Here is a 108,869-nt window from a genome sequence, read left to right on the forward strand (position 1 = left end):
GCAAAGTCCCATCTTGATTGACGCTGGAATTCCACGTTGATCGTCGCGCGGCACCGAACCTAACAGGAGGTTCGGCTTCCTGGAAACGATGCCCAAGCATGTCGGTTTCACGCTCAACTCCGATACGCCCTATGGCGGCATGGTCCTCGATCTCAGGGACGGACCCTTGGTCATAGAGCTTCCCGCCGGGCCTTTGCTCGGCGCGGCGCTCGACATAAACCAGCGCTGGATAATGGACATGGGCCTGCCTGGGCCAGACGCCGGGAAAGGTGGAAAGCACCTCTTGCTGCCGCCCGGATACGATGGGACTCCTCCCGAAGGATATTACATCGGCCGCGCGACGTCCTATCGCGTCATAGCAGGGCTGCGGGCCATTCCCGCAGAGGGCGACGTCAAGGGCGCGGTAGAACGGCTCAAGACGATCAAGGTCCAGCCGCTTGATCTTCCGGCGGACTGGGTAGCACCCGTCTGGTATGACCAAACGCCCGAGCCCCAGAACCAAACGCCGACCGGATGGGAGGCGACCCTCAAATTCTGGGAGACGCTGCACAAGGTCATCGACAGCGAACCGCCACTTGCGGACTCGCGCACACATTACGGCGACCTCGCAGAGCTTGGGATCGTCAAGGGCCAGCCGTTCGCGCCGGACGACCGCCTCAAGGCGATTCTGGAACGTGCGGCCAGCATGGGGTCTGCACAGATGCGCGTTGAGGCCCTCGCCGATCGTCGTCCCGACCGCGTTGTCTGGAAGGACCGACATTGGGAATGGGCGGCATTGCGTTTTGAGAACGGAACGTTCGATACCAAAGATTACAGGGACACTTCTGCGCTAGACAAATGGTTCTACCAGGCGATTGCGTCCTCGCCCGCCATGTTCCGGCGCGATCCGGCTGCGGGATCACTTTACTGGCTGGGCCTCAAGGACAAAGACGGCTCCTATCTCGATGGCGGCAAGACCTACAAGCTAACAGTGCCGCTTCCGGTACCCGACAGGCTGTTTTGGTCGGTTACGGTCTACGACGCTGAAACGCGCAGCCAAATTCAAACCACACAGGACATGGCCGCTCTGCGCTCGCTGTTTGAGCTGAAGGACGTGTCCGGGGAAACGGTCGATCTCTATTTCGGCCCCGAGCAGCCACCCGGCGGTGACGGCCGCTGGATCAAGACGATTCCGGCTAAAGGATGGTTCGTCTATTTCCGCATCTATGGTCCGCAAGCGCCGGCTTTCGACGGAAGCTGGAAACCCGGCGACTTCGAGGAAGTGCGGCACTAGAGGACTTCCAAGACCTTCGCAGGAGAAAATCATGGCTGACGGTGCACGGTTCGTGAAATGGGGGTCTCGGCCTCTTCGTCTTCGGAGTCTTCCTGACCTTCGGGATCATCGCCCACTATTGCAGCGGATCACGCTGGCCGACTGGCGAGCTTTTTCTGCAGAACATCACACTGTTGGTGGGCGTGCCCGTGGACGTTGTCCGTCGCGGCCATCCAGGCCGGGGGTCTCGGCATGGTTTCTTTCGGCGTCACAATGCTGGTCACTGATCGTGTCCAGCCTGGCAGCCTCCGCCTTTCGATGAGCGGCGCGTCGCTCTGGCTTTGCGTGCTTGGCCTCATCGGGGTCTTCGCGGTGGGGTATCTTGGCCACTTCATCTTCGACGCCATTTGGCCCGGCTTTTATTATGCGCCGGTTGCCGATGGAAAGAATGCCTGGCTGATAGGCCAAGGGCTATGTTCGAAGGAACGGCGGCAGCTATCTGTTTCCGAGCCGCCGGAAGCCGTGGAGATTGACTATCTCTATTCGCAACGCTGACGTCCGCTAAGGTGAAGGTTTTTCGATGCGGGCCGCGGCGCAACGGTGGCGGCTGGGCCGTGGCCCGCGTTGAAAAACCTCCCAAGGAGGAGGCCGCGGGGGCTGGGTGGAGCGCCTATGGGGAAAGCGTGCGGCTGCGGTTGCTCAAGGTGGCCATCGGTGGGAGCGTCAGGCGCAGAAGGGTAACGCCGAAGGCTTGCAATAAGACGATCGGGATCGGGATCGCAGGTCTTTCGTCGGCTGGCCTCGGCGGTTTTGCGGGGGGCCGGCTTGCCTGACGCAGACCGGCGCCACCCCGGAACGCATCGCAGATCCCGGCCGGCCTTGGCTGATGTGACATGCGTTTCGTCATGCGGCGTCCTTTCGGGGTGGCGCGCGGGATCTGGGTTGCTGGCCACGGCGGAATATCTCGACGATGCGCATCGGGCCGCCGCAGTGCGGGCATGGCTCTCTCAGCGTGAGCGGGGTTCTCTCGGTGTTTGGCGCGTCGTCCTGGAACGGCGCGTCCACCCCGAGCAGTGTCCTGATCTTTGCGACGTTGGCCTTGCGGCCTGCACCGGCGAGCAGGCCGTAATGGCGGATGCGGTGGAAGCCGTCGGGCAGCACGTGGATCAGGAAGCGCCGGATGAACTCGTCGGTGGCCAACCGCATCACCTTGTGCCGGTCACCGGTCTTGATGCGGTAATCCTTCCAGCGGAATGAGACCGTCTCGGCATCTGCGCTGATCAGGCGGCTGTTTGAGATGGCGACGCGATGGGTGTAGCGGCTGAGATAGGCCAGCACGGCCTCGGGGCCGCCGAACGGTGGCTTGGCGTAGACGACCCAGTCTGATTTGCGCAAGGGGGCAAGCCAAGCGGCGAAGGCATCCGTCTCCGCGAGCCCCGCCAGATCCCCGAAGAAGGCGAGGTCGCCGGATTGATACAGTGCCATCAATCCTCCGACAAACAGCCGCCGGAACAGACGCGACAGGACCTTTACGGGCAGAAAGAAGCCGGGGCGGCATGAGATCCAACGCGTGCCATCCGGCGACAGCCCACCGCCGGGCACGATGATGTGCACATGCGGGTGATGAGTCAGTGCCGATCCCCAGGTGTGTAGCACGCTGGTCATGCCGATGCGCGCGCCGAGGCGCTTGGGATCGGCGGCGATGGTGGTCAGCGTCTCCGCCGACGCCCGAAACAGCAGGTCATAGACCGCCTTCTTGTTCCAGTAGGCGATTTGCGCGATCTCGGCCGGCAGGGTGAAAACCACGTGGAAATACTCGACGGGCAGCAGGTCTTCGGCACGGGCGGCCATCCAGTCCCGCGCCGCGGGCCCCTGACACTTGGGGCAGTGCCGGTTCTTGCAGGAATTGTAGGCGATGTGGTTATGGCCGCACTTCGCGCAAGCCGCCACATGCCCGCCGAGCGCCTCGGTTCGGCAGGCTTCGATCGCTGCCATGACCTTGAGCTGGGTCAGGCTGACATGCCCGACATTGGCCCGCCGCCACGCCGGGCCATAGGCGCGGAAGATGTCGGCGATCTCCAGACTTGGCCGGATCACCGCACCGGCTACTCCAGTCCGCGTCGGAGCGTTTGGTCCTGCAGCTTCTTCAGGGTCTCGAACGGGCTGACGGTGTCGCGGATCGTCTTCGTGGCGACATGGGTGTAGCGGGCGGTGGTCGTCAGCTTGGCGTGTCCGAGAAGGACCTGGATCACCCGCACATCGGTGTTCGCCTCCAAAAGGTGGGTGGCAAAGCAGTGGCGCAGGGTGTGCAGCGTCGCGGGCTTGGCGATCCCGGCCAGGCTCTTGGCGGCGGTGAAAGCCCGGTTGAGCTGCCGGGGCGAGATCGGACTGATCTTCGGCTTGCCGGGAAACAGCCAGCCCTGCGGCCGCGCCTCGCGCCAATAGTCGCGCAAGAGTTCGAGCAGCGCGGGCGACAGCATGACCTTGCGATCCTTCTGCCCCTTGCCCTGTTCGACATGGATCAGCATCCGGTCGCTGTCGATGTCGCTGATCTTCAGGTTGCAGACCTCGGAGGCGCGCAGTCCGGCGCCATAGGAGATGCTGAGCGCCGCGCGGTACTTCAGACCCGGCCCCGGAGCGGCCATCAGCAGGTCGGAAACCTCCTCGACGCTCAAGACCACGGGCAACGTCCGCGGCTGCCGCCGGAACTGCATGTGCCGCTTCATCTCCTCGCGGCCGCAGGTGGTGGCGAAAAAGAACCGCAGCGCGACGATGCGGGCGTTGAAGGTCGTCGGCGTGACGCCGGCATTGGTCATGTGCAGTTGGTAGGCGCGCAGGTCATCGGCTGTCGCCGTATCCGGTGATCGCTTCAGAAACCCGGCGAAATCCTTGATCGCCCGAATATGCGCCTGCTGGGCTTTGTCGCCCAGCCCACGGATGCGCATGTCTTCGATCATCCGCTCGCGCAGCGGGGTGGTCCTCTCCTCCGTCATGGCAACCTCCTGTCTGAAGATTGAGAACACCCAATCGTCAGCCAGGACGGCAAAGCTGCAAATGCACGGCGTTCAGATCATTACTGCACCCTCACCACGGGCACCAGTGCCGCGCGAGCGGCTTCGTCCTTGGGCCAATATCGGCCAACGGTCTCCGCCCATTTTCTGCTCACCCCGCCCCTCCCGCCATGCTCCCCACGCAACGCTGACCAGCGGTTGTGGCGTTGGTAAAGCGTGGGGTCTCGTCTTATATTGCTGCAGTGCAATATGAGAGAGAAAGAAAACGACCATGTTTGACTCAGTCCGCAAATTCGCCCGCGCCTTCCGGGTCCCGACCACTCAGGATCGTGAAATCGCCTATCTGAACGAAGCCAAGGACCGGATCGACCTCGAATACCGGATGCGCCAGATCGACCGCGGCATGTTCCGCAAGTCCGGCTTCTGATATCCTGACCCGTTTCCGCCGCGCGGAAAGATGTCGCGCGGTTGTGCAAGGCTCCACGGGCCGCAATGTGCGGCCAAGGAGCGGACTTCTTCTGCGGAAATTGCTCTCCGGAGTGAGCCGGGCCAATTTTCGCCATCATCGTCGGCTTGGGCTAGGGCCGTATATCCGATGAAGAAGAGAGCCCTGTGGCCGGTTGAAAAAGTCCGCGCCGCTGAACCAGATAAGCCCCATGCCGTTTCGCCGCCGCACCCCGCTTGGATTTCGTGAGAGACTGCGCCGCGCCATCCTGCCGTCCAGGGGTTTTCGCCGCAGCCTCGATTATTATCGCCTGAAGGTGATGCGGGTCGGCGGATCTCCGCATGCGGTGGCGGCTGGCATCGCGGTCGGCGTCGTCAGCGCCTGGACCCCGTTCCTCGGCTTCCACATTCTCTTCGCAATCCCGGTCGCCTATCTTCTTGGCGGCAGCGTGGTGGCGGCAGCCCTCGGCACCGCCTTCGCCAACCCGCTGACCTGTCCGCTCATCTGGCCGATCACCTGGAAGATCGGCGAGGTGATGCTGGGACATAGCGCCGCCGGCCATGACCGTATCGACCTTGGCGCGCTCTTCCACCATCTCGATATTTCCCAGCTCTGGCGGCCGATCCTGGAACCGATGCTGATCGGCTCCATTCCGCCCGGGCTTCTTTGCGGCCTTCTGTTCTATGCCGTCACCTATTTGGGAGTGCGCAGTTTCCGCAATCGCCGCCGCGAACGCTTGACGGCGCGGGCCGGAGCGCTCAAGTCAGTGTGACACTGACGGGCACAGGAAAGGAACCGCATGATCATCGGCATGGGCAGCGACCTGATCGATATTCGCCGGGTGGAAAAATCCATCGAACGCTTCGGTGAGCGTTTCACGCACCGCTGTTTCACCGAGGTCGAGCGGGCGAAGTCCGATCGCCGCAAGAACCGTGCCGCCTCCTATGCCAAGCGGTTCGCTGCCAAGGAGGCCTGTTCCAAGGCGCTCGGCACCGGCCTGGCGAACGGCGTGTTCTGGAAGGATATGGGCGTCGTCAACCTGCCCGGCGGCAAGCCGACCATGGTCCTGACCGGAGGCGCCGCCGAGAGGCTGTGCGAACTGATGCCGGCGGGTCACGAACCGGTGATCCACATCACCATTACCGACGAATATCCTTACGCGCAGGCCTTTGTGGTGATCGAGGCAAGGCCGGTCCCGGCCTGATCATTTGCCCCGTGGCCCGATGAGCCATTGCCGCGGCTCTGCGAAGGGTTTAGAAAGCGGCACTTCGCTGGAAAGAGAAAGAATTCAGACGTGTCCGAAAACGCCGAGACCAAATCGCAGAACAGCCTTTGGGAAAACATCAAGGTCATCATTCAGGCATTGCTGTTGGCGATGGTGATCCGCACGGTTCTCTTCCAGCCCTTCACCATTCCCTCCGGCTCGATGATGCCGACGCTGCTCGTGGGCGATTATATCTTCGTCAACAAGTTCGCCTACGGTTATTCGAAATATTCGCTGCCGTTCTCTCCGAACCTGTTTTCCGGCCGCATTCTCGAGTTCAGCGAGCCAAAGCGCGGCGATATCATCGTCTTCCGCCTGCCGAGCCATCCGGATGTCGATTACATCAAGCGCCTGATCGGCCTGCCGGGCGACCGCATCCAGGTGACGAACGGGGTGCTCCTCGTCAACGGCCAGCCGGTACCGAAGCAGGCAGACGGGACGTTTGCGTCCGACTACAGCCTGGATCCGGGTGACCATATCCCCGTCTTCCGCGAGACGCTCGATACCGGCGTTTCCTATGACACGCTCGACCAGTCGAACGTTTCGCGCGGCGACAACACCCAGGAATTCGTCGTTCCCGAGGACCATTATTTCTTCATGGGCGATAACCGCGACAACTCGCTCGACAGCCGTTTCGACGTTGGTTACGTGCCCGCCGAAAATCTCGTCGGCCGTGCCAGCATCATCTTCTTCTCGCTCGGCAACGATACCTCCTTCCGCGAGGTCTGGAAGTGGCCGACCAACATGCGCTGGGATAGGATTTTCAAGGTCGTCGAGTGATGAGGGCAAAAGCGCTTTCGGCGGAGGAGCACGGCCAGCTTGAAAAGGCCGTCGGCCATGAATTCGCCGACAAGCAATGGCTCGACCGGGCGCTGACGCATGCCAGCACCGGTTCGTCCAAGGGGGCCAATTACGAGCGGCTGGAGTTTCTGGGCGACCGTGTGCTCGGGCTCTGCGTCGCGGAACTCCTGTTCACGACTTTCCGCACCGCTGCCGAGGGGGAGCTTTCCGTTCGCCTGAACCAGCTTGTCAGCGCCGAGAGCTGCGCGACCGTTGCCGACGAACTGGAATTGCACCGTTTCATCCGCACCGGCGCCGACGTGAAGAAGCTGACGGGCAAGCGCATGATGAATGTGCGCGCCGACGTGGTGGAAAGTCTGATTGCCGCGCTCTATCTCGATGGGGGGCTGGAAGCCGCCCGCGCTTTCATCCTGAAGCATTGGGAAAATCGCGCCACCCGAGCCGATGGCGCAAGGCGCGATGCGAAGACCGAGCTGCAGGAATGGGCGCATGCGAAATTCGGACTGACGCCCTCCTACAGGGTCGATGACCGCAGTGGGCCGGATCATGATCCGCGTTTCACGGTGACGGTGGAGATTCCGGGCGTTGCGCCGGAAACCGGCGTCGACCGTTCCAAACGCGCCGCCGAACAGGTGGCGGCAACCAGGATACTCGAACGCGAAGGCGTGTGGCAGAGACCTTCTGCCGAACAATGAATTGGACAAGATGACAGAAAACGAACACATCGGTGGTGACGAGAAGGAAACCGGCGCGACCCGCTCCGGTTTCGTGGCTCTGATCGGCCCGACCAATGCCGGCAAGTCGACGCTGATGAACCGCCTCGTCGGCGCCAAGGTCTCGATCGTCAGCCACAAGGTGCAGACGACGCGCGCCATCGTGCGGGGCATCGCCATCCACGACAACGCGCAGATCGTCTTCATGGATACGCCCGGCATCTTCAAGCCGCGCCGCAGGCTCGATCGCGCCATGGTGACGTCCGCCTGGGGCGGGGCGAAGGACGCCGACCTCATCATGTTGCTGATCGACAGCGAGCGCGGCCTGCGCGGCGACGCGGAAGCGATCCTGGAGGGCCTGAAAGAGGTCCGTCAGCCGAAGATCCTTGCTTTGAACAAGATCGACCAGGTGAAGCGCGAGGATCTTCTGAAGCTCGCGGCGGCTGCCAACGAGCTTGTGCCCTTCGAGCGCACCTTCATGATCTCGGCCACCACCGGCTCCGGCTGCGACGACCTGATGGACTATCTGGCACAAACCCTGCCCGAAGGCCCGTGGTATTATCCCGAGGACCAGATCTCCGACCTGCCGATGCGCCAGCTCGCCGCCGAGATCACCAGGGAGAAGCTGTTCCTCCGCCTGCATCAGGAGCTTCCCTATTCCTCGCATGTCGAGACCGAGAAGTGGGAAGAGCGCAAGGACGGCTCTGTCCGCATCGAGCAGGTGATCTACGTGGAGCGCGAGAGCCAGAAGAAGATCACGCTCGGCAAGGGCGGCGAGGCGATCAAGGCGATCTCCACCGCCTCCCGCAAGGAGCTCTCCGAAATCCTGGAACAGCCCGTGCACCTCTTCCTCTTCGTCAAGGTGCGCGAGAACTGGGGTGATGACCCGGAGCGTTTCCGCGAAATGGGCCTGGAATTCCCGAGACATTAAGGCGCCGCCGCGTAGCGGCAGGCTTCCATTTCCTGCTTTCCTGTTCGCACCGGCCTCGCGGCATGGTTATTGCAACGTTGCTAATGTGGCAGCGAGGCAAGGGCAGAACGTCATGAAACGGGACAAGTTGCACCAGTTTCAGCCGGTTGGATTGGCTATGCATGAGACGGGCCGATACAGCGTGGTACATTCGGTCGAGGAAGCTGCAGATGTGCTCTTGCGCGGATGGCCGACGGATGACGGCGAGGAATTTTGCGAGGCGGTGAAGGTGTGCTTCGAGGGCATGCATGATCGGGCGAGCCCCGAAGACGTGCGCGCTGCGCTGATCAGGGCAGCGCGCGAGGCGCACGTGATGGTGATCGAGTAGGGGCTGCTCCGCAGCAATCGCATGGTGCCCGCGCAGCGGTGTCCTTGATCCAGTGTCGGTCAGGCGCCTATTTCTTCTGCCGATCCATCAGCGCTTTGACCTCCTGATAGCGCCTGCGGTTTTCCTGGTCCTGCTCGTTCGGTCCGTAGCAGGTTTCCGAAATGCAGAAGCGCAACAGGTTGAAGGGAGCCGTGGCCTTGTCGAACTCGCATTCGATCTCGTTGTTGAAATCGGTCGGCTTTGCATCCTCGCGGGTGGAGTAGGTGAGCCGTGCCCCTGGCGGATCGAGTTCCGGAAAGGATTGCACGATGCCGGTCTTGATCGACGGCACCAGCAGGAAATTTTTCGCGACCGTGATGCAGGCCTGTTCAAGCGGCTGCGACTGGGCGGCTGCGGGCGAAGCGAGGAAAATGGCCGCAGGCATGGCGGCAAGTGCTGCGACGAGAAGGGCGTGTTTCATAAGGGCTCCCAAGCGGGTTGTCTGGCGTCGTGAATTCTCCGCACAGGAATCCAAATGGAGCCATATTTGTTCCAGGCAAGCCGGTAGATGCTCGCATCCGGCTGAAGATGGGCGATGCCAAAAAGCGATTCAGTCTGAACTCCTTATGGGGTAGTGTTGAATCGGCATGCAGGAGGCTTGAACCGACATATGCAGTGGCAGGACGAAGGCATCATCATCGGCGTCAAGCGCCACGGCGAGACGAGCGTCATCGCCGAGCTGATGACCCGTGAGCGCGGCCGGCATTTGGGTCTCGTCCGCTCCGGCCGCTCGCGCACCATGCAGCCGGTCCTGCAGCCGGGAAATCGCGTGGAGGCAGTCTGGCGCGCCCGTCTCGACGAGCATCTCGGCGAATTCCGTCTTGAACCGCTCCAACTGCGCGCGGCAAGGCTGATGGAGACTGCGACCGCCGTCTACGGCGTGCAGGCCATGGGCGCACTGCTCCGGCTGCTTCCCGAGCGCGATCCGCACCCGCATCTCTTCGAAGCGCTCGACATCATCCTCGATGCACTGGACAACCCGGCCGATGCCGGCGAACTGTTCGTGCGTTTCGAGCTTGCGGTGCTGAACGACCTGGGCTTCGGGCTCGACCTCTCCGAATGCGCTGCGACCGGCTTGCGGGAGGAACTCATCTACGTCTCGCCGAAGAGCGGCCGCGCCGTCTCCCGCGAGGCAGGCGCCCCCTACGCCGACCGCATGCTGGCTCTTCCGGCTTTCCTGGGGGAGGGGGCGGTCGCTGCTGCCGATTGCGACAGCCTTGCCACCGCCTTCCGGCTCACTGCCTTTTTCCTGCACCGGCATGTCTATGAACCTCGGGGGCTGACGGAACAGGCCGCCCGCGAGGGTTTTGTGCAGGCGGCGTTGAAGGCGTTGTCCCAACGGCCTCAGGGGAACGGCGAGGCGGAGCGTCAGGCGAGCTGAAGGAAGAGGAGAGGGATGGAGCGGATAGCCACCTGCGCCTGCGGCAAGCTCCGGGCGATCTGCGAAGGCGAGCCTGCCAAGGTTTCGCTGTGCCACTGCCTGGAATGCCAGAGGCGCACCGGCAGCACCTATGGCATCGCCGCCTTCTTCGATCGCCGCCGGGTTCGCATCGAGGGCGCGAGCAAGACCTATGCTCGTCCGTCGGACAGCGGCTTTCCCGTCAATCTTCACTTCTGCCTGGATTGCGGCTCGACGGTGTTCTGGGAGCCGCAGCGCAAGCCGGACGCCATCGCAATCGGCGTCGGTTCCTTTGCGGACCCGCACTTCCCGGCACCGTCGCAGGCGGTCTACTATCAGCATAGGCACCCTTGGGTGCCGCCGCTTCAGGCCGATTGACCGTCATTCCGCCGGCTGGGCGGCGAGCGCCGGCCGGTCGACCGGCTTCTCCTGGATCGGCCAATGCACGATCGCCGCGAAGATGCCGAGCGCCACGCCGAGCCACCAGACGGGATCATAGGAGCCGAAGCGGTCGTAGAGGAAGCCGCCCATCCAGACGCCCAGGAACGAACCCACCTGATGCGACAGGAAGACGATGCCGCCCAGAAGTCCAAGATGCCGCGTGCCGAACATGATGGCGACGAGCCCGTTGGTCGGCGGCACGGTGGAAAGCCAAAGGAGGCCCATGACGATCGCGAACACGATCACCGAGAGCGGCGTCTGCGGCAGGATGAGGAAGGCCGCTACCGCGACCGAGCGGGCGAGATAGATATAGGCGAGGAAATAGGGCTTCGAGTAGCGCTGCCCGATCATGCCGGCGCCGAACGAGCCGATGATGTTGAAGAAGCCGATCAGCGCCATGGCGATCACGGCATAGCGGGCGTCGATGCCGATATCGCCGAGATAGGCCGGGAAATGCGCGGTGATGAAGGCGACCTGGAAACCGCAGACGAAAAACCCCGAGGTGAGCAGCAGATAGCTCTGGTGCCCGAAAGCTTCGCGCAGCGCCTGACCGACAGTCTGGTCGATTTCGTTTCTGGATTGCGTGCCGGACTTGGCATTGCCGCGCAGCGGATAGGCCAGCACGGGCACGAGCAGCATCATCAGCCCCATGATGACGAGGCTGTCCGACCAGCCATAGGTGGTGATCAGCGCCTGGCTGAGCGGAGCGAAGAGGAACATGCCGGCGGAGCCTGCCGCCGTGCCGATGCCGAAGGCGAGCGAGCGCTGTTCCGGCGTCACGTTGCGGGCGAAGGCGGAGAGGATGGTCCCGAAGGAGCCGGCGCCGACCGCAAGCCCGACCATGACGCCGCCGGAGAGATGCAGGATCGCGATCGAATGGGCGGTGGACATCAGGATGAGGCCGGCGGCGTAAAGGAGGCCGGAGAGCGTCAGTACGCGGCCGGTACCGTATTTGTCGGCAAGCGCGCCGAAGAAGGGCTGGCCGAGACCCCAGGCGAGGTTCTGGATCGCCATGGCCAGCCCGAACGTGGAACGGTCCCAGCCCGTATCGGCGAGCATGGGGAGCTGGAAGAAACCCATGGCGGAACGCGGGCCGAAGGTCAGCATGGCGATCAATGCGCCGGCGGTGATGATCAGCCAGGGCATGGACGCTCGGGCAGACTGGATCATGGATTTCCTCCTCGCTGCGGATGGAAAATCATACCGCGTGCGGCCTCCTTCTTAAAACAACTTTTGCTCAATCAATCCATCACCGTATTTGATGCGGCACTTGGGATTTTGCCCCTGACCTAACCCTCTCCCCGCTTGCGGGGAGAGGGGACGTGCCATACGCAGCACCGAGCGTTAAGAAGCCGATGCGGCATATGTCCTTCTCCCCGTATGCGGGGAGAAGGTGCCCGGCAGGGCGGATGAGGGGCATCCCTACAGGCACATTTCTTCAAGGCGTGCCGGGCGGGTCGATCGCCGCCGGCGCCAAGCGTCCCAGCCGGGCTTCCCGCCAGATGGTGAAGATGCCGGCGGCAATCACGATCGCGCCGCCGGCGATCATGTTAAAGGTCATGACCTCGCCGAAGACGAAGACGCCGATGAGGCAGACCAGCACGGTCTGGATGTAGGACATGGGCTGCACGACGACCGCATCGAGCAGGCCGAAGGCGCGGATCAGGAGATAGTGACCGCTCATGCCGGTGATGCAGAGCACCAGCATCCAGAACCAGTCGGTGAAGGTGATATGCGTCCAGTAGAAAGGTCCGACGAGGGTGATCGCCGCCGCCCCCGCCACGCCGGTGTAGAAGAAGGCGGTGTCGGCCGCGTCGGTTCGGCTCGCAAGCCGGGTCATCACGGAGTAGAGGGCGAACATCAGCGTGGCGATGATCGGAATGATGATCTTCGTATCGAACGTGGCGTGCAGCGGATTGACGATCAGGAGAATGCCGACGAAGCCGATACCGATGGCCGTCCAGCGCCGCCAGCCGACCTTTTCTCCAAGCAGCGGCACGGAAAGACAGGCGACGACGAGCGGCGTTGCGGCGAAGATCGTGTGGCTCGCCGCAAGTCCGACCCGCGAAAAGGAGAAGATCGATATGACGATCTGGACCGCCAGGAGAACGCCGCGGGCGATCTGCAGCCACAGCCGGTTGGCGGAGACCGCGCCTTTCAAGCCGACCGGCGAGCGGCTGGCGAGCAGCAGGGCGAAGCCTGCAAAGGCCCAGTAGCGGATCATGGTGATGAAGATCGGCGGATAGGCCGTGCCGAGATGTTTGGAGATGCCGTCCTGCACCGAAAAGATGGTCACGGCCGAAAGCGCGCAAAGGAGGCCGGTGGACCGAGGTGTCATGGGGGCAGTCTCTTTCGGGGCGCCGCCGGCTGCAGGCGCGCCGACGCAGAGGGATGAGCAGGGCAGGGCAGATTATGCTTCCGTTTTGACTTTTCACAAGCCGAACGGACAACCTGCCTTTTGCGAATGGCTGCCATGCATTCAGCGGGTGAGTCGCGGAGGCGAAGCGTGTCGTATCAATCATTGATGGCGGTGATCTTGACCGCCATGTGCTTTTCGTCTTTCCCCGTTTCGGCGAACCAGACTTCGCCCTCGCCGATCATCACGCCCTGCCAGTTGGCGAACAGCGTCGGATAGGTCTGTTTGGCGACGGCGCCCTTCACCTTTGTGGTAACGATCTTGTCGTAATCGGCGACGAAATGCTTGGCATCGTTGATCTTGACGGCCTTGCCGCCAATGCGTGCCTGGAAAGGATAATCGACCATTCCGGCCACGGCTTGCTTGTCACCGGAACCCACGGCAGTCTGCAGCTTGGAGAAGAAGTCCGCATAGGGCTGGTGGTGGCCGAACAGGTCGTCGAGCGATTTGTTCGTATCGGCGGAGGTCTGGGCCAGGGCCGTCCCGGACATGGCCAGAAGGCCGGAGACCAGCAAAATCATTGCCTTTTTCATGACTTTCTCCTCTCTCAGAAAAATCGGGTCGCGACCTCAATTGGCGCTGTCCGGATCATCGACCAGGCACCCGGTGCCATGGCATCCCTGATAGTTGCCATGCACATCGAAGTTGGGATTGCCCTGTCTGTCGAACTGAGGCCTGGTATCGATGGCCTGGTCGGGATTGTCGACCTTGCATCCGATGCCATGGCATCCGTTGTATCCGCCGCCGTCGTGATGGTTGCTGGTATGATGGCGGTGTTTTTTCTCGCCTTCATCGGCTAGTCCCTCAAGGATGGCGCCGAGCACCGCGCCGGCCACCGCTCCTCCGATGTCATGGCCGCGATGATCGTACATTCTCGCATTCTGGTCGAAACCGTCGCCGCGTCCATGATGATAGCCGCCGACATCGGCAAAGACCCCGGAGCAGCCTTGAGCGACCCAGATATACCGGCTTCTCGGGTTGTATCCCCATGACCGGTTCAGAATGCATGAACTGCCGGAGATTTGGTGGATGAGCTGTGGCTGTCTCAGCGGCCCGGCGAAGCACTCGTCATACTGATAGTCTCTGGAATGGCATTCGACCGTTGCCTGGGCGTTGGCCTGCGGCGCGAGCCATAGGATGGCGAGAACGGCAAAAACGGACAAAGCGAAGCGATTCATGGTGATATCCCCTGTTGAGTTTCGCCAGACTTCCGTGATCTTTAAAGGGCCTGCGACTTGTAGCACCGAGGGAAAACGTTCCCGCCCCGACCGACAAGGGTAGGTTCATGACGCTTTTTCTCAAGTGCAGGTGATCCGGTATGGTTACCCTGAATTGATCCGGTCGCCGTGATAGCGTCTCAAATCAGCACAGCAATGAAGGAGGGCCCTGATCGGTCAGCGGCTGTTGCCGAAATATTTCTGTCTCAGGTTTTCGAGCGCCCCCGCCTCCTGCAGCGCCAGGAGCCGCAATGTGATTTCATGGCTGAGCGTATCGCCGTGCCTGAAGCCAAAGCCGTATTTGTCCGGATGGAAGATCGGCCCGACGACGGAGAAAGGTGGCTTCGTATGGGTATGCGCGTAATATTCCAGCACGGGCGCGTCGCCGATGAGAGCGGCGGAACTGCCGGAGACGAGGCCTTCCACCGCGCTGTCGATATCGGGATATGACGTCGTCGAAAGCCGCAATTCGTTTGAGTAAGCCTCCGCCACGCTACCGCGGAACACACCGACCGTTCGCCCGGGCAGATCAGCAAGCGAATTGATCTGGTGCGTCAGCGTCAGCGCCGTCATGACGCTGGTGACGGATGAGGTGACGTAGGCAATCACCGCCACTCCGCAAACCATCCAGATGCCGCCGGAAATCCTTCCCACCCAGCCGAGCGCGTTGGGACGGGTGACCTTGCCGGACGTCGCGACCGACATGACTTCGTAGAAGCTCTCGGCCACGCCCTCGTGCCAGCTTCGCGGAAAGCTCTTGTCGAAGCGGCGATAAAACAGCACGAGAATGAGTGTGGCAATGAGGACGATGAAAACGAGCCATGCCATGGCGCGGAGGTGCCCGGCGCGCTCCAGTCCGCCGATGACCTGCCAGAAGCCTGCATCCTCGCTATCGGCCACCATGATGCGCAAGCCGGCATCGTACCAGGGCTGCGAAAAGGTGATGCGCTCAACCCGGTCCTTGGTGATCGTCAGGTTGGTGACCGCCACATCGATCTCGCCGCGTTCCGTCGCCGCGACGAGGGCGTCGGGACTCGGATAGTCACGGTAGCTGTAAATGAGGTTCAGCGGCCTGGCTGTCGCCTCCCACAGCTCGATCGCCATTCCGGAATAGAGTGCGCCATCCTTCATCACGAAAGGCTGGCTCACATAGACCCCCACTGTCAGCGGCCGGGAAGAGCCGCTCTCGTTCTGAGCTTGCGATGGCTGGGTCCAGACAAAGACTGCAATCAGCGCAAAAATCAAAATCGGCAAGCGGAAATATCCCATTAGCCTCTCCTTGATTCCGGGGCTTCTGGTTTTCGATCTCAAACTATCGGCATTGCTTGCGGCAGTGCAAATCGTTTTGGCATCCCCGGCAAAACCGAATGCCGTCTCACGCCCCCGCCTTCTCCTTCAACAATCCCGAGACCATCACCAAAAACGCACCGACCGCCTTCTTCGACACGGCCTGGGGGGCTTCTGCGCTGGCGATCCAGAGTGCGGCGCTCAAGGTCGCACCATTGACGAGCCGTGCGGTCGCCTCCGCATCCACATCGCGGATCGTACCCTCGTCCATCAGCTTCTGGATGCTGGCGGTCATGGTGCGGATGCAGGCGTTCTGGTTCGGCCAGCTGGAAGGATCGCCAAGCACTGCCGGCCCGTCGAGCAGCATGATGCGCTGTATCTCGGGTTCCAGGGCCATCTCGATATAGGCGATGTTTTCGTCGACGAAGCCCTGCCAGGCGGTTTGCGCCTTGCTGGAAATGGCGCAGAGCCGGTCGGACATTTCCGCGTCTATCTCGGCGATGACCGCCTGGAACAGGCCCTTCTTGTCGCCGAAATGATGGTAGAGCGCGCCGCGCGTCAGCCCTGCCTCGGCAGTGAAGTCGTCCATCGAGGCTTCGGCGTAACCTCGCGTCGCAAATGCGCGACGGGCGGCGGCGATCAGCTTGCCCTTCGTTTCGGCGATCATTTCCTTGCGAGGCTTATGCCCTATTTTCTGCGCCATACGGACTCCGAAAATTATTCGCATACGCAGCGTATGTGAATTGACATGCGCAACGTATGTGATTATCTAGCTCACATACGCGGCGTATGTAAGTGGTCATTCAAGATACCCCAAGGATTCCGATATGCCCAATCCCTATCGCGAAATATTCCGAAGGCCGGGGACGAAAGGTTTTGCAGCGGCCGCTTTCGTGGCCCGCCTGCCGCTGCCGATGACGACGATCGGCCTCGTCGCCATGCTTTCCCAGACCCATGGCGAATACTGGATCGCCGGCGCGGTCTCGGCCACCTTCGCGCTGGCCAATGCCTTCATCGCGCCTCAGGTCTCTCGCTGGGTGGACAACAAGGGCCAGTCGGCTGTGTTGGTGCCGACGACGATTGTCACGGTCGCCGCACTCGTGGCACTTGCCGCCGCAGCTTGGGCGCGCTGGCCGAACTGGACGCTCTTCGTCTTCGCCGTGGTCGCCGGGGTCATGCCGAGCATGATGGCGCTGGTGCGCGCCCGCTGGACGGAGATCTACCGCGACCGGCCGGAGCTCCATACCGCGTTCGCCTTCGAGTCGGTGATGGACGAGGTCGTCTATATCTGTGGCCCGATCTTCGGTATCGGCTTGAGCGTCTCTCTCTTCCCGGAAGCGGGCGTGCTGGCCTCCGCCGCCTTCCTGGCCGCCGGCACGGCATTGTTCGTCGCCCAGAAATCCACCGAACCGAAGGTCGATCCGCATCGGATCAGGAATGGCGGCTCGGTCATGCGGCTTCTTCCCATGTGGTTCGTCGTGACGGTCTTTGCCGGCATGGGCGCGATCTTCGGGACGGCGGAAGTGTCGGTGGTCGCCTTCGCGGAAGCCATGGGTCACAAGGGTGCGGCAAGCTATATCCTGGCCGCCTATGCCGCAGGTTCCTTCATCGTCGGCCTCGTGATCGGCGCGATCGAGTTCAAGACGCCGCTTGCCCGCCGGCTGGTCCTTGCGAGCTTCATTGCCGCCGTCACGACGCTGCCCATGCCCTTCGTCGGCAATCTCTGGGCGCTGACGTTGGTCGTGTTTCTCGCCGGTGCGGCGATCTCGCCGACCTTCATCACCGGCATGAGCCTGATCGAACGGATCGTGCCCGCGTCGCAGCTCACCGAGGGTATTACCTATGCCATGACCGGCGTCGGCATCGGCTTTGCCGCCGGCTCCTCGCTTGCCGGCTGGACGATCGATGCCTATGGCGCGTCGAACGGCTTCTGGGTGGCAGTCGCCGGCGGCGCGGTGGCGTTTGCGACCATGCTCATCGGTTATGGCCGGTTGAGCAATCCGGCGGGGCAGGTGGCGGCGAGCTCTGCCGCTCTCAATCCGGCGGAATAGGCGATCGCACACAGCCCCGGACGATACATCCACCGGCAGATCTGATCAGACCCTTTGGTACTTGGACCGCCCGTAGTAGATTACTGCGGGCGGACTTTCGTTAAAGCCATGGAGCCTCACGGCTCCTCGCACATATAGGAGAGTGTCATGCCTAAAACCGCGACTGCAACGAGGGAAGGAGCCCAAATCCGCGAGCGTCTCGACGCATTGGCACAAGCGCTGCGCGCCAAGGACATCGATGCCTTGATGGCGCATTATGCGCCAGACACCGTCGTATTCGACATCAGGCCACCGCTGCAGGTCCAAGGCGTAGAGGCCTATCGAAAGAATTTCGAGGCGTGGTTCGCCTCGGTGGACGGTACGATCGACTATGAGATGCGCGAGTTGCGCATCGCGGTCGGAGATGACGTCGCAGTCTGCCACAGCCTGAGCCACGTCAAGAGTAAAAGGACGAATGGCGAAAAGGCTGACTACTGGGTGCGCGTGAGTTCGGGTCTACGGAAGATCGACGGTCGGTGGCTGATCGCCCATGAGCATATCTCGATGCCGATCGATCTCCAGACCATGCAGGCACAACCGAACATTCAGCCATAACGGATCGACGGTGTCACCCCCGCCGCTTGATAGCCCAGGCATCGCGCTCCGCAATGACCGTCGCCACGTCTCCCACCCTGATCCGCCCGGTGTCGCGCGGCACGGCGTTCCAGCCGAACAGGGGCCCCGGTACGCGCCGGTCGGCCGACATGCGGATGCGGCCCATGGCCGGTATCGGGCTCGGCGCCTCGCGCGATCCGCTCGTCTGATCCTGCGTGGTCATGATGCAGCGGGCGCAGGGTTTGACGAAATCGAAGCGGATGCCGGAAATCTCGATGCCTTCCCAATTGTCCTCGGCCCAGGCCTCCTCGTGATCGAGCACGATGTTCGGCCGGAAACGTTCCATGCCGACCGAGCCTTCGCCATTTCTCTGCATATCGGCATTGAGCGCCGCGAGCGATCCGGTCGTCGTCACGAGCACCTGGTATCCGTCTGCGAAGGTCACCGGCGTGTCCGGACCGGCCCATTCGGCGCTCGCCGTGCGTTTTGCCTGATCGTCGAAAAAGACGAGCTGGACATCGCGCCCCAGCCATCCGGACAGCGTCTCGTTGACCGCGTCATCCGCCACCGCCGCATTGACGATCGATTTCCAGACGGCGACATCCATGCGCCGGTCTTTCGGCGGCTGGCCCGCGAAAATCTCGCCCTTGCCGTCGATCGCGAAGCGGAAGCCGCCGTCCCCGGGTGTGACTTGAAGCTGCGCCAGCGCCTGCAATTCCCGCTGGGTGACGAAATGGCCGGAGGGATCAGTCACCATCATCCGCCGGTCGCCGGGAATGCCTTCCGCCGCGATCTCGGCCTCATCGAGCGAAATGCCGCGGCCGCTTTTCAGGGGATAGAAATTGAGTTGGCTGACGCGCATGGAAAATAGTCCTCAGATTTCGTCGATGAAGAGGTCGAGCACCTGCTTGAGGCGCACATGCCGTTCGGCGGCGAGCGCCCGGCCGGCTGCGGTCCGGAATCCCTCGGCGAGCCTGAAGAGCTTCACTTCGAAATGATCGATCGCGAATGCCTTGTCGTCGAGCGGCCGTTCCCTGCCGAGCGGGTCGGCGGGGTCGTAGAGGCCGGAGCCCATCCGTCCGGCGATGTAGAAGCAGCGCGCCGCGCCCACCATGCCGATCGCATCCAGCCTGTCGGCATCCTGCAATATCTTCGCCTCCAGCGTCTCGGGCGGAATATTAGCCGAAAAACTGTGGGCCGCGACCGCATGGGCGACAGAGGCGATATCCTCTCCGCTCCAGCCCATCCCGGCCAGAATGCCCGCCGCCTTTTCCGCCGCCAGCCGCGAGGCCTGTGAACGTAGCGGCGAATTCTTTTCCACCGCCACGCAATCATGCAGCAGCACGGCTGCCGCCAGCACGCGCCCGTCGCCGCCTTCCTTGGCGTGGATGCGCATGGCGTTCTTGAAGACGCGCAGGATGTGGGCGATGTCATGACTGCCGTCGTCGCCCTCCGTCGCGTGCGGGATGAGCGTTTCGGCCAGCGCCTCGAAGGGCTGGAAGGCGGCGGCAAGCGATGCGGTCACGATGTGGTTCCCTGGGAATCGGCCGGAGAATCAGCAGGAGCGGGGTTCGCACTCCTGTTGACCAGAATGCGCTGGTAGAAAAGCCCGATGCCGATCAGCACCGCGCCGAGGCCGATGAAGGAAAGCGCCCTGAGGATCCCTTCGAGGTTCGACATGTCGATGAGGAACACTTTCACGACTGCGATCAAGACGAGGCCGGCCGAGGCAAGCCGAAGGCTCTTGGCGTCGAGCTTCGAGCCGAGCGCCAGCAGCGCGACCCCGATCAAGAGCCACACGACCGAATAGGTATAGGTTTCGCCCTGCAGGAAACCCTTCCAGTCGGCGATATTGTCGCCCTGCCAGAAGCGGCGTACCGAAAGCGTCGCCCAGAGGAAGCCGAGCACCGCGCCGGCCACTGCAAGCATCGCCACATAGGGCATTGGCCGGCGGCCGCGCGCATAGAAGGCGACGAGGCCGTAGGCCAGCGCCGGCAGCAGATAACCGATCAAAAGCAGGTTGAAGAAGGGCCAGCGGCCGGTATTTTCGCCGCTGAAATAGGGGTTGAGCGCGAAGAGATGCAGCGATAGCACGTTGATCGTCGCAATCACTCCGGCGATCATCGAGCCGAAGCGGAAGACGGGGCTTGGGCGTTGGAGGTCGAGCGTCATCAGGATGCCCGAGAAACCGACGGTGACCAGCGTGTAGATCGACTGCTCGCCGAGGGTGGGCACCCGGCTGTCCAGCACGCCCCCGTTCATCGCGTGGCGCACCAGAACGGCGATCGTCATCAGTGCTGCGAGCGACGCGAGCGCCTGCATGAGGTTGCGGACCCGGAAGTCAGGCGAATCCCTGAGAAGCCAGGCGGAGACGATCGCAAGCAGCGTCGGGATGCCGTAGCCGGGCAGCAGTGCATTGAAGAACGGCGTGGTGCCGAGGCTGTTCGGGCCGATCAGCGTCGGCTCCCAGGCGATCCGGCCGAAGACGATCAGGGTTGCCGCGGCCATCATCCAGGGCAGCGCCGGCCAGGGTTTTGCGCGCATCGCCAGAAGATAGGCAAAGCCCAGCACGGAGACGAGTATGGTCGTCACGATGCCGTTGGTCAGCGCATGCAGGCAGAGCGTGAAGCCCGCGAACGAACCGGCCACCAGAAGATTGGCGGGCCAGTCGACGGACGGGCCGGTCCCGTCCTCCGCTGTGTCTCCGCCTCGCCGGAAGAGCCAGTCGGCCGCGCCGAGAAGCACCAGCCCGAGGCCAAGCCCGTAAAGCCCATGCGTCCAGTCGCGCCCGAGGTTGCCGAAATTCAGGAAGCTGATGAAGGCAAGCGCCACCGGCACGGCCGGCATGAGGAAGGCCCAGACGATCGAAAATTCCGGCTGTTGTCTGCGGAAGCGCTTGAGGAAGGCGAAGCCCAGAAGCGTGAAGATCGCGCCGAGCAGGAGATAGACGGTGATTTCGTTGGTGAAGGTCAGTGCTTGCGCCGGCTGGCCGTCAGCCGGAGCGGGAAGCACCGACTGCGGCACATAATCGAACCAGATCAGGGCGGTGATGGTAATGCCCAGGATGGAGCCTGCCGCAGCGATTATCGCCGGCCAGACTGCATGGATGCGGCTTGCGCCGAGCGCTGCAAGCGTGGCCATGATGGCAGCAAAGCCGAAGAGCACCATTCCTGCGCCTTCCGCATGGCGCAACACCATCACGAGCGCCGGCAGCATGGTCATGATCGCGATCGAAAGCATGATCTTCAGCGGTGGCCGGAGAAGAAGTGCGCGCCACCCCGTTCTGGCCGACGCGCCGGCTTCGTAGCGCGAACCGGGCCAGAAGAAGCCGGTGCCGGCGATCATCACGATCAGCGCTAGCGCCGGCGGTAAGGGATCGAAGGCGTCGGAGCCGGCCACATAGGCGACGGCCCACAGCCCGACGCCGATATTCGCAAGCATCGGCACGACCGTCCACTGGCGGAAGCGCGAGGCGGCATTTACAGCGAGCCAGGTGAGGCCAAGGAAGATGAACAGCGCGTTGGCGTTCGGCTCTTCGGTCGCGACGAGGCCCGGCGTCAGGAGCGAGGCAAGCAGGCCGAGGCCGGCAAGCGCCTGCCCGTGCAGCAGCGATAGCGCGATCGTCGCGAACGAGACGAGCGCCAGCAGGACGAAGGCCGAGGCCGGGCCGATGAACTCGTAGATGCCGTAGGCCGCATAGATCGCGCCGAGCAGCGTCACCGCGCCGGCCGCCGTCAGCGCGCCTGGAATCATGGCATTGCTGAAGCGTTCGGACATCTGCGGCATGGCGCGGCGGCGGACGATCTCGCCGGCGGCAAGCAGCAGGAGCCCGAAAATGCCGGCAAGCGTAAGCCGTGCGGCCGGTCCCAGCAGTCCCGCTTCGATTGAATAGCGCACCAGGAAGATGCCGCCGAAGGCGAGTGCGACACCGCCTACCCATACGGGCCAGCGGGCGCCGAGATAGCTTTCCAGGTTTTCGCTGGTCTTCGCCTGCGCCGCCGGCTTGAGGACCGGGCCGGGCACCACGGTTTCGTGGCCGGTGCCGACATCCTCCGAAACAGCGGCGACCGGCGCCTCCGCCTCCGCGGCCTCGCGGGCCGCAAGCTCGACCGGCGAGGCAGGTCGGTCCTGGAGCGCGTCCGCCGCTGTCCCGGTCGAAACCGCCTCCGCCGGAGAGGGCAGGGTGATCGCCTGCTGCCTGAGCGCCGCCTTGATCGCCTCCAGCTCGCTTTCGAGCGCGGCCACCCGTTTTCCGGTTCTGCTGTTGAGGCCCACCATGACGATGACCAGGATAAGGAGCAGGAGTTCGATCATCGGCATTCTCGCAAGCGGGTGGAATGATCCGGAGGTTATACAATTGCCGGACGAAGGAAGGGAAGAGCCAGCCTCCTGCTGAAAATCGCGCCACGATATTGCGCAGGAGATCGGCGAATGCATATAAATTGATCTATACTGAAATATGATGACTTTATGTGCAATTTCGGCTTGCGCGAAGGCTGAAGAAGCGCTTGGATGTGGGCTCATCCGAACAAAAGAAACCTTTGAGGGGACCCATTTTCATGATCTCGCGCAGACTGTTTTCCAAACTTTCGGCCGCTGCGGCGCTGGCGTTTGCCGCCGGCTTTTCCGCGCCTGCCGCGCCGGCGCTGGCCGAGACGCCGGTCAAGTTCACGCTCGACTGGAAATTCGAAGGCCCGGCTGCCGGTTTCCTGCTCGCTCAGGACAAGGGTTACTTCAAGGCCGAAGGGCTGGATGTCACGATCGATACCGGCAACGGCTCGGTCGAGGCGATCCCGCGCGTGGCGACCGGCGCCTACCAGATGGGCTTCGGCGACATCAACTCGCTGATCAAGTTCCTTGACGAAGATCCGTCGCAGAAGATCAAGGCGGTGATGATGATCTATGAGCGCCCGACCTTTGCCGTCGTCGGTCGCAAGTCGCTCGGGGTCACGGACGATCCGAAGTCGCTGGAGGGCAAGAAGCTCGGCGCGCCGCCGCCGGACGGCGCCTTTGCCCAGTGGAAGGCCTTCAAGCAGGCCGCCAAGATCGATGACAGCAAGATCACCATCGAATCGATCGGCTTCCCGGTTCGCGAGCCGATGCTCGCCAAGGGCGATGTCGATGCCGTTTTCGGCTTCGCCTTCTCGGTGATCCTGAACCTGAAGGCGCAGGGCATCAAGGACGAGGATATCGCCACCATCCTGATGGCCGAGCACGGCCTCAACCTTTATGGCAATGCCGTTCTGGTCAATGCCGATTTTGCTGAGAAAAATCCGGATGCCGTGAAGGGTTTCCTGAAGGCGCTCGCCAGGGGCTTTGCCGATGCCGTTGCCAATCCGGAAGAGGGCGCCGCCGCCGTCCTGAAGCGCAATGAGACGCTCAACAAGGATATCGAGGTCGAGCGCCTGACCATGGCGAATTCCATGAATATCAAGACGCCCTATGTCGTGGAAAACGGTTTCGGCGGCGTCGATCCGGCGCGTCTTTCCGCCTCGATCGACACGCTCAAGGTCTCCATGGGCCTGAAGGGCAATGTGAAGGCGGAGCAGGTGTTCGACGCCAGCTATCTGCCGCCCAAGGCGGAACGGATGCTGCCGTAGTATCCCCTCACTTGCGATTTCTAACACTTAGCTTTCAGCTAAGGTGTTGAAATCGCTTTCTCTCCCACAAGGGGAGAGATGGAGGTGCCGCGGCGCCGCAGCCCTACCTCCCCCTCGGTGGGGGAGGAAGAAAAATCAGCATCTTAGCTGAAAGCTAAGTGCTAGATTTTTCAGGTGAGGGGGTGCCCATCCCGATTGCCCAAGCAGAGAAAACCAAATGCCTCACCTCGTTTCCATTGACAATGTCGACATGCGCTATGGCGGCGCAAACGGCACGCTTGCGGTTGCCGGCCTCTCGATGAAGGTGGACAAGGGAGAGTTCGCCGCCGTCGTCGGTCCGTCCGGCTGCGGCAAGTCGACCCTGATGAAACTTGTCACCGGGCTGCACATCCCGCAGAGCGGCGTGGTGATCGTCGCGGGCAGCCAGGTGACCGAGCCTGTCTCGATCGTCGGCATGGCCTTCCAGAACCCGACCATGCTGCCCTGGCGCACCACGCTCGACAACATCCTGCTGCCGCTGGAAATCGTCGAAAAGCACCGCCACCGGCTTCGTGCCCATAAAAAGGAATATGTCGAGAAGGCAGAACATCTTCTGGAAACCGTCGGTCTCAAGGGCTTCGGTACGAAATTTCCCTGGCAGCTTTCCGGCGGCATGCAGCAGCGTGCCAATCTCTGCCGTGCGCTGATCCACGAGCCGGAACTTCTGATGCTCGACGAGCCCTTCGGCGCGCTCGACGCCTTCACTCGCGAGGAGCTCTGGTGCGTCATCCGCGACCTGCATGCCGCGCAGGGCGTCACCATCATCCTTGTCACCCACGACCTGCGCGAGGCGACCTTCCTCGCCGACCGCATCTTCGTGATGAGCGCGCGTCCCGGCCGGGTGTTGAAGGAGCATGTCGTGCCCTTCGCCAGGCCTCGCGATCTCGACGTCATGTACGAAAAAGGCTTCAACGACATGGTGCATGAACTGCACGGCGAGATTGCCAGCGCGAGGGTGGTCGCATGAGCGCAGTATCGGACAACGCTTCCGCGCCGGCGTCTGCCAGGCCGCTCCTGGCCCGCGTCAACTGGAGGAGTCTCGCGCCCTGGCTTTACACGCTCGGCCTTTTCGTCCTCTGGGAACTGCTGGTGATGGTGCTCGACATGCCGCCCACCATCCTGCCGGCGCCGACCCGCGTCTTTGAGGCGATCCTGCAATACTGGTCGCCGATCTGGAAGAACTCGCTGCAGACTCTCTATACGACCACCGTGGGCTTTGCGATCGCTGTGGTGGCGGGGCTCGGGCTCGGCCTCTTCGTCGGCTGGTCCAAGACCATCTATGCCGGGCTCTATCCGCTGATGATCGGCTTCAACGCGATCCCGAAAGTGGCGCTCGTGCCGATCCTGGTCATCTGGTTCGGCATCGGCGCCGTTCCGGCGGTGCTGACCGCCTTCCTGATTTCCTTCTTCCCGATCGTCGTCAACGTCGCGACGGGACTGGCGACGATCGAGCCGGAAACCGAAGATGTCTTGCGCGCGCTCGGCGCGAAGAAGATGGACATCATGCTGAAGGTCGGCATTCCGCGCTCCATGCCCTACTTTTTCGGTTCGCTGAAGATCGCGATCACGCTCGCCTTCGTCGGTTCCGTCGTGTCCGAAACGGTCGCCTCGAATTACGGGCTCGGCTACATGATGAGCTCGGCGCAGAGCCAGTTCAACGTGCCTCTCGTCTTCGCAGGCCTCCTGGCGCTCGCGGTCGAAGGCATCGCCATGTACGCGCTGATGGCCTGGATCGAGATGCGCATGACCGGCTGGGCGCACCGTTCGTCCATGTCGCATTGAGGTGCGCATCGGGTCCGGCTCCTCGTAAAGCCGGACCCGATGCATCCTTTCCTTCAGGCCCGCGCCATCGCCGGCTCGTCCGCTCCTTGAGGAGCCGGAGGTCCGCTCTTACCGGAAATGCTGCGGGAAGCTACCTGAGGGTCTGGAATCTCTTCCCGGTATCTGGCTCGGCGGTATTTGGCGCAGAACGCAGCGAGGTCAAGATAAAAAACGAGCTTTTCGGCCTCAGGCTAACCAATTATGAAAATTCAACTTTTGGCTTCATTGCGGGGGCTTAGTGCAAGCACGAAGGATGCCCTGCCATCCGTCTCCGCGCCGCGCCCGATGCCCTTGATGGCGGCGATCAGCCGGCCGCCGCGGTTCAGCATCCGGTCGCCGATCTCGATCAGTCGGGGATTCGGTGTCGCATGCGGCGCCGCTTCACGCAGCCGTCTGGCGAGCGTGAAATCGTCCTCTTCGGGGTGGAGCGAAAGGGCGGCGATTACCGCCGCGGCCGGCGAGCGGGAAACGCCCATCCAGCAATGGATGATGATCGGTGCCGACTGGTCCCAGTTCCGCACGAAGCCGATCAGGCTTTCCACGTGCTTGTCGCTCGGCGCCACCAGGTCGCCCGTCCCGGCAAAGCCGATATCGTTCATCGCAAGCTTCAGGTGGCGGTTCGCCGAAATGACGCCCGGCCGATGGAAGTCCTGCTTCTCGGCGATCAGGCTCACCATTTCCCGGGCGCGGTGCCGGACCGCCATTTGGGCGATGCTTGCAAGCGGGCACACGACGATCCCCGTCATGAGGCTTTACTCGCTCTCTTGTCTGCCGCTCGCTCCGCCTCGATCTCGTGGAAGCGATCGAGAAAGCGCTGCTGCGCTTCGGTTGCCGGCATGGGCTCGATCGGCAGCATGTCGCAGGTAATGCCGCGCGGCTGGCCGAAGAATTTCCGCGCTTCGGCAACGGAAAAGCCGGCAAGCTCGGTCGCCTCGAAAAAGGCGGCGATCGTATCGGCCTTCTTGATCAGTGCCTTGAGTTCGCGGGAGGGATGCGGCGGCAGGCCGAAGCGCAGGTGGACGGCCGCTTCGAGCCTCTGCTCGACGGCCTTGTAGTCGCCGCCGACAACCGATTTGAACGGCGAAATCATGTCGCCGATGACATATTCCGGCGCATCGTGCAGCAGCGTCATCTGCAGCGCCTCCGCCGTGCAGGGTTCATTGCAGCGGCGAAAAATCTCCTCCACCACGAGGCAGTGCTGGGCGACGGAAAAGGCATGATCGCCGCGTGTCTGGCCGTTCCAGCGGGCGACGCGGGCAAGCCCATGGGCGATGTCGGAGATTTCGACGTCGAGCGGAGAGGGGTCGAGCAGGTCGAGCCGTCGCCCCGACAGCATGCGCTGCCAGGCGCGGGCCGCACGGGTGGAAATCGAGCCAGGAGTCTTGGCCGCTGTCACGGTTCGGCCTCTTCCGCCTCGACGGGGAAGGAAAGTCCCGTCCATTCCGGCAACGTCAGCGTCACCTGCACATCGCCGGCGATCAGCGGCAGGCCACGCGCCAGGGCATCGCCAACGCGGTCGATGCGGACGATTGCAAGCCCCTTGTTGCCGGCAACCGAGCCGAGGGTGCCGACGGTCTTGCCACCGGCGATGATCTCCGTGCCGGAGCGAGGCAACTGCTCATCGCCTGAAACCAGCGCTACGCGTCGCCGCGCCGAGCCGCGATGCTGCATGCGGGAGACGACTTCCTGGCCGACATAGCAGCCCTTGCGGAAGGAAAGCCCGCCCGCAAGGTCAAGCAGGACGTCATGCGGAAAGGCGTCCTGCAATGCGTAATCATGGCCGGAGAGCGTGAGACCTGCGTCGACGCGGAGCGCATGATAGGCCTCTTCCTGTCCCCCGGCCTGTTTGCCCGGCACGCGGACAAGCGCGATTCCGGCTTTCTCGAAGGCGGCGTCCTTTACGCCTCCCTTGTCCGCGTCGTCGCCCCAGAAGACCGTGACGCCTTCCGCGGCATCGGGCGCGATGTCGACCGCCGCGCGCAGCTTGTACATGGTGAGCCGCCGGACGAGTGCTTCCCGCTGGTCGGCATCGGTTTCGATCACGAAACCGTCGCCATCCCGCCAGACGATGAAGTCGAAGAGGATCTTGCCTTGCGGGGTTAAAAGCGCGCCCGGCCGCGCCTCGTTTTCGGGCAGTCCATCGATATCGGTGGTGATCAGCCCCTGCAGGAAATCCTGTGCATCCTTGCCGGAAAGGCGGATCAGGCTTCGCGTTGGAAGATAGGCGGCGGACATGGCATGGGAATCCGGTTGTTCTGAAACTGAGAGTTAAGTCTTTCGCGGGGCGGGGACAAGTCGTGCCGCTGGCTGAATCAACGGAGCGAAGACGCAGATTCCGTGAGCGATCGTGGCAATCCCGATCTTGAGCCGCAGCTCAGTCGTAGATGTTGTTGGTGAGGGGGCGGCTGAAAAGAGCAACCGCTCTGCGAGCCCCCAATCTCTCAATCGCCGCCGGAGAAGAATTTCCATTTGCCGTCCGGCGTGATGCCGACGCGGAAGAAGTTGTAGTTGCCGTTCTCTTCCATGCCCGCGAGATCGCCGGCCGTGACGATACGGAGCAGGTCGACACGCTCCGGCGGGGTCAGCGTGGCAAGCGACTTGCCGGTGAAATAGGGCCAGACATAGGTCTCGTCCGGCGTGCCGGTATCAAAATGGGCAGCACTCGTCGAAAGGATGTCGAGCAGGATCGCCAGGATTTCCTGACCGTCCGGATCACCAGAGAAGCCTTTCAGCGTCTCGATCGGATCGTCGCTTTCGCCGTTCATCACCTGGGTCTGGTCGGCTCCGGTTCCGATCAGCGAGCGCAACCGCTCGATATCGCCGGAGGCGGCAGCTTCGACGATCTGCTCGCGCATCTGTTTGACCGGCGCCGGCAGGGTCGACATGTCGTGAATGATTTCAAGCGGCGTGTTGTCGTCGGGTGCGGTCTTGCCGGCATCGGTATCGGGCGCCGCGGTCGATTTCTCGTCGACCTGTGCCGATCGATCGATTGCCGGGCCTGGCTGGGGCAGCGTCGTACCCTCGAAGGCTTCGAGGTTTTCCACCTTTTGGGAGCGCTGGGGCTCTCGAGGAGATTCGACACCCGGTGAGAGTTCGGAAAAGGCAAAGGTGTGACTGCCGGCCGCCGTGCCGCCAACGGCAAACAGCACCGCCATGGAAAGGCGAATGAGGATTTGGGGCATGGTCGTTTCCGCTGCGCCGCGCATGGGAAACCTCGATTGTTTACTGGACCGTGCGCTCGGGGGAGAACTCGCCTGCAAGCATGCGGGTCCGAAGCGATTCAAGCATGGCTTCGGCACCGGTCTCGCCATGGATTCGGATGGTTTCCCGCATGGCAAGCACCAGGGCTGCGTCGGCGATGATCTCTGTTTCGATACCGTCAGCCCGGCCGTCAGCCCAGGCTTCGCTCTGATATTCCAAGGCAGCCTGCATCTTCTCATGCACAATCATGTCGTCGATGTCATTGCGGCCTGCTTGCATTCTCTCGTCCTCGGTGCCCGTTTGATTACTAGCCCGTTAAAAACTTTATCAGCCTTTTATCAAAACGACACGGCCTCCTGTGAAAAGAGGTAAATAATCCTCTAATTTCCGAAGCGCGTGGCAATTTCTGTGGCAAGTGTTGCGCCTTCGTTACGGTATCGCTCCTCCGCGATCCTTGCCGCGTCCGTGCAGGAAGTGTGGACGGCAGCAAAGGAACGATAGCCACGGTTAAAGGCGGCGGTCAGTTTCTCGCGACGCTTGGGTTCGTTCGCCGTATCGGCATCCAGAAGTTGCTGCATGGCGGCGCGCCAGTCGGAGCCCGGTGCGCCGCAGAGCGCCCTGAGGTATTGGATCGATCCCAGAACCTCTGCAAGGCGGGTGAGTTGCGCTTCATAAGGCGCCGGTTTTTCCTCCGCCGGTGGTTGTGGGAGAGGAAGAGTTGACTGCGGTTTCGCCGCCGGCTGCTTGGTTGTCTGGGCGGCGAGAGGCGCCGCTACCAGAACCGGCAACAGGAGAGTGAGGGCGAATCGCAAACTGTGCTTCATGAACGAGTCCCGGCGTATCGGCATCTCTTACCGGGCATTCAGCTCCGCCGCCAGCCTTTCGACGCATTCAAGCACGCTTGGCGGCACCGGAAGCAGGCGGATTTCTTCGACCGTATACCAGCCGGGATCGGCGGCATCGTCGGCGGCTATCGCCTCGGTGTCGGCATCCGCCTCGACGCGAAAGACCGAGAGGAAGAAATGTCTGCCGTCGTCTTTGCCGCCCCTGATGTCGTAGGTCGCGAACAGAATGGGATTGCGGGCCGCAATGCCGGTCTCCTCGAAGAATTCCCTGAGTGCCGTCTGGTCCGGCATTTCGCCGGGCTCGGCGCGCCCGCCCGGAAAGGCGAACAGATCGGCGGATGGCGGATTGATCCGCCGGATCAACAGGAACCGGCCTTCCCGTCCGAGAATGGCGGAGGATGCAGGTTGCGGAGGGATGCTATCGTCTCTCATCGGTCGCGAAGCTTTGCTTCATGCCGCATTCAGTGTCGGAATGTTGCTGACATCCACCTCGCGCTCCGCATGCCAGGCATCATAAGCAGCCTGCATGCGCAGCCAGATGGCCGCGCCGTCGCCGAACATCTTGCCGAGCCGGGCGGCGACGTTCGGCGAAACAGGTTTACGCTCCCGCAGAATATCGTAGAGTTGCTGGCGCGAGATGCCCAGCAGTTCGGCAATCTCCACCTTCGTCTTTCCCGTTGCCGGGATAATCTCTCCGAGCAGCGCGCCGGGATGGGACGGGCAGCGCTGAATGGGCCTTTTCGCTTCATACTCAGCCATGGTTATTGATCCCGGATCCCGCCCTCAGTGATACTGCTCGAAATCGACGCGGGCGGCATCCTTGCCGTCGAACTCGAATGTCATGCACCATGGTCCGTTGACATGGATAGTATAGCGTGTCGGGTTGAAGCCCTGCAGGGCATGAAAATCAAATCCCGGCAAATTCATATCCTCCGGGCGTTCCGCCGCTTCGAGGCGGTCCAAACGCACAAGGATGCGTTTGTGCATCTTTGCGTCGATCTTACCCGTTTTGCCCGTCTCGAACAGGGCAGCGAGTGCCTTGTTCCTGAATGACTTGATCATGAGATATGTAAGTATCTAGCTTACATTCCGTCAATGGGTGTAAGCAAGAAATTTACATCGAATCGAATGAACCTGTTGCGCTGGGATTTTATATACCGATATTGTAAAAGTATTGTAATTTACCGTATGCTTCAAGCGAAGGAGCAGACGATGGCACGTGCGAAAACATTCTCTCTTGGAGATACCTATGACGGAATCCTGTCCGATCTGGTGAGGAGCGGCCGTTTCGGGACGGAGACGGAAGCCGTCCGGGCCGGCATTCGGATGCTTGCGGATTACGAGATGCGGATGCAATCGCTAAGGCAAGCAATTCATGCCGCGGACGCGGAAATCGAAGCAGGCCTCGGCAAGGAATATGCATCGAGCGCCGATCTGCTCGCCGACGTCATGAATGAAGGCGACAATCATTAGCGGCCCGAAACGCCTTATCGTTGCCCCCCTGGCGCGTCAGGACCTGCGCGATATCCGCCGCTATATTGCGGAAAGCAGCTTTTATTATGCGCGGGAATTTATGGCCGACATAACGGCCAAGATCGCTTGGATTGCAGAAGTGGATTTCACCGGTTCTCCGCGTGATTACATCTCGCCCGGGCTTCGCAGCTTTCCCTATCGGCAGCGCTGCATCTACTATCGATCCTATCCCGACCGAATCGTGATCCTTCGTGTCATGCACATGGCACAGGACGTGAAGCCCCGCGACTTCGAATAGGAACATCATGAAAACCTACGCCCTCTACGCCTTAGCTGCCCTTGCCGAGATCGCCGGCTGCTTTGCCTTCTGGGCCTGGCTCCGGCTTGGAAAGCCCGTCTGGTGGCTGGCGCCGGGCATGGTGTCGCTTGTCCTCTTCGCCTGGGTGCTGGCACTGGTGCCGAGCGAGGCGGCGGGACGCACCTACGCGGCCTATGGCGGCATCTATATCCTCGCCTCCATCCTCTGGCTCTGGGCGGTGGAGGCACAGGTGCCGGATCGCTGGGATGTGCTTGGCGTTGCGGTCTGCCTGGCAGGCGGCGCGATTATCCTCTTCGGTCCGAGAAGCGCCTAGACCCGCTTGACCCTTCGCAAGCCCGATGCCATCTAGGTTCTCATGTGCGGACGCTACGCCCTGACGGCCACTCCCAAAGAGATTTCGGAATTCTTCGATCTGGCGGATCTCGACGATTTCCCGGCCCGCTACAACATTGCGCCGACGCAACCGATCCTCGTCGTGATGTCGTCGGAACGGCGTGAGCCCGGCAGCAACCTGCCGGAGCGCCGCGCATTCCTCGCCCGCTGGGGCTTCATTCCCGGCTGGGTTAAGGCCCCGAAGGAGTTCCCGCTGCTGATCAACGCGCGCTCCGAAACGGCGATCGGCAAGGCCTCCTTCCGCGCCGCCATGCGCCACCGCCGCATCCTGATCCCCGCGACCGGCTTTTACGAATGGCGCCGCCCGCCGAAGGAGACGGGCGTCAAGCCGCAGGCCTATTGGGTGCGCCCGAAAAAGGGAGGCGTCATCGCCTTTGCCGGGCTGATGGAGACCTGGTCGTCGGCCGACGGTTCGGAAGTCGATACCGCGGCGATCATGACGACCGGGGCAAATGCCACGATCCGTCATATCCACGAGCGCATGCCGGTCGTCATCGCGCCGGAGGATTTCGAGCGCTGGCTCGATTGCAAGACGCGCGAACCACGCGAGGTGGCCGACCTGATGCGGCCGGTTCAGGAGGATTTCTTCGAGGCGTTGCCGGTTTCCGACCTCGTCAACAAGGTTTCCAACATGGGGCCGGACCTGCAGAAGCCGGTGGCGGTCAGCCCGCCGGAAGAGGAGCCGCCGAAGAAGGCGAAACCGGACTCCTCGCAGATGTCGCTCTTCTGATCCTTCGGCTTTCTTCAAACGGATGCTTCCATGAACCTGTTTTCCGCCGGTTTTTCCGGTCTTGCGCTCGGTGGGTCGCTCATTGTCGCGATCGGCGCCCAGAACGCCTTTATCCTGCGGCAAGGCCTGATCCGCAGCCATGTCTTCATTCTTTGCCTGATCTGCGCGCTTTCGGATGCATTGTTGATCGCCGCAGGCGTCGGCGGCCTCGGCACGATTGTCTCGCAATCGCCAGTGCTGATCCAGGTGGTGACGCTTTGCGGCGCCGTCTTCCTCGGCACCTATTCCGTCATGGCCTTCCGCCGCGCGGCAAAGCCCGGCGCCATGGTGGCCGGCGCGCCGGAACCGATGGGGCTGAAGGCGGCGGTCCTGACCTGCCTCGCCTTCACCTTTCTCAATCCGCATGTCTATCTGGATACGGTCGTGCTGCTCGGCAGCTTGTCGGCGGCCTTCGAGGGGACGGAACGCGTGGCCTACGGCGCCGGTGCGGCGATCGCCTCGTTCCTGTGGTTCTTCGGGCTCGGTTACGGCGCGCGATTTCTGGCGCCACTCTTTGCCAGACCCGCCGCCTGGCGGTTCCTGGATGTCGTCATCGGCGTTGTGATGGGCCTGCTCGCGCTCGGGCTGCTTTTGAGCTTCGTCGGCGGCAAATAGGAATGAAGGCGGGCTTTAGCCGGTCGGGTTGAGCTTCGGCTTGCGCTTCAGCATCAGCGCAGCGGCAACGACGGCCTTGAGCGCCAGGGGGCGGTGAGGCGGGGTGATGTCCTGCTTGGTCTCGGTTTTCTTGGCTGGCTTTTCGGTGCTCATGGCTGTCTCTTCATACGCGCGATTCGGTTGCGTCTATCGCGGCTTTTCCCATGAAACCGGGCGGAATCGTGACCAACAAGCCGGCGTCGTCGCCAGCCCTTCACGGAACTGTCGTCTTGCCGGACACTGTTGCGCGGAAGTTGCAGCCTGTCAGGTGCGAGTCTTCAGACGCTCGTGCCGTCATCCTCGATTGTAATCGTGCCGTAGCGACGCTGCCAGGCGCGCGCGCTGAAGGGCAGCACGCAGAGATAGGCGATGACGGTAACGGACAGCACCTGCCAGGTGTAACTCATCAGCAGCGCCACATAGAGCACGACGCCGAGTAGGATCGGCAGCATGAGATCGCGTCGGATGCGGCTCGACTTGCCGGACCAGACCGGCAGGCGGGAGACGAGCAGGTAGCCGATCAGCACCGTATAGGCGACGCTTCCATAGACGAAGAGGGGGGTAGGCTCGACGCCGAGGAAGCCCAGATAGACCGGCAGCAGCACCAGCATGGCCCCCATCGGGGCCGGCACGCCGACAAAAAATTCCGATTGCCACGGCGCCTTCACTTCCCGTTCCGCCATGACGTTGAAGCGGGCGAGACGAAGCCCGGCGGCGATCGCGTAGAGGAGTGCGGCGATCCACCCGAACGAACGGGCGTTGTCGAGCAGGAAGGCATAGGAAACCAGCGCCGGCGCCACGCCGAAATTGATGATGTCGGCAAGTGAATCCATCTGCACGCCGAATTTCGACGTTGCCTTGAGCAGCCGGGCGATGCGCCCGTCGATACCGTCCAGGAAGGCGGCTGCGAGCACCATGACGACGGCGAGTTCGTAACGTCCTTCAAAGGCGAGCCGGATGCCCGTCAGTCCTGCGCAGATGGCGAGCGCGGTGATGAGGTTCGGCACCATCAGCCGGATCGGGATTTCGCGCAGGCGCGGACCGCGGGCCTCGTCGTTCGGACGGTTCGGTTCGTTCTGCTGCGGGGGCGAAGCGGGCGTCTCCATGCGGTTTTCTCGTCCCTCTTTCATGTGCGGCGGCTGATGGTCGGGCCCTTGGACGAGCCGAATTCCGCAAGCACGGTCTCGCCGCCGATGGCGATCTGGCCGATGGAAACGCGCGGCTCAGCGCCGGATGGCACGAAGACATCGAGCCTGGAGCCGAAGCGGATCAGCCCGAAGCGCTCCCCGGCATTCACCGGCTCGCCGGACTTCACCCAGCAAACGATGCGCCGCGCCACGAGGCCGGCGATCTGCACGACACCGATCTTGCCGTGGCGGGTTTCGATGACAAGCCCGTTGCGCTCGTTGTCCTCGCTCGCCTTGTCGAGTTCGGCGTTGATGAACTGGCCGGGGCGGTATTCGATGCGGGAGACCTGGCCGCGTACGGGCGAGCGGTTGATGTGGCAGTCGAAGACGTTCATGAACACGGAGATGCGCAGCATCGGCTCGGAGCCGAGTTCGAGTTCAGCCGGTGGCACGACCATGGCGACATGCGAAATCTTCCCGTCGGCGGGGCTCAGGACGAGATCGTCGTCCTGGGGCACGGCGCGCTCCGGATCGCGGAAGAAATAGGCGCACCAGAGCGTCAGGATAAGCCCGATCCAGAACAGCGGTTCAGCGATATAGCCGAGAATCAGCGAGGCGATGAAAAAGGCCGCCACGAAGATATAGCCTTCCTTATGGATCGGCACGAGCGTGTTGCGGATGGTGTCGAAGAGATTGATCAACCTGGTTCTCCTGCTGGTCAGCCGGACCTGACTACAGAAAAACCGCTTTACCGGCAATGCGGTTCCGCTGCCGCAACTTCAGGCTTTGTTGATGACGCGCGGTGGCGTTGAGCCACCCATCTGTCCGATCAACCCGGCGAAAGCCCCTGCGCCGCATTGATCGATGAAACGAACCGTCGCGTGCGCTCGTGTTTCGGGGAGTTGAAGATCGCCTGGGCACTGCCCGATTCGACCACGCTGCCGTTTTCCAGGAAGACGACATGATTGGCGATCTGCGAGGCAAGGCGCAGGTCGTGCGTTGCCATGACCATGGTCGTTCCTTCCTTCGCAAGCCGTCCCAGCACATCGACGACCTCTGCGGAAAGTTCGGGATCGAGTGCTGATGTCGGTTCGTCGCAAAGGAGAACGCGCGGAGAAGGCGCAAGCGCCCGGGCGATCGCCACGCGTTGCTGCTGTCCGCCGGAGAGTGTGGAGGGCCAGGCATCCGCCTTGTGCGCCATGCCCACCTTGGTGAGCAGTTCCATGGCGCGGGCCTGTGCCTTCTCGCGCGGCCACTTCAGGACGGTGATCAACCCCTCCATGACGTTCTCGATTGCTGTCTGGTGTGGAAAGAGCTGGAAATTCTGAAACACCATGCCGGTCTGGCGGCGGATTTTCTGGATCGCCTGCCAGCTGACCTTCCTGCCGGGGGCGAAATTGAGCTTTTCGTCGCCGATGCGAACGGAACCGGCGGTCGGGATTTCCAGAAGGTTGATACAGCGCAGAAGCGTGCTTTTGCCGCCGCCGGACGGGCCGACGAGGGCGGTGACGCTGCCTTCGGGAATGCGGATGCTGATGTCCTTCAGGACGGCGGTATCGCCGAAGCTTTTTTCGATATGAGAAAGCTCGATCATCTATTTGCCTCCAGCATGCCGCCATAGCGGGCGAAGCGCTTTTCCAGCCTGTCCTGCAGCGATGAGAGGACCGAGCTCAGCACGAGATAGATGAGGGCGGCTTCGATATAGAGGATAAGCGGTTCGTAAGTGGTGGCGACGATGCGCTGGGCCGCCTGGAAAAGCTCCGGCACGGTAATCGCGGCCGCAAGCGAGGTATCCTTGACGAGGGAAATGAACGTGTTGGAGAGCGGCGGCACCGCGACCCGCGCGGCCTGCGGCAGGACCGTCCGGCTCATCGCTTGCCGCCATGTCATGCCGATCGAATAGGCTGCTTCCCATTGCCCCTTGGGGACGGAGGAGATGACCGCCCGGATGATCTCGGAACTGTAGGCGCCGATATTGAGCGTGAAGCCGATCAGCGCCGCCGGGAAGGCATCGAGCAGGATGCCGATGCTCGGAAGGCCGTAGAAGATCACGAAAAGTTGCACCAATAGCGGTGTGCCGCGGATCACCCAGACATAAAATCGCGCGATCAGCGCAAGGGGATTGGGCCCGAACAGGCGGGTGACCGCCGTCACGAGGCCGAGGATCAGGCCGAAGGTGAAGGAAAGCAAGGTCAGCGGAACGGTGAACTTGATGCCCGCCCATAAAAGCATCGGAAGTGAATCCGACATCAGTTGAAGCCAGTGCGGCAAGGTGTGCCCCTCAAAAACAGCGCGTCCGGCGCAGCCGCCGGACGCTTTGAATGTCTTCAATTAGTGCAGTTTGCGGAAACCGGAAACCGCTCCCTTTATTTGGACACATCCTGCCCGAAATACTTCTCGGAAATCTTCTGATAGGTGCCGTCGGCCTTGATGTCGGTGAGGGCCTTGTTGATGGCTTCCAGCAGTTCCGGTTCACTCTTGCGGATGATGATGCCGGAATAGTCGGCGTTTTCCTGCTCGGCAGCGATCTTCACCGGAGCATCGGGCTTCTGCTTCTTGAAATCGAGGAAGGAAAGGCTGTCGTTGACCGTGGCGTCGGCGCGACGCGTCAACACAAGCTGGATCGACTGGTCGAAACCGTCCGTGCCGACGAGTTCGGCACCGGCCTGCTCGGCGAGCTTGCCGAAATTGCTGGTCAGCGACTGGGCCGACTTCTTGCCCTTGAGATCGGCAAAGCCCTTGATGTCGTCATTGTCCGCACGGACGATCAGCACCGCCTTGGAGGCGATGTAGGGGTCGGAGAAGTCGTACTTCTGCTTGCGCGCTTCGGTGATGCCCACCTGGTTGATGACCGTGTCGTAGCGCTTTGCATCGAGGCCTGCGATCAGGCCGTCCCACTTGCCCTCGATGAATTCCGGTTTGACGCCGAGCTTCGCGGCAACGGCTTCGCCGATCTCGACGTCGAAGCCGACGAGCTTGCCGCTTTGATCGTGATAGGTGAAGGGCGCATAGGTTCCCTCGGTGCCGATCTTGAGGACGCCGGCCGACTTGATGGCGGCAAGGTTTTCGCCGGCGAGGGAGGGAACGATCGCCGCCGCCTGAATGAGGGCTGCAGCGACAATGGTTTTCAACCGGATCATTTTCGTCATCCTTTCAGCAATGCTTTGCTGGCATTTGGTTTCCGACCCTAGATGCCAGAAATTAGGACGCTTTGATTGGAAGAAAACTGCGAAGAAAAACGGCGAATGCAAATATTTTGCTCATTTCCTCCGGCATGAGATCATGCCGCGGCTTCGATGCGATATCTCCTGCCTTCCTTCGTGATGTGGATCGCTTCGTTTCAGATTACGGCTTCACCAGTCCCAGCCACGTCGTGAGTGCCAGCAGCGGCGAGCCGTAGAATGCCAGCACGAGCAGATAGGCAAGCGCCACGCTGCCGAACACCGCCATTCTCTTCCAGGAATATCGCATTTGTTTTCCTCGTGATCGCTATTCCGCCGCCGGCTGGCCGCGCAGCACGATGCCGAGATCGTCGCTTTCGCGTACTTTCCGGAGCTGTTCTTCGGCCTGCACCGCCTCGCGCTGGCGGTTCCACATCGAGGCATAAAGCCCGTCCGCTTCGAGAAGTGCTGCATGCGTGCCGCGCTCGGCGATCTGGCCGTCGCGCAGCACGATGATCTCGTCCGCATGGATGACGGTCGACAGCCGGTGGGCGATGACGAGCGTCGTGCGGTTCTTCGAAACAGTGTCCAGCGCCGACTGGATCTCGTGCTCGGTCGTCGTGTCGAGCGCCGAGGTCGCCTCGTCGAGGATGAGGATCGGCGGAGCTTTGAGGATCGTGCGGGCGATCGCGACGCGCTGTTTCTCGCCGCCGGAGAGCTTCAGGCCCCGTTCGCCCACCTTGGTGGCGAAACCTTCCGGCAGGGTGTGGATGAAATGGCCGATCTGCGCCACTTCGGCTGCCGTTTGAACGTCCTCGTCCGTGGCTGAGGGCCGGCCATAACGGATGTTGTAGGCGATCGTGTCGTTGAAGAGCACCGTATCCTGCGGCACCATGCCGATCGCGGCGCGCAGCGACTGCTGCGTGATGTCCCGTACGTCCTGCCCGTCGATGGTGATCGCGCCGTCCTGGATATCGTAGAAGCGGTAGAGCAGGCGGGAGATCGTCGATTTGCCCGCTCCCGAGGGGCCGACGATCGCCACCGTCTTGCCCGCCGGCACGTCGAAGGAGACACCCTTCAGGATCGGCCGTTCCGGATCATAGGAGAAATGGACGTCCTTGAAGGCGATGGCGCCCTTGCGGATATCCAGTGCCCTGGCATCCGGCTTGTCCACCACTTCCGGCTCCACTTCCAGAAGCTCGAACATCTGTTCGATATCGGTGAGCCCCTGGCGGATTTCGCGATAGACGAAGCCGATGAAATTGAGCGGCACGGCGAGCTGCATGAGCAGCGCATTGACGAAGACGAAATCGCCGATCGTCTGGTCGCCGCGCTGGACCGCAAGCGCCGACATGACCATCATCACCGTCTGTCCGATGCCGAAGATGACACCCTGGCCGAAGTTCAGCCAGCCGAGCGAGGTCCAGACGTCCGTCGCGGCCTTTTCGTAGCGCGCCATGGAGACGTCGAAGCGCCGCGCCTCCATCTCCTCGTTGCCGAAATATTTGACCGTCTCGAAATTCAAAAGCGAGTCGATCGCCTTGGTGTTTGCGTCGGTGTCGCTGTCGTTCATCGAACGCCGAATGGAAATCCGCCAGTCGCTCGCCTTGATCGTGAACCAGATATAGAGCCAGACGGTAACGGCGGTGACCGCCACGTACCAGAAGCCGTAGGCCGCCCAGAAGATGATCGCGGTCAGCAGGAATTCGAGCAGCGTCGGCACGGAATTGAGGATCGTGAAGCGGACGATCGTCTCGATACCCTTGGTGCCGCGCTCGATGATGCGTGACAGCCCGCCTGTCTTGCGCTCCAGATGGAAGCGCAAGGAAAGCTGATGCATGTGCACGAATGTCCTGTAGGCTAGCTGGCGCACCGCATATTGCCCGACCGAAGCAAACAGCGAATCGCGAAGCTGGTTCAGTCCGAGCTGCAGGATGCGGGTGAAGTTATAGGCGATGACGAGGACCACGGCGCCGAGCAGGAAGGCGGGCAGGAGGCCCTGCATGTCGAGCCTGCCGTTCAGCGCATCCGTCGCCCATTTGAAAAAATAGGGAACGGCGAGCAGCACCAGCTTGGCGATGAAGAGGAAGAGGGTCGCCCAGAGAACCCGTGCCTTCAGATCCGCGCGGCCCTCGGGCCACATATAGGGCCACAGGTTGACGAGGGTGCCGAGCGGATTGCTCGCATCCGCCGATACGGTCTTTTTCTGTCCTGCCATCGATATCTCCGCGCGGGGCGTGTCAAACGCCAACCGGCACATAAGGTCCGATGCGGAATGTTGCAATGACGGTTTGATGAAAGTTCCGGCTTGCGGGAGATGCGATGTCGTCGGCCGTGAAGTGGCAGGCCGTATGGACCGGGAGGAAATGCCAGCGGCTTCTTACGCCTTATAGCCACGGTGAAGCTGCCGGAAAATGGCCGTACTATGCCTTATGACATCGCGCTTTCGAAACTTCCTGCTGATGGTTGCGGTCTCACTGGCGATGTGGGCGGCGATGATCTACGGCGTGATCCTGCTTATGGGATGAAGCCGCAGACATCCGATGATGCCTTGCATCCGGACGGGAACTATTACCCTGACATGGACGATGTATTGGCTGCGGGAATCCCTTCGCCCGCGCCGGACGTCTCGTCCGCGCGGTTTTGCCTGGGAATGGGGCAGGCGGGGCATTTCAATGATATTGGGTGTCAGGTTTTCCGCCTGCCCCGGCCGGTGCAAGGCGGTTCGGGAGGTATAGTCAGGCCTCTCTTGCCGACTTCGTCGACCATCATTGGAAACCGAGCTTTTCGAACCCAGGAAGGCGACCGGTTCCAGAACCCGGTTTCCCATCCGATGACGCGACGATTGTCGCCTGGCTCCGGGATATGGGGACGGTGCGGGGGCGATGGCGGGATTAAGCCATTGGGAAATGGTCGAAGATTTTTTGAGACCCATGGAATTCATCTCCTCCCACCCGCAGGCAGGGAGGGGGAATGCGGGATCAGGACCGCTTGTGCAGCAAGCGCTGGCGATGAAGCTCTTCGGAATCCGGTCGGTATTCCTCCGGCACGCCGAAGATCTGGCCCGGCTGGATGATGTCGGGATTGCGGATCTGGTCCTCGTTGGCGAGATAGATCGTCGTGTAGCGCACGCCCTGGCCGTAAACGCGGCGGGAGATCTGCCACAGCGTATCGCCCCGGCGGATGATGACCGAGTTGCGAGTGCTTTGGGTCAGCGGCGCCTGCTGGATCGTTTTCCCGCCGTTCGCATCCGTCGCTGCAACGGGGACCGCGGCGGCCATTTCGACGCCTGCCAGCTGCTGGGCGATAACCGGGCCGACGGCCTTGGCGATCATTGCCGCGATTTCCTTGAGGCCGGTGCCGACGGCGGCGACGTCCTTCGGAAGCGCGTCGAGAGCAGCCAAGGCTGCCGCCGCATCTTTTGCCGTGGTCTCCGCGACGGCTCGGGAGGCGGCCGCAGCGTCGGCCGGCAGACGATATTCGCTGAGCGATCTTAGCGCGATCGAAGTGGCGGACCGAGCGGCGGTCATCTGTTCCATGGATGGGATGTTGCCGCCATTATAAAGGCCGCGCAGCAGGTTGAAGGCGCGCACTGTCTCGTTGCGCAGCTTGTCGAAGGCCGCGTCGTCGAGCGTGACCATGGCATTGCCGCCCTGTTGAGGAGCGGCAACGGCCGCGACCTGTTCGCCGGCCGGGCGGTTGAAGGGCACTTCGACCCGGACCAGAACCTCGCCGGCCGCGCCGAGCGCCTCGACGGAAATCCGATGATCGCCGACCGCAAGTTCCATATTGCCTTCGATGACGAAACTGCCGTCCTGACCGGCCTTTGCGGCGCCGATCAGCTTGCCGTCGGCCTGGCCGCGCAGCGACGTGCCGGCCTTCGAAACGCCGGCGACGAAAATCTTGCTGCCCTCGATCTCGACGGCGGTGATATGCAGCTCGGACGAGACGAGAGCGCCAGCCGGTGCCGGAGAGTTCGGTGTGAGCGCCGCAACGTCCGGTGCCGAGGAGGCAAGGCCTGATGAGCCTGCCGGAGGAGCTGGCAGCGCAGTCGTCGCGTCCGCAACCGATGCGGCAGGCGCGGTCGCGGTTTCGGAGGCCGAAGCAGCGGGAACCGTAGGCGACGACTGCTCCGGAACGGAAGCTGCGGGCTTGTTCTGGGCCGGCATGGCGATCACGCGGCTGGCCTTGCCCGGCTTGGTCACCATGGCGAGCAGCTTGCCGCTCTTGTCGGTAGGGACGGAAACCGTCGCGGTCTCCTCGGATATCGTCGCCTTACCGTCCTTGCCGGTCGCTTTCAGCACGAGTTCGTGGTCGCCGGGCGGCAGTGGTTCGTCGAGGACGGCGGCGAAGTCGCCGCTCGGGCCGACATTCACCTTGGCGACGACCGATGTGCCGTTCGTTACCTCGATCGTGGAATGGGGTTCGGCGCGCCCTGCAATGACAGTCGAGCCGTCGGGCTCGACGCGCAGCACGTCGAAGGAGGGAGACGTCATGGCGTTAGCCTTGGTCGCATCAGACTGAGACGTGCCGGGCTGGGCGGCCGGGGCTCCGGCCTGCGGAGCGGCAGCCTGCAGTTCGGCAGGCTTTGAAGTATCCGGCGTCCTGGTGGCCTGCTGCGTTTCCGTCACCGCTTCCTTGACGGCATTGCCCGCGGCATTGATCGCATCCCCGACCGGCTTCGCGTCCTGGTTGATTCGCGGCAATACGAAGAACACCATCAGCAATGATGCTATGGCGAGTGCGGTGATGGCCAGCCAGCCGGCGCGGTTTCTCATCATCAAAGTCTCTCCCGACGGGTCCTGAATCCCTGCCAGTGGAGGGATTCGGATCAAATTACCGTCGCATAATCGGATTAATCCTTTCCTCCTGCCTTCACAAGCTTTTCACGTTATAAACCCTTGCTCTTCCGGGCATTTCCCGCCAATTTCGCGGATCGGGGCATGTTCTTGCCCGCATTTTGGGATGCCTGACGGAGAAAACTCTTGCCGATTCGATCCATCTGCGTTTACTGCGGTTCGCAGCCGGGACGCGATCCAGCCTATATAGAGGCGGGCCGTGCGCTCGGAAAATCCATTGCTGCCCACGGGCTTCGGCTTGTCTACGGTGGAGGCACCAAGGGCATCATGGGTGCGGTCGCATCCGGCGTTCTGTCGAACGGCGGTCAGGTCACCGGCATCATTCCCGAGTTTCTTGTCGATATGGAGGCGACGCGCCACTCGCTCGGCCAGCTCAACGAGTTGATTGTGACTGAGGACATGCATGCGCGCAAGCATAAGATGTTCGAGCGCGCTGACGCTTTCGTGACCCTGCCGGGCGGCATCGGCACGCTGGAGGAGATCGTCGAGATCATGACCTGGGCACAGCTCGGCCGGCATCAGAAACCGATGGTCTTCGCCAATATCGGCGGCTTCTGGGACCCGATGCTCGAACTCATCCGGCACATGCGCGAGCAGGGCTTTATCCACCACGCACATCTCGTCCAGCCCATGGTCATCCCGGAGGTGGACCAGATCGTCCCGGCGATCCTGGAGCGGGGCGAAGACCGTCCCCCGTCCGATGGCGAGGAGGATGTGATTTCAAAGCTCTGATGGCCCTCAGTCGACGATGAAGAGTTTCGCGCCGCCGGATGTCGAGGAGCGGTGCGGCTCTGCGTCATCAGCCACCTGATAGCTCATGCCCGGCTTCAGCACGAAGACACGGCCGTCCGCGAGTTCGGTCGCAAGCTCCCCTTCGAGGCAGAGCAGAATGTGTCCCTTGACGCACCAATGGTCGGCCAGGTACCCGGGCGAATATTCGACCATGCGCACCCGTACCTTCCCGAAATGGCGAGTCTGCCAGATCGCGAAGCCGCGCTCGCCCTCGTGACGGGCCTTCGGCACGCCGCTCCAGTCAGTAGTGCCGAAGGGAATCCCGTTCATTTTCATGAATATGCCTCAGTATCTTAAAGCGAGCGCCCGCGCACCTGCCTGAGCATCGACCATGTATAGATTGCCAGCGCCGCCCAGATCAGCACGAAGGCACCGAGCTTGACGAGGCTGAGTGGCTCGTGGAAGGCGAAGACTGCGATGAGGAAGATCATCGTCGGCGCGATATACTGCATGATCGCGATGGTAGAGAGCGTCAGGAGCTTGGCACCGTTGGCATAGACCATCAGAGGAACGGCGGTGACGACGCCGGCTATCGCCAGGATGAACGTGTCCCAGCCGGTCGAATGGAGGAGGTGGCCTTGTCCGGTGGCCTCGAGCCAGACCACATAGGGCAGGCAGGGAATGCTGATCAGCAGCACTTCCAGGAAAAAGCCCTGGTTCGGCCCGATCGGCAGTGTCTTGCGGAAAAGCGCATAGAAGCCCCAGGTTACGGTAAGTCCGATCGACACCCACGGCAGGCCGCCGGCATCGATCGTCAGAATCGTGACGGCCACCACGACCAGGCCGATCGCCACGAGCTGCGCGGGCGCCAGCTTCTCCTTGAGAATGACGGCTGCGAGAAAGACGCTGAAGAGCGGATTGATGAAATAACCGAGCGCGGCATCCAGCGCGCGGCCGGCGGCCACTGCCCAGACATAGATGCCCCAGTTGACCATGATGATCGTCGCGGTCAGGCAGGCCATGCCCAGCATGCGCGGTGTCTTCAGCGCGACCTTCAGGTCGGCCGTGCGGCGCAGCGCGACGAGGACGATCCCGGCGACCGGAACGGACCAGAGCGCGCGATGCGCCAGAACTTCGAGCGAGGGGATATGGGCGACCGCCTTGAGATAGAACGGTAGGAAACCCCAGAGGAAATAGGCCGTCAGCCCGAACGCGAAACCGCGCGGCGTATCCTCGTTCTTGATGATAGCAGGGGTGGTATCGGAGGCCATTGCGGGTGTTTCCATCATTTATTCTATTTTTCCCCGGTCTAAACGAATAGATTGAGCCGAACCAATTCATTTCCTTGAAGGAACCATGACCTGTCGCGATCCTGTAAGCTTCGGATGGAATGGTGGTTGCCTTTGAGAGCGGAGGGTTGAATGGCTTTCGAGGATGAGCCGGTGCACCGGCAGATCTATGCGAAACAGATACTGGCGAAAGCCGGAGTTGCCAGGAACGACAGACTTTTAGCGGCTTTTGCGAAGGTGCCGCGCGAGGAATTCATCGGGCCGCCGCCCTGGGTCTACAAGGACTTTCACAACTATCGGGAGATGGCATCCGCCGATCCCGTCGTTCTCTATCAGGATATGCTGATCGGGATTGATACGGCACGCGGCGTCAACAACGGCATGCCCTCGCTGCATGCTGCAGCGCTGCATGCGCTCGGCATTCGGGAAGGGGAGACGGTCGCCCATCTGGGGGCCGGAACAGGCTATTACAGTGCAATCATCGCGGAGCTGGTGGGACCGTCGGGCCGGGTAATCGCAGTCGAATATGACGAAGCGCTGGCGGAAAAGGCGCGGGAAAACCTTGGCCGCTATGCGAACGTCCAGCTCATTCAGGGTGATGGGACCGAATGGCCGGAGGAGGATGCGGATGTCGTTTATGCCAATTTCGCGCTCGACCATCCGCCGGAAGCCTGGATCGATAATCTCGCGATCTACGGCAGGGCGCTCTTTCCCCTTGGCGTCCCGGCGATCGAGAACGGCAGGCCTACCGGTTTCACCCGCTGGGCCGGATTCCTGATGATCGACCGCCGGCCGTCAGGCTTCGGTGCAAAATTCCTGCAGCCGGTCTCCTTCGTCTGGGTTGAAGGGCAGGTGCCTCCACCGGAAGGCCGCCATCAGCGACTGGCCGATGCCTTCCGCTCGCGCCGAGGCTTTCAGGTGCGCAGCTTTCGCTGGCAAACACCGCCGGGGCGGGAGGAATGGTACGGCGAGGAGGATTGGGGACTGTCGTTCGAGGAGGTGTGAGCCGGTGGACCTCGGCACATACAGAAAAACGATGCCTACTCCCAAATCGGGCGTCTTTGCGTTATAACAACCCAGGTAACGCCTAAGGAGATAGGCGCGATGCTGGCAATCGTTCTTGGATCGATCCTGATCGTGATCGGACTGTTGTATATGCTCCGCGAGGCCCTTGGCCGCCGTCGGCTAAGTGATCCACACCGCCCTGACCAGGCCGGATCAAAGCCCACGTTGGAACCCGGACGCCAAGGCGTCGCTTTCCTGGGCCTCGGCAAGAACTGGCCGGGTTTGGCCATGATGATTGCGGGCGCCGTCCTGCTGATTGCCGGATCATACGTTTAGCCGATTCGACGTTGCCGCCGAGATGGCGGAGATGCACGACCTGCTCGGATCCCATCGGAACTTTCTTTCGGGAAGTGGCGAGGATGTTTGCTCCGGCTATTTCTCGAAATCATGTCCGGAAGGATGAGCAAAGGCCGATCGGACAGGTTCACGAGCCGCATACCTCTATTGGACAGATGGGGAGACGGATGCTCCAGTGATAGCCTTCGATCAAGGCGGCTTTCCCACCCTCCACCGGAGACCTATGGCGGCACGGGACGGCGCTGCATTCGGAGTGGCGTTGACATGCAAGAAATCGGCCTCCAAACGCGCTTTTGGAACGACTGGAATGCTTCCGCACGTGAGCATGCCGTCCATGATGTTTCACTCCGGCAGGCGGAGGTGGTGACCGGCTGGCTGGACAGCCTGGAAATTCGCGATGCCGCGATTCTGGAGGCGGGCTGCGGATCGGGTTGGTTCTGCAATCAGCTGTCACGCTACGGAAGCGTCACCGCGACCGATCTGTCGGATGAGGTTCTGGCGCGCGCCAGCCGACGTATGCCGCATATCCGCTTTGTCCCCGGTGATTTCATGCACCTGGATTTCGGCGCGGAGAAATTCGACGTGGTCGTGACGCTCGAAGTTCTTTCCCATGTCGAGGAACAGGCGGCCTTTGTGAGAAAGCTCGCGGACCATCTAAGGCCGGGCGGTTATCTGATGATGGCAACACAGAACCGTTATGTCCTCGAGAACTTCAACAATGTCCCTCCACCGGCGACGGGCCAGATCCGCCGCTGGGTGGACAAAGGCGAACTCCGCAATCTTCTCGAAAACAACTTCGTGGTTACCGAGCTGTTCACAGTTTCACCGAAGGCGAACAAGGGGCTCATGCGCGTCGTGAATTCTTCAAGGCTGAACGAGCCAATTCGCTTCCTGTTCGGCAATCGTGTCGAACGGCTCAAGGAAAGGCTGGGGTTTGGCTGGACGATCATGGCGCTCGCCAGGAAGTGAAGCCGGGCAAGCGCCGGGGCTCTGATTACTCCGCAGCGATCTTGCCGGCGAGTTCCCGATTCTTCATCAGCTTGTAGATGACGGAATCCATCAGCGCCTGGAACGAGGCGTCGATGATGTTTTCCGAAACCCCGACCGTCCACCAGCGCACGCCGCTCGAATCGGTGGATTCGATCAGGACGCGGGTGATCGCCTCCGTCCCGCCGTTGAGGATACGCACCTTGAAATCGGCCAGCACGAGGTCGTCGATCTCGTGCTGGTATTTGCCGAAATCCTTGCGCAGTGCCCGGTCGAGCGCGTTGACCGGGCCGTCGCCTTCCGCCACCGACATATGCGTTTCGCCATCGACCGCGATCTTCACCACCGCCTCCGAGACGATCTTGATGCGGCCGTGGGAATCGAAGCGGCGCTCGACCATCACGCGGAACCCTTCCACGGTGAAGAATTCCGGGATGGTGCCGAGCGTGCGGCGGGCAAGCAGTTCGAAGCTCGCGTCGGCGCCCTCGTAGGCATAGCCGGAAGCTTCGCGCTCCTTCACGATCGAGATCAGCTGGTCGAGTTTGGGATCGTCCTTGGCGACCTCGATGCCGCGTCGTTTCAAGGCATTGATGAAGTTCGACTTGCCGCCCTGGTCCGAGACCATGACCTTGCGGAAATTGCCGACGCTCTCCGGTGTCACGTGTTCATAGGTGCGCGGGTCCTTGAGCAGGGCGGAAGCATGGATGCCGGCCTTGGTGGCGAAAGCGGATGCCCCGACGTACGGGCTCTGATGGTTCGGCGAACGGTTGAGCAACTCGTCGAAGGCATGGCTGAGAGCGGTGAGGCCGGTGAGCCGTTCCGCGTCGACCGCCGTTTCGAAGCGCGAGGAATAGGTTTCCTTCAGCGAAAGCGTCGCGATCAGGGTGACGAGATTGGCATTGCCACAGCGCTCGCCGATGCCTTTCAGCGTGCCCTGGATCTGCCGACAGCCCGCCTCGGCGGCCGCAAGCGAATTGGCGACCGCCTGGCCTGTATCGTCATGGGCATGGATACCGAGCGATGAGCCCGGGATGCCGGCGGCGATCACCGCTGAAACGATCTCGCGGATTTCATGCGGCTGCGTGCCGCCATTGGTGTCGCAGAGCACGACCCAGCGGGCGCCGGCCTCGTATGCGGTCTTCGCGCAGGCGAGCGCGTATTTTGGATTGGCCTTGTAGCCGTCGAAGAAATGCTCGCAATCGACCATCGCTTCCTTGGCCGCGCTGCGGGCGGCTTCGACGCTCTCGCGGATCGCTTCGAGATTCTCCTCGTTGGAACAGCCGAGCGCGACGCGCACGTGATAGTCCCAGCTCTTCGCCACGAAACAGATCGCATCGCTCTTCGCCTGAAGGAGAATGGCAAGCCCCGGATCGTTGGAAGCGGAAATGCCGGCGCGCTTCGTCATCCCGAAGGCGACGAATGTGGATTTCTGCGTGCGTTTTTCGGAAAAGAAGGCCGTGTCGGTCGGGTTGGCGCCCGGATAGCCACCTTCGATATAGTCGATGCCGAAGGCATCCAGCAGGTTGGAGATGGCGATCTTGTCCTCGACGGAAAAGTCGACGCCGGGCGTCTGCTGCCCGTCGCGGAGCGTGGTGTCGAAGAGATAGATGCGTTCGCGTGTCATGGGCGCTCCTCCCAGAACGATACTCCGTGGTTTTCCGCTTTACCCCCCTCTGGCCTGCCGGCCATCTCCCCCTCAAGGGGGGAGATTGGTAAGACGCTCTGGCTTCCCTCCATCGTCAGCGCTTGTCGGGAGCGCGACGTCGCCGCGAGTCGATCTCCCCCCTTGAGGGGGAGATGGCCGGCAGGCCAGAGGGGGGTGTTCTTCGTATTCATCGGATATTAGACCTTCCCGCAAACTTATCCGTCGCGCGGATGAGCTGATCGGTAATCCCCGGCTCCGATACCGCGTGTCCCGCGCCCTCCACGATATGGAAATCAGCATCCGTCCAGACTTTCGAGAGCTGCCAGGCATATTTCAGCGGGCAGGGCATGTCGTAACGGCCGTGCACGATGACGCCCGGAATGCCCCTGAGCTTCGTCGCATCGCGCAAAAGCTGCCCGTCCTCCAGCCAGCCGGCGTCCATGAAGAAATGGTTCTCGATGCGGGAGAAGGCGAGCGCGAAATGGTCGTCGTCGTGGCTGGTCGCCAGTTGCGGGTCCGGCAGAAGCGTGATGGTCGAGCCTTCCCAGACGCTCCAGGCCTTGGCGCAGCGGATCTGCTCCGCCTTGTCGTCGCCGGTCAGCCGGCGGTGATAGGCGGCCATCATTTCGTGGCGCTCTTCCGGCGGAATGGGCGCGATGAAGGCCTCCCACTTGTCCGGGAACATTTCCGAGACGCCGAACTGGTAGTACCAGTCGAGTTCTGGCCTGGTCAGCGTGTAGACGCCGCGGACCAGAAGTTCGCTCACGCGCTCCGGATGGGTTTCGGCATAGGCGAGCGCCAGCGTCGAACCCCAGGAGCCCCCGAAGACCTGCCATTTCTCCACCCCGACCATTTCCCGCAGCCGCTCGATATCGGCGACCAGATGCCAGGTCGTGTTGGCCTCCAGGCTGGCATGCGGCGTGGACCGGCCGCAGCCGCGCTGATCGAACAGCAAGACGTCATAGAGGTCCGGATTGAAGAGCCGCCGCTGGTTCGGGTTGCAGCCGCCGCCCGGCCCGCCATGCAGGAAGACCGCGGGCTTGGCGCCGCGCGTGCCGACGCGTTCCCAATAGATCACATGGCCGTCGCCGGCATCGAGATGGCCCGTCTCGTAGGGTTCGATCTCGGGATAGAGAGTGCGTAGCGCTTCAGTCATCGAAAAGTCCTTCATCAATCGCTTTTGCCTGCCGGCAGTCTGGTTGGCAATTCAGTCCCTCATCCGAGGAATGCATAGGCGAGCACCGCCGCGTTGATGAGCACGACGATCGCACCCTTGGCGATCAGCCCATAGAACAGCCATTTCGGCATCTTCAGGTTCGGGTTGCCGGTCACAGGTGCAGGCCTTTTTCCGGCCAGATTTCGGTATCGTGGTCGGGATGCTGGAAGGAGATGATCTGTTCCTGCTGCCGGTCGAAATCCGGATCTTCGAAGACCGGCTGGTCGAAGATCGTCTCAACCCAGGGCAGCCGGTAGGCATAGTTGACCTGAATCTGCGGCGCCAGATCGGAACGGTCGTCGAAGGCGCCGATGGCGAGTTCGATTCCGTTCGGATGGCGGTAGGTCAGCGGCGTTCCGCAATGAGGGCAGAAGCCCCGGTCGATATTGACCGAAGACTGGAAATAGCTCGGCTCGCCGCGCGTCCATTCCAGGCTCTCCGGCGGCACGGTGACCAGCGCGGAGAAGAAGGAGCCGAACTGTTTCTGGCACATGCGGCAATGGCAGATGGAAGGCCGCCCCAGCTTTCCGTGGATCCGGAAGCGCACCGCGCCGCACTGGCAGCCGCCTGTTCTCTCTTGCTCAGTCATGCTTCTTCTCCTTCTGCCGGTTCTCCGGCGGCCAGGTTTCGGTGTCGTGGTCCGGATGCTGGTACGAAACGACGTCGGCGAGGAAGGGGGCCGCCTCGATATCCTCCATCGTGTGTCGTCCGGGCAATTGATGCAGCCGGTCCACGAAGGGAAGCTTGGCCTCGATGCCATATTGCACGACGGGCGGCAGGGAGGCCGGATCGTCGAAGCTGCCGGCGGAAATCGCGATGCCGTCGTCCGCCTCGTAGGTCATCGGCGTGCCGCAATCCGCGCAGAAGCCGCGCCGCACATGGTTCGACGACTGGAAATATTTGAGTTCACCGCGCGTCCAGGCAAGCTCCGCCTCACCGACGGCAACCAGCGGCGCATAATAGGCGCCGAAAGCCTTCTGGCACATGCGGCAGTGGCAGATCGATGAATCCTTCGGCTCGCCTTCCAGCCGGAAGCGGATCGCGCCGCACTGGCAACCGCCGGTTCGGACAATATCGCTCATGACTTCTCCTCCCATCGCTCCGGCGGCCAGACCCCGGTATCGTGATCCGGGTGCTGCCGGCTGCTCGCCGCGACCCTCTTTTCTTCGCTCGGCGTCATATCCATGGCCGTCTCGTGCGTCAGGTGATCCAGTTCGCCGAAAAAGGACATCTTGTGCACGAGATTGGTCTGCAGCCGGGGCTTGACGCTTTCCGGATCGTCCAGCGAACCGAGCGTGATGCTGATATGGTCGCTGCCGCCATCATAGAAGAGCGGCGTGCCGCATTTTCCGCAGAAGCCGCGCTTCACGGTTTCGGAGGAGTGAAACCAGGCCGGCTCGCCGCGGGTGAAGGAGAAGTTCTCCCACTTCACGCCACCGAGCGGCATGAAATAATTGCCTGCCGCTTTCTGGCACATGCGGCAGTGGCACAGATGCGGAAAACCGATCTCTCCTTCCGCACGGAAGCGCACCGCGCCGCACTGACACCCGCCGGTGTGGATATGGGTCATGGACGAGTCTCCTCTTCTCGTTCGTCATGCCATACGCCACACCCCTCTGCCCTGCCGGGCATCTCCCCCACAAGGGGGGAGATCGGCAAGAGGCTCCGGCTTCCCAGAACAGCATCCGGGGAGAGAATAATCTCGGCAACCTCAGACTCAGATTGAGAGCGGGACGTCGCTACTATCTGATCTCCCCCCTTGTGGGGGAGATGCCCGGCAGGGCAGAGGGGGGTAAGTGCCACCGAGAAAGCCATGCCGTTCTTCATCACCTAACCCTCCCCAACGATTTTCACGATATGCAAACAGACGTTGTCGATGTCCTTCAGGACGTCGTCATTCCAAAAGCGCAGGACGGTCCAGCCATCTTGTTCGAGCCGTTTGGTTCGATTGTCGTCGTAGCGAAGGTCGGCATCGTTGCCGTGCTGTGAACCGTCCACTTCCACGATCAGTTGATGCGCCGGACACGCGAAGTCGACGATGTAACCGGCGATCGGCACCTGGCGGCGGAAGCTCAGTCCCATCAGCCGGTGGGCGCGTAGCGCGTTCCAGAGCTTCAGCTCGGCATCGGTCATCGTCTTGCGCATGCGCTTGGCGTTTGCGCGGCGCTGAGGCGGGACAGGTGCATGCGGCATGTCATGCTCCTCACGGATCGTTTCCGGGCTGGCACCCCCCTCTGCCCTGCCGGGCATCTCCCCCACAAGGGGGGAGATCGGCAAGACGCGCCAGCTTCCCGAAAAACAGACCACCTTGGTTGTCTGCACGGCAAATCGGGACCTTTGCTGAGGGCGAGGCATGGCTATTATCCAATCTCCCTCCTTGTGGGGGAGATGCCCGGCAGGGCAGAGAGGGGTATATGCCGCAAGGGCGCCCATCCTACCGCTTCACCTCCCATTTGGTCACCCGTTCGCCGGTCGCGGGGTCCTTGCCGTCCTTGAGCTGGATACCCTCGGCGGAAAGCGTGTCGCGGATCTTGTCGGCCTCGGCAAAATTCTTCGCCTTGATGAGTTCGAGGCGCGCCTTGACGCGCTGATCGATCTCGGCGGCGACGGCCTCGTCCACTTCATCAGCTTCTACTTTCAAGCCTAGAAGTCTCAAAGATTGCCGAAACTCAGCTAGGCGCTGGTGATGGCTTGGCTCTTTTTGACGCTCTCGGTTAGAAAGAATCGTTACCTGTTCGTGCAGCGATCTAACGGCTTGAGGAGTGTTTAAATCGTCTGCAAGAGCATCCAGAACATCTGGATGAGGCGCACGTGGATTATAATCAGGCGTGAAACCTCTTTCATCCGCAGCGAATGCCCATGTGGCAAATTTCGCAAGTGCGCGTCTCGCTTCCAAAAGTTTCTCAACTGTAAAGTCTATCGGTTGACGATAGTGCGTCATCAGCATGGCGAGCCGGAGCACTTCGCCCGGCCATTTCCGGCCGCCGAAGGTTTCGCTGTGCAGGAGATCGTAGATGGTGATGAAATTGCCTTCCGACTTCGACATCTTGCGGCCTTCGACCTGCACGAAGCCGTTATGCATCCACACATTCGCCATCACCTGCGTGCCGTGGGCGCAACGCGATTGGGCGATCTCGTTCTCATGATGCGGGAAGATGAGGTCAAGCCCGCCGCCATGGATGTCGAACACCTCGCCGAGATAACGTTGGCTCATCGCCGAGCACTCGATATGCCAACCCGGACGGCCGCGGCCCCAGGGGCTCTCCCAGCCGGGCTCGTTGTGGGAGGAGAGCTTCCAGAGGACGAAATCGCCGGGATTCTTCTTGTGCGCATCGACGGCGACACGGGCGCCGGCCTGCTGCTCGTCGAGCGGGCGCTTGGAAAGCTGGCCGTAGTCGCGCATCGATTTCGTGTCGAACAGCACTTCGCCGGCCGCCACATAGGCATGGCCGCGCGCGATCAGTTCCTCGATGATCTCGATCATCTGGGAAATATTGTCCGTGGCGCGCGGCTCGACGGTGGGCATGAGGCAGCCGAGTGCGGCCACATCCTCGTGATACTGCGTCTCGGTCCGTTCGGTGACGGCGCGGATCGCCTCGTTGAGCGGCAGGCCGGGATGGTCACGCAGCGCCCGGGCATTGATCTTGTCGTCCACGTCGGTGATGTTGCGAGCATAGGTGACGTGGTTTTCGCCGTAGACGTGGCGCAACAGCCGGAAGAGCACGTCGAAGACGATTGCAGGACGTGCATTGCCGATATGGGCGTAGTCGTAGACCGTCGGGCCGCAGACATACACGCGCACGTTCTGCGGATCGATCGGCGAAAACTCCGCCTTCTCGCGGGTCAGCGTATTGTAGAGCTTGAGCGTGACGCTCATCGAAAAATCTCCCAAGGCAAGCGGCCGGCAGAGCAGGATGCCGAAAAGTGTATGCGGTTTTCGGCCGACATCCCGCTCCGATCATTCGATAGGGAGCCGGATGATTTCGGGTTGAGACAACAAGAAATCATCCGGCTCCGGCCGGGTCGTTTGTCTTCAAGGCTTTTCGAGAGACGAAAACGGCCGGGCCAGCGGATGCGCTAGCGAATAATGATCCCGCAAATGGAAATCGCCGTTTTCATGTACGAGGTTATGGCGCGGGCGGGAACTTTGGTCAAGAGGCCTTGCCCGCGCCACGGGCGAATGCGTCAGGCTTTGTGGCCGATACCGTTCTTGAAGACGATAACCAGGAAGATCAGCATCGAGATGACGGTGAGGATCGAGCCGATCGCGGCCAGCGCCTCGCCGCCGGTGGAGACCGCGATCGCAATGCCGGGCACCAGACAGAGAACGCCGAGCACGGCGAAACCGAGATGGGCCTTCGACAGCATCGTGCCGGCGGCATTCGGCGTTACAGTGTAATAGAGGCCGAAGAGGCCGAGCGTCGTCCAGCCGACGAGATTCAGGTGTGCATGTGCCGGCGCCATCGTGTGATTGTGCGAGATCGACATCTGGATGCCCCAGAACATGCCGACGGTGACGCACAGCACCGCCGCGCCGAAGAAATAGAATGCGATATTTTTCATGCGATATCCCCCAAAGGCGTGATTCCTGCGTCCCACCGCAGGCGCCACAGCATAGCGGAAATCAAGCAAGCGGAATACGGGGCGTGCGCGTGGTGATGGCATCAACCCCGTGGGTAATATGGCCTTACGCGCGCCTTGAAGGGCGTGTGAGGTATTTCTTCGTCAGGATGGCAGTCGCGGCGATCAATACGGCAACGGCCGCGAGCGCGATCAACAGATGGATGTGGAGGTGCAGCCGGCCGAAAACGGCTTCGACGACGTTGCCGAGAAGAAAGCCGATTGCGGTGATGACCGTGCCCCAGATACTTGCGGCGACCAGGTTGAGCGCCAGAAACCGCAGTGCCGATACGGAGGAAAGGCCGATCGCGACCGGACTGATGATCCGGATCCCGTAGATGAAGCGGAAGGACAGGATGAAGCCGGTCGGATAGGTTTCCAGAAGGCGGGTGACGCGCCGCATCATGTCGGAGGCGGTGAATGTCTGGACGAAGCGAAGCCTGCTCGCGTATCGTCCGGCGAGGAAGAAGAACTGGTCGGCGACGAAAGAACCGAGCGATGCGGCCACCGCCGCCTGCCAGTACGGCATCAGGTGGCGATGCGCGAAGATTCCGCCGAGGAATGCGACCGTCTCACCCTCGGCTCCCGCTCCGACGAAGACCGCGAGCGCTCCGTATTGCGTGATGAATTCTTCAAGCGACAATGGAGGAAGCGTCCCAGTACCCAATCGATGTCGCGCAAATTAGGTCCCCCGCTTCGAAGCTGCAAGCAGGAATGGTCCCTGCTCGCGATGGTTAGACCGTCTCACTCCGGCGACTTGAAATCCACGAACCGGTTCTCGCGCACCACGAACAGCCGGCCGCTCTCCTTCATGTCGGGGGAGGCGAGGAAGAGGATTTTCTCGGCAACTTCGGAAGGATGCGGCAGCGTTTCGGGATCCTCCCCCGGTACCGCCTGGGCGCGCATCGCCGTGCGGGTGGCGCCGGGATTGACGAGATTGACCTTGAGCGGTGTATGCGCGGTCTCCTCAGCCCAGATGCGGCCCATGTTTTCGACCGCTGCCTTGGACATCGCATAGGCGCCCCAGAAGGCGCGGGGATTGCTGGCGACACCCGACGACAGGAGAATGGCGCGGCCCGCATCGGATTTGACGAGCAGCGGCTCGACCGAGCGGATCAGCCGCCAGGTGGCCGTCACGTTGGTGGTCATCACCTTTTCGAACACCTTGGCCTCGATATGGCCGAGCGGCGAGATGACGCCGAGGATGCCGGCATTCGCGACGAGGATGTCGAGCTTACCCCAGCGCTCGAAGATCGAAGCACCGAGCCGGTCGATCGCCGCCATATCGGTAAGGTCGAACGGGACGAGGGTGGCTGTGCCGCCGACCGCCTTGATCGCATCGTCGAGTTCCTCCAGCCCACCGACGGTGCGCGCGGTGGCGATCACATGCGCGCCGGCCTTTGCGAGCGCGAGCGCCGTGAAATAGCCGATGCCCCGCGACGCGCCGGTGACCAGCGCGATCCTGTTCTTCAAATCGATGTTCATCTGTTCACCTCACGGTCTCGCGGCATAAGAAGAAGGCTGCGTTGCCGCAGCCTTCTAAAGCGTTTGCCACTGAATGCAAACCGGTCCGTTTGCCTCAGCCGTTGCTGGCGAGAACCGAAACCTTGCGACCCATCGTCTCGCCATCCTTGTCGAGCAGGCGGGTGGGATAGGCGCCGGTGAAGTAATGATCGGTGAATTGCGGGCGTGCATCGTTGCGGTCCTCGCCGCCGACGGCGCGGTAGAGGCCGTTGATCGACAGGAACTCGAGCGAATCCGCGCCGATATATCGGCACATGGCGTCCAGGTTGTCGTATTGGTTGGCGAGAAGCTTTTCCCGGTCCGGCGTGTCGATGCCGTAGAAATCCGGGTAGTAGATCATCGGGCTCGCGACGCGGAAGTGTACTTCCCTGGCGCCCGCATCGCGGATCATCTGGACGATCTTCAACGAGGTCGTGCCGCGCACGATCGAATCGTCGACCAGCACGACGCGCTTGCCCTCGATCATCGCACGGTTCGCGGAATGCTTGAGCTTGACGCCGAAGGCGCGGATCTGCTGTGTCGGCTCGATGAAGGTGCGGCCGACATAGTGGTTGCGGATGATGCCGTATTCGAACGGAATGCCGCTTTCCTGCGCATAGCCGAGCGCCGCCGGCGTGCCGCCGTCCGGTACCGGCACCACGACGTCCGCTTCGACCGGCGCCTCCTTGGCGAGGTTGATGCCCATGTTCTTGCGCGCGACGTAGACGCTGCGGCCGCCAACGACCGAGTCGGGACGGGCGAAATAGACGTATTCGAAAAGGCAGAGGCGTTCCGGCTGTCCGTTGCCGGCCTTGCGGGCGTCGATGGTGATCGAGCCGTCCGGCTGGACTTCGCAGATGATGACCTCGCCGTTTTCCACGTCGCGGACGAATTTGGCGCCGATGATGTCGAGTGCGCAGGTTTCGGAAGCGAAGATCGGCTTGCCGTCGAGCTCGCCCATGACGAGCGGGCGGATGCCGATCGGATCGCGCGCCGCGATCAGCTTGGTCCGGGTCATCGCGACCATTGCGTAACCGCCTTCCATCTGGCGGATCGCATCGATGAAGCGGTCTGCCGTCGAGGTGTAGCGTGAGCGGGCGATGAGGTGGAGCACCACTTCAGTGTCGGAGGTCGACTGACAGATGGCGCCGCCGGCGATCAATTGCCGGCGCAGGGTCAGCCCGTTGGTGAAATTGCCGTTATGGGCGATCGCGATGCCGCCGACTTCGAGCTCGGCGAAAAGCGGCTGAACGTTGCGGAGCGCCACCTCGCCGGTCGTCGAATAGCGGTTGTGGCCGATGGCGATATTGCCGGGCAGGCGGGCAAGCGTGACTGGATCGGTGTAGTGGTCCCCGACAAGCCCCATGCGGCGTTCCGAATGAAAGCGCAGGCCGTCGAAGGAGACGATGCCGGCCGCCTCCTGGCCGCGATGCTGGAGCGCGTGCAGGCCGAGCGCCGTCAGCGTCGCCGCTTCGGGATGGCCCAGGATGCCGAAAACGCCGCATTCTTCGCGAAGCGTATCGCCATCCCATTCATGGACGCTTTTTTCGTCAAACGTCTCGGAAACCGGCTCGCTCATCTTGGCCCCTTATCCTTCGGACAACCGTCCCTGTCGGAAAAATGGAAAGGCCGGCCGGGGAAAACCTCCCCGGAACCCAGCCCGCTCTCACCTGAATTCGAATGTTACCACAAATGGTGATGTTTTGCGCTGCATCAAGCGCAACAAAGCGTCAATTATTTGTCGCAGGCGCATCCTCTGCCGGCGGCTGGTCCTGTCCGGCGGCGCCCTCGGCGGGCGCTGCCTCGCGGCCCAGGATGCGTGCGCGGATCTGCGGCTCGATATCGTCGGGCAGCACGGCTTCGAGGCGCGCGACGAGCGTGTCGAGGAAAGGCTTGGATTTCGCCTGCGTGACCCAGGCCGGCTGCGCATTCGCGGCCACGAGCCAGTTCCAGAAAGCGACGGCGACGACGAGCAGCAGGATGCCGCGGGCGGCCCCGAAGAGGAAGCCCAGCGTCCGATCCAGCGCGCCGACGCGGCTGTCGATGATGAAATCGGCGACGCGGGTCGTGATGAACGAGATGACGATCAGCGCGATCAGGAAGATGATGCCGGCGGACGCGGCAATCGCGATGCGGTCATCCGCGGTGTAGTTCTTCGCATAGGGAAGAAGCAGCGGATAGAGGTAATAGGCGGCCGCGACGGAGCCCACCCAGCTTGCGATCGACAGCACCTCCCGCGAAAAGCCGCGAACCATGGCGAGCACGGCGGAAAACAGCGTCACGCCGATGACGATACCGTCGAAAATCGTAATGGGCATATATTACTCCAAGACTTGCCGGATTATGCCGGCGCCCCGCCTCAAGGCAGCCGTCATACAACAGCGGACCTGTTAACGGAAGATCAATCATCTTCCGGTGCTTGCCGTAACCTTGCCGATGAGCCTGCGATGCGTGCCACCAGGTCCGGCAGGTCGTCGATCTCGGTCCAGCGACCGCCCGTACCTTTCGGCACTTCGGCGGATGCTGCCGGCAGCATGGCCCCGGCAAAACCAAGTTTCTCAGCCTCCTTAAGGCGTTGCGCCGTTTGTGAAACCGGCCGCACCGCCCCTGAGAGGCTGATTTCGCCGAAATAGACGCAATCGGCGGGCAGGGCAAGACCGGCAAGCGAGGAGACCAGCGCCGAAGCGACGGCAAGGTCGGCCGCCGGCTCGGAGATGCGGTAGCCGCCTGCCACGTTCAGATACACATCATGCTGGCCGAGCTTCACGCCGCAATGGGCCTCCAGCACGGCGAGAATCATCGAAAGCCTGGAGGAATCCCAGCCGACCACCGCACGGCGCGGTGTTCCGAGCGAGGTCGGCGCGACCAGCGCCTGCACCTCGACAAGCACGGGCCGCGTCCCTTCCATGCCGGCGAAGACGGCCGCGCCCGGCGCCTTTGCGTTGCGTTCGCCGAGGAAGAGTTCGGACGGATTGGAGACTTCGCGCAAGCCCTTGTCGGACATTTCGAAGACGCCGATCTCGTCGGTCGGGCCGAATCGGTTCTTGACGGTCCGCAGGATGCGGTAGTGATGGCCGCGGTCGCCCTCGAAATAGAGGACTGCATCGACCATGTGCTCGACGACGCGCGGGCCGGCGATCTGGCCTTCCTTGGTGACGTGCCCGACGAGAACCATGGCCGCACCCGTCTGCTTGGCGAAGCGGATCATCGCCTGCACGCCGGTGCGCACCTGGGTGACGGTGCCCGGTGCCGAATCAGCGGTGTCGCTCCAGAGCGTCTGGATCGAATCGATGATGACGAGATCGGGCCGCTTGCCCTCGGAAATGGTGGCGAGGATGTCCTCGACATTGGTTTCGGCGGCGAGCAGCACTTCGGTATTGGCGGCATCCAGCCTCTGAGCGCGAAGCCGCACCTGCGCCACGGCCTCCTCGCCCGAAACATAGATGATGCGATGCCCGCGGCGGGAGAGGGCCGCCGCCGCCTGCATCAGCAGCGTCGACTTGCCGATGCCGGGATCACCGCCGATAAGCACGGCCGAACCGCGCACGAAACCGCCGCCGGTCGCCCGGTCGAGTTCGGAAATGCCGGTATGGATGCGCGGCGCCTGTTCGGTCTCCCCGGAAAGCGTGGTGAGTGCCACCGCACGGCCCTTCTTCGGTGCGCGGCCGGGACCGCCGCCGATGCCGCCCATCGGGTCTTCCTCGACGATCGTGTTCCATTCGCCGCAGCCATCGCACTTGCCGGCCCAGCGGCTGTGCACCGTGCCGCAGTTCTGGCACACGAATTGGGTCTTGGGTTTTGCCATGAAATTGAGTTGCCGTCTTCAAACACTCACAAAATCCGCCAAGAACAAAAGCGGAACATTTGTTCTTGTACTCCGGAAATATCACTGCTGGCAAGGAGGAGTGGAAACTATTCGGGATAGATATACCGCCGCTCGTAGCGCAACCCGAGGCCGGTCAGGAGTTCGTAGCCGATCGTGCCGGCGGCCCGCGCCACGTCGTCGAGAGGCATGTTGGGACCGAAAAGCTCGATATAGTCGCCGGTGCGGATATCGGATGCCGGAACATCCGTCACGTCGAAGATCGTCAGGTCCATGGTGACGCGGCCGATCACCGGCACCCTGTGACCGGCGATGAAGCCGAAGGCGCCGGAAGAGCCGCCGGTGCGGATCGGCACGCCCGAGCCGGAGAGAGAGCGGAGATAGCCGTCGGCGTAACCGGCCGAGACGATGGCAAGCCTGCTCTCGCGCGAAAGCTGATGGGTGGCGCCGTAGCTGACCGTGCCGCCCGCGGCGGCGTCGCGGACCTGGATGACCCGCGCCTCCGCCTTCACCACCGGCTTGAGCGGCATCATGCCGCCGACGGATTCGCCGCCATAAAGCGCAATGCCGGGGCGGGTGAGGTCGAAATGATATTCGGGGCCCAAGAAGATTCCGGCGGAAGCCGAAAGACTTGATTCGATGCCTTCGAAGGCGGCGCTAACCTGCTGGAACAGTTCGAGCTGCTGCCGGTTGAGGGGCGAGGCCGGGTTGTCGCCGCTGTGAAGATGCGACAGCACCAGAACCGGCGAGAAGCCTGCGGGCCGCGAGACGTCGCCTGCAAGGGCAAGCGCATCCTCGAATGAAAGGCCGAGCCGATTGAAGCCGGTATCCACCTGCAGGGCGCAGGGGTGGTCTCCATGTTCCGATACGACCGACATCCAGAAGGCAAGCTGTTCTTCGGAGGCCAGCACCGGCACGAGGTCGTTCTCGAAGAACATCTGCTCCTGGCCGGGCCAGATGCCGGAAAGCACGTAGATGCGGGCGTCTGGCGCATAGCTGCGCAGCGTCACGCCTTCCTGGGCGACCGCGACGAAGAAGTCCCGCGCGCCGGCTTCATAAAACGCCGTGCCGCAATCCTCGATGCCGAGACCGTAGGCGTCCGCCTTGACGACAGCCGCGGTGCGCACCCTTCCCGAGCGTCGTTGCATCTCCCGCCAGTTGTCGGCAAGCGCTGCGAGATCGACCGTCAGCCGGACGGGCGCGACGTCGAAATCGCCGGAGGGAGAAGGGTCGCTGTCGAAATCGGTCATTTTACACGTCGGCCATGCTGAGGAATGTTCCTGCGATCCTATCCGTTTCGAAGGCGGGAAAAAGGCCGCCATGCGAAAAACCTTCGCACTGCACAATCTTTTAGGGCGAGAGCATCCGTATTGGCCTTGGGCAGCCACCAGGCATGAACGGACGCGGGATTCCCGTCATGCTGCTCCGATCGAGCAGATCCGGAGATCAAGACAGGGCGAAGATCTTCACTTCCTTTTCGACGCCCTGAAGTTCCTCCATTCGAAACACTGACGCAATGCCGTTGTTTCTCAAGATCTCTGAAACCTGGGCGTTTTCGACGACGGCCTCCGTGGTGAGGATCACATAGGGATCGGCAAGGCCCTGTACGCGGGAGGCGATATTGACGGTCTGGCCGAAATAGTCCTGCCGGTCGTTCAGGTTGACCGCGAGGCATGGCCCCTCATGGATACCGATCTTCAGGAGAAGGTCCTCGCGACCGTGCTCGGCATTCAGCCGAAGCATCGCTTCCCGCATCCGCAGCGCGGACGCCACCGCACGATCCGGGCTCGAGAATGTCGCCATCACGGCGTCGCCTATGGTCTTGACCACCGCTCCGGATTCCGTGGCGATGATCTCGTGAAGAACCTTGAAATGTGCTCTCACCAGATCGAAGGCGGCCAGATCTCCGACGCGCTCGTAGAGAGCGGTTGACCCCCTTAAATCGGTGAAGAGGAATGTCAGGCTGGTGATCCTGAGGCGCTGGTCGATATCAAGCGTGTCGGTCCGATAGATGTCCCGGAAGCTCTGGTTTGTCAGAAGTCGCTTGGCTGTCAGGAACGGTCGCCTGCGGCCCAGCAGGTCGTGCAGCTGCTCTCCGGCGATGCAGACATTGGGGAGCACTCTGCGGTCGGTGTGATTCTCGATCGTGAGCCGCAGTAAGCCGGGACGGAGGGTAAGCGTTTCGTTCGGTGCATAATCCCGACTGATGAACATTGAGAGGTTCTGACGTTCGTCGGTGGGCTCACCCTTCACGTCGATGAACTGCGCTGAATGTGTCACGGCATCGAAGATGATGACGAATTGCGCCGGCAGTTGGAGTGAGACGAAAGCCTTCTCGCCCGGATCCAACTCGATCATCTCCAGTAGAATGCGTGCGAAGCTCGCTTCCAGGTTCTCGGGCAGGTCGACTCCCGAGCTGAAGAATATCTGACGGTAGTATTCAAGCGGAGGCAAGCGGTCGGGCTCGTGGGCAGCAATGCAGCGCACTCTCGGGCTGACCGTGAACGTCACCTCGACCATCTCGTCGAGAGTTGGCTCATATCCGGCCGCGCAGAGCGCGCAATGGTACGTTCCCCGATCGACCGCTTTCAAGTTGGCGCCGGTTTCAAGGACGCCGCCGCATCCAGGGCAGAGGACATTCCAGGTCATCTCGAATGTGCCTATGCGCGCCGCATGGAGAAACGCCGCGATCGTTTTTTCTTCATCGAGATGATGGGTGTCGGCGAAGGCAAACACATTGATGCGGTTGAGATCGCGATCCGAGCCATGCATGACCACTTGCTCGATACACTCAACCGCCTGCGGGTCAGCCGCCTGTCGCAGGGCTGCAAAAAGCACGTCCACTTCGCTCATCGGACAAGTCTCTGGCGCGGAGGCCATGGCGGATGATGTCCGCAATGACGCATTATACCACGGGAATTCCCGTGATAGAACCTTGATGCCTGGACGCCTGCTCCCCGGGACGATCTGCTTGGGCTTCCTGCAGTTTCCCTATCCCGGCAATCCTTGCGGATGTGTCTTGGGTTGAGCTTCGGTCTGCTGGCTTTTGCTACACAATGCAGCCCAGGCGGGGTAGAGCGCCGAACCCGATCAATGCTCTTCGTACTGGGTGAAGCTCGGGTCGGCCAGATCGGCGAAGCGGGTGTATTCCGACTGGAAGGCGAGCTTGACGGTGCCGGTGGGTCCGTGGCGCTGCTTGGCGATGATGACGTCCGCCGTGCCCTTCACCTTGTCCATATGGGCTTCCCATTCCGGATATTTCGGATCGGCCGGATCGCGTGGTTCCATGTTCTTGACGTAGTATTCCTCGCGGAACACGAAGAGCACCACGTCGGCGTCCTGCTCGATCGAGCCGGATTCGCGAAGGTCGGAGAGCTGCGGGCGCTTGTCGTCACGGCTTTCGACCTGACGCGAGAGCTGCGACAGCGCGATGATCGGCACGTTCAGTTCCTTGCCGAGCGCCTTGAGGCCGGTGGTGATCTGGGTGATTTCCTGCACGCGGTTGTCGCCGGATTTTCCGGCGCCGGTCATGAGCTGGATATAGTCCACCACAAGGCAATCGAGGCCGCGCTGGCGCTTCAGGCGGCGGGCGCGGGCAGACAGCTGGGCGATCGAGATACCACCGGTCTGGTCGATGAAGAGCGGCACCTTCTGCATCATCTGGCTGCAGGCGACGAGCTTTTCGAAATCGGCCTCGGTAATGTCACCACGGCGGATTTTCGACGACGAGACTTCCGTCTGCTCGGAGATGATACGGGTTGCGAGCTGTTCGGCCGACATTTCGAGCGAATAAAAGCCGACGACGCCGCCATTCTTCGCCTTGAACGTTCCGTCCGGCATGACCTCGGGCTCGTACGCGGCGGCGATATTGTAGGCGATGTTGGTGGCGAGCGAGGTCTTGCCCATGCCGGGACGCCCAGCGAGAACGATCAAGTCTGAGCGCTGCAGCCCGCCCATCTTGGCATCGAGCGACATGATGCCGGTCGAAATGCCGGAGAGATGCCCGTCGCGCTCGAAGGCGGCACCCGCCATGTCGATCGCCAGCGCCACCGCGTCGTTGAAGGACTGGAAGCCGCCGTCGTAGCGGCCGTTCTCGGCAAGCTCGAAGAGGCGGCGCTCGGTATCCTCGATCTGCGTCTGCGGCGGCATGTCGAGCGGCGCGTCATAGGCGATGTTCACCATGTCCTCGCCGATGGTGATCAGCGCGCGCCTGAGCGCCAGATCGTAGATCGCTCGGCCGTAGTCCTCGGCATTGATGATCGACACGGCTTCGGCCGCGAGACGGGCGAGATATTGCGCCACGGTCAAGTCGCCGACCTTCTCCTCTGCCGGCAGGAAGGTCTTGATCGTCACCGGATTGGCGGTCTTGCCCATGCGGATGATGTCGCCTGCCACCTCGAAGATCTTACGGTGCAGGGGCTCGTGGAGGTGGACGGGCTTCAGAAAATCCGAGACGCGATAATAGGCGTCGTTATTGACCAGGATCGCGCCCAAAAGCGCCTGTTCGGCTTCGATATTGTTCGGAGCTTCGCGGTAATGGGGTTCCGCATCCTTGTTGCTGAGCGCTGTCAGCTTGCGTGCGACGTCCTGCATGTCTTCCAATCATGTATTTTTTGAATCGGGCGCGATCCTACAGCACTTTGCAGACGATGGACGGGCGATCCCGGCAGAATCTTCAGAATCCATCGATCTCCACAGTCATCGCTTGAGCTTGTGGATAAAACGCACCGAACCGAACAAGATGATTTGACCGTGGCAAAACTGTTCAACCCTTTGCCACGGCCATGAAGAATAGGTCTTCTGCAGATTCGCTACAAGGCGGGTTGCATGCGATGGCCGGCGAACTGGTGAAGAAGCACGGGAACGATCAACGCCAATCCGATCAGCGACGACATCAGTTCCGGCACCACGAGAAGGACTGCCGCGATGACGAGAAGCAGCCGCTCCCAGGCTGCCGTCCTGACGAGCAGCCATCCCGAAAGCGCCGAACCGAGGCAGGTGATGCCGAGCACACAGCCGATGAAGGCGATGAGGAAGTTGCTCCAGGTGAAATTCGCGGTGACCAGCAGCAGCGACGGAGAGAAGACGAAGACGAACGGCACCAGAACCTTGCCGAGCCCCAGCCGGAAGGCCGTGTTGCCGGTCTTGAACGGATCGGCGCCCGCCATGCCCGCCGCCGCGTAGGCCGCGAGCGCCACGGGCGGCGTGATGTCGGCAAGCACGCCGTAATAGAAGACGAAGAAATGCGCGACGATCGGCTCGACCCCGAGAAGTCCGAGCGTCGGGGCGGCGATCGTCGCCATGATGATGTAGTTCGCCGTCGTCGGGATGCCGCAGCCCATGAGGATGCAGACGACACCGGTCATAATGAGCGTGAAGAGCAGCGTCAGCGTCTGCGGCCCGAACCAGGCGGCCGGCACGAGTGTGCCGACGAAGGTAGCCATCTGCGCGGCGGTCGAGGTGACGATATAGGAGATCTTGAAGCCGACGCCGGTCAGCGTCACGACGCCGACGATGATGCCGACAGTCGCTGCGGCGGCACCGACGGCGAGCGCATATTTGGCGCCGTCGCGCAAGCCTTCGAACACTTCCGTGAAGGACATGCGCCGGCGCGGGTTGAGGAGGCCGACGGCGACGCAGAGCGTGATGCCCCAGAAGGCCGCGAGATAGGGCGTATAGCCGGAAAGCAGCACGCCGATCAGCACGACGAGCGGAATGACGGTCGGCCAGTCGCGCTTGAATGCCTCCTTGAGATCAGGCAGTTCCTCGCGCGTCATGCCGCGCAGGCCATTGCGCTTGGCCTCGAAATGCACCTGGATCAGCACGCCGAAGAAATGCATGAAGGCCGGCACGATCGCGGCAAGAATAATGGTCGTGTAGGGCAGGTTCAGGAATTCGATCATCAGGAAGGCGGCCGCGCCCATGATCGGCGGCGTGATCTGCCCGCCCGTCGAGGATGCCGATTCCACCGCCGCCGCAAAGGTCCGCTTGTAGCCGAGCCGGATCATCGCCGGGATCGTCAGCGATCCGACCGTGACGGTATTGGCGACGGACGAGCCGGAGATCATGCCGAACAGCGCCGAGCCGAAGATCGACACCTTGGCAGGCCCGCCGGCATAACGCCCCGCGACCCAGGCGGCGCAATCGAGAAAGAGCTGGCCAAGCCCGATGCGGGTCGCGAATACGCCAAACAGGACGAAATGGAAAACATAGGTCGCGACGACCCCGAGTGCGATGCCGTAGATGCCCTGCGTCGTGAGATAGAGGTGGTTGATGAGCTGCGAGAACGTGGCGCCCGGATGCACCAGGATGCCGGGCATGGACGGTCCCCAGATGGAATAGGCCATGAAGAGAAGGGCGATGATCGGCAGCGGCCAGCCGACGGAACGGCGGGTCGCCTCCAGCAGCACCAGAACCAGGATGCCGCCGAGCACCACGTCGGTCGTCGTCGGGTTGCCGACGCGGAAGGCGAGGTCATCCAGCGGAATGAAGGGGACATGCAGCACGGCGACCACCGCGCCGGCCGCCAGCGCCCAATCGATCAGCGAAATCCCGAGCGGGCGGACGAGGCTCGATTGCGCCGGCTGGTCGTATCCGCGCCGCGTGAACGGGAACACGAGGAAGATCAGCCCGAGCACAAAGGAGAGGTGGATGCCGCGATGGACGACTTCCGAAAGCAGGCCGAAACCGGCGGTATAGTAGTGGAAAATGGAGAGCGTCACCAGCAGCACGCCCACCAGGCGGGCGGCCGTCGGCGAGAGCGGCCGGAAGCGGATCTCCGAGTCGAACTTCTCCTCCAGTTCGCGCGCCTTCGCCTCGTCCAGTTCCAGGGGAGCAATCTTGCCCTCGTCGTCCGCCGCCATGTCGTTTTTCCCTTGATATATTTATCTTTTCCAGACGGAAAACGGCGGTCCGCCCGCTGCCGACCGCCGCCATTCCAGTCAAGGAGAGATATCGTCCTTACTTGAGGACGCCGGCTTCCTTGTAGAAGCGCTCGGCGCCCGGATGCAGCGGAATGCCGAGGCTGGTAACGGCATTCTGCAGCGTGATCATCTTGCCCTTCGCGTGGCCGGCGTCGAGTGCAGCGCGCGTCGCATCGTTCCACATCACTTTGGTGATGTTGTAGACGAGATCGTCAGACTGCTTGGCGCTGGTGACCCACTGGGCCGCGACCGAGATCGTCGGGGTTTCGCCGACCCCCTGATAGGTGTCTGCGGGGACGGTATCCTTCGAGAAGAACTTGTATTCCGAAAGCATCTTGTCCGCTTCCGGACCGGTGATCGGCACGAGCGAAATGCCGGCCGAGGTGGCGAGTTCGGAAATCGCTCCGGTCGGATAGCCGCCGACGAAGAAATAGGCGTCGAGGCCGCCGTCGCGCAGGCGCTCGCCGGCTGGACCGGGCTTCATGTGCTCGGCCTTGATATCGCTTTCGCTGAGGCCATAGGCTGCGAGCACGATGCGGGCATCGACGATCGTGCCCGAGCCGGGTTCGTCGATCGAGACACGCTTGCCCTTGAGATCGGCGACGGACTTGATGCCGGCGTCCTTGCGGGCGACGAGATGGATGGTTTCCGGGTAGAGCGTCGCGATCAGGCGCAGGTCCTCCACCTTGCCCTTGCCCTCGTAGAGGCCGGTGCCGCTATGGGCCCAGTAGGCGACGTCCGACTGGGAGAAGCCCGATTCCATCGAACCGCCCTGAATGGCGTTGATGTTTGCGACGGAGCCGTTGGAGGCGACGGCTGTCGCCACGAGGCCCTGGACGCCCTTGTCGCCGGCGCCCGAAATCGCGTTGGCGATGAGGCCGCCGATCGGATAGTAGGTGCCGGCCGTGCCGCCCGTGCCGATCCGGAAAAAGGCCGGTGATTGAGCTGCCGCGAAGCCGATGCCTGCAGCCGCGAGGCCGATCATGGCGCCGATCGCGAGGAGGTTCTTTCTGATGGTCATTGTTTCTCCCTTTCTCTTGTTTCGGTCACCATGAAGAAAGTCAGGCTTGCATGTCAACCACTTCCGGCTGTCGTTCACGTCTTCCTGCTTTGCGCAGGAGGCCATGACGGCCGGCATGGCTACTCATGCAGCCTGGCTTGCCGAAGTCTCGTAGAGCTTCGATAAAAAAGCCCCCGGCGTGAGCCGAGGGCCTGATAAACCTGCAATCCGAAATGCGATCAGGCTTCTTCGCCTTCTTCGCGATCGGCATCCGGATCGAAGAAATCTTCCGGACGCAGTGCATCCTCATCGACGCCGTAGATGGCGTCGACGGAGGTAAGGCTCTCACCCTTGGCCTGGCGCCCTGCTTCTTCCGGCGAACGGGCGACGTTCACTTCGACGGCGATCTCGACTTCCGAATGCAGGTGCAGCGTGACCTTGTGCAGGCCGATCGCCTTGATCGGGTGGTTGAGATCGAGCTGGTTGCGGCCGATGTTGAAGCCTTCGGCGGCAAGTGCATCGATGATGTCGCGGGCAGCGACAGAACCATAGAGCTGGCCGGTTTCGCCGGCGGCGCGGACGATGATGAAAGACTTGCCGTCGAGCACTTCGGCAACCTTCTGGGCTTCACCCTTGCGCTCCAGGTTGCGGGCTTCGAGCGTGGCGCGCTCGGATTCGAAACGCTTCTTGTTGGCGTCATTGGCGCGCAGCGCCTTGCCCTGCGGCAGCAGGAAGTTACGGGCGTAACCGTCGCGAACCTTCACGACTTCGCCCATCTGGCCGAGCTTCGGTACACGTTCAAGCAGGATGACTTGCATGTTTGGTTTCCTTTCTAGGTCTCAATTCTTGTTTTCGTCGGGATTGATCGGGCCTCTTGCCGGCGTGAGCGCGATCGTCCGCCGCGTGTCGGACAGGCCGAGCACGAGGACGATGATTGCCGGCAGGAGAAGCATGGAAGACAGGTAGCAGAGGACGAGGACCGGCAGCCGCCAGTCCTTGCCCTGGCTGCGGAAATGGATCGAGGCGAAGCCTGCCATCAGGAAGCCGGCGCCGAACGTGCCGCAGATCACGGCGCCGATCATCGCCGGAACACCGCCCACGAAGGTGAGCACGATGCCGGCGAGGAAGATGAAGATCGCATGGCGGTTCATGCGAAGCGCGGAGGGCATGTCCTCGCGGGGGCGCAGAGCCCGGCCGGAACGGGAGACGATGCGCACGGCGATATAGAAGGCCGCAAACAGAAGCATGACCCAGATGCCACCCTGTACCAGCGGCAGCATCAGCACGATCATCGCCTTGGTCTGCGCCAGGCTGGCCGCGTCGGGCGTGAAGGCGGGTTCCTGGGTCTGCAGGGACGACATCATCGCATCGACCATCTGGCCGGTAAGTTCCGGGCCGTAGCCGATCACCACGCCGAGCGCGATGACGGCGATCGTCACCAGGCCGCAAAGATGCAGCAGGATGTCCGAAATCGGATACCAGGCCATCAGGTTGTCCGGACCGCCGAGTTCGGTGGCCGGGCGCGCCAGGTTGGCGAGGTGGCTGAGCCAGCCCGCCGGGATCAGGGTGAAGATCGCCATGGCGAGCGCAAAGAGCGGCGAAACCAGGACGGCGCCGAGGGCGGCTGCCGTCACGATACCGACGATGGCGGCGCGATTGCCCCAGCCGAGGCCGGCGATCAGAATGGGAAGTGCGGAGGCGGCATAAAGAAGCGACGCAAAGGACGACTGTGCATTCGCACCCAGCACCAGCAGGGCGGCGGCAATGCCGGCAAGGATGCCGATCGGCAATATGCTTTGTTTCTTGGTCGTCACGGTCTCGCTGTCCTGCCATTCAAGCAGTTAGGGGAGGCAACCTGAATCTCTGTCTCAGGTCCTTCATCCCCAACATGGGATTTGTCGGAGTTCCGATCCGCGCCCATCGCGGAAGGGAGATCCGACCCTCTGGTTTGGGACCGGAGGGTCGGAAATTCACATTACGCTACGACGTAAGGCAGCAGGCCGAGGAAGCGGGCGCGCTTGATCGCCTGGGCGAGTTCGCGCTGCTTCTTCTGGGAAACGGCCGTGATGCGGGACGGAACGATCTTGCCGCGCTCGGAAATGTAGCGCTGCAGCAGGCGCACGTCCTTGTAGTCGATCCGCGGCGCATTGGCGCCCGAGAACGGGCAGGTCTTGCGGCGGCGGTGGAACGGACGGCGTGCCGGGGAGGAGGATACGTCAGCCATGGTGTTTTCTCCTTATAGCCGATTACGCTTCACGCGGCGGGCGCGGGGCGCGCTCGAAGCCGCCTTCACGCGGCGGGCGGTCGCCGAATTCACGACGCGGCGGGCGGTCGCCGAATTCGCGGCGCGGGCCACGGTCGTCGCCATCGCGGCGCGGACGGTCGTCGCGGTCACGCTTCTGCATCATCGCAGACGGGCCTTCCTCATGCTTGTCGACGGCGATCGTCATGTAGCGGAGGACGTCTTCGTTGATGCGCATCTGGCGCTCCATCTCATGCACGGCGGCAGCCGGAGCATCGATGTCCATCAGTGCGTAATGAGCCTTGCGGTTCTTCTTGATGCGGTAGGTGAGGGACTTGAGGCCCCAGTTTTCTACGCGCCCGACCTTGCCGCCGTTAGCTTCGAGGACGCCCTTGTACTGTTCGACGAGGGCATCAACCTGCTGCTGCGACATATCCTGCCGGGCAAGGAATACGTGTTCGTAAAGAGCCATGTAAGCTTTGCCTTTTCTTGCGGTTGTGTATCACCCGGACTCGGCGGCTAAGCCTCAACGACTGCTCCTGAAAGACTGAAAAGCCAAGCAAGAAAAGTTGTTTGATCGAGACGGTCGAGAGCGGAGACACGGGAGGCTTGGACCTTGTGGTCCCTGCGGTTTCCCTCGGGAAACCTGCCCTCCGTTCAGCCACCAGCCAGAAGACCGGGTGTTTCGAACAGCGCGCTTATACGGATTTTTGGGCGGATGGCAAGGGGCGTGGTGAATTGCCTCCCGACGGGCGGCGGATTTGCGTGACGTCATGTGATCACGGCCTTGTGTTCGGCGAAATGTAACCTGAGCCCCGCGCGATGCGTAACCGGATTGACGCCAGGCAGAAGCCACATCCTGACCGGTTTCCGCTGACGTCCGGATGGCTGCCGTTTTGACCTGAAGTGTCAACGGAGCCGGGGCTGAACCATTGGAGGGTGAACATGAGAAATATTGTGCGCTCGATGCGGATTTTAAGCGCGTCGGCATTCGTTCTGCTGGTTTCGACGGCGGCCGGCGCCGTTGAGCTGAAAGGCTACGACCAGAAATCGTTCGAGGCCGCTCAAAAGGCAGGAACGCCGATCATTGTCGATATCTGGGCAAGCTGGTGCCCGACATGCGCGGCGCAGCAGCCGATCATCGAGAAGCTGACCTCTTCATCCGATTTCTCGGACCTGACGATTTTCCGGGTCGATTTCGACAAGCAGAAGGACGTCGTCAGATCCTTCAAAGCTCAAAGTCAGTCGACGCTCATCGCCTTCAAGGGCGATAGCGAGACCGCCCGCTCGGTTGGAGATACAGATGCCAAGTCGATCGAGAAGCTGTTCAGATCCACATTGAAGAAGAATTAGGCCATGGGCACATCACTGGTTTTCGCCGCCCTCGCGGGTGTGCTGTCGATCCTCTCGCCCTGCGTTCTGCCCCTGGTTCCGATCGTTCTCGCCAGTGCGACGGGCAAGCACCGTTACGCCCAGGTGGCGCTCGCTTCGGGACTGGCCGGTTCATTCGTTGTGATCGGCATGTTCGTGGCGCTTGTCGGCTTTGGCCTCGGGCTCGATCTTGTGTTCTTTCGCCAGATCGGCGCGTTGGTGATGATCCTGTTCGGCGTGGTCCTCCTGGCCCCGGCTATGCAGGTTCGCCTCGCCGCCGCAGCGGGGCCGGTGGGCAACTGGACGGAGCGCCGCTTCGGCGGCTTTGACGACCGGGGTTTGACAGGCCAGTTTCTCGTCGGGGTCCTTCTGGGCGCGGTCTGGAGCCCGTGTGTCGGCCCGACGCTCGGCGCGGCGTCGCTGATGGCGGCGCGCGGTGAGAACCTCGGTGAGGTTTTCCTGACCATGGCGGCATTCGGACTTGGCGCGGCAGCCCCGCTTCTTCTGCTCGGACGGCTGTCGAGGGATATCGTGCAGCGTTGGCGCGACCGGATGCTGAATTTCGGCAAGATTGCCAAGGGCTTTCTCGGCATGGTCCTGCTGGTGGTCGGCTTCGCCGTCCTGACGGGCGTGGACAAGACCATCGAGGCGGCGCTCGTCGCGGCATCTCCGGACTGGCTGACGCGGCTCACGACGAGCTTTTGAGAGCCGGACCCGTCCCACGTCGCAAGGCGGGTCTGCCTGTTCCGCTTACAGCGTCATGGGATATTGCCGATAAACCCCGGCAATATCCTTCGTCACGTCTTCGGAGAGCCTCACTTCCGCCGCGCCGATATCCGTCTTCAGTTGCGCCATCGAGGTTGCGCCGATGATGACCGAGGCCATGAAGGGGCGCGAGAGGCAGAAGGCGAGCGCCATCTGCGCCATGTCGAGCCCGTGTTTTTCCGCGACCTTCGCATAGGCTTCCACGGCCGGCTCCTGCATCGGCTGCAGGCGGCCGCCGAGGTCCGTATTGATCGTGGCGCGGGAGCCCGCAGGGCGTGCGCCGTTCCGGTATTTGCCGGTGAGGATGCCGGCGGCGAGCGGCGAATACGCCATCAGCCCGATATTCTCGTGATGTGCGACTTCCGCAAGGTCGGTATCGAACTGGCGGTAGAGCAGGCTATATTCGTTCTGGATCGAGGCGACGCGCGGCAGGCTCTTTTCGTCCGAAAGCCTGAGGTATTTCAGCGTACCCCAGGCGCTTTCGTTGGAAAGGCCGATCGCGCGGATCTTGCCCGCCTTCACCAGATCGCCGAGTGTCTCGAGGATTTCGGCGATCTCGACCGCCGCCTTCTCCCGATCCTGAGCGAAGGCGTCGAAGGACCATAGATTGCGAAAATGATAGGTGCCGCGGTTCGGCCAGTGGATCTGGTAGAGGTCGAGATAGTCGGTCTGCAGGCGTCTCAGGCTGGCATCGAGCGCCTCGCGGATCGTCGCGGCCGAGATATCGCGGCCGCCGCGGATATGCGGCCGGCCGCTTCCGGCGATCTTGGAGGCGAGGATGATGTCCTTGCGCTTACCGCTCTTCCCGAGCCAGGTCCCGATGATTTCTTCCGTACGGCCGTAGGTTTCGATGCTGACCGGCGTCGTCGGGTAGAGTTCGGCCGTATCGAAGAAATTCACGCCCTGGTCGAACGCATGATCCATCTGCTCATGGGCTTCCGCTTCCGTATTCTGCGTGCCCCAGGTCATAGTGCCGAGGCAGATTTCGGACACGGTGATATCCGTGCGGCCCAGTCTCTTATATTTCATGAAAGGAATCCTGATCTTGGAAGGTCGGCCGGACTTTAAGCGGGATTTGACATAGCGCAAGGGGGACAACCGGGCCTCGGGAACCTTCGAGATTGGCCTTGCCCTTGACTCAGGAAGCCCAAATGTGAATGGAGAGGCAAACATAAGGGAAGGAAATCATCCCCATGGGCACTTCAGCGAGCATCGCATTCACATTCCCCGGTCAGGGCAGCCAGTCCGTCGGCATGGGCAAGGAGTTGGCGGACGCTTATCCCGAAGCCCGCGCGGTTTTCCAGGTGGTCGACGATGCGCTCGGCCAGAAGCTCTCCGATATCATGTGGAACGGGCCGGAAGAGACGCTGACGCTGACGGCCAACGCGCAGCCGGCGCTGATGGCCGTTTCGATGGCTGCGATCCGCGTCATGGAAGCGCGTGGGTTGAACCTTGTCGAAAAGGTCGCCTATGTGGCCGGCCATTCGCTCGGCGAATATTCCGCGCTCTGCGCGGCGGGCACCTTCTCGCTTGCCGATACCGCCAGGCTGCTCCGCATCCGTGGCGACGCCATGCAGACGGCGGTGCCGGTAGGGCAGGGCGCCATGGCGGCAATCCTTGGTCTGGAGCATGGCGATGTGGAAGCCGCCTGCGCCGATGCGCGTGATGCCGGGGTCTGCCAGATCGCCAACGACAACGGCGGCGGTCAGCTCGTGATTTCCGGTTCGAAGGCGGCCGTCGAGAAGGCGGCGGCGCTCGCGACCGAAAAGGGTGCCAAGCGCGCCATCATGCTGCCGGTCTCCGCGCCGTTCCACAGCGACCTGATGGCACCGGCCGCCGATGCCATGCGCCATGCGCTGGACAGGGTGGAAAAGAAGAACCCGGTCGTACCGGTCGTCGCCAATGTCCGCGCGGCACCCGTCTACGATGCAGACGAGATCGCCAAGCTGCTCGTCACCCAGGTGACCGGCCAGGTGCGCTGGCGCGAGACGGTGGAGTGGTTCTCCGCCAATGGTGTCACGACGCTTTACGAGATCGGTTCGGGAAAAGTGCTGACCGGCCTTGCCCGCCGCATCGACAAGAATATTTCCGGCATTGCCATCAATACGCCAGCCGATATCGACGCGGCGCTCGCCGCTATCCTCGGCTGATTGGGAAAAGCGAATAACGAATAGGGAGTGGCGAATAGTAAAGAGATGGCGATGATGCGATGAAAAACTATTCGCTACTGGCTATTCGCTCCAAAAAAGAGGAACACCACCATGTTTGATTTGACCGGCCGCAAGGCATTGGTGACGGGCGCAACCGGCGGCCTCGGCGAAGAGATCGCCCGCATGCTGCACAAGCAGGGCGCCGTGGTCGGCCTGCACGGCACGCGTGTCGAAAAGCTGGAGGCGCTGGCCGCCGAACTCGGTGACCGCGTCAAGATTTTCCCGGCCAACCTTTCCGACCGCGCCGAGGTAAAGGCGCTCGGCGAGAAGGCCGAAGCCGAACTCGGCGGGGTCGACATTCTCGTCAACAATGCCGGTATCACCAAGGACGGCCTCTTCGTGCGGATGAGCGACGAGGATTGGGATTCGGTACTCGAGGTGAACCTGACGGCGGTCTTCCGCCTGACCCGCGAACTCACCCATCCGATGATGCGCCGCCGCCATGGCCGCATCATCAACATCACCTCCGTCGTCGGCGTTACCGGCAATCCGGGCCAGGCGAACTACTGCGCCTCCAAGGCCGGCATGATCGGCTTTTCCAAATCGCTGGCACAGGAGATCGCCACCCGCAACGTGACTGTCAACTGCGTCGCACCGGGCTTCATCGAGAGCGCCATGACCGGCAAGCTCAACGACAAGCAGAAGGAAGCGATCCTCGGCGCGATCCCGATGAAGCGCATGGGTGCGGGTTCGGACATCGCCGCGGCGGTGCTTTATCTCGCTTCCGACGAGGCGGGTTACGTCACGGGCCAGACGATCCATGTCAACGGCGGCATGGCGATGATCTGAGCCGAGCCGGGAAGGTTCCAAAATTCCGTTGCAATCGGTTGTTGGCGGCGGTGGAATGGAACAAATTCTGGCTTTGCGGAACAGTCAAACCGTGTTAAGCGGGCCATGACTGTGAGAAGTCACCCTGAAATGCAGGCCTTCATATTGCGTGAGCAAGACATGATTGGAGCCTGACGAGGGGCGAACAGGTTTGCCGGCATCGGCCTTGCGAAGGCGGCGATTGCAGGCTTTAACAGGATGCGGATGCCAAGCGGGCATCCGATAAGACAAAGGTCGAGGAAACCGACATGAGCGATATCGCAGAACGCGTGAAGAAAATTGTTATTGACCATCTCGGCGTCGATGCCGACAAGGTTGTTGAAGGCGCAAGCTTCATCGACGATCTTGGCGCAGACTCGCTCGACACCGTCGAACTGGTCATGGCTTTCGAGGAAGAATTCGGCGTCGAAATCCCGGATGACGCTGCTGATTCCATTCTGACCGTCGGCGATGCCGTGAAGTTCATCGAGAAGGCCCAAGCCTGATCGATCCGATAGACTAGGGATAAAGCCGCAAGGCAAATCCCGACAACGGCCCGCTCGCACGGGCCGTTTCAGCAACTGGGGGCTTGCCCCTGGAACATGAAAATTCAGGGTGGAACGCTGGCGATGAGACGTGTCGTTATCACCGGTACCGGCATGGTATCTCCTCTTGGGTGCGGAACGGAAGTGAGCTGGCAGCGGTTGCTTGCCAGCCAGAACGCTGCCCGTCTCGTGACCGAGTTCGAAGTCGAGGACCTTCCCGCCAAGGTCGCTTGTCGTATTCCGACAGGCGATGGCTCCGATGGCACCTTCAATCCCGACGACTGGATGGAGCCGAAGGAACAGCGCAAGGTCGATCCCTTCATCATTTACGGCATGGCTGCCGCCGACATGGCGCTTAAAGATGCCGGCTGGCATCCTCAGACGGACGAAGATCAGATCGCCACGGGCGTGTTGATCGGTTCCGGCATCGGCGGCCTCGAAGGCATCGTGGAAGCCGGCTACACGCTGCGCGACAAGGGCCCGCGCCGTATTTCGCCCTTCTTCATCCCCGGCCGCCTGATCAACCTCGTCTCCGGCCAGGTGTCGATCCGCCACAAGCTGCGCGGCCCGAACCATGCCGTCGTCACGGCCTGTTCGACCGGCGCACATGCGATCGGCGACGCGGCCCGGCTGATCATGCTCGGCGATGCCGACGTGATGGTCGCAGGCGGCGCGGAATCACCGATCTGCCGCATTTCGCTCGCGGGCTTCGCGGCCTGCAAGGCGCTGTCCACCAAGCACAACGACGATCCTGAGAAGGCCTCGCGCCCTTATGACCGCGACCGTGACGGGTTCGTCATGGGCGAGGGCGCCGGCATCGTCGTCCTGGAAGAGCTGGAACATGCCAAGGCGCGCGGCGCCAAGATCTATGCCGAAATCGTCGGTTACGGGCTTTCCGGCGACGCTTTCCATATCACCGCGCCGTCGGAAGACGGCGACGGGGCCTATCGCTGCATGACCTCGGCCCTGAAGCGGGCCGGTATTTCGGCATCGGACGTGGATTACATCAATGCCCATGGCACGTCGACCATGGCCGACACGATCGAGCTTGGCGCGGTCGAACGGCTCGTCGGCAATGCGGCGTCGAAGATCTCCATGTCATCCACGAAATCGGCGATCGGCCACCTTCTGGGGGCTGCCGGCGCCGTCGAGGCGATCTTCTCGACGCTGGCGATCCGCGACAATATCGCGCCGCCGACGCTCAACCTCGACAATCCCGATGTCGAGACGGCGATCGACCTCGTGCCGCACAAGGCGCGCAAGCGCGAGATCAATGTGGCGCTGTCGAATTCCTTCGGCTTTGGTGGCACGAACGCCTCCCTCGTGCTGCGCCGTTACGACGCGTAGTCGAAGCGCTGCTTTTAATGCGGCTGGACTTTCGGGTCCGGCTCGTATCATCTTCTGGACCTGTTTTTTGCCGCATTGCTTGGCCAAACAGCGGTCGAACGTGTTTGAGTCTCTTGGGGGGCGCGGTTGAGCGATACGAATCATGTCAATGAACAGCCTCCCGGCAATGGCAGGGGGCCGATCATTCCGAAATCGCCGAATGAAGCCCTGAAGCCGGAGCGCGTGCCCGAGCCGCCGCGCCGGTCCAAGAAGGCGCGCAGCCAGCTCGTCATCTTTTTGAATTTCGTGATGACGATGGTGGTGGTCATCTGCGTGGCTGCAGTCGCCGGCTTCTACTACATGATTTCGGCCTTCCAGGAGCCCGGCCCGCTGGAGGCGAACACGCATTTCATGGTTCGTCCCGGCGCAGGTTTGGCCGAGATCGCCACCAATCTCGAGCGCAACGGCATCGTCTCCGATGCCCGCATCTTCCGCTACGTAACGGCCACCTATCTGCGCAGTGGCGAGACGCTGAAGGCAGGCGAATACGAGATCAAGGCGCATGCGTCCATGAAGGACATCATGGACGTCCTGGAATCGGGCAAGTCGATCCTGTATTCCGTCGTGCTGCCCGAGGGCCTGACGGTCCGGCAGATGATGCTGCGGCTGGCGGAAGATCCGGTGCTGGAAGGCGATCTGCCGGCCGAACTGCCGCCGGAGGGCAGCCTGCGCCCCGATACCTACAAGTTCTCGCGCGGCAGCAAGCGGGCCGATATCATCCAGCAGATGCGCGTGGCGCAAGAGAAGATGATCGACCAGATCTGGGAAAAGCGCGATCTGGACCTGCCGATCAAGACGAAAGAAGAGTTCGTCGTGCTCGCCTCGATCGTCGAGAAGGAGACGGGCAAGGAAGACGAGCGCGCTCATGTCGCATCCGTTTTCATCAACCGGCTGCAGAAGGGCATGCGCCTGCAATCGGACCCGACCATCGTCTACGGACTTTTCGGCGGCGAAGGGAAGCCGTCCGACCGGCCGATCTTCAAGTCGGACCTTGCCAAGCCGACGCCCTATAATACCTACCAGATCAAGGGCCTTCCGCCGACGCCGATTTCCAATCCCGGCCGTGCTGCGTTGGAAGCAGTCGCCAACCCCTGGCGCACCAACGACCTTTACTTCGTAGCCGACGGCACCGGCGGCCATGTCTTCGCTGCGACGCTGGAGGAACACAATGCCAATGTCCGTCGTTGGCGAAAGGTGGAAGCCGAGCGCGCGGCCAACCCCGACATCGCCGTGGACGGCCAGCCGGACGGCGAGGAAGCGGAAAAGCCGCCGAAGAGCAACTGACCGCTTGTTTTTAGGCCGCAGATTGTGGCCTAAGCATTATCTGGAGACGTCAATGACCTTGCAGTCCATGACTGGTTTTGCTCGCAGCGAAGGATCGAGCGGGCGCAACCGCTTTGCATGGGAACTGCGCTCCGTGAATGGCAAAGGCCTGGATATCCGGCTCCGCCTGCCGCCGGGCCTCGAACGGCTGGAGCCGGAGGTGCGCCGGCTGATCTCGGAAAAATTCTCCCGCGGCAATCTGCAGGCGTCCCTCAACCTGACCATCGCCGAAACCCAACTGGAGGCGGTGCTGAACCGCGATGCATTGGCGGCAGTGCTGGCATTGCGCGAGGAACTCGGTGATCTCATCGATCCGTCGCCCTTGAAACTTGATACGCTGCTCGGCATCCGCGGGCTAGTCGACATCAGGGAGCCGGAAGAGGGTGAGGAGGCACTTGCTGCCCGTGACGCCGCGATCCTCGCCGGCCTCGACGAGGCGATCGGTCGTCTTGCCCGAATGCGCGGGGGGGAAGGGGCGGTCCTCGCCGACGTGCTGAAGGGACATGTCGCCCGGATTGCGGAACTGACCAGGGCCGTGGAGGCCGATCCCTCCCGCACGCCGGAAGAGATTGCCAAGCGGCTTTCCATGCAGCTTTCGGCACTTCTGCAGGAGGCGCCGACGCTCGACCGCGACCGGCTGCATGCGGAAGCGGCTCTTCTCGCCACCAAGGCGGATCTGCGTGAGGAAATTGACCGGCTGAAGGCGCATGTCGCGGCCGCCGGCGAACTCATCGACAAGGGCGGGCCGGTGGGGCGCAGGCTCGATTTTCTTGCACAGGAATTTAACCGGGAATCGAATACGATCTGTTCCAAATCGAATTCTGCTGCTGTAACCGCAGCCGGTATCGAGTTGAAAGTCGTCATCGACCAGTTCCGTGAACAGGTCCAGAATCTGGAGTAGGCCATGAGCCCGGCACCGTCGTCCAAGGGCAAGCCGTCCTCGCCCGTGAAGATCGCCCGGCGCGGGCTGATGCTCGTCCTTTCGTCGCCCTCCGGCGCCGGCAAGTCGACGATTGCCCGCAACCTGCTCGAATCCGACTCGACTCTCGGCATTTCCGTCAGCGTCACGACGCGCCAGCGCCGCCCGAGCGAGATCGCCGGCAAGCACTATCACTTTATCAGCACCCGGGAGTTCGAGCGGCTGAGGGATTCCGATGCGCTGCTCGAATGGGCCGAGGTGCACGGCAATTTCTATGGCACGCCGCGCGAGCCGGTCGAGGCCGCCATGGCGGAAGGCCGCGACATGCTGTTCGACATCGATTGGCAGGGAGCACGCCAGCTCCAGGAGAAGATGAAGGCGGATGTCGTATCGATTTTCGTGCTGCCGCCGACCATGACGGAGCTGCAGTCGCGCCTGCACCGCCGCGCCGAAGACACCGAGGAGGTGATCCGCACGCGGCTCCTGAATTCGCGCGCCGAGATTGAGCATTGGCGGGAGTACGATTACGTCATCGTCAATGACGACCTCGACAATGCCTTCCACGCGGTGAGCAACATCATCGGTGCCGAACGCATCCGCCGCGACCGCCGCCATGGCCTGTTCGACTTCGTGCAGGGGCTTTTAATGGAAGAGCCGGAGTTATGAGATTGTCGCCGCCAGAGCTTGCAGGGTCTTGATTGAGGGCTGGCTGCCGCCGCCCATGATGCGCGCCTGAAAGAAGATCATACGTGGAAAATAGTCCTTCAACCATGAAGGCGGCCTCATGGATGATGGCCTCCATCACACTACTTCTGCTCATGGCCGTTTCGGGTCGTGCCATAACGCGCGAAGTCGATGTTTTCCAGGTCATGGAGATGCGCTCCATCATCGCCTTTTTCATGCTGTTGCCGCTCGTCTATCGCGAAGGTGGCTTCAGGGCCATGCGAACCAGCATTCTGCCAAGTCATATTGGCCGCAACGTTGCCCATTACATCGGCCAATTCGCGTGGCTGATGGGGCTGACATTGATCCCGATGGCGCAAGTCATTGCCATTGAGTTTACCGCGCCGATCTGGGCGGCTTTGATGGCTGCAGCGTTCCTTGGTGAGAAGGTGACCTGGCGCAAGGGCGTCGCTATTCTGTTTGGGCTGGGTGGCGTCGTATTGATCGTGCGACCGGGTGCTGCACCGCTCAACCCAGGCCATCTGATCGTGCTGGGAGCAGCCTTTGTATTCGCCATATCCTTTATTGCCACCAAGATCCTGACGCTCTCGGACAGCCCAACGAAGATCATCTTCTGGATGCTCATCATTCAATCAGTCGTCGGATTTATCCCGGCACTGGAAGTCTGGGTATGGCCATCCGCAGCAGTCTGGCCGTGGATCTTTCTGATCGCGTTTTCAGGTACGTTCGCGCATTTTTGCATGGCCAAAGCATTGACCCACGCTGAAGCGACGGTGGCGATGCCGATGGATTATCTGCGTGTGCCGTTGTCGGCGCTATTGGGCTATCTGTTGTATGCCGAGGCGATCGACGGCCTTACCGCAATCGGTGCCGGATTGATTCTCGCCGGCAACCTTTTCAACCTGCGCAGACCGAACGCAAACCGGATACAGGCCACGCCGACCTGAAGCACATCGCCCGCCTGTATCCCCCGGAGGCAGGAGGCTGGCCGGCGGATTGACCGGCCGCGCGGCTTGCTTGCCGCCATTGGAAATCCCGGCTCACCGCTCCATCGCACCCTTTCCTGCAAGGATGTGATTGCGGAATTTGGCAATGCGCGAAGTTCGCGTTTCGGACTTCTTCACCGAGCTGAGATTGATCGCATAGCTTTTCTGCCGCCCCGACGTCAGGTTGTGAAAGGCCTCTGCAAGTTCGGGATCGGAATCCAGAGCCTCGACCAGTTCGTCGGGCAGTTCGATATCGCCTTGCTCCTTTGGCGGTTTGATGCCCGCCTCCGCATAGCCCATCGCCTCGTTCAGATAGGAGAGGATGACCGGCTCCAGCTTTGCCACTTGTGCGTTGTCGACAAAGCGGATCATGTCGGGGTGCCGGGTGTTCGGCCCCTGTTTTTCAAGCACGCCTTCGGGGTCTCTCATCAGCGCTGCGTTAAAGAAACTGAGGCGAAAATCGCCGCGGAAGGCACCGAAGATCACGATATTGCGACCTTCATGCATGTAACACGGATGCCCCCATTTCACCGTCTCGACGAGGCCTGACCCGAGACAGATCCGGCGAAGTTCATTCAGTCCATGGGCCCATTGCCGCGTCGAGCAATCCGGTGTCGCAAAGCGTTCGCAGCGTCCGCATCCCTTCGTAAAGAAGTCTTCGATTTCAGTGATCATTTCCCTTGCCCAATATCCCTTCGTAACTTTGGCCGCTTCAAGCATCTCAAGCCGATGCGTTAGCCTGCTGGCCGGAAGCGGAATACCGGCGAACTCCGTGACACGCCGAAGCCATCCGCCGCTGGCGGGTGGCTTGGCGGTAAGCTACGAAGTCGTGGCCTCAGAGGCAATTCGCCAGCCGCACGAACTCTTCCACGGATAATGTTTCCGCCCGTCTCGACGGGTCGATGCCCGCCTTGACGAGCAGGGACTCGCCGCCGAGCGGTTTAAGGCTCTGGCGCAGCATTTTCCGCCGCTGGCCGAAGGCGGCTTGCGTCACCCGTTCCAGCTTGCCCACGTCGCAGGGCAGAGGATTCTGCCTTGGCGTCAGATGTACGACGGTCGATGTCACCTTCGGTGGCGGGCTAAATGCCTGCGGCGGCACGTCGAAGACCATGCGCGCCTCCGTCCGCCAGCCGGCGAGCACGCCGAGGCGACCGTAGTGGTCGTCGTCCTCGTCGGCGACGATCCTGAGCCCCACTTCCCTCTGGAACATCAGCGTCAGACTTTCCCAGAAGGGCGGCCATAGCCCGTTTTCCGGAAGCAGCCAGTTGAGGAGAAGCTGTGTGCCGACATTGTAGGGCAGGTTGGCGATGATCTTCACCGGCCCTTCGGGCGCGAGCGCCGCGAAATCGGTCTTCAGCGCGTCGCCTTCGATGACCTCCAGCCGGCCGGGATGGTGGTCGCCGATCTCGGCGAGTGCCGGCAGACAGCGGCTGTCACGCTCGATCGCGATGACCTTCTTCGCGCCGAGCGACAGGATCGCGCGGGTCAGCCCGCCGGGGCCGGGGCCGACCTCGAAGACGGTGACGCCGTCGAGCGGTCCGGCGCTGCGGGCGATCTTCTGGGTGAGGTTGAGGTCGAACAGAAAATTCTGGCCGAGCGCCTTCCTGGCGTCGAGCCCGTAACGCTGGATGACGTCACGCAGCGGCGGCAGGCCATCGAGTGTAGCCATCAGGCGGAGGCTTTCGAAGCGAGATCACCGGCGAGCTTGAGCGCCTCGACAAGGCTGGTCTCGCGGGCAATGCCCTGGCCGGCAATGCCGAAGGCGGTGCCGTGATCCGGTGAGGTGCGGATGAAGGGCAGTCCGAGCGTCACGTTGACGGACGTGTCGAAGCCGAGCGCCTTGGCCGGGATGAGCGCCTGGTCGTGATACATGCAGATCGCCACGTCGTAACGGGCGCGCGCCTCGTCGTGGAACATGGTGTCGGCCGGCAGCGGCCCGAAGACGTGGATGCCCTCGGCGCGCAGCTTGAAGACCGCCGGATGGATGACCTCCTGGTCCTCGCGCCCGATCGCTCCGTCCTCGCCCGCATGCGGGTTGAGCCCCGCGACGGCAAGCCGCGGCCTCTCTATGCCGAAGCGTGTCCTGAGATCGTGATCGGCGATCCGGCAGGTCTCTTCGATCAGCGTCTGGGTGAGCACCGTCGGCACGTCCTTGATCGGGATGTGGATCGTGACTGGAATGGCCCTGAGCTTCGGCCCGGCCAGCATCATCACCGGCATCGTTTTTTTACCGGTCGCTTTTTCGGCAAGATCGGCCAGGAACTCCGTGTGTCCCGGGAAACCGAACCCTGCCTGATAGAGGATCGACTTGGCGATCGGATTGGTGACGGTGCCGGCAGCCTTGCCTTCGAAGCAGAGGGATACCGCCTTTTCGATCGCGTCGATCGTGCCTTTTGCAGTCGCCACATGCGGTTCGCCGGCTGCAACCTCCGCGCCGGCCGGGATGGGCAGGACGGGGAGCGCATCCTGAAAGATGGAGATGGCTCTCTCGGTATCCGCTTCCCGGATCGGCACGTCGAGGCCAAGCAGCGCGGCGCGCGATTTCAGGACCGCCGGATCGCCGAGGAAAAGGAATGGCGGCAGGCTGTGCCGTTCGCGCGAAACCCAGGCGGCAAGCGTGATGTCGGGGCCGATGCCGGCAGGATCGCCCTGGGTCAGCGCCAAAGGGCGGTCGAGCGGACGATCAAGCGGCATGGGCACTCCGGTTGTCAGCGGTATTCGATCTGCGCCTTGCCGCGCAGTTCGTCGAGATACTTCTTGTCGTTGGGGTTCTGCCCTTCCTTCTGCGCCTTGGTGAGGTCTTCGGCTCTGAAGACCACTTCAGCCGCGAAGTCGTCGGAAACCTGGCGCTGGTTGCAGATGGCGAGGAACTCGACACCGCGCTCGGTGACGCGAGTGGCCGTGGTTCCGCCGGAAGCCTTCTCGACCAGCGGCTTCCATTCCGCCGGAAGTTCGGGGGCGAGGATGCGGCCGAGATCGCGAACGGAAACGTCCAGCATCGTTGCTGCGAACTGCTTGGACTGTTCACAGCCCGGGAACTTGGAGCGGGAGGCGTTGGCTTCCTTCTGGCGTTTGCCGAGGATGGCATTGCGCTTGGCCGGCGGCACGACGAAGATGATCTGCTTCAGGAAATATTCCGTCGTCACCGGCTTTTCCTTGTTCTCCATCATGCGTGTGACGAGTTCCTGGCTCGACATGCGGCCGCGGCCGCTGCCATAGCGGGCGTTGACAAGGCGCGGCCAGCTCATCTGCACGGCGATGTAGTTCTTGAAATGCTCCACCCCGACGCCGGCCCGATCAAGGATCTGGCCCATCTGTTGCGCGTTCATCTTGTTGCTGGCGGCGAAGCGCTCGAAGGCCTTGTCGACGTCGTCGGTGCTGACCGACATTCTCATCCGGGCGACCTCCTGGCGCTTCAGGATTTCCTCGACCATCGCCTCCCGGGCCGTCTTGGTGTCGGCCTTCTGGCGCTGCAGCCGAAGGAAGGCTGCGCGGCGAGCGACATCGGTGCTGGTGATCGGCGTTCTATTGACGACCGCTGCAATCTCGCTGGCGGCCTGGGCCTGTTGGACGACCGGCTGAACGACGACGGAGGCGGCCAGTACGGCCACGGCCAGCGCCAGCCTGCGCGTTGCGGTCATTGCAAACATGATACCAATTCCTTTCCCGCCCCGGTCGGCACTCTGCCCGACCGGCCTCGTTCTCATACTATATTTGCGCCCGCTTGCACAATTCTTGCGGCGAAACAATGACGCCGATCAGTCCGGACCCGGGGTTTTCGTATTCACGACGGGTTACTGGTACTGGTAATCCTGGTCGTAATCGGCAGTGTTCGAGCCGATATTGATGTCGCCAAGCGTGCGGAAGCTGAGGCGGGCGCTGACGGTCCAGTCGTTGGCCGCCGTGTCCGACGGCTTGTCCGTATAGGCGAGCGTGAAGATCGTGCACTCGTCCGCATAGCTGACGCCTATCCCGCGCTTGATGATCTCCTTGTCGGCGAGATCCCAGGTCGCCGTGCCGGCGATCGCCCAATTCTCGTTGATGCGGAATCTCATCGACTGCTTGAGCACGTCGTTCGCTTCGTCGGAACCGTATTCCGGCTGCGGATCGACCTGCGTGTAGACGAGCGTCCCCTGCAGGCGAGGCATTGTGTAGCTGAGCGAAGCATCGGTGCGTTTGACTGCGAAGGTCTTCTCGTCGAACCGGGTGTTGACGCCGATCGTGAAGCCCTGCGGCAGGTCGACGGCTGCCATGGCAACATAGTCGGAAACGTCGGTCTCCAGACCGGAATTGGCGCCCGCGTGCACGAGGTCCTCGGTGGCAAAGGAATTCTGTCCGCCGAGATGATAGGATTGACCGAAAATGCTTCTCACGCCGATGCCGTTCGCAAACAACCCGGTGTAACGAATGCCGACATTGGCGCGCGTGCCGCCTTCGATCCGATCGAAGCCGGAGAACTTGTCGCGTTCGAAGAGGGTGGTCGCGTCGAAGACGAAGCTCTGGGCATCCTCATTCGGCAGGCCGCCGGCCATCTGTTCGTCGGGGCGCACGAAAATCTGCGCGATCGGTTCGATGATATGGCTGCTCTCGCCGTAGGTCATCAGGATCGGATAGCGGGCTTCGAGGCCGGCAGTGACCATGTAACGGCCATCGCTACCTTCCGACTCGAGGTCGCCGAGATAGATGCCGCCCGGAACGTTCGATGCGGTGTGGCGCAGTCCGTCTGCCCGCGCGGCCAGGATCGGCGTCAGCAGGAGGCCGTTGAACGTGTTGAAGGTGCGCTTCCATTCGGTCTCGACGGTGAAGCGGCTGTAGCTGCCTTCGAGGCCCGGAAAGCGGTCGGTCGTGCCTTCGGTATACCAATCGTCTTCGCGGCGTGACAGATTGGTGAGGTTGGCGGTGATGGAGAACTCGCCGCCCAGGATCGGTTCCGGAGCGTAATAGCTGTAGTCGAGCGACGGGTAGACGATCGCCTGCTGTTGTTCGACCGTACTGAGCGATGCGTCGTCCTGCACGTCGAAGTAATAGGCGTGCAGGTCGAAATAGTTCCGGGTACCGAGTCCCGTCAGGTAGACGTCGTTGGTGAACGTGTCGGCCTTGACACCCGTAAGATCATAGGTACGCGAAAAATTGTTGTCGCTCTGGACCATGACATCCCAGCCGAAGGTCCAGCGGGGATTGATCTGGAACTCGCCTTTCGAGGCGGCCATGAAACGGTTTTCCGCCTGTGCGTCGCTGCTGCCGAGGTCGAAGGCGTCCGGATTCTGCTGATGGATTCCGGCGAAGCGGAAAGTATGGTCGCCGCTCTCGAACTTGTTGCGGATCTCACCCTGGAGCAGCAAGCCCTGGTTGGAATAGTAGGTCGGGCTGAGTGTGGCGTCCATGCTCGGCGAAAAGACGTGATAGTAAGGCACCGTCACGCCGAAGCCGAGATTGTCGCTCGCGGAAAACTGCGGGAAGAGGAGGCCGGACTTGCGCTCGACCGTTTCGTCCGGCACCTCGATGGCGAAGGGCAACCTGCCGATCGGCAAACCAAAAAGTTCGAACTGTGCGTTCTCGAGGCGAATCGTGTGGGTCTGGCCGTTGCGGACGACCCGTTCGGCCTTGACCTGCCAGAGCGGCGCCTTGCCGGGCGTCCGGGTACAGGGAAGGCACGCGGTATAGACCGAATTGTTCAAGACCATCAGGTCGCCGGGCTGGCGTTCGGCGCTTTCGGCCGCAAGACGGGTATTGTCGGTCGTCTCGACGCGGAGCGCATTGATGAAGCCTTCGCCGAAATCGTCCGTCACATCGAGCGCGTCCGCATAGACGCGGTTTCCGCCGGGCTCGACCAGCTCGATATTGCCGGTCGCCATGACGCGGCCGGTCTTCTGGTCGTACTGAACGCGCTGCGCCACCATGCGGTAACGGTTGTAATACATCTGCACGCCACCGGAGGCGGTGACCTGCTGGGCATCCTGATTGTAGATGAGTTCATTGGCACGCAGGAGAAGCTTGGCGTCATCCGCGGGCGCAGGAACCAGACTCTGTGCATGCACAGTCGTTGCCGATACGCCGAGAACGCATAAAGACACACCTGTCAGCAGGGCGGCGGCGAGCCGTCTTATGTTTTTGCGGTCACTTGCCGCCACTAGCCATCCTCCTGGTGAAGCAGAATAGTCATCCCCAACGCCGTCGCGACGATGACTGGAACCCAGACTGCCACGAAGGGAGGAATCGCCCCGCTGCTCCCAAATGCCTTCACAAGCACGGTTACGACATAAAGCACGAAGCCGGAAACTATTCCACCCAGAATCATGGAGCGGGACTGGGCGAACCGGCTGAATTTTAATGAGACTGTTGCAGCAATGAGGGTCATCGCCATGAGCAGGATCGGCATGGAGAGCAGGGAGTGATACTGCGTCTCGAGCGCCTTGGTGGATATGCCGAAGGATTTGCTCACCTCGATTTTTCTGGAAAGATCAAAGAACGCAACGGTTTCCGGCTGCGCCAGGCTCTCCTGGATATATTCCTGCCTCAAGTTGGTGCGAACCTGTGCAGTCTCGCGACGGGCGGGGATTTCTCCAGGCCGGTTTTCCAGAACGTCGTTAAGAAGCCAGTAACCATTTTCCAATTTTGCGGTCTTGGCGTCCTGCCGCATGATGACGCGGCCATCCTTGTCGAAGTGGAACACGACGACGTCGATGAGGAACGTTCCTTCCTCCTGATAGCTCTTGGCGCCGATGATCGTATCCTCGTCGCCGCTGATCTGGCGGATCCACGGAACGAATTTTGAGGCACGGGAACGGTTGCTCGCTTCGCGCCAGCTCGCCTCCATCGAGATCGATTCGCGCTGGCCCCAGGCGGCGAGCGGATTGATGATGAGAAGCGTGGCAAGGCCGATCAGGAAGGCGCCGGCGATGAAGGGCGCTATGAACTGCCAGACCGAGATGCCGGCAGCCCGGGTCACCACCAGTTCGTAGCGCCGGTTGAGCGCGATCAGCACTGTCATGCCGATGAAGAGGCTGAGTGTCGGGATGGTCTGCTGCAGGATGAGCGGCACGCGCATCGCGGTCATCAGGAGGCCGCTATAGACCGTATAGCCTACGAAGCCGGACATGCGGCGGCTCGTTTCGCTGAAATCCGCAAGGAAGATGATGGCGCTGACGCCGAGCAGGAACCAGAGCGCAGTCGCGATATAGCGGCGGAAGAAATACCGCCCCAGCGTCGAGAAGATCATGCCGCGCCTCCATCCGGGGTGCGGGAAGCGAAGCGGCGTTGCAGGTTGCCCGTGAGGTGCGAGATGCCACGGGCGAGGATGCCGGGAATCGCAAATTGTCGGTTGGTGGCCAGCATGTAGATGGCGATCAGGGAACTGATCAGCGGAACCATATAGGGAAGGGGAGCATAAAGCGGATGACGCTCCACGAAATTGGTTGCGGAGAAACCCAGCCACCGGATGAAGAAGGCAAGGAAGAGCGCATGGACCATCGGATGCACCCGCGCCTGGCGGTGCGAGCGCGTGCTGCCCGCGGCGACCAGCGACAGAAGCGCGAAGGTGATCGGGTATAGCCAATCCGAGAGGCGGCGATGCAGCTCTCCACGGAAGGAAGCGGGCGATTTCTGGTAGAGCGGGTCGTTCGGATCCGGATTGAGCAGGAAGGCAAGGCTGCGATCGGCGGAATATTGCGGCAGTCCGCCTTCCGACTTCGCCATGGCCGAAAGATCGAAGGCATAGGAGACGAATTTGATGATCGAAACGCGCCCGTCGGCGGATTTGCGATGCACTTCGCCGTCGCGCATGGTGAGCGTCGTGCCGTTTTCGTCGATCGATCCTTCACGGGCATAGTAGATAAGGTCGAAGTTCGGGTCGCGATAGTCCACCACGAACAGGCCCTTGAGAACACGGCCGGAATGGCGCTCCGAAATCTGGACGTAAAGCCCGTCCTCGATGCTGCGGAAGGTCTTTTCCTCGATCACCGACGAAAGCAGGTCGGCGTAAGCCGCAGCGACCATCTGGCGGGCTGCCACACGCGAGGGCGGCTCGACGAAGTTCGTCACCAGGAAGGAGAACAGGCTGAGCACGATTCCGAGCATCAGCACCGGCCGGTAGATGATGTCGCGAGAGGCTCCTGCCGCATCTATGACCGGCAGTTCCGAATCGTTGTTCATTGCCGTCAGCGTCTGGGTGATGCCGATGACGAGCGCGAAAGGCACGACGACGGGAATGATGGTCGGCAGGATATAGGTGGCAAGCGTCGCGAACGAGCCCATCGACTGGCCGGTGTCGGTGACCAGATTGATGCGTCCGAGCACCTGGATGGTCCAGATGATGGTGAGCACGGGAACGAGCGTCACCAGGAACATCTGGAAAATCCGGCGCAGTATGTAGCGTTCGAGAAGCTTCATCGAGGCCTAGACATGTTACGTTGCACCACCCGGGTGATGACCTCGTCACACCACTGATGGCAGCCGCGCCTATCTAAGCGATCCAGAGCGGGTTTGCGACAGGGGTGGTGTCACAAATTTGTTTGAAGCTCTCGTTTTCTTTCGCGTTGTGACATTTCGAAACACGCTGCCACGCAGGCATAGATGACCAGCGAGGACAGCCAGCCGAGCGTGACATCCGAGAAATAATGGCCGCCGAAGGCGACGCGGAGCGCCGGCGAGATCAGTGAGATGGTGATGAGCGGCGGTCCTAGAATCGGGCGCAACGGCTTCGGTATCAGCACGACCAGGCAGGCCAGCCATCCGGCGCCGGCGGCCTCGCCGGAAACGAAGGAACAGTTGTTGGCGCAGGCACCCTGGAAGTCTCCGGCCGGCATGAAGACGTGCCTGCCGCCGAAGAAATCGGTTTGATAGGGGCGCGGCCGGTCTGATATCTCCTTCAGGATCATGTTGACCACCACGAGCGGGCCAAGCAGGAAGCCGGTCAGGGCGATCGAGTAATCGCGTGTCTTGCGTCTGCAATATGTGGTGCCATGGTGCTGAAGATTGGCGAGCAGGCGATAGAGCAGATAGATCGCAACGAGCGCAGGCAGGTAAAAGAATATGCGCCGGATGACGATGAAGACGGCCTGCGTACCGTAGGGAAAGCTGCCGCAGATCTGGCCTTGGATGTCCAAGCCGCCGCAAACGGATTTGATGAAGAAGGCGTGCGCGACCCAGATATCGATCTGTGGAAACAGATAGAAGATTGCCAGCAGCGACCACCAAGCCCCGAAGAGCACGATAAACCAGCCTGAAGGTCTCGAAAGGAACTGTCTGACGGTCATGGCTAGAATTTCTTGAACAGCTGGTTGTGCCGAATTGTTGATTTCCGATAAGGGCCCCCGCGCGGAACTTAGTACAACATTGATCGGAATGAAATCGGGTGATTCTATTTCTTCGTTTCGCATGCGAATGTGAAAGGTTTTTGATGCTCGCATACGAATCGCCATGAAACGTTCTCGCGCCTGTGAAGGCGGAAGCGGATCGCCACCTTGCGTTCGCGCTGAAACGGTGATGATCTCGGCTCCTTCTTCGAGAGTCTTCTGGAGCCGCAATGTCCGTGAAATTCGATATCTCCTTCGCCAAGTCCGCCAAGATCGACGGTGGACTTGCCATCCAGCTCAAACTTGCCGGCGATGGACCGGCGGCAGGTGCTGCCGACGTCGATCCGGCCGGCATCGTCGCAAGGGCGGCGGAGATTGGAAAATTCTCCGGCAAGGCGATGACGACACTAGACATCATCGCGCCGCAGGGCTCGCCGGCCGACCGGCTCGTCGTGCTGGGCCTCGGCAAGGCGGATGCCTTGACGGCTTATGACTGGCTGAAGGCGGGTGGCGTTGCCGTCGCCGCGGTCAAATCGATGTCCAAGGTGACCATTTTTGCGGATGCCCCCGGTTTGCAGGTCGGCGGCGAACAGGTGGCAGGCCTTGCGCTCGGCATGCTGCTGCGCAGCTACAGTTTCGATGCTTTCAAGACGAAGAAGCAAGATGACGAAGACAAGGCGCCGAAGACGGTGAAGGTAACGATCGTCACCGGCGAGCATGCGGCCGCCAAGAAGGCCTTCGCCGAATCGGAAGCGATCGCCGGCGGGGTCACCCTGGCGCGCGAACTCGTCAATCTGCCGCCGAACGCGCTCGGCCCGGTCGAATTCGCCGACAGGGCCAGGGATCTGGAGAAGCTCGGCGTCGATGTGGAGATCCTGACCGAGAAGGAGATGAAGAAGCTCGGCATGGGCGCGCTGCTCGGCGTCGCCCAGGGCTCGGCACGGCCTCCGCGGCTTGCGATCATGCAATGGAAGGGCGGCAAGATGAAGGACGCGCCGGTCGCCTTTGTCGGCAAGGGCGTCGTCTTCGATACCGGCGGTATTTCCATCAAACCCGGCGCCGGCATGGAGGACATGAAGGGCGACATGGGCGGCGCGGCTGCCGTGATCGGCCTCATGCACACGCTCGCCGCACGCAAGGCGAAGGTCAACGCGGTCGGCATTCTCGGTCTCGTTGAGAACATGCCGGACGGCAATGCACAGCGCCCGGGCGACATCGTCACCACGATGTCCGGCCAGACGATCGAGATCATCAATACGGATGCAGAGGGCCGTCTCGTGCTTGCCGATGCGCTCTGGTACTGCAACGACCGCTTCAAGCCGCGCTTCATGATCAATCTTGCGACGCTGACGGGCGCGATCGTCGTGGCGCTCGGCAACCTGCATGCCGGGCTCTTCTCGAACGATGACGCGCTGGCGGGCCAGCTCAGCGCTGTCGGCGAAGTGACGGGCGAAAAGCTGTGGCGCATGCCGCTCGGCAAGGATTACGACAAGCTGATCGATTCGAAGTTCGCCGACATGAAAAACACGGGCGGCCGCCAGGCCGGGTCGATCACCGCGGCGCAGCTCCTGAAGCGCTTCGTCGGCGAGACCCCCTGGGCGCATCTCGATATCGCCGGCACGGCGATGAAGTCGCCGGCAAACGAGATCAACCAGTCCTGGGGCTCGGGTTACGGCGTGCGCCTTCTGGACGAACTGGTGCGGGCGCACTACGAAGGCTGATGACTGAAATCCTGTTTTACCATCTGACCGAGTCCAAGCTCGAGGACGCTCTTCCGGCGCTGCTCGAAAAGAGTGTCGAGAGAGGCTGGAAGGTGGTTGTGCAGACGAGCGGAGAGGCGCGGCGGGATTTTCTCGACGCGCATCTCTGGACCTTTCGCGAGGACAGCTTTCTGCCGCATGGCACGGATACGGCGCCGATGGCCGAGGCCCAGCCGGTGCTTTTGACCGCCGAAGCGGAAAACGGCAATGGCGCCAACGTGCGTTTCCTGGTCGACGGCGCCGAGCCGCCGTTGGTCGAAACCTATCAACGGATCGTCTTCATGTTCGACGGCTACGACGCCGCGCAACTCGAAAATGCCCGCGCCCAATGGAAGAAGCTGAAGGGCGAGGGGCATACGCTCACCTACTGGCAGCAGTCGGAGGAAGGGCGCTGGGTCAAGAAGGCTTGATACGGTCCGTGCTCACGTCGCGCGGTCGCCGTTCCGGTCAGCCGCTCATGATCGTCTGGCGCAGAAAGCTGTAGCCCATCGCCAGGCGGGCGGCTTGCTCCGAGGAATCGCCGGCGCCGCCATGTCCGCCGGAACCATATTCATGGAACAGCGGTGTATGTCCCGCCTCGATCAGCCGCCTGGCGAAGCGGCGGGCGTGGGAGGGATGGACCCGGTCGTCATTGGATGAGCTTTCGATATAGACCGGTGGATAGCTGATCTCGGCGGTCGGCTTCACCTGGTGCAGCGGCGAATAGCCGAGCATGTATTCAAGATCGGCTTCGACGTCGGGATTGCCGTACTCGTCCATCCAGGCTTTGCCGGCGGGGAAGACGTGGAAGCGCGACATGTCGATTACGGGCACGCGGGTCCAGACAGCGCCGAAATCCTCTGGGTATCGCGTCAGCATAACGGCCGTCAGCAGGCCGCCATTGCTGCCGCCGGTGCAAGCGATGCGCGACGGTTTGGTGTAGCCCCGCCTGACGAGATCTCGGGCGACCGCCACGAAATCCTCGAATGCCTTGTGACGACCGCGGCCCTTGGCGACGTGGTGCCAGTCAGGCCCGAGTTCTCCGCCGCCGCGTATATAGGCCTGCACATAGGCGCCGCCATGTTCCAGCCATAGGCCGTTATTGCCCGAATAGTAGGGCGCGAGGGGCGAGGCAAAGCCGCCATAGCCATACATCAGCACGGGCAGTTCGCCCTTGGTCCAGGTCTTGGGGAAAGCGATGTGATAGGGCACTTTCGTCCCGTCTTCCGACGTGGCTTCCAGGAGTTCGGTGCGCATGCCTTCGGCATCGAAATAGGCCGGCGCTGTGCCGGTCGGAACGAGTTCCGGCTTTCGGCTTCGCCCGGTCAGGTCCAGGCGGTAGGTGCTGTAGGGCAGGAGAAAACCCTGGCCGATGACGGTCAGCACTTCTTCACCAAGCGTCAGGTCCGCATCGAGCAACCGGAAGTTCACGGTCTGCAATTCGGGCGGCAGCGGCAACTCCTCCGGTTCGGCATCCGCCTTGGTCAGATCGAACAGGTAAAACTTCGGGACCATCCGGTCGCTGACGATGAAGAGGGCCCATGTCTTGAGTAGCGCCATCTGGGCGATCGATTGCCCGTCTCTCGGCGTGAACAGCACGCGCGGTTCCCCGAGCAAATTGTCCGAGAACGGCGCAATGCCCTGCAGGATAAGGCTGCCGGTCGGGAAACGCTCGTCCGTCTTGACGCGCCAGAGGATATGGCTGTGATTGATCGAGTAGTCGATCTCGGTCGGCAGGTCGAGGCGGCGGATCTCGCCCTTGCCGTCACGCAGATGCACGCTCACCTTGCCGATCTCGTGGCCAATGAAGAAGACTTCTATTGGCCGCTCGCCCGGCTTGCCGCGCCAAAAGAGGGGATCGATGGAGAAGGCCGACCCGTAGACGTCGTCTTTGCCGGCCTCGAAATAGACAGGTGCATCCTGGGGCTTCTGCCCACGCCTCAACCGGCGACCGACCCGCGGCCAACCCGAGCGGGTGGCGGAGTTCTCGTCAACCGAACCGAAATAGGCGATCTCGTCGCGGCTCAGCCAGCTTGCATGGGCGCGCGCGGCGGGCGTATCGAAGCCGCCTTCGACAATCGCCCTGGCCGCCGTGTCGAATTCGATGAGCCGCAAAAGATCGGAGCCACCGTCCGAGAGAATGAGCAGCACCAGCGTTGGTTCGAACGGACAGGTGATCGCGCCGTAATAGATCCAGCGTTTGACCTCCTGCCTGCAGAAGGTATCGAGGTCGAAGACCGTTTCCCAGTCAGCGTCTGAACGCGGCTCCTGATCCGCCGGGAGCCGACGCCAGATGCCGAGCGGATTGTCTTTGGTGCGATGATAGTCGAAGAGCCAATTGCCGCGTCGGCTGGGCACGATCAGCCGGTCCTCGCGTTCGAACATCGCCTTGACGATGTCGCGGTCCTTCTCGAATTCCGGTGTCTGCAACTGCTCGTCGGAAGCCTTGTTCAGCTCCGCCACAAAGGCAAGTGTCTTCGGATCGTCATCGGTTTCAAGGAAAAGGTCCATGGCGGGTCTCCAGTCAGGAAGCCATACGTATGGTCCAGAAGCGCGATGGGCAACCGCTGCGATCGTCATTCCGGGTTGAGCGGTGCAGGTTTTGATGAGGCGGCGCTCAGCCCACCATCGCATCTTCGTATTCGGAAGAAAGCATCAGCCATTCTTCTTCTGCAGCCGAGAGCTTTGACGCCGCTTCGCCGCGCTCCTTGGCCTTCTGCGCAGCCTCGGCGGGAGCCTTGTCGTAGAGCGCCGGATCTGCAAGCTCTTTATCAAGAGCCTGAATCTGCTTCTCCAGCTTCGCGGTCAAGGCCTCGATTTCATTGATCTTTTTCTTGAGTGGCGCGAGCGAGGCGCGCTTTTCGGCATTCGCCTTGCGCTGATCCGATTTCGAGGCGGGCTCATCGGCAGCCTGCGGCTTGTCGTCCTTCCTGCGGCCGGCCGAGACGATCAGGTCGCGATATTCCTCAAGGTCGCCCTCGAAAGGTTTCACCGTGCCCTCATTGACGAGCCATAGCCGGTCGACGGTCGCTTCGATCAGGTGTCGGTCGTGCGAAATGAGGATCACGGCGCCGTCATAGTCGTTAAGCGCCTCGATCAGCGCCCGGCGGCTGTCGATATCGAGGTGGTTGGTCGGTTCGTCGAGGATCAGCAGGTTCGGCGCGTGGAAGGCGGCAAGCCCCATCAGCAGGCGCGCCTTCTCGCCGCCGGACAGGTCTTTCGCCGCGGTCGCCATCTTTTCGGTCGCAAGCCCCATCTGGGCGACGCGGGCGCGTACCTGCGCTTCTCCCGCCTGCGGCATCAGCCGGCGAACATGATCGACGGGCGTCTCGTTGGGGATCAGGTCGTCGAGCTGATGCTGGGCGAAGAAGCCGATCTTCAGGCCAGGAGCCAGCTTCATCTCGCCTCCGTCTGCCTGAAGGCGGCCGGAGATGAGTTTCGCGAAGGTCGACTTGCCGTTGCCGTTCGAGCCGAGCAGCGCGATGCGGTCGTCATTGTCGATCCTGAGCGTGATGTTCTTCAGGATCGGCTTGCCGGGAACATAGCCGACCGCGCCCTTGCTGATCGCGACGATCGGCGAAGCGGGCTGTTTCTCCGGCTCGGGAAAGGTGATCGGCTGGACGTGATCTTCGATGACAGCCGAGACCGTGCCCATCCGCTCCAGCGCCTTGATCCGGCTCTGCGCCTGACGGGCCTTGGAGGCCTTGTAGCGGAAGCGGTCGATATAGCTCTGGATATGTTTCCGCGCCGCGTCGCTCTTGGCCTTCGCCTTCATCTGCAACTCGTCGGCTTCCGCCTTCTGCCGTTCGAACTGGTCGTAGCCGCCGCGGTAGAAAGTGAGCTTCTTCTGGTCGAGATGGACGATGGAGTTGACGGCGTTGTTCAAAAGGTCGCGATCGTGGCTGATGATGATGACCGTATGCGGGTAACGCCGCACATAGTCCTCCAGCCACATGGTGCCTTCGAGGTCGAGATAGTTGGTCGGTTCGTCGAGCAGCAGCAGGTCCGGTTCGGCGAAAAGCACCGCCGCGAGCGCCACGCGCATGCGCCATCCGCCTGAGAACGAAGAGGCGGGACGGTGCTGGGCCTCATGGTCGAAGCCGAGGCCGGAGAGGATGCTCGCCGCGCGCGCTTCCGCCGAATGGGCGTCGATATCGACAAGCCGCATCTGGATCTCGGCGATGCGATGCGGGTCGGTTGCGGTCTCTGCCTCCTGCAGAAGGGCGGTGCGCTCCTTGTCGGCGGAAAGCACGATCGAGATCAGCGACTCCTCGGTGCCGGGCGCTTCCTGCGCCACCTGGCCGATGCGGGCGTTCTTCGGGATGCTCACAGATCCGCTTTCGGCCGCGAGATCACCGGTGATCACCCGGAAGAGCGTCGATTTGCCCGCGCCGTTGCGGCCCACGAGCCCGGCCTTCGCGCCCGCCGGAAGCGTTACGCTGGCATGATCGAGGAGAAGGCGCCCGGCCACGCGGGCGGAGAGTTCGGTGATCGTAATCATGGCCGGCGTTTTGGCCGAAACCGGCCGCGAAGGCAAGACGGGTGCAGGCACCCGCCGCTCCGATTTCGACGCGAAGCTAACGTCTGGCCTGGTCGGGGACGAAAACGGCCGGCCGGCCGTTGGCCTTCGCTGTCTGCAGAGCAGCCGTGGCGTGCAGGCGCAATTGTTGCGGCGAGAACGCGTCCTGCGCCAGGGCAACGCCGATTGAAAGCTCGAGCGTGGCCGCTGTTCGGTCGGAGGCGGCAAAGACCAGGTTGTCGGCGATCGTGGTCATCAGACGCTCGGCGATCGGTTGCACGCTGTCGCGGCTCACGTCGCGGAGCAGGAAGGCGAAATCGCCGCTGCCGATGCGCGCGACGAAATCGTTCTTCTTGATCGCCCTGCGGAAGGTCGTGGCAGCCTTTCTGACAATCCGGCCGGCCGCTGCTTCGCCATAGGTCCGGCTGATGTCCGGAAGATCGGGGATCGTGATCAGGAAGAGTGCCATGCCGTGGTCGTCGGCCGGGGAAGCATAGAGAGCCTCGAGACGTTCGGCGAATGCGGCATGGTTCGGCAGCGAGGTCAGCCGGTCCGTCAGCGTGATGGCGCGGGCGGCTGCAGCTTTCTGGCTGGCGCCGGCAAGGCGGTCTATGCCTGCCTTGAGCGCGGCCTCCAGTTCCGTTTCGGCCACCACCGCATCCGACAGGGAGACGCTCAGGTATTCGATTTCGGCAAGAATATCTCCTGGGCCTGCATCGCTGTCTTCGCGAAGGCTGCGGGCGACGGCTTCGAGGACACGTGTGAAGCCTTGCTTCTGCGTCACGCCGCTCGCCATCTTTTCCTTCAGATCCCGAAGAAGCCTGATTTCCTGATCGCGGGAGGTGGATGGCGCAAGCGCGATGAAGCCCGGCAACTGGTATCTGAGGCCGATCTCATCAAGCAGCGCTTGGGACGGCGAGGAGGGGAGCGACAGCAATTCGCGGGAAAGCGTCGCATCGGCGCCGGAAAGCGCTTCGTGGAAAAGCTCGTAATTGCGCGGCAGACCGCCGACATCCAGCTTCGCCATGCGGCTTACCACCGCCTGCAGGCTTCCGTCCCTCGCTGCCTTGCTGACTTCACCCGCCATATCTCGCTCCCGCGCTCGATCGGATTTATTCGATATCCGCGAAAACTCATGCGTGATCTCCATTTAATATCTCCTGAAAACGGCGCCGCGGCTCGATGACAGGGTTAAAAGAGAGTGGACGGCGCGGCCGGTATGGTTGCCGCGTGATGGGATCCATGAAATTTCCTGACTGGATTTGACGGCCCGTTTGCCTTCACTATTTGCGACCGAAGATCAGGAGCCTGACATGACCCGTATCCTCTATTCCCTCTGCGGCGCCGACGAGAGCCGCCCATTCTCGCCCCATTGCTGGAAGGTCGTGCTGGCGCTTCGCCACAAGGGGCTGGACTTCATCGAGAAGCCGACGCCCTTCACGGAGATACCGGCGCTGGAGAACGGCTTTTCGAAGACCGTGCCGATCCTGAGGGACGGCAACGAACTGATCCGCGACAGTTTCGACATCGCGCTTTACCTGGAGGAGACCTATCCCAACCGGCCGACGCTGTTCGGCGGCGAAGGCGGCAAGGCGCTTTCCCGTTTCGTCGAGCGCTTCTCCCAGACCATCATCCATCCTGCCGTCACCAATATTGCCGTCGCCGACATCCATGACATGCTTGATGAGACCGACCGGATCTATTTCCGCAAGAGCCGGGAGGCCTTCCTCGGCAGGACGCTGGAGGAGATGAGAGCGGGCCGCGACGAGGCGATCGCCGCCTTCGCCGCAAAGCTGGAACCCGTGCGTCAGACGCTGAAATATCAGGAGTTTATCGGTGGTGACGGCCCGCTGTTTGCCGACTACATCCTCTTCGGCGCGCTACAGTGGATGAGGGTTACCACCGGCGCCAAGGTATTTGCCGACGACGATCCGGTCGGGCAGTGGTTCGAACGCTGCCTGGACCTCCATGATGGCGTCGGGCGGCATGTGACAGCCGCGTGAAATTGCCGGAACCCCCTTGTTTCCAGTGAAAGGGGCGGGTAAACACCGCCCACTTTCCGTTGGAGATGAAGGATAGAACAATGGCGATTGAACGCACGTTTTCGATGATCAAGCCGGATGCCACCAAGCGCAACCTGACGGGCGCCATCACCAAGGTCTTTGAGGACAACGGCCTGCATGTCGTAGCATCCAAGCGCGTCTGGATGAGCAAGCGCGAAGCAGAGGGTTTTTACGCAGTCCACAAGGAACGGCCCTTCTTCGGCGAACTCGTTGAAGGCATGACCTCCGGCCCGACCGTCGTTCAGGTCCTGGAAGGCGAAAACGCCATCCTCAAGAACCGCGAGATCATGGGCGCCACCAACCCGGCCCAGGCCGCCGAAGGCACGATCCGCAAGACCTTCGCCCTTTCGATCGGCGAAAACTCGGTTCACGGCTCCGACGCGCCGGAAACCGCCGCTCAGGAAATCGCCTACTGGTTCTCGGAAACCGAAATCGTCGGCTGATTGCTTCAGTCAGCGATGGAACAGGAAAAGCCGGGGCTCGCGCCTCGGCTTTTTGCTCTTTGCCCCTTATCTCCCTGCCGGGACCCACTCCCCGCATGCGGGGAGTGGGTTAGGGTGAGGGGCTGCTTCCCCTTTCAGGATTTCATGCCGGACAGTTGGCTTGCTTGTCATAGTCGACGCTGCCGTCCGCCTTGAAAACCTCCGGATTCGGCGTGTAGATCGGTCCGACCACCAGCGGCTTGCCCGGCATCATTGCCGTCTGGTCCATGTTGGAGGTGATGCTCGTCTCGATCGTCTGCAATGGCCTGTCGTCCGCGCCGACGAGGCGGATTTTCACCGAATAGGGCTTGTCCTTCCTGACGCATTTGAGATCCGGGCTTTCGAGAACGATCTTTTCCATGGCTGGGAAAAGCTTCTGCCGCACCACGAGCGCCGCACCGCCCTGCGGGTTTTCGAACTCGGCTTCCGCATAACTGTTTTCAGGGAAGGGCGCTGTCTTTCTGAGCGTGACGACGTAGTTTGCCGCCGCCACCCGGTAGTTGAAGATGAACACCCGCCCGGAAAGCTCGGCCAACGGTTCGTCCGCCTCGCGCTGGCAGGCGGTGAGCAGGAGCGCGGCAAGGGCGCAGAAAACAAGCCGGCGCATCATGTCGCGGCCTCCTTCTTCTTGCGGTGATAGTGGCGGTTGGCTTTCACGCGATTGCCGCAGACGGCCATGTCGCACCAGGTGCGGCTGCGGTTCCTGCTGCGGTCGATGAACAGCCAGCCGCAATTGCCGCAGATTTTCAACCGGGCCATTTCCTCCTCGGCGAGCAGTCGAAGGGCGGAATGCGCGGTAGCGGCCTCAAGCGAGTCCTTCTCCGCAAGGCGCAGGATCGAGGCCGTGGCTTCGAGGAAGTCGGCAAGCAGTGTATGTTCCTCTTCGCCGAGCACGCGGGCGCGGAAATAACGGTCGATCGCCTCGCGCAGAGCCAGGAAAGGCTTGTGATTTTGGGGTTTCACCGGTGCGAGCTTGCCGAACAGTGCTCGTTCGGCCGAAAATTCCTCGGCTGCCTTCGGAAAGGCATTCATCTGCTCGGGCTTCGCGAAACGGTCGATGCTGCGCTTGAGGTCGAAGCGCATAATGACGCTGTTGGCGACATCCAGCGCCAGCGCGCCTCCGACGAAACGATGCGGGGTCCAGGAAAAGCTCATGCCTGAGATTATAACTGGCAAAATGCGATTGGCCAGTTATATTTGAAGCTGCTTCCGGAGTGTCCATGGCCTATCTGTTGCAGCAACTGGCGAATGCGATTCCGCTGGCGGCGCTTTATGCGGCGCTCGCCTTCGGTTATGCGATCGCCTTTGCCGTGACGAAGCGTGCCGACATCACCTATGGGGCGATCTTCGCCTTTTCCGGCCATCTCTATCTGCTCATTGCCCATATCGGCTGGGACCGGTTCTGGCTGATCCTGCCGGCGGCGCTGGCCATGGGAGCCATGGTGGCGCTGATCGGCGGAGTAGGGGCGGGCGCGACGGTCGGGCAGTTGGTGATGCGGCCGCTGGCAAAGGTTTCTCCCAATGCGATGATCGTCGCATCGCTCGGCGTTCTCATGGTGCTGATGGAGGGCGCGCGGCTCGCTTCCGACACACGCGAACTCTGGCTGCCGCCTTTCCTGAACCGGGTCGTGGTTTTCTGGCGGGGCGGCGGTTTCCCCGTGACGCTGACGCTCATCCAACTCATCAACGTGGCGATCATGCTCGCCATGATCGTCGCAGGCACATTCGTGCTTTCCCATACCCGTTGGGGGCGCATCTGGCGGGCCGTTGCCGACGATCCGCTTGCGGCGGAGCTTGCCGGCACAAATTCCGCCCGCGTCTTCGTGACGGCTTATGTGTCCGCAGCGCTCTTTGCCTCGATCTGCGGCGTTCTTGCGACCTCCCATTACGGCACGATGGATTTCGGCGCCGGCCTGTTGTTCGGGCTGAAAGTGGTGCTGATCGCAGCGGCAGGCGGCCATTCCAATCCGTTGCGATCGGCGGCCGGTGCCGCGGTGATCGGTTTTGCGGAGACACTCTGGAGCGGCTACGGCCCGATCGTCTGGCGCGATCTGGTGATCGTCTCGGCGCTGGTTGCCGTGCTGGTCATGAGCCGGCGGGAGAGGGTGGTGCCGTGAGCGGCTTCCCGTTGCCGCAGACGGCACCGTCATTTCGACTTTGCCGAGGCTGGATTTTATAAGCCAAAACGACTAAATTTAGCTAAGTTAGCTAGGATATCCCCATGCAAGTCACAATCCATTCGGCCAAGACCAATCTGTCAAAGCTCATCGAACTGGCGAAAGCCGGCGAGGAAGTCATCATTGCGAGAGGAAAAGTCCCGGTTGCCAAGATCGTACCGATCCCGCAGCACGGGTTCACGATCGGATTGCTGAAGGGCAAGATCAAGCCCGGCGGTCCCGATTTCTTTGAGCCAATGGGTGAGGATGAATTGGGCCTGTGGGAAGGCAAGAATTGACTGCAATCTTGCTCGATACCCATGCTTGGGCCTGGTCCTTGACCGGAGACGAACGCCTGTCCGGGAGAGCGGTTGGGGCGATTCTGGAAGCGGACGCCGTGTTTGTCAGCCCTGTCAGCTTTTTCGAGATCGGCCAGAAGGTCCGCCTCGGCAAATGGCCCGAGATAGCGCCCTATGTGGAGGAATTGCCCGCGCTGCTCGAAGAGCAGGGCGGCAGGGTGGCGACGCTTGCGCCGCAAATCTGTTTACAGGGTACCATGATGGCTTGGGAGCACCGCGATCCTTTTGATCGGCTCCTGGCGGCAACGGCTTTGCATTCCTCCATCCCGCTCGTCTCCGCCGATGAGATATTCGATACGCTTCCAGGCTTGATCCGTCTGTGGTGACGAGCAGAGGCCGGTCGCGTCATCACCGCCATTTGTCGCGGGCCTTGTCGTCCGCATCCTTGGCGGCGACCCAGTCGCCCGTCGCGCCGTCGGCGCCATGCTCCTTTTTCCAGAAGGGGGCCGAGGTTTTCAGGAAATCCATCATGAAGCTGGCCCCGTCGAAGGCGGCCTGCCGATGCGGGGCTGCGGCGACGACAAGCACGATATTCCCGCCCGGCAGGATCTTTCCGTGGCGGTGCACGGCCGTGAGGTCAAGCAGCGAGAAGCGCTCGATGGCGAGTTCGGCGATGCGGCGCATCTCTGCCTCCGCCATGCCGGGATAATGTTCCAGTTCCAGCGCCGACAGCGCGCCCTGTTCATCGCGGCACAGGCCGGTGAACGTGACAACGGCTCCGATATCCTTGCGGCCGGCAGTCAGCGCATCGATTTCGGCTTGCAGGTCGAAGTCCTGCGCCTGGACGCGGATGGTGGGGGTGATTTTCGACATCTGATATCTCCGCTGCCGTGAGCCGAGTTGCCTCACCGGCGCCCCGCCCGTCGCTTTGGCTCCGGGCGTTCGTCACTGAAATCGATTCACTTGATCGATTTCTCCGGCTTCGCCGGACCGCTCCTCACCCTCCGGTCATCGGCGGAAATATCCCGATCTCGCGCGCGCCTGCAATCCTTTCGGAATGTTCCACATGCTCCTGGTTGATCGCCACGCGGATCACGTCCGGATATTGAAGCGCATTCTCGTATTCTTCGCCCAGGCCCTTCAGATGATTCAGCAAATCGCGCACGGTGACGACATCGGCCGGAAGCTCGATCTCTTCCTCCGGCTTGCCGATCCGCTCGCGCACCCAGGCGAAATAGACGAGTTTCGTGGTCATTCCTCATCCACCAGATGTTTCAGCCCGGCCTTGAAATAGTCGTAGCCGGTATAGAAGGTCAGGATCGCTGCGATCCACAAGAGCGCAATGCCGAGCTCGGTAATATAGGGCATGATCTTGTCGCCCGCAGGGCCGGCAAGCAGGAAGGCGATTGCCACCATCTGGATCGTCGTCTTCCACTTGGCGATCCGCGTTACCGGTACGGAGACCTTCAGTGCCGCCAGGTATTCACGAAGTCCTGAGACGAGGATCTCGCGGCACAGAATGGTGATTGCCGCCCAGAGCGACCAGCCGGCGATCGTCCCGTCGGCGGCCATCAGCAGCAGCACGGACGCGACCAGCAGCTTGTCGGCGATCGGATCGAGCATGCGGCCGATATTCGATGTCTGGTTCCAGATGCGGGCCAGGTAACCGTCGAGATAATCGGTGATCGAGGCGACGACGAAGATGGTAAGCCCCGTCCAGCGGGCGAAATCCGAGCTTTCGAGCCGGCCTTCGATGAAAAAGCAAAGGACGATCACCGGCACGGCCAGGATACGCGCATAGGTGAGCAGGTTGGGAATGTTGTATGCGCGGGAAGCCATGGATGACCTATTGCGATGTTTGTCCCTAGTTGAGGCTTTGGAGGCTGAGCGTCAACATGTTCCCGCGGCTTTTTTGCAGCAGAATGCGGCGGCCCGTCTGCTCCCGCTTTTATTGCCCTTCTTCCGCCCTGTCGGGCAACGTCTCCCCGTACTTACGGGGAGAAAGGCATATGCCGCACCGTTTTCCTCCACCCCCCGACGTTGCGCATGGCACGTTCGCTCTCCCGGTCTGCGGGAAGAGGGTCAGGGTGAGGCGCAACTTACGTGGATAGTTTCACCCCGCCCGGCTCTCGTGAAAGTGATTGTAGATCTGCTTTGCGACGGCCTCGGAAATGCCTTCTACTGCCATCAGATCGGTGAGGCCTGCCCGGGAGACCGCTTTCGCCGTGCCGAAATGCTGCAGGAGCTTGCGCTTGCGGCCAGGTCCGATGCCGGAAATCTCGTCGAGCGGGTTCTTGACCATCTCCTTCTTGCGCCGAGCCCGGTGCGAGCCGATAGCGAAACGATGCGCCTCGTCGCGCATGCGCTGAATGAAATAGAGAACAGGATCGCGCGGCGGCAGTGAAAAGTCGCTTTTCCCGTCCGCGAAGAAACGCTCGCGGCCGGCCTCTCGGTCGACGCCCTTGGCGACTCCGATCGCGGTGACGACATCGCGGATGCCGAGCTCGTCGAGGATGGCACGCACGGCGGTCATCTGGCCTTGGCCGCCATCGATCAGGATCACGTCCGGCCACGCGGGGAAGGCGGCATCGGCTGCGTCCTCCTGGGTGGCGACGCTACGGTCCGGCAGGCCTTCTTCCTTGAGAAGACGCGAGAAACGGCGGGTCATCACCTCGCGCATCATGCCGAAGTCGTCGCCGGGGGTGATGTCCGTCGATTTGATGTTGAACTTGCGGTACTGGTTCTTCACGAAGCCTTCCGGCCCCGCCACGACCATGCCGCCGACGGCATTGGTGCCCATGATGTGCGAGTTGTCATAGATCTCGATGCGGCGCGGGACCTGGGCCAGGCCGAAGGTCTCGGCGAACCCGTGCAGCAGCCGCGCCTGCGATGAAGTCTCGGCGAGCTTGCGACCGTGAGCCTCGCGGGCATTCGCCAGCACGTGATCGACAAGGTCCTTCTTCTCGCCGCGCTGCGGCACCGAGATCGTCACCCTGTGGCCAGCCTTTTCGGAAAGGGCCTGCGCCAGCAGGTCCTGTTCCTCGACCGTTTCGGAAAGCAGGATCTGCTTCGGCACCGGCTTGTCGTCGTAGAACTGCGCCAGGAAGGCGTTCAAGACCTCTGTGCCGGGCATCTGCGGATCGGCTTTCGGGAAATAGGCCCGGTTGCCCCAGTTCTGGCCGGTACGGAAGAAGAAGACCTGGATGCAGGAGAGCCCGCCCTCGTGATGGATGGCGAAGACATCCGCCTCCTCGACGCCCGCCGGATTGATGCCCTGATGGCTCTGGACATGGGAGAGCGCAGCAAGACGATCACGATAGACCGCTGCGCGCTCGAAATCGAGGTCTTCCGAGGCTTCCGTCATCTGGGCGGCGATCGCGGATTTCACGTTCTGGCTCTTGCCGGAGAGGAAATCCTTCGCCTCGCGCACAAGGCCGGCATAATCCTCGTCGCTGATCTCGTGGGTGCACGGGCCGGAACAGCGTTTGATCTGGAAGAGCAGGCAGGGGCGGGTGCGCGTCTCGAAGACGCTGTCGGTACAGGTGCGCAGCAGGAACGCCCGCTGCAGCGAATTGATCGTGCGACCGACGGCGGCGGCGGATGCGAAGGGGCCGAAATAATCGCCCTTGCGGGCGCGGGCGCCGCGATGCTTGAAGATGGCTGGCGCCCGATGGTCGCCGGTGATCAGGATATAGGGGAAGGACTTGTCGTCGCGCAGAAGCACGTTGAAACGTGGGCGCAGACGCTTGATGAGATTGGCCTCGAGCAGCAGCGCCTCGGTCTCCGTCCGCGTCGTGACGAATTCCATATGCGTGGTTTCGCGCACCATACGGGCGATGCGGTTCGAATGGACACGGCCCTGCGCATAGTTGCCGACCCGCTTCTTGAGGCTGCGCGCCTTGCCGACATAGAGCACGTCGCCCGCCTCGTTGAACATGCGATAGACGCCAGGCTGGTTCGGCAGGTGCTTGACGAATTCGCCGATAAGCTCGGCGCCTTTCAGTCCGCTCTCGTTCCTGAGAGCCTCGTTCCAGTCGATCGACACGGCGAGGCCTGCGCTCGGCTCGCTCGCCGGGGCGTCGTCGTCATCGTCTTCCGTCTCGTCGTAGAGAACGCCGCCGTCGGGCAGCTTCGTTCCGTTCATTTCCAAAGTCTCCGCCAGATACGACCTGCGAACTTGGCTTTCCGTTCGCGATCGATGCCTGACCATTGCCGATTCGAACCATGGGCTCGTCATCGGCGGCTTGTCAAAAGATTGCGGGATAGCCGGCCGGGCTCCCGATCGGCCGTTGCGACAGACATAGTGACTCAGGCCTGATTTTGAAAGCGTGGCAGGCGAATGCCTTGCCTTCGTGCTTCGAGGCCGAAACGCCGCCTTTGTCGGGGATGATTTGAGGCAGAAATCCGGCAAAGCGTTTCGTCGATCGGGTCCTTGTCCCGGATGGCGCCTGAAGGTCTTTATTTCCCATGTCTAAAATCTCCTTCTGCTCGCGGCAGGCGCAGACTTTTCTGAAGATAAAAGTCGAAACCGCACGAGGGCGGCCGCGAGTGGCTGCCTGTCAAGATATATTGACGAAGCTGTTCTTGCGTTTTAAGAAGTATTTCACGAAGGTGAAGAAATTTATATTTAAAGTAAGGAACAGTTAAGGTTAATGAATTACATGTTGCGGTACAGCAACATCAAATTTTCGCCTTCTGTCTGCCGCAATCAATTCACATTTCGGCTCTTTCAATTCCTCATTTGGCATCCACATTCGCCTCCAGTGGGTAGGGAACAAATGCGTCGACTATCGTGTTGTCGCGACGAAATTCCCGGCACAGCAGTAAAAGGAGAAAATGTATGCGTACTCTTATCGCAACTCTGATGGCCTCGGCAGCCAGCTTCATCGCAATCTCCGCGGCCAATGCCGCTGATGCCGTAGAGCAGATTCCGCAGGCTCCGGTCGCGGTCGAAGAGCCGGCACCGGCCGCCACCTGGCAGGGGTTCTATCTCGGTGCTTACGGTGAATATGACTGGGGCCGCTTCGGTGGTGGCGACTATGACGCCGACGGTCTCGGCGGCGGAGCCTTTGCTGGTTACAACTTCCAGACCGGTCCGGTCGTCTACGGTATTGAAGCTGATGTCGGCTACAACGGCCTCGACGGTCCGAGCCCCAATGGCTACACCGGCGAAGGTGGTTGGAAGGGTTCGGTCCGCGGCCGCGTCGGTTATGACCTCAACCCGTTCCTGATCTATGGTACGGCCGGTGTCGCCTTCCAGAACAACGAACTGAGCGACGGCATCTCTTCCGACGACAAGACTTCGGTCGGTTATACGGTCGGTGCAGGTGCGGAAGCGTTCGTCACCAACAACATCACCGCTCGTATCGAATATCGCTACACCGACTTCGCGGCCGAAGATTACGACCTCGCCACGGGTTCGGTCTCGAAGGGCTTCGACGACCACAGCGTCAAGGTCGGTATCGGCGTCAAGTTCTAAGTTCGAAAGCCTTCACAGGCTGGGGAAGCCCGGAGCGTCGCTCCGGGCTTTTTGCCTTGTTTATCCGGATTATCCGGACGATTTCATCGCGCCGTAATCGGCAAACCGCTTGGCGAAGGTATCGGGCCAGGAGGCGAGTTCCGGACGGCCTTCCGCCCATTGCCCGTTGAACCGTAGGTCGAGATAGCCGATCAGGGCGGCGAGCGCGAAATGGCCGCCATTGAGCTTCTTGCCGGTCTTCGGCAGGTTGTTCTCGAGATAATCCAGGCCGCGCATGACCTTTTCCCATTGCTTGTCGATCCAGCCCTGGTGGATCTTTTCCTCCGGGCGGAAGCGACGCTCGTAGACGATTGCGAGAAGGCAATCCATGATGCCGTCGCACAACGCTTCCAGCACTTCCGCTTCCGTGCGTTTTCCATCCTTCTTCGGATAGAGCTTTCCGCCGGACAACCGGTCGAGATAGTGCATGATGGCGACGCTGTCATAGATCGGCGGCTCGCCGTCGCGGATCAGCACCGGGATCTTGCCGAGCGGATTGCTGTCGACGAGTTCCGGCGGATTGGAGTTGGTATCGGTCTTCACCTCGGCGATCCCGATGCCGAGATGACGTGCCGCCATGCGCACTTTGGCGGAATAGGGCGAGGCCGGCGAATAAAGCAGCTTCATGGTCTTTCCTCTTTATGAAATTTAGCGCACCGGCGGCAGCGTGATGCTGCCCGCGCGGCAGCCGTCACCATCCACCTCGGCGCAATCGCGGAACTGCAGGTCCTTGGTGAGGCAGATACGCACCTCTTCCAGCCGACGGCCCTCGCAGCTTGCGGAAATGCCGCGGCGGCTCATACCGGGGTTTGCCAAGACGAACTTCTCCTCGATCTGATCGACCGAAAGCGTCACGGCGCTGTCGCCGCGGGAGAGATCGGAGGGCAGGCGGATACGTTCGAAAGCCCGGCGGGTCTCGCTGAAATACTCCCGCTGGCCAAGGCCGGTGCAGCTTCCATGCTTGCGCCACTGATGGCCGATGAGTCCCATGGACGGCATGATGTCGAAAAGCGGTTCGCCGACCGAGCGCGGCACACGGCTCGGCTCGCGGGTCTCGCAGAAATCCGGATAGCCTTTCTCGTATTGGGGCCAGAGCCCATGGACGATGAAGCGGAAATCCCTGGTCTCGCCGCATTGCTGATCGCTTTCGTTGCCGCGTTGCGAGGCGCAGAAGGTTGGCGACCACGAGAGCGAAAGGACGTAGAAATCGAACTGCCCGGCGCGATCGTCGTGACGTTGCTGGGCCAGGGCGATGGTGGCTGTTACCGGCATGAAAAAAAGCGCTGCGGCGATGATGCTCTTGGCTGTCGCTTTAAAGATCAGCGTCATTGTCGGAAATCTCGATCTTCGGAACAGGGCATCGGTCTGAACGGTTGAACAATCAGAGTTTCGGCGAATAGAGTAACCCTTCGCGGAAGGCGGAAAGCCCGGATAGAGGCAGGGAGTAAAGAGCGACGTGACTGGATGACATTCAAGAAATACCTGTGGCCGACGATAGGCGGACTGACGATAGCGCTTTCGGCATGGCTTCTCTACAAGGAATTGCGCGGGCTGTCTCTGGACGATCTGTGGCACAGTCTGGAGGCGATATCGCCGACCCATTGGATGCTGGCCGGCCTCTCGACTCTGCTTGCCTATGCGGCACTGGCCGGATACGACCGTATCGCTCTGATGCATCTCGGGCGCAAGGTCGACTGGTGGTTCATCACGATCTGCTCGTTCACGACCTACGCGCTGTCGCACAATGTCGGCGCGTCCGTCTTTTCGGGAGCGGTGGTCCGCTATCGTGCCTATTCTTCCAAGGGCCTGACACCGGCCGAAATCGGCGTTCTGATCGCCATATGCTCCTTCACATTCGTCCTCGGAACCCTCCTGCTCGCAGGTCTGGTGCTCGTCATCGAACCGGACCTTACCGAACGTTTCGGCGATGTCGTGCCGGTCGAAGCCTCGACGGGAACCGGACTGGTCATCCT

118 protein-coding genes (1 of these 118 running past the window's edge) are annotated in these 108,869 nt (G+C 61.9%); 44 read left to right on the forward strand and 74 right to left on the reverse strand.

All coding sequences use genetic code 11. The annotated features are described in order from the left end of the window. Window positions 1–88 precede the first annotated feature (88 nt). Both JL39_RS11950 and JL39_RS11955 read left to right on the forward strand, forming a co-directional pair. Entirely contained in the window at window positions 89–1,273 is a 1,185-nt protein-coding gene (locus JL39_RS11950) for a DUF1254 domain-containing protein (RefSeq protein WP_052182833.1), read from the forward strand. A gap of 231 nt (window positions 1,274–1,504) precedes the next feature. After that, entirely contained in the window at window positions 1,505–1,807 is a 303-nt protein-coding gene (locus JL39_RS11955) for a hypothetical protein (protein WP_152601114.1), read from the forward strand. 348 nt (window positions 1,808–2,155) lie between these two features. On the opposite strand, the gene JL39_RS11960 is transcribed toward JL39_RS11955, so the two are convergent. Further along, window positions 2,156–3,349 (reverse strand): IS91 family transposase, encoded by a 1,194-nt coding sequence (locus JL39_RS11960; protein ID WP_037150355.1) that lies wholly within the window; start codon window positions 3,347–3,349, stop codon window positions 2,156–2,158. 8 nt (window positions 3,350–3,357) lie between these two features. Continuing rightward, window positions 3,358–4,245 carry a site-specific integrase gene (locus JL39_RS11965; protein WP_028054418.1) on the reverse strand — a complete coding sequence of 296 codons (888 nt, stop codon included), beginning with the start codon at window positions 4,243–4,245 and terminating at the stop codon, window positions 3,358–3,360. 289 nt (window positions 4,246–4,534) lie between these two features. On the opposite strand from JL39_RS11965, the gene JL39_RS30970 reads away from it, so the two are divergent. The 7 genes from JL39_RS30970 to JL39_RS11995 all read left to right on the forward strand — a co-directional run bounded on the left by JL39_RS30970 (window position 4,535) and on the right by JL39_RS11995 (window position 8,784). Then, window positions 4,535–4,690 carry a DUF3563 family protein gene (locus tag JL39_RS30970; RefSeq protein WP_081952813.1) on the forward strand — a complete coding sequence of 52 codons (156 nt, stop codon included), beginning with the start codon at window positions 4,535–4,537 and terminating at the stop codon, window positions 4,688–4,690. A gap of 229 nt (window positions 4,691–4,919) precedes the next feature. Then, window positions 4,920–5,480: a DUF2062 domain-containing protein gene (locus tag JL39_RS11970; protein WP_037150364.1), complete on the forward strand. Its 561-nt coding sequence runs from the start codon at window positions 4,920–4,922 to the stop codon at window positions 5,478–5,480. Between the two features lie 27 nt (window positions 5,481–5,507). Then, complete coding sequence (gene acpS / locus JL39_RS11975; protein WP_037150367.1) at window positions 5,508–5,912, forward strand: holo-ACP synthase; 405 nt, start codon at window positions 5,508–5,510, stop codon at window positions 5,910–5,912. Between the two features lie 90 nt (window positions 5,913–6,002). Further along, the gene (gene lepB / locus JL39_RS11980) at window positions 6,003–6,752 is read left to right on the forward strand and encodes a signal peptidase I (RefSeq protein ID WP_037150370.1); all 750 of its coding nucleotides are present in this window, start codon (window positions 6,003–6,005) and stop codon (window positions 6,750–6,752) included. Then, window positions 6,752–7,468: a ribonuclease III gene (rnc, locus tag JL39_RS11985; protein ID WP_200883948.1), complete on the forward strand. Its 717-nt coding sequence runs from the start codon at window positions 6,752–6,754 to the stop codon at window positions 7,466–7,468. The genes lepB and rnc overlap by 1 nt, the downstream gene beginning before the upstream one ends. Window positions 7,469–7,478: 10 nt before the next feature. Continuing rightward, the gene (gene era, locus JL39_RS11990) at window positions 7,479–8,417 is read left to right on the forward strand and encodes a GTPase Era (RefSeq protein ID WP_037150873.1); all 939 of its coding nucleotides are present in this window, start codon (window positions 7,479–7,481) and stop codon (window positions 8,415–8,417) included. 112 nt (window positions 8,418–8,529) lie between these two features. Further along, window positions 8,530–8,784 carry a DUF982 domain-containing protein gene (locus JL39_RS11995; protein WP_037150376.1) on the forward strand — a complete coding sequence of 85 codons (255 nt, stop codon included), beginning with the start codon at window positions 8,530–8,532 and terminating at the stop codon, window positions 8,782–8,784. A 67-nt stretch (window positions 8,785–8,851) separates the two neighbouring features. On the opposite strand, the gene JL39_RS12000 is transcribed toward JL39_RS11995, so the two are convergent. Then, complete coding sequence (locus tag JL39_RS12000) at window positions 8,852–9,244, reverse strand: hypothetical protein (RefSeq protein WP_037150378.1); 393 nt, start codon at window positions 9,242–9,244, stop codon at window positions 8,852–8,854. A gap of 189 nt (window positions 9,245–9,433) precedes the next feature. Between JL39_RS12000 and recO the strand changes: the two genes are divergently transcribed. Both recO and JL39_RS12010 read left to right on the forward strand, forming a co-directional pair. After that, window positions 9,434–10,204 (forward strand): DNA repair protein RecO, encoded by a 771-nt coding sequence (recO, locus tag JL39_RS12005; protein ID WP_037150380.1) that lies wholly within the window; start codon window positions 9,434–9,436, stop codon window positions 10,202–10,204. 15 nt (window positions 10,205–10,219) lie between these two features. Continuing rightward, a complete protein-coding gene (locus JL39_RS12010; RefSeq protein WP_037150382.1) occupies window positions 10,220–10,600 on the forward strand; it encodes a GFA family protein in 381 nt (126 codons plus the stop codon). A gap of 3 nt (window positions 10,601–10,603) precedes the next feature. Here JL39_RS12010 and JL39_RS12015 read toward each other — a convergent pair whose 3' ends face one another. From JL39_RS12015 to JL39_RS12040, 6 genes are all read right to left on the reverse strand, one after another. Continuing rightward, window positions 10,604–11,833, reverse strand: a complete 1,230-nt coding sequence (locus JL39_RS12015) for an MFS transporter (RefSeq protein WP_037150383.1) — start codon at window positions 11,831–11,833, stop codon at window positions 10,604–10,606. A gap of 268 nt (window positions 11,834–12,101) precedes the next feature. Then, a complete protein-coding gene (locus JL39_RS12020; protein ID WP_037150385.1) occupies window positions 12,102–13,001 on the reverse strand; it encodes a DMT family transporter in 900 nt (299 codons plus the stop codon). Between the two features lie 176 nt (window positions 13,002–13,177). Next, on the reverse strand, window positions 13,178–13,612 hold the full coding sequence (locus tag JL39_RS12025; RefSeq protein ID WP_037150387.1) for a hypothetical protein: 435 nt from the start codon (window positions 13,610–13,612) through the stop codon (window positions 13,178–13,180). A 36-nt stretch (window positions 13,613–13,648) separates the two neighbouring features. Then, the gene (locus tag JL39_RS12030) at window positions 13,649–14,257 is read right to left on the reverse strand and encodes a DUF3011 domain-containing protein (RefSeq protein ID WP_037150389.1); all 609 of its coding nucleotides are present in this window, start codon (window positions 14,255–14,257) and stop codon (window positions 13,649–13,651) included. A 216-nt stretch (window positions 14,258–14,473) separates the two neighbouring features. Further along, window positions 14,474–15,565 (reverse strand): transporter substrate-binding domain-containing protein, encoded by a 1,092-nt coding sequence (locus JL39_RS12035; RefSeq protein ID WP_037150391.1) that lies wholly within the window; start codon window positions 15,563–15,565, stop codon window positions 14,474–14,476. A 106-nt stretch (window positions 15,566–15,671) separates the two neighbouring features. After that, complete coding sequence (locus JL39_RS12040) at window positions 15,672–16,286, reverse strand: TetR/AcrR family transcriptional regulator (protein ID WP_037150393.1); 615 nt, start codon at window positions 16,284–16,286, stop codon at window positions 15,672–15,674. Window positions 16,287–16,410: 124 nt separating this feature from the next. Here JL39_RS12040 and JL39_RS12045 point away from each other — a divergent pair, with 124 nt between their 5' ends. Beyond that, window positions 16,411–17,634, forward strand: a complete 1,224-nt coding sequence (locus JL39_RS12045; RefSeq protein ID WP_037150396.1) for an MFS transporter — start codon at window positions 16,411–16,413, stop codon at window positions 17,632–17,634. 147 nt (window positions 17,635–17,781) lie between these two features. After that, window positions 17,782–18,228, forward strand: coding sequence for an SgcJ/EcaC family oxidoreductase (locus JL39_RS12050; RefSeq protein ID WP_037150400.1), 447 nt, complete (start codon window positions 17,782–17,784; stop codon window positions 18,226–18,228). A 13-nt stretch (window positions 18,229–18,241) separates the two neighbouring features. Here the strand turns inward: JL39_RS12050 and JL39_RS12055 are convergent, their stop codons facing one another. Genes JL39_RS12055 through JL39_RS12065 form a run of 3 tightly spaced genes read right to left on the reverse strand, consistent with a single transcriptional unit; the run spans window position 18,242 to window position 22,542 of the window. Continuing rightward, window positions 18,242–19,090, reverse strand: a complete 849-nt coding sequence (locus JL39_RS12055; protein ID WP_037150403.1) for an MOSC domain-containing protein — start codon at window positions 19,088–19,090, stop codon at window positions 18,242–18,244. Between the two features lie 12 nt (window positions 19,091–19,102). Next, window positions 19,103–19,753, reverse strand: coding sequence for an HD domain-containing protein (locus tag JL39_RS12060; protein ID WP_037150405.1), 651 nt, complete (start codon window positions 19,751–19,753; stop codon window positions 19,103–19,105). Beyond that, window positions 19,750–22,542, reverse strand: coding sequence for a DUF2339 domain-containing protein (locus tag JL39_RS12065; RefSeq protein WP_037150408.1), 2,793 nt, complete (start codon window positions 22,540–22,542; stop codon window positions 19,750–19,752). The genes JL39_RS12060 and JL39_RS12065 overlap by 4 nt, the downstream gene beginning before the upstream one ends. A 245-nt stretch (window positions 22,543–22,787) precedes the next feature. On the opposite strand from JL39_RS12065, the gene JL39_RS12070 reads away from it, so the two are divergent. The 3 genes from JL39_RS12070 to JL39_RS12080 all read left to right on the forward strand — a co-directional run bounded on the left by JL39_RS12070 (window position 22,788) and on the right by JL39_RS12080 (window position 25,649). Continuing rightward, window positions 22,788–23,828 (forward strand): ABC transporter substrate-binding protein, encoded by a 1,041-nt coding sequence (locus JL39_RS12070; protein ID WP_037150410.1) that lies wholly within the window; start codon window positions 22,788–22,790, stop codon window positions 23,826–23,828. A 217-nt stretch (window positions 23,829–24,045) separates the two neighbouring features. Further along, window positions 24,046–24,834 (forward strand): ABC transporter ATP-binding protein, encoded by a 789-nt coding sequence (locus JL39_RS12075; protein ID WP_037150413.1) that lies wholly within the window; start codon window positions 24,046–24,048, stop codon window positions 24,832–24,834. Beyond that, entirely contained in the window at window positions 24,831–25,649 is an 819-nt protein-coding gene (locus tag JL39_RS12080; RefSeq protein ID WP_037150416.1) for an ABC transporter permease, read from the forward strand. The genes JL39_RS12075 and JL39_RS12080 overlap by 4 nt, the downstream gene beginning before the upstream one ends. 248 nt (window positions 25,650–25,897) lie before the next feature. Here the strand turns inward: JL39_RS12080 and JL39_RS12085 are convergent, their stop codons facing one another. From JL39_RS12085 to JL39_RS12125, 9 genes are all read right to left on the reverse strand, one after another. Then, complete coding sequence (locus JL39_RS12085; protein WP_037150419.1) at window positions 25,898–26,434, reverse strand: tyrosine phosphatase family protein; 537 nt, start codon at window positions 26,432–26,434, stop codon at window positions 25,898–25,900. Then, the gene (locus tag JL39_RS12090) at window positions 26,431–27,024 is read right to left on the reverse strand and encodes an HD family hydrolase (RefSeq protein ID WP_244446885.1); all 594 of its coding nucleotides are present in this window, start codon (window positions 27,022–27,024) and stop codon (window positions 26,431–26,433) included. Before JL39_RS12090 ends, JL39_RS12085 begins: the two co-directional genes overlap by 4 nt. Before the next feature lie 56 nt (window positions 27,025–27,080). Beyond that, on the reverse strand, window positions 27,081–27,923 hold the full coding sequence (locus JL39_RS12095; protein WP_037150423.1) for a folate-binding protein YgfZ: 843 nt from the start codon (window positions 27,921–27,923) through the stop codon (window positions 27,081–27,083). 206 nt (window positions 27,924–28,129) lie between these two features. Next, window positions 28,130–28,870, reverse strand: a complete 741-nt coding sequence (locus tag JL39_RS12100) for a hypothetical protein (RefSeq protein ID WP_244446879.1) — start codon at window positions 28,868–28,870, stop codon at window positions 28,130–28,132. 40 nt (window positions 28,871–28,910) lie between these two features. Beyond that, window positions 28,911–29,168, reverse strand: a complete 258-nt coding sequence (locus JL39_RS12105) for a hypothetical protein (protein WP_037150430.1) — start codon at window positions 29,166–29,168, stop codon at window positions 28,911–28,913. 101 nt (window positions 29,169–29,269) lie between these two features. After that, window positions 29,270–29,713: a TIGR02301 family protein gene (locus JL39_RS12110; RefSeq protein ID WP_052182848.1), complete on the reverse strand. Its 444-nt coding sequence runs from the start codon at window positions 29,711–29,713 to the stop codon at window positions 29,270–29,272. 27 nt (window positions 29,714–29,740) lie between these two features. Further along, window positions 29,741–30,166, reverse strand: a complete 426-nt coding sequence (locus JL39_RS12115; protein ID WP_037150433.1) for an NUDIX domain-containing protein — start codon at window positions 30,164–30,166, stop codon at window positions 29,741–29,743. 18 nt (window positions 30,167–30,184) lie between these two features. Continuing rightward, window positions 30,185–30,493: a HigA family addiction module antitoxin gene (locus tag JL39_RS12120; RefSeq protein WP_037150436.1), complete on the reverse strand. Its 309-nt coding sequence runs from the start codon at window positions 30,491–30,493 to the stop codon at window positions 30,185–30,187. A 24-nt stretch (window positions 30,494–30,517) separates the two neighbouring features. Then, window positions 30,518–30,796, reverse strand: coding sequence for a type II toxin-antitoxin system RelE/ParE family toxin (locus JL39_RS12125; RefSeq protein ID WP_037150440.1), 279 nt, complete (start codon window positions 30,794–30,796; stop codon window positions 30,518–30,520). 150 nt (window positions 30,797–30,946) lie between these two features. On the opposite strand from JL39_RS12125, the gene JL39_RS12130 reads away from it, so the two are divergent. From JL39_RS12130 to JL39_RS12150, 5 genes are read left to right on the forward strand one after another with little or no spacing between them, the layout of a single operon-like run. Further along, window positions 30,947–31,207: a type II toxin-antitoxin system ParD family antitoxin gene (locus JL39_RS12130; RefSeq protein WP_037150882.1), complete on the forward strand. Its 261-nt coding sequence runs from the start codon at window positions 30,947–30,949 to the stop codon at window positions 31,205–31,207. Further along, window positions 31,188–31,505 carry a type II toxin-antitoxin system RelE/ParE family toxin gene (locus JL39_RS12135; RefSeq protein WP_037150442.1) on the forward strand — a complete coding sequence of 106 codons (318 nt, stop codon included), beginning with the start codon at window positions 31,188–31,190 and terminating at the stop codon, window positions 31,503–31,505. Before JL39_RS12130 ends, JL39_RS12135 begins: the two co-directional genes overlap by 20 nt. A 7-nt stretch (window positions 31,506–31,512) precedes the next feature. After that, window positions 31,513–31,839 (forward strand): YnfA family protein, encoded by a 327-nt coding sequence (locus tag JL39_RS12140; protein WP_037150444.1) that lies wholly within the window; start codon window positions 31,513–31,515, stop codon window positions 31,837–31,839. 42 nt (window positions 31,840–31,881) lie between these two features. After that, window positions 31,882–32,649 (forward strand): SOS response-associated peptidase, encoded by a 768-nt coding sequence (locus JL39_RS12145; protein ID WP_037150448.1) that lies wholly within the window; start codon window positions 31,882–31,884, stop codon window positions 32,647–32,649. A gap of 36 nt (window positions 32,650–32,685) precedes the next feature. Further along, the gene (locus JL39_RS12150; RefSeq protein ID WP_200883951.1) at window positions 32,686–33,303 is read left to right on the forward strand and encodes a LysE/ArgO family amino acid transporter; all 618 of its coding nucleotides are present in this window, start codon (window positions 32,686–32,688) and stop codon (window positions 33,301–33,303) included. A 15-nt stretch (window positions 33,304–33,318) separates the two neighbouring features. On the opposite strand, the gene JL39_RS32140 is transcribed toward JL39_RS12150, so the two are convergent. From JL39_RS32140 to JL39_RS12185, 9 genes are all read right to left on the reverse strand, one after another. Next, window positions 33,319–33,456, reverse strand: coding sequence for a hypothetical protein (locus JL39_RS32140; protein WP_200883950.1), 138 nt, complete (start codon window positions 33,454–33,456; stop codon window positions 33,319–33,321). A 164-nt stretch (window positions 33,457–33,620) separates the two neighbouring features. Then, the gene (locus JL39_RS12155; protein WP_037150452.1) at window positions 33,621–34,448 is read right to left on the reverse strand and encodes a phosphatidylcholine/phosphatidylserine synthase; all 828 of its coding nucleotides are present in this window, start codon (window positions 34,446–34,448) and stop codon (window positions 33,621–33,623) included. A gap of 20 nt (window positions 34,449–34,468) precedes the next feature. After that, entirely contained in the window at window positions 34,469–35,167 is a 699-nt protein-coding gene (locus JL39_RS12160; RefSeq protein ID WP_037150884.1) for a phosphatidylserine decarboxylase, read from the reverse strand. Window positions 35,168–35,298: 131 nt separating this feature from the next. Next, complete coding sequence (locus tag JL39_RS12165) at window positions 35,299–36,063, reverse strand: amino acid ABC transporter ATP-binding protein (RefSeq protein ID WP_037150454.1); 765 nt, start codon at window positions 36,061–36,063, stop codon at window positions 35,299–35,301. Continuing rightward, window positions 36,060–36,740, reverse strand: a complete 681-nt coding sequence (locus JL39_RS12170) for an amino acid ABC transporter permease (RefSeq protein WP_037150886.1) — start codon at window positions 36,738–36,740, stop codon at window positions 36,060–36,062. Before JL39_RS12170 ends, JL39_RS12165 begins: the two co-directional genes overlap by 4 nt. 95 nt (window positions 36,741–36,835) lie before the next feature. Beyond that, window positions 36,836–37,609: an amino acid ABC transporter substrate-binding protein gene (locus JL39_RS12175; protein WP_037150892.1), complete on the reverse strand. Its 774-nt coding sequence runs from the start codon at window positions 37,607–37,609 to the stop codon at window positions 36,836–36,838. 205 nt (window positions 37,610–37,814) lie between these two features. Beyond that, entirely contained in the window at window positions 37,815–37,940 is a 126-nt protein-coding gene (locus tag JL39_RS32800; protein ID WP_265105666.1) for a hypothetical protein, read from the reverse strand. Between the two features lie 18 nt (window positions 37,941–37,958). Further along, window positions 37,959–39,848, reverse strand: coding sequence for an ABC transporter ATP-binding protein/permease (locus JL39_RS12180; RefSeq protein ID WP_037150455.1), 1,890 nt, complete (start codon window positions 39,846–39,848; stop codon window positions 37,959–37,961). Window positions 39,849–40,611: 763 nt separating this feature from the next. Next, window positions 40,612–42,411: an Ig-like domain-containing protein gene (locus JL39_RS12185; RefSeq protein WP_052182834.1), complete on the reverse strand. Its 1,800-nt coding sequence runs from the start codon at window positions 42,409–42,411 to the stop codon at window positions 40,612–40,614. A gap of 204 nt (window positions 42,412–42,615) precedes the next feature. On the opposite strand from JL39_RS12185, the gene JL39_RS12190 reads away from it, so the two are divergent. Next, window positions 42,616–43,221 (forward strand): TIGR00730 family Rossman fold protein, encoded by a 606-nt coding sequence (locus tag JL39_RS12190; RefSeq protein ID WP_037150457.1) that lies wholly within the window; start codon window positions 42,616–42,618, stop codon window positions 43,219–43,221. 6 nt (window positions 43,222–43,227) lie between these two features. Here the strand turns inward: JL39_RS12190 and JL39_RS12195 are convergent, their stop codons facing one another. Continuing rightward, entirely contained in the window at window positions 43,228–43,557 is a 330-nt protein-coding gene (locus tag JL39_RS12195) for a DHCW motif cupin fold protein (protein WP_037150460.1), read from the reverse strand. 17 nt (window positions 43,558–43,574) lie between these two features. Continuing rightward, window positions 43,575–44,492, reverse strand: a complete 918-nt coding sequence (gene rarD, locus JL39_RS12200) for an EamA family transporter RarD (protein WP_037150898.1) — start codon at window positions 44,490–44,492, stop codon at window positions 43,575–43,577. Between the two features lie 150 nt (window positions 44,493–44,642). Between rarD and JL39_RS12205 the strand changes: the two genes are divergently transcribed. From JL39_RS12205 to JL39_RS12215, 3 genes are all read left to right on the forward strand, one after another. Next, window positions 44,643–45,515: a methyltransferase domain-containing protein gene (locus JL39_RS12205; RefSeq protein WP_037150463.1), complete on the forward strand. Its 873-nt coding sequence runs from the start codon at window positions 44,643–44,645 to the stop codon at window positions 45,513–45,515. 99 nt (window positions 45,516–45,614) lie between these two features. After that, window positions 45,615–45,851, forward strand: a complete 237-nt coding sequence (locus JL39_RS12210; RefSeq protein ID WP_037150465.1) for a hypothetical protein — start codon at window positions 45,615–45,617, stop codon at window positions 45,849–45,851. Window positions 45,852–46,136: 285 nt separating this feature from the next. Next, complete coding sequence (locus tag JL39_RS12215) at window positions 46,137–46,841, forward strand: class I SAM-dependent methyltransferase (protein WP_037150468.1); 705 nt, start codon at window positions 46,137–46,139, stop codon at window positions 46,839–46,841. 25 nt (window positions 46,842–46,866) lie between these two features. Here the strand turns inward: JL39_RS12215 and cimA are convergent, their stop codons facing one another. From cimA to rpsF, 22 genes are all read right to left on the reverse strand, one after another. Further along, window positions 46,867–48,483 carry a citramalate synthase gene (gene cimA / locus JL39_RS12220; RefSeq protein ID WP_037150469.1) on the reverse strand — a complete coding sequence of 539 codons (1,617 nt, stop codon included), beginning with the start codon at window positions 48,481–48,483 and terminating at the stop codon, window positions 46,867–46,869. Between the two features lie 208 nt (window positions 48,484–48,691). Next, on the reverse strand, window positions 48,692–49,660 hold the full coding sequence (pip, locus tag JL39_RS12230; protein ID WP_037150900.1) for a prolyl aminopeptidase: 969 nt from the start codon (window positions 49,658–49,660) through the stop codon (window positions 48,692–48,694). A 172-nt stretch (window positions 49,661–49,832) separates the two neighbouring features. Beyond that, a complete protein-coding gene (locus tag JL39_RS12235; protein WP_037150473.1) occupies window positions 49,833–50,309 on the reverse strand; it encodes a GFA family protein in 477 nt (158 codons plus the stop codon). Then, window positions 50,302–50,802: a GFA family protein gene (locus JL39_RS12240; protein ID WP_037150475.1), complete on the reverse strand. Its 501-nt coding sequence runs from the start codon at window positions 50,800–50,802 to the stop codon at window positions 50,302–50,304. The genes JL39_RS12235 and JL39_RS12240 overlap by 8 nt, the downstream gene beginning before the upstream one ends. Further along, the gene (locus JL39_RS12245) at window positions 50,799–51,290 is read right to left on the reverse strand and encodes a GFA family protein (RefSeq protein WP_037150478.1); all 492 of its coding nucleotides are present in this window, start codon (window positions 51,288–51,290) and stop codon (window positions 50,799–50,801) included. The genes JL39_RS12240 and JL39_RS12245 overlap by 4 nt, the downstream gene beginning before the upstream one ends. Before the next feature lie 260 nt (window positions 51,291–51,550). After that, the gene (locus JL39_RS12255) at window positions 51,551–51,913 is read right to left on the reverse strand and encodes a DUF559 domain-containing protein (RefSeq protein ID WP_037150480.1); all 363 of its coding nucleotides are present in this window, start codon (window positions 51,911–51,913) and stop codon (window positions 51,551–51,553) included. A 241-nt stretch (window positions 51,914–52,154) separates the two neighbouring features. Then, complete coding sequence (gene cysS, locus JL39_RS12260) at window positions 52,155–53,597, reverse strand: cysteine--tRNA ligase (protein WP_037150483.1); 1,443 nt, start codon at window positions 53,595–53,597, stop codon at window positions 52,155–52,157. A gap of 308 nt (window positions 53,598–53,905) precedes the next feature. Beyond that, window positions 53,906–54,283: a hypothetical protein gene (locus tag JL39_RS12265; protein ID WP_037150484.1), complete on the reverse strand. Its 378-nt coding sequence runs from the start codon at window positions 54,281–54,283 to the stop codon at window positions 53,906–53,908. Window positions 54,284–54,407: 124 nt separating this feature from the next. Continuing rightward, complete coding sequence (locus JL39_RS12270; RefSeq protein ID WP_037150486.1) at window positions 54,408–54,983, reverse strand: DedA family protein; 576 nt, start codon at window positions 54,981–54,983, stop codon at window positions 54,408–54,410. Window positions 54,984–55,084: 101 nt separating this feature from the next. After that, window positions 55,085–55,825 (reverse strand): SDR family NAD(P)-dependent oxidoreductase, encoded by a 741-nt coding sequence (locus tag JL39_RS12275; RefSeq protein WP_037150488.1) that lies wholly within the window; start codon window positions 55,823–55,825, stop codon window positions 55,085–55,087. 94 nt (window positions 55,826–55,919) lie between these two features. After that, window positions 55,920–57,422 carry an amidophosphoribosyltransferase gene (gene purF, locus JL39_RS12280; protein WP_037150490.1) on the reverse strand — a complete coding sequence of 501 codons (1,503 nt, stop codon included), beginning with the start codon at window positions 57,420–57,422 and terminating at the stop codon, window positions 55,920–55,922. 151 nt (window positions 57,423–57,573) lie between these two features. Continuing rightward, on the reverse strand, window positions 57,574–58,161 hold the full coding sequence (locus JL39_RS12285; protein WP_037150492.1) for a CvpA family protein: 588 nt from the start codon (window positions 58,159–58,161) through the stop codon (window positions 57,574–57,576). 83 nt (window positions 58,162–58,244) lie between these two features. Beyond that, a complete protein-coding gene (gene radA, locus JL39_RS12290; protein WP_037150494.1) occupies window positions 58,245–59,648 on the reverse strand; it encodes a DNA repair protein RadA in 1,404 nt (467 codons plus the stop codon). A gap of 107 nt (window positions 59,649–59,755) precedes the next feature. Beyond that, window positions 59,756–60,916, reverse strand: coding sequence for an alanine racemase (gene alr / locus JL39_RS12295; protein WP_037150496.1), 1,161 nt, complete (start codon window positions 60,914–60,916; stop codon window positions 59,756–59,758). A gap of 196 nt (window positions 60,917–61,112) precedes the next feature. Beyond that, on the reverse strand, window positions 61,113–62,519 hold the full coding sequence (locus JL39_RS12300; RefSeq protein WP_037150498.1) for an adenylate/guanylate cyclase domain-containing protein: 1,407 nt from the start codon (window positions 62,517–62,519) through the stop codon (window positions 61,113–61,115). 237 nt (window positions 62,520–62,756) lie between these two features. Continuing rightward, window positions 62,757–64,259 (reverse strand): replicative DNA helicase, encoded by a 1,503-nt coding sequence (locus tag JL39_RS12305; RefSeq protein ID WP_037150500.1) that lies wholly within the window; start codon window positions 64,257–64,259, stop codon window positions 62,757–62,759. Between the two features lie 218 nt (window positions 64,260–64,477). Next, window positions 64,478–66,529: a TRAP transporter permease gene (locus JL39_RS12310; RefSeq protein WP_037150502.1), complete on the reverse strand. Its 2,052-nt coding sequence runs from the start codon at window positions 66,527–66,529 to the stop codon at window positions 64,478–64,480. A gap of 97 nt (window positions 66,530–66,626) precedes the next feature. Further along, the gene (locus tag JL39_RS12315; RefSeq protein WP_227705091.1) at window positions 66,627–67,574 is read right to left on the reverse strand and encodes a TAXI family TRAP transporter solute-binding subunit; all 948 of its coding nucleotides are present in this window, start codon (window positions 67,572–67,574) and stop codon (window positions 66,627–66,629) included. A 254-nt stretch (window positions 67,575–67,828) separates the two neighbouring features. After that, window positions 67,829–68,407, reverse strand: a complete 579-nt coding sequence (gene rplI / locus JL39_RS12320; RefSeq protein WP_037150506.1) for a 50S ribosomal protein L9 — start codon at window positions 68,405–68,407, stop codon at window positions 67,829–67,831. 21 nt (window positions 68,408–68,428) lie between these two features. After that, the gene (locus JL39_RS12325; protein WP_037150508.1) at window positions 68,429–69,403 is read right to left on the reverse strand and encodes a membrane protein; all 975 of its coding nucleotides are present in this window, start codon (window positions 69,401–69,403) and stop codon (window positions 68,429–68,431) included. 161 nt (window positions 69,404–69,564) lie between these two features. Continuing rightward, window positions 69,565–69,813 (reverse strand): 30S ribosomal protein S18, encoded by a 249-nt coding sequence (rpsR, locus tag JL39_RS12330; RefSeq protein ID WP_037150511.1) that lies wholly within the window; start codon window positions 69,811–69,813, stop codon window positions 69,565–69,567. 22 nt (window positions 69,814–69,835) lie between these two features. Further along, window positions 69,836–70,303, reverse strand: a complete 468-nt coding sequence (rpsF, locus tag JL39_RS12335; protein ID WP_037150513.1) for a 30S ribosomal protein S6 — start codon at window positions 70,301–70,303, stop codon at window positions 69,836–69,838. Window positions 70,304–70,776: 473 nt separating this feature from the next. On the opposite strand from rpsF, the gene JL39_RS12345 reads away from it, so the two are divergent. Next, window positions 70,777–71,184: a thioredoxin family protein gene (locus JL39_RS12345; RefSeq protein ID WP_037150516.1), complete on the forward strand. Its 408-nt coding sequence runs from the start codon at window positions 70,777–70,779 to the stop codon at window positions 71,182–71,184. 3 nt (window positions 71,185–71,187) lie between these two features. Further along, on the forward strand, window positions 71,188–71,907 hold the full coding sequence (locus tag JL39_RS12350; protein ID WP_037150519.1) for a cytochrome c biogenesis CcdA family protein: 720 nt from the start codon (window positions 71,188–71,190) through the stop codon (window positions 71,905–71,907). 45 nt (window positions 71,908–71,952) lie between these two features. On the opposite strand, the gene JL39_RS12355 is transcribed toward JL39_RS12350, so the two are convergent. Then, entirely contained in the window at window positions 71,953–72,996 is a 1,044-nt protein-coding gene (locus tag JL39_RS12355; RefSeq protein ID WP_037150520.1) for an aldo/keto reductase, read from the reverse strand. 164 nt (window positions 72,997–73,160) lie between these two features. On the opposite strand from JL39_RS12355, the gene fabD reads away from it, so the two are divergent. The 8 genes from fabD (at window position 73,161) to JL39_RS12395 (ending at window position 80,788) form a co-directional block, all read left to right on the forward strand. After that, the gene (gene fabD / locus JL39_RS12360; protein WP_037150522.1) at window positions 73,161–74,117 is read left to right on the forward strand and encodes an ACP S-malonyltransferase; all 957 of its coding nucleotides are present in this window, start codon (window positions 73,161–73,163) and stop codon (window positions 74,115–74,117) included. A 111-nt stretch (window positions 74,118–74,228) separates the two neighbouring features. Continuing rightward, complete coding sequence (gene fabG / locus JL39_RS12365) at window positions 74,229–74,966, forward strand: 3-oxoacyl-[acyl-carrier-protein] reductase (protein WP_037150525.1); 738 nt, start codon at window positions 74,229–74,231, stop codon at window positions 74,964–74,966. A 287-nt stretch (window positions 74,967–75,253) separates the two neighbouring features. Continuing rightward, window positions 75,254–75,490, forward strand: a complete 237-nt coding sequence (locus JL39_RS12370) for an acyl carrier protein (RefSeq protein WP_003502080.1) — start codon at window positions 75,254–75,256, stop codon at window positions 75,488–75,490. A 123-nt stretch (window positions 75,491–75,613) separates the two neighbouring features. Continuing rightward, on the forward strand, window positions 75,614–76,876 hold the full coding sequence (gene fabF, locus JL39_RS12375) for a beta-ketoacyl-ACP synthase II (RefSeq protein ID WP_037150526.1): 1,263 nt from the start codon (window positions 75,614–75,616) through the stop codon (window positions 76,874–76,876). Window positions 76,877–77,002: 126 nt separating this feature from the next. After that, window positions 77,003–78,199, forward strand: coding sequence for an endolytic transglycosylase MltG (gene mltG / locus JL39_RS12380; RefSeq protein WP_037150528.1), 1,197 nt, complete (start codon window positions 77,003–77,005; stop codon window positions 78,197–78,199). A gap of 52 nt (window positions 78,200–78,251) precedes the next feature. Then, a complete protein-coding gene (locus JL39_RS12385; protein ID WP_037150530.1) occupies window positions 78,252–79,139 on the forward strand; it encodes a YicC/YloC family endoribonuclease in 888 nt (295 codons plus the stop codon). A gap of 3 nt (window positions 79,140–79,142) precedes the next feature. Beyond that, window positions 79,143–79,823: a guanylate kinase gene (gene gmk, locus JL39_RS12390; protein ID WP_037150532.1), complete on the forward strand. Its 681-nt coding sequence runs from the start codon at window positions 79,143–79,145 to the stop codon at window positions 79,821–79,823. Window positions 79,824–79,906: 83 nt separating this feature from the next. Further along, a complete protein-coding gene (locus JL39_RS12395; protein ID WP_037150535.1) occupies window positions 79,907–80,788 on the forward strand; it encodes a DMT family transporter in 882 nt (293 codons plus the stop codon). 93 nt (window positions 80,789–80,881) lie between these two features. On the opposite strand, the gene JL39_RS12400 is transcribed toward JL39_RS12395, so the two are convergent. From JL39_RS12400 to JL39_RS12435, 8 genes are all read right to left on the reverse strand, one after another. Continuing rightward, window positions 80,882–81,502 carry a YdeI/OmpD-associated family protein gene (locus JL39_RS12400; RefSeq protein ID WP_037150537.1) on the reverse strand — a complete coding sequence of 207 codons (621 nt, stop codon included), beginning with the start codon at window positions 81,500–81,502 and terminating at the stop codon, window positions 80,882–80,884. Window positions 81,503–81,662: 160 nt separating this feature from the next. Next, window positions 81,663–82,496: a 16S rRNA (adenine(1518)-N(6)/adenine(1519)-N(6))-dimethyltransferase RsmA gene (gene rsmA / locus JL39_RS12405; protein ID WP_037150541.1), complete on the reverse strand. Its 834-nt coding sequence runs from the start codon at window positions 82,494–82,496 to the stop codon at window positions 81,663–81,665. After that, complete coding sequence (pdxA, locus tag JL39_RS12410; protein ID WP_037150544.1) at window positions 82,496–83,521, reverse strand: 4-hydroxythreonine-4-phosphate dehydrogenase PdxA; 1,026 nt, start codon at window positions 83,519–83,521, stop codon at window positions 82,496–82,498. The genes rsmA and pdxA overlap by 1 nt, the downstream gene beginning before the upstream one ends. Window positions 83,522–83,535: 14 nt before the next feature. Further along, a complete protein-coding gene (locus JL39_RS12415) occupies window positions 83,536–84,477 on the reverse strand; it encodes a SurA N-terminal domain-containing protein (RefSeq protein ID WP_152601115.1) in 942 nt (313 codons plus the stop codon). 144 nt (window positions 84,478–84,621) lie between these two features. Continuing rightward, a complete protein-coding gene (locus JL39_RS12420) occupies window positions 84,622–86,958 on the reverse strand; it encodes an LPS-assembly protein LptD (protein WP_037150546.1) in 2,337 nt (778 codons plus the stop codon). Continuing rightward, window positions 86,958–88,046: an LPS export ABC transporter permease LptG gene (gene lptG / locus JL39_RS12425; RefSeq protein ID WP_037150549.1), complete on the reverse strand. Its 1,089-nt coding sequence runs from the start codon at window positions 88,044–88,046 to the stop codon at window positions 86,958–86,960. Before lptG ends, JL39_RS12420 begins: the two co-directional genes overlap by 1 nt. Further along, the gene (lptF, locus tag JL39_RS12430) at window positions 88,043–89,215 is read right to left on the reverse strand and encodes an LPS export ABC transporter permease LptF (protein WP_037150552.1); all 1,173 of its coding nucleotides are present in this window, start codon (window positions 89,213–89,215) and stop codon (window positions 88,043–88,045) included. The genes lptG and lptF overlap by 4 nt, the downstream gene beginning before the upstream one ends. Window positions 89,216–89,325: 110 nt before the next feature. Then, window positions 89,326–90,081, reverse strand: a complete 756-nt coding sequence (locus JL39_RS12435) for a phosphatase PAP2 family protein (protein ID WP_037150906.1) — start codon at window positions 90,079–90,081, stop codon at window positions 89,326–89,328. A 269-nt stretch (window positions 90,082–90,350) separates the two neighbouring features. On the opposite strand from JL39_RS12435, the gene JL39_RS12440 reads away from it, so the two are divergent. Further along, window positions 90,351–91,841, forward strand: a complete 1,491-nt coding sequence (locus JL39_RS12440) for a leucyl aminopeptidase (protein WP_037150554.1) — start codon at window positions 90,351–90,353, stop codon at window positions 91,839–91,841. Beyond that, the gene (locus tag JL39_RS12445; RefSeq protein ID WP_037150556.1) at window positions 91,841–92,290 is read left to right on the forward strand and encodes a DNA polymerase III subunit chi; all 450 of its coding nucleotides are present in this window, start codon (window positions 91,841–91,843) and stop codon (window positions 92,288–92,290) included. Before JL39_RS12440 ends, JL39_RS12445 begins: the two co-directional genes overlap by 1 nt. A gap of 37 nt (window positions 92,291–92,327) precedes the next feature. Here JL39_RS12445 and JL39_RS12450 read toward each other — a convergent pair whose 3' ends face one another. From JL39_RS12450 to JL39_RS12460, 3 genes are all read right to left on the reverse strand, one after another. Then, window positions 92,328–94,370, reverse strand: a complete 2,043-nt coding sequence (locus JL39_RS12450) for a prolyl oligopeptidase family serine peptidase (protein WP_037150558.1) — start codon at window positions 94,368–94,370, stop codon at window positions 92,328–92,330. 106 nt (window positions 94,371–94,476) lie between these two features. Continuing rightward, window positions 94,477–96,360 carry an ABC-F family ATP-binding cassette domain-containing protein gene (locus JL39_RS12455; protein WP_037150913.1) on the reverse strand — a complete coding sequence of 628 codons (1,884 nt, stop codon included), beginning with the start codon at window positions 96,358–96,360 and terminating at the stop codon, window positions 94,477–94,479. A 76-nt stretch (window positions 96,361–96,436) separates the two neighbouring features. Further along, window positions 96,437–97,465, reverse strand: a complete 1,029-nt coding sequence (locus JL39_RS12460; RefSeq protein WP_161784757.1) for a GGDEF domain-containing protein — start codon at window positions 97,463–97,465, stop codon at window positions 96,437–96,439. A gap of 226 nt (window positions 97,466–97,691) precedes the next feature. On the opposite strand from JL39_RS12460, the gene JL39_RS12465 reads away from it, so the two are divergent. Then, complete coding sequence (locus tag JL39_RS12465) at window positions 97,692–98,381, forward strand: glutathione S-transferase family protein (protein WP_037150560.1); 690 nt, start codon at window positions 97,692–97,694, stop codon at window positions 98,379–98,381. 80 nt (window positions 98,382–98,461) lie between these two features. Next, on the forward strand, window positions 98,462–98,884 hold the full coding sequence (ndk, locus tag JL39_RS12470; protein WP_037150562.1) for a nucleoside-diphosphate kinase: 423 nt from the start codon (window positions 98,462–98,464) through the stop codon (window positions 98,882–98,884). Between the two features lie 142 nt (window positions 98,885–99,026). Here the strand turns inward: ndk and JL39_RS12475 are convergent, their stop codons facing one another. Together JL39_RS12475 and JL39_RS12480 are read right to left on the reverse strand one after the other, a co-directional pair. Then, entirely contained in the window at window positions 99,027–99,530 is a 504-nt protein-coding gene (locus tag JL39_RS12475; RefSeq protein ID WP_037150919.1) for a hypothetical protein, read from the reverse strand. Further along, the gene (locus JL39_RS12480) at window positions 99,530–100,078 is read right to left on the reverse strand and encodes a CGNR zinc finger domain-containing protein (RefSeq protein WP_037150565.1); all 549 of its coding nucleotides are present in this window, start codon (window positions 100,076–100,078) and stop codon (window positions 99,530–99,532) included. Before JL39_RS12480 ends, JL39_RS12475 begins: the two co-directional genes overlap by 1 nt. Window positions 100,079–100,143: 65 nt before the next feature. Between JL39_RS12480 and JL39_RS12485 the strand changes: the two genes are divergently transcribed. The 3 genes from JL39_RS12485 to JL39_RS12495 all read left to right on the forward strand — a co-directional run bounded on the left by JL39_RS12485 (window position 100,144) and on the right by JL39_RS12495 (window position 101,764). Then, complete coding sequence (locus tag JL39_RS12485; protein WP_037150567.1) at window positions 100,144–101,040, forward strand: branched-chain amino acid ABC transporter permease; 897 nt, start codon at window positions 100,144–100,146, stop codon at window positions 101,038–101,040. Window positions 101,041–101,144: 104 nt separating this feature from the next. Then, window positions 101,145–101,378 carry a type II toxin-antitoxin system Phd/YefM family antitoxin gene (locus JL39_RS12490; protein WP_037150569.1) on the forward strand — a complete coding sequence of 78 codons (234 nt, stop codon included), beginning with the start codon at window positions 101,145–101,147 and terminating at the stop codon, window positions 101,376–101,378. Continuing rightward, the gene (locus tag JL39_RS12495; RefSeq protein ID WP_037150572.1) at window positions 101,375–101,764 is read left to right on the forward strand and encodes a type II toxin-antitoxin system VapC family toxin; all 390 of its coding nucleotides are present in this window, start codon (window positions 101,375–101,377) and stop codon (window positions 101,762–101,764) included. Before JL39_RS12490 ends, JL39_RS12495 begins: the two co-directional genes overlap by 4 nt. 22 nt (window positions 101,765–101,786) lie before the next feature. Here the strand turns inward: JL39_RS12495 and JL39_RS12500 are convergent, their stop codons facing one another. The 4 genes from JL39_RS12500 to uvrC form a co-directional block, all read right to left on the reverse strand. Continuing rightward, a complete protein-coding gene (locus JL39_RS12500) occupies window positions 101,787–102,251 on the reverse strand; it encodes a molybdenum cofactor biosynthesis protein MoaE (protein ID WP_037150574.1) in 465 nt (154 codons plus the stop codon). A gap of 124 nt (window positions 102,252–102,375) precedes the next feature. Further along, on the reverse strand, window positions 102,376–102,633 hold the full coding sequence (moaD, locus tag JL39_RS12505; protein ID WP_037150576.1) for a molybdopterin converting factor subunit 1: 258 nt from the start codon (window positions 102,631–102,633) through the stop codon (window positions 102,376–102,378). Continuing rightward, entirely contained in the window at window positions 102,630–103,217 is a 588-nt protein-coding gene (gene pgsA, locus JL39_RS12510) for a CDP-diacylglycerol--glycerol-3-phosphate 3-phosphatidyltransferase (protein ID WP_037150578.1), read from the reverse strand. Before pgsA ends, moaD begins: the two co-directional genes overlap by 4 nt. Window positions 103,218–103,491: 274 nt before the next feature. After that, window positions 103,492–105,522, reverse strand: a complete 2,031-nt coding sequence (gene uvrC, locus JL39_RS12515; RefSeq protein ID WP_037150580.1) for an excinuclease ABC subunit UvrC — start codon at window positions 105,520–105,522, stop codon at window positions 103,492–103,494. A 696-nt stretch (window positions 105,523–106,218) separates the two neighbouring features. Here uvrC and JL39_RS12530 point away from each other — a divergent pair. Then, entirely contained in the window at window positions 106,219–106,857 is a 639-nt protein-coding gene (locus tag JL39_RS12530) for an outer membrane protein (protein WP_037150588.1), read from the forward strand. A 69-nt stretch (window positions 106,858–106,926) separates the two neighbouring features. Here the strand turns inward: JL39_RS12530 and JL39_RS12535 are convergent, their stop codons facing one another. Together JL39_RS12535 and JL39_RS12540 are read right to left on the reverse strand one after the other, a co-directional pair. After that, window positions 106,927–107,523: a glutathione S-transferase gene (locus JL39_RS12535; protein ID WP_037150590.1), complete on the reverse strand. Its 597-nt coding sequence runs from the start codon at window positions 107,521–107,523 to the stop codon at window positions 106,927–106,929. A gap of 21 nt (window positions 107,524–107,544) precedes the next feature. Next, window positions 107,545–108,168: a ribonuclease gene (locus JL39_RS12540; RefSeq protein ID WP_037150921.1), complete on the reverse strand. Its 624-nt coding sequence runs from the start codon at window positions 108,166–108,168 to the stop codon at window positions 107,545–107,547. Between the two features lie 192 nt (window positions 108,169–108,360). On the opposite strand from JL39_RS12540, the gene JL39_RS12545 reads away from it, so the two are divergent. Then, on the forward strand, window positions 108,361–108,869 hold the 5' portion of the coding sequence (locus tag JL39_RS12545) for a lysylphosphatidylglycerol synthase domain-containing protein (protein WP_037150593.1). 457 nt of this gene lie beyond the right edge of the window; 509 of the gene's 966 nt are visible here — the first part of the coding sequence; its start codon is at window positions 108,361–108,363; its stop codon lies off the right edge, out of view.

The sequence above is a fragment of the Rhizobium sp. YS-1r genome (genome assembly GCF_000757525.1).
Classification (GTDB): Bacteria; Pseudomonadota; Alphaproteobacteria; order Rhizobiales; family Rhizobiaceae; genus Neorhizobium; species Neorhizobium petrolearium.

What these genes read in the sequence shown, in the direction of transcription:
- JL39_RS11950 (WP_052182833.1), top strand. Translation starts at nt 89, where the DNA reads ATGCCCAAGCATGTCGGTTTCACGCTCAACTCCGATACGCCCTATGGC.
- JL39_RS11955 (WP_152601114.1), top strand. Translation starts at nt 1,505, where the DNA reads ATGGTTTCTTTCGGCGTCACAATGCTGGTCACTGATCGTGTCCAGCCT.
- JL39_RS11965 (WP_028054418.1), bottom strand. Translation starts at nt 4,245, where the DNA reads ATGACGGAGGAGAGGACCACCCCGCTGCGCGAGCGGATGATCGAAGAC.
- JL39_RS30970 (WP_081952813.1), top strand. Translation starts at nt 4,535, where the DNA reads ATGTTTGACTCAGTCCGCAAATTCGCCCGCGCCTTCCGGGTCCCGACC.
- JL39_RS11970 (WP_037150364.1), top strand. Translation starts at nt 4,920, where the DNA reads ATGCCGTTTCGCCGCCGCACCCCGCTTGGATTTCGTGAGAGACTGCGC.
- acpS (WP_037150367.1), top strand. Translation starts at nt 5,508, where the DNA reads ATGATCATCGGCATGGGCAGCGACCTGATCGATATTCGCCGGGTGGAA.
- rnc (WP_200883948.1), top strand. Translation starts at nt 6,752, where the DNA reads ATGAGGGCAAAAGCGCTTTCGGCGGAGGAGCACGGCCAGCTTGAAAAG.
- era (WP_037150873.1), top strand. Translation starts at nt 7,479, where the DNA reads ATGACAGAAAACGAACACATCGGTGGTGACGAGAAGGAAACCGGCGCG.
- JL39_RS11995 (WP_037150376.1), top strand. Translation starts at nt 8,530, where the DNA reads ATGAAACGGGACAAGTTGCACCAGTTTCAGCCGGTTGGATTGGCTATG.
- JL39_RS12000 (WP_037150378.1), bottom strand. Translation starts at nt 9,244, where the DNA reads ATGAAACACGCCCTTCTCGTCGCAGCACTTGCCGCCATGCCTGCGGCC.
- recO (WP_037150380.1), top strand. Translation starts at nt 9,434, where the DNA reads ATGCAGTGGCAGGACGAAGGCATCATCATCGGCGTCAAGCGCCACGGC.
- JL39_RS12010 (WP_037150382.1), top strand. Translation starts at nt 10,220, where the DNA reads ATGGAGCGGATAGCCACCTGCGCCTGCGGCAAGCTCCGGGCGATCTGC.
- JL39_RS12015 (WP_037150383.1), bottom strand. Translation starts at nt 11,833, where the DNA reads ATGATCCAGTCTGCCCGAGCGTCCATGCCCTGGCTGATCATCACCGCC.
- JL39_RS12020 (WP_037150385.1), bottom strand. Translation starts at nt 13,001, where the DNA reads ATGACACCTCGGTCCACCGGCCTCCTTTGCGCGCTTTCGGCCGTGACC.
- JL39_RS12025 (WP_037150387.1), bottom strand. Translation starts at nt 13,612, where the DNA reads ATGAAAAAGGCAATGATTTTGCTGGTCTCCGGCCTTCTGGCCATGTCC.
- JL39_RS12030 (WP_037150389.1), bottom strand. Translation starts at nt 14,257, where the DNA reads ATGAATCGCTTCGCTTTGTCCGTTTTTGCCGTTCTCGCCATCCTATGG.
- JL39_RS12035 (WP_037150391.1), bottom strand. Translation starts at nt 15,565, where the DNA reads ATGGGATATTTCCGCTTGCCGATTTTGATTTTTGCGCTGATTGCAGTC.
- JL39_RS12040 (WP_037150393.1), bottom strand. Translation starts at nt 16,286, where the DNA reads ATGGCGCAGAAAATAGGGCATAAGCCTCGCAAGGAAATGATCGCCGAA.
- JL39_RS12045 (WP_037150396.1), top strand. Translation starts at nt 16,411, where the DNA reads ATGCCCAATCCCTATCGCGAAATATTCCGAAGGCCGGGGACGAAAGGT.
- JL39_RS12050 (WP_037150400.1), top strand. Translation starts at nt 17,782, where the DNA reads ATGCCTAAAACCGCGACTGCAACGAGGGAAGGAGCCCAAATCCGCGAG.
- JL39_RS12055 (WP_037150403.1), bottom strand. Translation starts at nt 19,090, where the DNA reads ATGCGCGTCAGCCAACTCAATTTCTATCCCCTGAAAAGCGGCCGCGGC.
- JL39_RS12065 (WP_037150408.1), bottom strand. Translation starts at nt 22,542, where the DNA reads ATGATCGAACTCCTGCTCCTTATCCTGGTCATCGTCATGGTGGGCCTC.
- JL39_RS12070 (WP_037150410.1), top strand. Translation starts at nt 22,788, where the DNA reads ATGATCTCGCGCAGACTGTTTTCCAAACTTTCGGCCGCTGCGGCGCTG.
- JL39_RS12075 (WP_037150413.1), top strand. Translation starts at nt 24,046, where the DNA reads ATGCCTCACCTCGTTTCCATTGACAATGTCGACATGCGCTATGGCGGC.
- JL39_RS12080 (WP_037150416.1), top strand. Translation starts at nt 24,831, where the DNA reads ATGAGCGCAGTATCGGACAACGCTTCCGCGCCGGCGTCTGCCAGGCCG.
- JL39_RS12085 (WP_037150419.1), bottom strand. Translation starts at nt 26,434, where the DNA reads ATGACGGGGATCGTCGTGTGCCCGCTTGCAAGCATCGCCCAAATGGCG.
- JL39_RS12090 (WP_244446885.1), bottom strand. Translation starts at nt 27,024, where the DNA reads ATGCTGTCGGGGCGACGGCTCGACCTGCTCGACCCCTCTCCGCTCGAC.
- JL39_RS12095 (WP_037150423.1), bottom strand. Translation starts at nt 27,923, where the DNA reads ATGTCCGCCGCCTATCTTCCAACGCGAAGCCTGATCCGCCTTTCCGGC.
- JL39_RS12100 (WP_244446879.1), bottom strand. Translation starts at nt 28,870, where the DNA reads ATGCCCCAAATCCTCATTCGCCTTTCCATGGCGGTGCTGTTTGCCGTT.
- JL39_RS12105 (WP_037150430.1), bottom strand. Translation starts at nt 29,168, where the DNA reads ATGCAAGCAGGCCGCAATGACATCGACGACATGATTGTGCATGAGAAG.
- JL39_RS12110 (WP_052182848.1), bottom strand. Translation starts at nt 29,713, where the DNA reads ATGAAGCACAGTTTGCGATTCGCCCTCACTCTCCTGTTGCCGGTTCTG.
- JL39_RS12115 (WP_037150433.1), bottom strand. Translation starts at nt 30,166, where the DNA reads ATGAGAGACGATAGCATCCCTCCGCAACCTGCATCCTCCGCCATTCTC.
- JL39_RS12120 (WP_037150436.1), bottom strand. Translation starts at nt 30,493, where the DNA reads ATGGCTGAGTATGAAGCGAAAAGGCCCATTCAGCGCTGCCCGTCCCAT.
- JL39_RS12125 (WP_037150440.1), bottom strand. Translation starts at nt 30,796, where the DNA reads ATGATCAAGTCATTCAGGAACAAGGCACTCGCTGCCCTGTTCGAGACG.
- JL39_RS12130 (WP_037150882.1), top strand. Translation starts at nt 30,947, where the DNA reads ATGGCACGTGCGAAAACATTCTCTCTTGGAGATACCTATGACGGAATC.
- JL39_RS12135 (WP_037150442.1), top strand. Translation starts at nt 31,188, where the DNA reads ATGAAGGCGACAATCATTAGCGGCCCGAAACGCCTTATCGTTGCCCCC.
- JL39_RS12140 (WP_037150444.1), top strand. Translation starts at nt 31,513, where the DNA reads ATGAAAACCTACGCCCTCTACGCCTTAGCTGCCCTTGCCGAGATCGCC.
- JL39_RS12145 (WP_037150448.1), top strand. Translation starts at nt 31,882, where the DNA reads ATGTGCGGACGCTACGCCCTGACGGCCACTCCCAAAGAGATTTCGGAA.
- JL39_RS32140 (WP_200883950.1), bottom strand. Translation starts at nt 33,456, where the DNA reads ATGAGCACCGAAAAGCCAGCCAAGAAAACCGAGACCAAGCAGGACATC.
- JL39_RS12155 (WP_037150452.1), bottom strand. Translation starts at nt 34,448, where the DNA reads ATGGAGACGCCCGCTTCGCCCCCGCAGCAGAACGAACCGAACCGTCCG.
- JL39_RS12165 (WP_037150454.1), bottom strand. Translation starts at nt 36,063, where the DNA reads ATGATCGAGCTTTCTCATATCGAAAAAAGCTTCGGCGATACCGCCGTC.
- JL39_RS12175 (WP_037150892.1), bottom strand. Translation starts at nt 37,609, where the DNA reads ATGATCCGGTTGAAAACCATTGTCGCTGCAGCCCTCATTCAGGCGGCG.
- JL39_RS32800 (WP_265105666.1), bottom strand. Translation starts at nt 37,940, where the DNA reads ATGCGATATTCCTGGAAGAGAATGGCGGTGTTCGGCAGCGTGGCGCTT.
- JL39_RS12180 (WP_037150455.1), bottom strand. Translation starts at nt 39,848, where the DNA reads ATGGCAGGACAGAAAAAGACCGTATCGGCGGATGCGAGCAATCCGCTC.
- JL39_RS12185 (WP_052182834.1), bottom strand. Translation starts at nt 42,411, where the DNA reads ATGATGAGAAACCGCGCCGGCTGGCTGGCCATCACCGCACTCGCCATA.
- JL39_RS12195 (WP_037150460.1), bottom strand. Translation starts at nt 43,557, where the DNA reads ATGAAAATGAACGGGATTCCCTTCGGCACTACTGACTGGAGCGGCGTG.
- rarD (WP_037150898.1), bottom strand. Translation starts at nt 44,492, where the DNA reads ATGGCCTCCGATACCACCCCTGCTATCATCAAGAACGAGGATACGCCG.
- JL39_RS12205 (WP_037150463.1), top strand. Translation starts at nt 44,643, where the DNA reads ATGGCTTTCGAGGATGAGCCGGTGCACCGGCAGATCTATGCGAAACAG.
- JL39_RS12210 (WP_037150465.1), top strand. Translation starts at nt 45,615, where the DNA reads ATGCTGGCAATCGTTCTTGGATCGATCCTGATCGTGATCGGACTGTTG.
- JL39_RS12215 (WP_037150468.1), top strand. Translation starts at nt 46,137, where the DNA reads ATGCAAGAAATCGGCCTCCAAACGCGCTTTTGGAACGACTGGAATGCT.
- cimA (WP_037150469.1), bottom strand. Translation starts at nt 48,483, where the DNA reads ATGACACGCGAACGCATCTATCTCTTCGACACCACGCTCCGCGACGGG.
- pip (WP_037150900.1), bottom strand. Translation starts at nt 49,660, where the DNA reads ATGACTGAAGCGCTACGCACTCTCTATCCCGAGATCGAACCCTACGAG.
- JL39_RS12235 (WP_037150473.1), bottom strand. Translation starts at nt 50,309, where the DNA reads ATGACTGAGCAAGAGAGAACAGGCGGCTGCCAGTGCGGCGCGGTGCGC.
- JL39_RS12240 (WP_037150475.1), bottom strand. Translation starts at nt 50,802, where the DNA reads ATGAGCGATATTGTCCGAACCGGCGGTTGCCAGTGCGGCGCGATCCGC.
- JL39_RS12245 (WP_037150478.1), bottom strand. Translation starts at nt 51,290, where the DNA reads ATGACCCATATCCACACCGGCGGGTGTCAGTGCGGCGCGGTGCGCTTC.
- JL39_RS12255 (WP_037150480.1), bottom strand. Translation starts at nt 51,913, where the DNA reads ATGCCGCATGCACCTGTCCCGCCTCAGCGCCGCGCAAACGCCAAGCGC.
- cysS (WP_037150483.1), bottom strand. Translation starts at nt 53,597, where the DNA reads ATGAGCGTCACGCTCAAGCTCTACAATACGCTGACCCGCGAGAAGGCG.
- JL39_RS12265 (WP_037150484.1), bottom strand. Translation starts at nt 54,283, where the DNA reads ATGAAAAATATCGCATTCTATTTCTTCGGCGCGGCGGTGCTGTGCGTC.
- JL39_RS12275 (WP_037150488.1), bottom strand. Translation starts at nt 55,825, where the DNA reads ATGAACATCGATTTGAAGAACAGGATCGCGCTGGTCACCGGCGCGTCG.
- purF (WP_037150490.1), bottom strand. Translation starts at nt 57,422, where the DNA reads ATGAGCGAGCCGGTTTCCGAGACGTTTGACGAAAAAAGCGTCCATGAA.
- JL39_RS12285 (WP_037150492.1), bottom strand. Translation starts at nt 58,161, where the DNA reads ATGCCCATTACGATTTTCGACGGTATCGTCATCGGCGTGACGCTGTTT.
- radA (WP_037150494.1), bottom strand. Translation starts at nt 59,648, where the DNA reads ATGGCAAAACCCAAGACCCAATTCGTGTGCCAGAACTGCGGCACGGTG.
- alr (WP_037150496.1), bottom strand. Translation starts at nt 60,916, where the DNA reads ATGACCGATTTCGACAGCGACCCTTCTCCCTCCGGCGATTTCGACGTC.
- JL39_RS12300 (WP_037150498.1), bottom strand. Translation starts at nt 62,519, where the DNA reads ATGAGCGAAGTGGACGTGCTTTTTGCAGCCCTGCGACAGGCGGCTGAC.
- JL39_RS12305 (WP_037150500.1), bottom strand. Translation starts at nt 64,259, where the DNA reads ATGCAGGACGTCGCACGCAAGCTGACAGCGCTCAGCAACAAGGATGCG.
- JL39_RS12310 (WP_037150502.1), bottom strand. Translation starts at nt 66,529, where the DNA reads ATGGCGGCGGACGACGAGGGCAAGATTGCTCCCCTGGAACTGGACGAG.
- JL39_RS12315 (WP_227705091.1), bottom strand. Translation starts at nt 67,574, where the DNA reads ATGATCGGCCTCGCGGCTGCAGGCATCGGCTTCGCGGCAGCTCAATCA.
- rplI (WP_037150506.1), bottom strand. Translation starts at nt 68,407, where the DNA reads ATGCAAGTCATCCTGCTTGAACGTGTACCGAAGCTCGGCCAGATGGGC.
- rpsR (WP_037150511.1), bottom strand. Translation starts at nt 69,813, where the DNA reads ATGGCTGACGTATCCTCCTCCCCGGCACGCCGTCCGTTCCACCGCCGC.
- rpsF (WP_037150513.1), bottom strand. Translation starts at nt 70,303, where the DNA reads ATGGCTCTTTACGAACACGTATTCCTTGCCCGGCAGGATATGTCGCAG.
- JL39_RS12345 (WP_037150516.1), top strand. Translation starts at nt 70,777, where the DNA reads ATGAGAAATATTGTGCGCTCGATGCGGATTTTAAGCGCGTCGGCATTC.
- JL39_RS12350 (WP_037150519.1), top strand. Translation starts at nt 71,188, where the DNA reads ATGGGCACATCACTGGTTTTCGCCGCCCTCGCGGGTGTGCTGTCGATC.
- JL39_RS12355 (WP_037150520.1), bottom strand. Translation starts at nt 72,996, where the DNA reads ATGAAATATAAGAGACTGGGCCGCACGGATATCACCGTGTCCGAAATC.
- fabD (WP_037150522.1), top strand. Translation starts at nt 73,161, where the DNA reads ATGGGCACTTCAGCGAGCATCGCATTCACATTCCCCGGTCAGGGCAGC.
- fabG (WP_037150525.1), top strand. Translation starts at nt 74,229, where the DNA reads ATGTTTGATTTGACCGGCCGCAAGGCATTGGTGACGGGCGCAACCGGC.
- JL39_RS12370 (WP_003502080.1), top strand. Translation starts at nt 75,254, where the DNA reads ATGAGCGATATCGCAGAACGCGTGAAGAAAATTGTTATTGACCATCTC.
- fabF (WP_037150526.1), top strand. Translation starts at nt 75,614, where the DNA reads ATGAGACGTGTCGTTATCACCGGTACCGGCATGGTATCTCCTCTTGGG.
- JL39_RS12385 (WP_037150530.1), top strand. Translation starts at nt 78,252, where the DNA reads ATGACCTTGCAGTCCATGACTGGTTTTGCTCGCAGCGAAGGATCGAGC.
- gmk (WP_037150532.1), top strand. Translation starts at nt 79,143, where the DNA reads ATGAGCCCGGCACCGTCGTCCAAGGGCAAGCCGTCCTCGCCCGTGAAG.
- JL39_RS12400 (WP_037150537.1), bottom strand. Translation starts at nt 81,502, where the DNA reads ATGATCACTGAAATCGAAGACTTCTTTACGAAGGGATGCGGACGCTGC.
- rsmA (WP_037150541.1), bottom strand. Translation starts at nt 82,496, where the DNA reads ATGGCTACACTCGATGGCCTGCCGCCGCTGCGTGACGTCATCCAGCGT.
- pdxA (WP_037150544.1), bottom strand. Translation starts at nt 83,521, where the DNA reads ATGCCGCTTGATCGTCCGCTCGACCGCCCTTTGGCGCTGACCCAGGGC.
- JL39_RS12415 (WP_152601115.1), bottom strand. Translation starts at nt 84,477, where the DNA reads ATGTTTGCAATGACCGCAACGCGCAGGCTGGCGCTGGCCGTGGCCGTA.
- lptG (WP_037150549.1), bottom strand. Translation starts at nt 88,046, where the DNA reads ATGATCTTCTCGACGCTGGGGCGGTATTTCTTCCGCCGCTATATCGCG.
- lptF (WP_037150552.1), bottom strand. Translation starts at nt 89,215, where the DNA reads ATGAAGCTTCTCGAACGCTACATACTGCGCCGGATTTTCCAGATGTTC.
- JL39_RS12435 (WP_037150906.1), bottom strand. Translation starts at nt 90,081, where the DNA reads ATGACCGTCAGACAGTTCCTTTCGAGACCTTCAGGCTGGTTTATCGTG.
- JL39_RS12440 (WP_037150554.1), top strand. Translation starts at nt 90,351, where the DNA reads ATGTCCGTGAAATTCGATATCTCCTTCGCCAAGTCCGCCAAGATCGAC.
- JL39_RS12445 (WP_037150556.1), top strand. Translation starts at nt 91,841, where the DNA reads ATGACTGAAATCCTGTTTTACCATCTGACCGAGTCCAAGCTCGAGGAC.
- JL39_RS12450 (WP_037150558.1), bottom strand. Translation starts at nt 94,370, where the DNA reads ATGGACCTTTTCCTTGAAACCGATGACGATCCGAAGACACTTGCCTTT.
- JL39_RS12455 (WP_037150913.1), bottom strand. Translation starts at nt 96,360, where the DNA reads ATGATTACGATCACCGAACTCTCCGCCCGCGTGGCCGGGCGCCTTCTC.
- JL39_RS12460 (WP_161784757.1), bottom strand. Translation starts at nt 97,465, where the DNA reads ATGGCGGGTGAAGTCAGCAAGGCAGCGAGGGACGGAAGCCTGCAGGCG.
- JL39_RS12465 (WP_037150560.1), top strand. Translation starts at nt 97,692, where the DNA reads ATGACCCGTATCCTCTATTCCCTCTGCGGCGCCGACGAGAGCCGCCCA.
- ndk (WP_037150562.1), top strand. Translation starts at nt 98,462, where the DNA reads ATGGCGATTGAACGCACGTTTTCGATGATCAAGCCGGATGCCACCAAG.
- JL39_RS12475 (WP_037150919.1), bottom strand. Translation starts at nt 99,530, where the DNA reads ATGCGCCGGCTTGTTTTCTGCGCCCTTGCCGCGCTCCTGCTCACCGCC.
- JL39_RS12480 (WP_037150565.1), bottom strand. Translation starts at nt 100,078, where the DNA reads ATGAGCTTTTCCTGGACCCCGCATCGTTTCGTCGGAGGCGCGCTGGCG.
- JL39_RS12485 (WP_037150567.1), top strand. Translation starts at nt 100,144, where the DNA reads ATGGCCTATCTGTTGCAGCAACTGGCGAATGCGATTCCGCTGGCGGCG.
- JL39_RS12490 (WP_037150569.1), top strand. Translation starts at nt 101,145, where the DNA reads ATGCAAGTCACAATCCATTCGGCCAAGACCAATCTGTCAAAGCTCATC.
- JL39_RS12500 (WP_037150574.1), bottom strand. Translation starts at nt 102,251, where the DNA reads ATGTCGAAAATCACCCCCACCATCCGCGTCCAGGCGCAGGACTTCGAC.
- moaD (WP_037150576.1), bottom strand. Translation starts at nt 102,633, where the DNA reads ATGACCACGAAACTCGTCTATTTCGCCTGGGTGCGCGAGCGGATCGGC.
- pgsA (WP_037150578.1), bottom strand. Translation starts at nt 103,217, where the DNA reads ATGGCTTCCCGCGCATACAACATTCCCAACCTGCTCACCTATGCGCGT.
- uvrC (WP_037150580.1), bottom strand. Translation starts at nt 105,522, where the DNA reads ATGAACGGAACGAAGCTGCCCGACGGCGGCGTTCTCTACGACGAGACG.
- JL39_RS12530 (WP_037150588.1), top strand. Translation starts at nt 106,219, where the DNA reads ATGCGTACTCTTATCGCAACTCTGATGGCCTCGGCAGCCAGCTTCATC.
- JL39_RS12535 (WP_037150590.1), bottom strand. Translation starts at nt 107,523, where the DNA reads ATGAAGCTGCTTTATTCGCCGGCCTCGCCCTATTCCGCCAAAGTGCGC.
- JL39_RS12540 (WP_037150921.1), bottom strand. Translation starts at nt 108,168, where the DNA reads ATGCCGGTAACAGCCACCATCGCCCTGGCCCAGCAACGTCACGACGAT.